We start from the raw sequence: 115,343 nt of genomic DNA on the forward strand, positions 1-115,343 counted from the left end.
TTTTTTGCAACAACCGGGAACAGTCGCTTCGTTCTCTCGGGCAGCGACGCCTTCCGCCTGACTTCTCTGAGCAGCGGCTGGTTTGCGTCGGCCCCTCCCGCGTCGATTGGGCGTCACGTGCCCCAAATGAGCATGGGAGGCGAATAGCGTTTCCCTTGGGTGGCAAAGATCAGCATCCAATACTTTATCGTCTACAAAATTGATAGACATACTGAAGAGCGAAAGTAGAAGCCATTTCCAAAATTGGAGTAAGACGATGTTAGCTGTGGAGAGATTTTCGAGAAGGAGGTTTGGCGCCTTCGTAGCCGCGATCACCTTGGTCGCTTCTTCCGCCCCTTTCGGGGCCCTAGCGGGCAGTCCGGACGCGGGGAAGCTGCCGACCAAAATCCCGGAGGGTACGGTGCTTCGCATCGGCGACCCCGAAACGCAAAGGGCGTTAGAACTCTCGGGCCTGATCGATCGACTGCCCTTCAAGGTCGAATGGGCCAATATCAGCGGTGGTCCACAGACAATCGAAGCTTTTCGCGCCAATGCATTGGACGTCGGATCCGTCGCCGATATTCCGCCCATTCACGCAACCTGGACGGGCCTCAAGGTGAAGATCATTGCCGCGAAGTTCCGCAAGGATCCGGTTGCGCACCCGATTTATCAACTCGGCATTGCGCCGGGCGTCGAGGTAAAGTCGCTCGCGGATTTGCGTGGCAAACGGATTGCGTTCAGCCCCGGTCAGGCACAAGGCGCGCTGGTGCTGAGGGTCGTCCAGGCCGCCGGCCTGAAAAAGGAAGATGTCAATCTCATCGAACTGCCCAGCAAAGGCGACGCCTATCCGGTGGCGCTCGCCAGTAACCAAGTCGACGTCGCGCCGATCTGGGGAGTCCTCGTCAAGCACTATCTGCACCAGTACGGTGCCGACGGGGCTACCACCATCCCGCATGGCTTGCGCGATGATCCAGCCCATCTCTATGCGCCGCAGGCCGTGCTTGACGACCCGGCCAAAGCTGCCGCTCTCGGCGAATATGTGCGCTACTGGGCACTTGCGGCCCGCTGGGTGGAGGAGCATCCGAAAGAGTGGATCGAGGGCTACTACGTCGCCACCCAGGGCCTCAACGCAGAAGATGGCCAGTATCTCGTCGACGCCGACGGCCAGTTCGACATCCCGTCTGACTGGAACGATGTGATCGCGCGCCAGCAGGCGACGATCGATCTCCTGGCCAGGGAACTGAACAAGCCCCCGATCAAGGCAGAGGATCTTTTCGACAGGCGCTTCGAGACGATCGCCGCAAGTGCGCTGAACGCGTCCTGACGCCCGCTTCTCAAGACTGGAGACGACGCAGATGAACGCAATCTCACATACCGCCTCAGTTGCACTCCCTATTCCCTACGCATCGGATGAGAGGGGGTTGCTTCCGCCTGCTGCCAAGCCCCGCAAGACCGGGACGAGGCGTCGCCTGGCGCTTGGGCGAGCGATCCCGTTTGGCGCGCTGATCGGGCCCGGACTTCTTCTCGTGATCTGGTCCCTCGGCAGTGTCGCCGGCCTGATCGATCCAAGAACACTACCGGCGCCTTGGTCGGTTGTAAGCACGGCCATCGATCTCATCGCCGAAGGCAAGCTTCAGGATCATCTGATGACGTCTGCCTGGCGGGCAGCACAGGGTCTGGTGTTCGGCATCGTGATCGGAACCCTGCTTGCTCTCATTTCAGGTTTGTCGCGGCTTGGCGAGGCGATCATCGACGGCCCCGTTCAGATCAAGCGGGCGATACCGACGCTCGCTCTGATCCCGCTGCTGATGCTGTGGTTCGGTATCGGCGAGGGCATGAAGGTGACGGCCATCGCGCTGGCTGTCCTGATCCCGATCTATATCCAGACCCACAGCAGCTTGCGCGGCATCGACAGCCGTTATGTCGAACTGGCCCAGACCTTGCGCATGGGCTACGGCGAATTCATCCGCCAGGTCATCCTGCCGGGCGCCCTTCCCGGCTTCTTCCTTGGCCTGCGTTTGGCGGTGACCTATGCCTGGCTGTCTCTGGTGGTGGTCGAACAGGTCAACGCCACCAGCGGCATCGGCTACATGATCGATCTCGCACGCAACTATGGCCAGACCGACGTCGTCATCGTCGGCCTCGTTGTCTATGCGCTGCTCGGGCTCGGCTGCGACGGCATCGTCCGCTTCTTCCAGGAAAGGTCGCTGTCATGGCGTCGCACCTTGGCGGATTGAGCGGCGCGCCCGTGGTGCGGGTCGAGAACCTGGTGAGGAGTTTCGGGCCGCGAACCATCCTCGACGGCCTCAGTCTCGACATCGAGAAGGGAGAGTTCGTCGCCCTTCTCGGCCGTAGCGGCTCGGGCAAGAGTACTTTGTTGCGCGCGCTCGCCGATCTCGATGATAAAGTCTCCGGCTCCGGCCGCCTCGAAACGCCCGATAAGAAATCGGTGGTGTTCCAGGATGCCCGACTATTGCCATGGAAACGCGTGCTGGAGAATGTGGTTCTTGGTCTCGACCTGCCGGACGCCGCCGAACGCGGACGGGCAGCTCTCGAAGAGGTTGGCTTGAGCGGCCGCGAGACCGCATGGCCGGTCGAACTCTCAGGTGGCGAGCAGCAGCGCGTGGCATTGGCGCGCTCGCTGGTTCGTGATCCTGAGCTGCTGCTGGCGGACGAGCCATTCGGCGCGCTCGACGCGCTGACCCGCCTGCGCATGCACGATCTGTTGCGCCAACTCTGCGCCCGTCACCAGCCGGCCGTGCTGCTGGTCACCCATGATGTCGACGAAGCCGTGACGCTGGCGGACCGGGTTTTGGTGCTCGACAAGGGCGCGATCGCCGCCGACATCGCAATCGATATCCCCAGGCCACGGGATTATGGCGACCGCCGGTTCGGCGAGAGCCGCTCCGAACTTCTGCGTCGTCTCGGCGTGGAGACAAGGCCCGTGCTGCCCGTCTGAGCGACCGAAGACTTGTCGCTCAGCGTTACCCCCAGGAGGCCCCACATATGCCCACCGCATCACGACAGTTGAACCTCAACCTTTTCATCTATCCTGGCGGTCATCATGAAGCCGGCTGGCGCTACAAGGATTCCGCCCCTGAGAGAGCGCTGGATATCGCCTATTATCAGGAACTGGCGAAAAAGGCCGAGGCGAGCAAGTTCGACGCGCTGTTCTTTGCCGATGGACCAGCGCTCGCCGATAACATCCGCTACGCAAGCCGCTTCAGGCTGGAGCCGCTGACATGGATTTCGGCGCTCGCCGCCGTGACGAAAAGCATCGGCTTCATCGCGACCGCCTCAACCACCTACAACGAACCCTACAATCTGGCCCGGCTGTTTGCTTCTGTCGATCATCTGAGCGGCGGGCGCGCCGGTTGGAACATCGTCACCACGGGCGACGCGTCGGCAGCGTTGAATTTCGGCTTTGACCGACACCCAACCCACGCCGACCGTTACGAGCGCGCCGGCGAATTCGTCGATGTGGTGACGAAGCTCTGGGACAGCTGGGAAGACAACGCGCTCGTCGCGGACCGGGAAGTCCCGGAATTTTTGCCGACACCGACAAGATCCACCCAATCAACCACATCGGCAAATATCATCGGGTGAAGGGACCCCTCACGCTTCCGCGCTCGCCGCAGGGGCGTCCGGTCTACGTCCAGGCGGGTTCGTCGGAAGACGGACGGTCGTTCGCAAGCCGCTATGCCGAGGCGATATTCACAGCCCATCAGACGCTCGGCAACGCGCAGGAATTTTATGCTGACATCAAGGCGCGTGTGAAATCGGTTGGCCGCAACCCTGACCACGTCAAGGTGTTGCCCGGCATCAGTCCCTTCATCGGTTCCACCGAGGCGGAAGCCCGCGCGCTGCATGACGAGTTCAATGAGCTGACGCAGCCGGAATATTCTCTCGATCAGCTGCGCCGCATCGTCGACGCCGACCTTTCCAGCTACAATCTGGACGGGCCATTTCCGCGCGAGCTCATCAGCGTCGAGGGCGAGCGCGGTGCGAGCAGCCGCTTCCACGTCGTACTCGACATCATCGAGCGCGAGAATCCTACCATCCGCCAGTTGCTCCACCGCCTCGCCGGGGCACGCGGGCATCGGGTCCAGACCGGGACGCCCGAACAGATCGCCGACAACATCCAGGAATGGTTCGACAACGGTGCCGCGGACGGCTTCAATATCATGCCGCCCTATCTGCAGGGCGGGTTCGACGTATTCGCCGAGGAGGTGGTGCCGATCTTGCGCCGGCGCGGACTTTTCCGGCACGACTATGATGGGGCAACGCTGAGGGACCATTTCGGTCTGCCGCGCCCGGAAAATATATTCAGCCGGCCGCAAAAGGCGACTGCCTGAGCTACTTTCGCAGCGGGCACACGCAAGCTGACGTCCCGCGACCGACAATACAGGGCAGCCAGGGAGGGTCCAAATGCAAGACAGAGAACCTGGCGGGTCGCATGCTTTGCCACTGCGATTCCAACATCCTTTCTAGCCATTCAGCGACCTGCTGCGGCTTGACCTCGACGAGGCGGATATAGTCGCTCCGGACAAGACCGGCGGCAATTTACGGCAAGGAAGTAACGTCCCTAGACAAGAAACGGGGCCGGTCTAACCATAAGCTTGAGTTCGCTTGAAAACGCGCTTTGGTGCGTGATTGTCGGAAGCCGCCCAGCGACGCGAGAAACCCATGAAACGTGTGGAAAAGGCGCGGCCTTTCGTGACTACCGAAATCCTGGCCCCGGTTTTTCAGAGGCGAAAGATAACACTTATAAAGAATTACCTGACACTGTCATCCTGTGCACTGCGCCTTATCAGGGTGATTTCACCAGGAATGCTACAGGGTATTTAGGCACACGTATTGGCGGTTAACGTGCTGCATCTCCAGAACAATATTCTCGAAATGATCGCCAGGGGCGAAACGCTCGAAGCGACGACGGACCGTCTTTGCCACCAGATCGAGAAACTGTTGCCGGACGTCAGATGTTCCGTTCTGCGCGTTGACGGTAACGGCTTGCTGCATCCCCTCCCAGGTTCCAGCTTGCCGAATGAATATATGGCTCTTCTCGAAGGCCTGATGATCGGCCCGCTGGTGGGCTCCTGCGGCAGTGCGGCCTATCTCGGAAAAGCCGTGGCTGCGAAGGACATCGCGACCGACCCGCGTTGGGTCAGCTTCAAGGAGCCAGTCCTGGCGCTGGGCCTGAAGGCCTGCTGGTCGAGCCCGATCTGCGACGTCGCGGGCGCTGTGCTCGGCACCTTTGCCATGTACTTTCCGGAGAAACGCGGCCCCACCCCGCGCGAGGAGAAGGTTGTCGCGTCGTGTACCTCTCTGTGCGCCATCGCGCTTGAGCGTCACCGGCGGGTCGTCGAGCGAGAGCACGGCGCCTATGTCGATGCCCTCACCAATTTGCCGAACCGAGCGAGTTTGGACGTCGCCCTGGAGCGGCTGTCCTTTGGCCAACCGAGCGCCTGGGCGGTCCTGATCATCGACCTCGACAACCTGAAGACCATCAACGACACCTTCGGCCATGCCGCCGGCGACGCTTTGCTACAGGCGGTGGCGTCACGTCTCGCCGAAAGCCTAGCGCCTGACCGTGTGTTCCGAATGGGCGGCGACGAGTTTGTCGTAATCCTTCAGCGAGCCGGAGCGCCCGCTAGCATCGAGAGCACGGCGCGTCATATTCTCGACACTCTGGCTGTGCCCGCCGACTGCGACGGGCATATGATCCTGGCACGGGCTACCATCGGCGGCGCAGTGCTGTCGGCGGAGGACGTTGATGCGAAAAGCGTGCGCCAAAACGCCGATTTCGCGCTCTACCACGCCAAGGAAACTTCGCGAGGCGGCTTCGTGCTGTACTCGCCGGGAATCGGCAGCGCAATCAAGACCCGGATCGAGGTGATCCGCGATGTTGACGTGGCTTTGCGCGAAGGCCGGATCGACGCGTTCTACCAGCCGATCCTGCGGCTCGACACCCGCGCGATCGTCGGCATGGAGGCCCTCTGCCGCCTTCGCAAGCCGGATGGCGAGGTCGTTTCCGCCGCTGCGTTTCACCAGGCGACGTCCGATGTCAGCGTCGCTTCGAATCTGACGGAACGCATGATAGCGATCGTCGCAGCCGACGCGCGCTCGTGGCTGGATCAAGGTATTCCGTTGCAGCATGTCGGCATCAACATTACCTCAGCCGATTTCCATAGCGGCACGCTTTACGCCCGTCTCGAAGCCGCCTTCGGCCGCGAGAACGTTCCGTTGAAGCACATCATTTTGGAGGTTACGGAGTCCGTCTATCTCGGCCAGCGCGATCCGGTCGTCGCTCGGGAGATCAAGGCGTTGCGGGCCCATGGCCTGCGCGTCGCGCTCGATGATTTCGGAACCGGCTTCGCTTCGCTCACGCATCTGCTGACGGTGCCGGTCGATATCGTCAAGATCGACAAATCCTTCATTGATCGCCTTGTCCAGGGAGATCCGAGCCTGGCGATCGTCGAGGGCTTGGTCGGCATCGCTCGCAAGCTCGACATCCAGGTCATCGCCGAAGGCATCGAGAACGAAGCCCAGGCCGTCTTACTTGCGGAGATCGGGTGCCAGTTGGGTCAGGGGTATCTGTTTTCGCAAGCGGTACCACGTCAAATAGCGAGAGGCCTTCTGAAGCGGTTCGGGCGACCACCTGCTGAGGAGACTAGGGTGGCGAGCGGGATAGGGAACCCAATCGATCGGATCGCCTGACACAAATCCCTCCCTGGGGGTGGCTTGAACAACCGATAAAGAATGCTGCGGCGCCGCGCAGAAAAGTGTCCGAAAAGGAGACAAATATGCGCCTGCCATCCGCGTCACAGCTTATTCGCAAGGCTTTTGGTCGCACCGGCTCCGAGCGATCGCCCGCAGGCCTGGCAATCCGTTCGGACATTCTTCCGGAGGAAACGAATTTCCGGATGCTGGCCGAAAACAGCGGTGATGTCATCATGCAACTCGGGCCGGACATGAAGGCGCGCTACGTTTCACCGTCATGCACCCGACTTCTGGGATGGCTGCCGGAGGAAATGGTGGGGCATGGTCCGGAGGTGTTCGTCCCGCCGGAGCATCTTCAAAACATCGCTGCGGCAGCCGCGCTCTTGCTTGCCGGGGCAGATGAAGGCGAGCCGCTTGCGATCGAGATCCGGCGCAAGGATGGGAAAACAGTCTGGGTGGAGACCAAGGCGCGCATCGTCCGTGATCCCCTAACTGGCGTTCCAGGCGACTTCGTCCTGATCAAGAGAGATATAACAGAACGCAAACGCCTCGAAGAACAACTCCGCTCGCTTGCGATGACGGACGGGCTGACCGGCCTGGCCAACCGTCGAGCCTTCGACGAAACCTTGGACAGGGAATGGCGGCGCACCGTTGGCAGCGCTGGACAGATGTCCTTGCTGTTGCTCGATATCGATCGATTCAAAGGCTTTAACGACAAATACGGTCATCAGGTAGGCGATGATTGTCTTCGTGCCGTCGCTGCCGCCATCAGAGACGTGCTTCATCGCCCCGGGGATCTGGCATCCCGATATGGCGGGGAAGAACTCGCCGTCATCTTGCCTGATACCGATGGCGAGGGAGCACTTGAAATAGCGGAACGGCTGAGGCTCGCAATCGAAAACCTCGGCCTGCCTCACAGCGACAATCCGGAAGGCGGCGGACGCGTCACCGTCAGCATTGGTTCAGCGACCGCACTGTCACGATCGGGCGGGACGATCAGGATGCCGGAAGGCCTGCTTCTTGCCGCCGACACCGCCCTTTACAAGGCCAAGCACAAAGGCCGAAACCGCGTCGAAGTTGCCCTGCTGCTCGCATCGGAAGGTCCCGACGCGGCCTGATCAAAAGACGCTACAGCCCCGCGCACCGACTCAGCCAGAAGGTCCCGATTTCGTTGGCCTGGCCAAGCTGAAATGCCCTTCAGGCGCCCTTCCCCGCTGGCCACACCAGGCAGGCGCCGCTGGCGGAGATGTTTTGAGCCGGAGGGGACAAGCCACTGGCAGCAAAGATGCAGAAAGAGCTTTCTCTTCACGTAAAGGGTCCCGGTGCTTCCGCACGATTCCAAAATCTTTTGCTCTTCGCCTGTCCCCTCTCCCGTCTTGACTAGTACCAGCCTACCGCCTATCCCACCGCCACGTTAGCACTCGCCTGTGGCGAGTGCTAACCATATGTCCGGCGCCGCCGGGCTGAGGAACTGTTCTCACCGTTCTCATCGAGGAAGAAAAAATGGCAAAGTCGAAGTTCCGCCCGCTTCATGACCGCGTGGTCGTTCGCCGGGTCGAATCCGAATCCAAGACCGCCGGCGGGATCATCATCCCCGATACGGCAAAGGAAAAGCCGCAGGAAGGCGAGATCATCGCTGTCGGCTCCGGCGCTCGCGACGAAGCCGGCAAGCTCGTCCCGCTGGACGTCAAGGCCGGCGACCGCATCCTGTTCGGCAAGTGGTCGGGCACCGAAGTCAAGCTCAATGGCGAAGACCTTCTGATCATGAAGGAATCCGACATCATGGGCATCATCGGCTGATATCAGGCCTTTCCGTCAACTGAATTCCCGGGCTCAATCCAAGCCCTTGCCAGGAGTTAAAAATGGCTGCCAAAGACGTAAAATTCTCTCGTGATGCCCGTGAGCGCATGCTGCGCGGCGTCAACATCCTCGCCGACGCGGTGAAGGTCACGCTCGGCCCCAAGGGCCGCAACGTCGTCATCGACAAGTCGTTCGGCGCCCCGCGCATCACCAAGGACGGCGTCACCGTCGCCAAGGAAATCGAGCTTGAGGACAAGTTCGAAAACATGGGCGCGCAGATGGTCCGCGAAGTTGCTTCGAAGACCAACGACATCGCCGGCGACGGCACCACGACCGCGACCGTTCTGGCGCAGTCGATCGTCCAGGAAGGCCACAAGGCAGTTGCCGCCGGCATGAACCCGATGGACCTGAAGCGCGGCATCGATCTGGCCGTGACTGAAGTCGTCGCGGCGCTCGGCAAGGCTGCCAAGAAGATCAAGACCTCCGAGGAAGTCGCCCAGGTCGGCACGATCTCGGCCAATGGCGACGAGTCGGTCGGCAAGATGATCGCGGAAGCGATGCAGAAGGTCGGCAACGAAGGCGTCATCACGGTTGAGGAAGCCAAGACCGCCGAGACCGAACTCGAAGTCGTCGAAGGCATGCAGTTCGACCGCGGCTACCTCTCGCCCTACTTCGTCACCAACGCCGACAAGATGGTTGCCGAACTCGAGGACGTCTACATCCTCCTGCACGAGAAGAAGCTCTCCAACCTCCAGGCCATGCTGCCGGTTCTCGAAGCCGTCGTGCAGACCTCGAAGCCGCTGCTGATCATCTCGGAAGACGTCGAAGGCGAGGCCCTGGCCACGCTGGTCGTCAACAAGCTGCGTGGCGGCCTGAAGATCGCCGCCGTCAAGGCGCCGGGCTTCGGTGATCGCCGCAAGGCCATGCTGGAAGACATCGCCATCCTCACCGGTGGCCAGGTCATCTCGGAAGACCTCGGCATCAAGCTCGAGAACGTCGGCCTCAACATGCTCGGCCGCGCCAAGAAGGTGTCGATCTCCAAGGAGAACACCACCATCGTCGACGGCGCCGGCAAGAAGGCCGAGATCCAGGGCCGCGTTGCCCAGATCAAGCAGCAGATCGAGGAGACCACCTCGGACTACGACAAGGAGAAGCTGCAGGAACGTCTGGCCAAGTTGGCCGGCGGCGTTGCCGTCATCCGCGTCGGCGGTGCGACCGAGATCGAAGTCAAGGAAAAGAAGGACCGCGTCGATGACGCCCTCAACGCGACCCGCGCGGCCGTGGAAGAAGGCATCGTTCCCGGCGGCGGCGTCGCCCTGCTGCGCGCTTCGCTGAACATCAAGGCTGTCGGCGCCAACTCCGACCAGACCGCCGGCATCGCCATCGTCCGGCGCGCCCTGCAGGCTCCGGCCCGGCAGATCGCTGCGAATGCAGGCGCCGAAGCATCGATCGTTGCCGGCAAGATCCTCGACAACAAGGACGCAACCTTCGGCTACAACGCCCAGACCGGCGAATATGGCGACATGATCGCCATGGGTATCGTCGATCCGGTCAAGGTCGTTCGTACGGCCCTGCAGGACGCGGCCTCGGTCGCCGGCCTGCTGGTCACCACCGAAGCGATGATCGCCGAAGCTCCGAAGAAGGAAGCGGCTGGCGGCGGCATGCCTGGCGGCATGGGCGGCGGCGGCATGGGCGGCATGGGTGGTATGGGTTTCTAACGTCCACGCATCTCAACAATCTCGGAAGGGCGGCTGCAATGCCGCCCTTTTCTTTGGCGCAAATCGGTCGGAAAAGTTCGGCGCTCGCGAAGTTTGGAACCGACGGCCGCCGCGTTAGCGCGATGTCAAAGGAGTTTCGGAGGAGAAATCCGAAGAGACCGTGTCGGCAATCGACCTCGATCGTAGCTGTCACTTGATCCGGTTCACCGCCAGTATCGGCACAAGAGATTCCCCCAAGGTAGTGTAAATCAAGACAGCGCTTTGGCCGGAACCTGCTCCGCCACACTGACGGGTTAGGTGTCGCGCCGCCAGGCACGTTCTTGGTCGAAACATTCCGAGGTGCTTGCCGCCCTCCCCCGCCAAGGAACCTCTCGCCGGATATCCGGGTCACATACCGATGTCGGATAGACGCCCCCAGAACGCGCTGTCACGCGGATCATGCTTGCGCTGCCCCTATTCGAGCAGCACCGGGCGCAGCCTGCTCGCGCAAATTCATGTCAGCTTCACAAATCCGTTGCGGCGATTTCGTACATGAAGGAGGCGGCTTTGCTTTGCGGCCGCCCCCCGAAAAAGGATGGAAAAATGTCCAAGATCACCGGTAAGTCCGAAACGATCGAGAACGTCGAATTCCCCACCGTCGACCCGTCCAAGGTTGCCGAGCAAGTCCGTGCGGTCACAGATCAGAGCGTTGAGCAGTCGACGGAAATATTTTCCAAATTGAGCTCAGACGCCGAAACGGCTCAAACGGCTTTCGAGTCGACCGTTGAAATGGCCAGGACCACCAGCAACGAGCTCGTCGTGAAGACGATTGCCGCACTGCAAGCCAATGCCGAAGCCGGCTTCACGCACCTCGAAGCGCTGGTTGCCGTGAAGTCGCCGTCCGAGTTCTTCGAACTGCAGGCCGCCTTCCTGCACAAACAGATCGAAAATTCCGCCGAGCAGGCCAAGGCCCTCCAGGCATTGATGTTGAGAGCTAGCAAGGATGTGTCGAAGCCGATCAAGGATGCCTTTGAAAAGGCTTTGAAGGTACGCAAGGCCGCTTGATTTCTTCAAGCAATCCGGGACGGACGGTCAATACCTCGTCGAACGTCTCATTGGGCAAGACCGGCGCCTCGGGCCGGTCTTTTCCCATCTGATCGGATATCTTTTTCCTTTGTCTGCCCGACTGGGTCGGTTTGACACGGTAGCCACTGACCGAGACCCCAGCGTCAATGTTTTGCAAGCGGCGACCGTGTTCTTGCCGCGCGGGTGCGGCGGTCTCGGCATCACAGAGAAGCGCGCCGGCAGCTTCGACCCACAATTTCGGCCGTAGGCTCAGGCCTTACGGAGACGCACCAACGGGAACAAACAGCTTGTCGCCATTGTGGTCGACTTCTACCAGCTCTGACTTTTGGCTCATGCGCTCCGCAATCCCGCGATGAAAGATGATGGCGTTCATATAGGCGAAGGTCATTGCGAGCGCGGCGGTGCGCAACGGATAGTCGACCAGAGAATGCACGAGCAAGAACGCGACAGAAAGAAACGCAGCCTTCTGAAAGGAGTCCCGGCGAATTCTGGCGAACGCAATCAGAAGAAGCAATAGGTACAAAGCCATTAAAATGGCGGCGATCACTCCGCCTTCAAAGAGAATTTCAAGATACTCGTTATGGGCATGGTTTACATACGCCCGGAATATCATGCCTTCTTTTTCATATATCTGGTAGGCTTTCTGAAAATTCCCAAATCCGACTCCGGTAACCCAATTCTCTTTTATACCATCTATGGTCGTGCGGGCAAACTCCGCGCGTCCGAACGCAGGATCAATCGCCTTTGCATCGATCGTCGTCCAAGCTCCGATCGCGTAGACGGAAAGCCCCACGAAAAGGACAAATACGCTAAAGCCACTTATTCTCGAGCGAGCCGAGAGAAATATGATGGACACCACGGTAATGGCCAGTCCGATCAGAACGCCGGCACGGGACCCTGCCGCCAAAAGGAGCAGCAGAAGCGCGATCAGGCCGATCGCCCCGGACAGGAGATGACCGCGGAACAGGCCGTAATAGACAACGAAGGGGATGGAGACGAAGAGCAACGCCGAAAAATGGTTTCCGTTGGCGAAAAGTCCCGCATTGATCGTGAATGGCAACAATCCCTCGATCGCGATGTTATCTGATAGCGAATATTGAATCGCTCCGGCCAATCCGTTGCAGATTACGCCCATGAAAAGAAGGGGAGCAGGCCGTAGACCTGGTCGGAGCGCAAACGCATGACACCCACGAAAAAAGCTGCCGACGCCGCCACATACAGCAGACACTCGATCGTTCGCCCTACCCCGACGCTGATGAACCGAGTTTGATCAACCAGCCAGGGAGCGCCGAGCAGCACTTCAGGCCGCAGACCGGCAAAAAGGCTAGCAGGCAGCGGAACAATTTGAAGCACAACCAGCGCCACCGCCATGAAAAGCAGCCAGAGCACCGATCCGGGGATTGTTTGGGTTGACGTTCGAGACAAGGCAACCGCCGCCGAGACAATTGCTACTATCTCGATCAGCGTATCGGTATACAGGCCGCTCGCCGTACCGCCGCCTATCAGCAGGGCGGTGAACAGGACCGCGCCGAGGAGATATTTGTCCCATTCCGACGGTCGCGCACTCAAGGTGAAATTCTCTCAATGTTCAATTTGTGCATGACCAATGTACCCATATAGCGAAACCGCCAACTCTCAGCTATTGCGGCGGTTTCCAACCGCAACAGCTGCATTGGGCATGCGTCCTGTCCAATGGAAAATTCCTGGCTCAGTCTCTGGCGATTGAAGGTGCCCTCAGGAATGTTAAACCGCGCTATTTCGCTCGCCGGATCCACGCATCTGATGGCCCAGAACAGGTCTTTGGGGAACTTCAGGCTCCGCCCGGATGCGATCAACGAAATCCTGTAGGAACCGGGCGGCAGTTCGATATATTGTTGGACAGCCGTGTTCTTCACCGGCGTGTTCAAAAACCGAACCGTCGCCGCTCCCTCGCCTTCAACAGCATCCTGCGATGTCGCAAACGTAACGTCGAGGCCTGACTGGTCGCGAACCTGCCAATCGAAAGGCTTTCCACCGTATCCGGGTTCAAACGCGCCATTAAAGATATATCCACCCAGCTTTCGTTCGTCATCGGACTGACTGAAGAGAAACAACCGATAGGCCTGTTCGTATTCCTTCTGCCTGATATACCCGGTGATCACGGAGGACAGTTCGCCGGATTTCGGCGGCGCACCGGATCCGGCGAGGTCAAGGAGCAACTGATTTGCGAAATCAAGCCCTTGCGGTGTTTTTCCAAGAGCGGAAAACAAGGTCCCCCGCCACGGCGCTCCCGCCGCCATTGCTGCCAGCACCGCGTGATATCCATCAGGATTCGAAAGGATTGTCGGTATGCCTTCAGCGACGGCCGGAAACTGATCCGGCCAGCGGCGCAGCAGTGTATCGAGCTCGCCGACAGCCTTAGACAGATCACCGGTCTCGACTGAATGGCCGATCGATCTCTGGAGCGCATGAATCTCGGTTTTCGACAGCCTTCGTGCCTGATCGAAGAGCGCATACGCGTCATCTTTCCTACCTTGTCGATATTCTATCTCGCCGATTAAGCTATAGAGGCGTGCATCTCCGACATTGAAGCGAAGGGAGTCTTTTGCCCTAGCAGCCAGCGCGTCAAGATCAGGGAGATTGGCTGTATCATTCAGGTCGCCGGCGACTTCCCCTATCAATGCGTCGACATTGAACGGATCCAGCGCCATCGAAATGTCTGGCATACCTGTCTCAAGGAGTCGACTTAGCCCGTTCAACGAAGCCGCTAACACTAGTGCGGATGCGACGAACCAAATGCCTGAACGTCGAAGATTTTGCGCGAGCGGGCTGGTCTGCGCCGTCATCAACTTTACCTTCAAGTTGCGGGGTACTCGTGCCATAGTTATAATATTGGTAATTCATGTACTTGTAGGCATAATTGTAGTCGAACTTGTTCACCGCAAACTTCGACATTGCGGCTCCTACCACGTTGGCACCGGCAGCACGCAGCCGCTTCAAGGCTGTCTTCGCCGACTTGCGCGTGACCTGCTTCGTCGAAATGACCATCAACGTTCCCTCAGCCAGCCGGCTGAGGATAGGAGCATCGGACAGGCCAACGATCGGTGGGGCGTCGATTATCACCAGGTCGTAGCGTTTGCTGAGATTGGTCACGATCAGCGCCATCTTCGGTGAAGATAGAAGATCCGCAGGATTGGGTGGAATGGTGCCAGACGTCAGAACCGTCACATTGGGATATTTAGTCGACCGGAAGATGCTAACAAGGTCTTCTTTACGGACGGTGTTCGTCAGCAGGTTGCTCAACCCGATCGTATTGTCGAGACCGAACAATCGGTGAAGGTTCGGTTTTCGAAGATCACCGTCGACAAGCAACACTCTTGCCCCAAGCGCTGCGAAATCCTGGCCAAGCTTGAACGCCGTCGTCGACTTGCCCTCCGCCGGCTCTGAACTGGTGACCAGAAGCGAGCGCGGCGCACCTTCCGCCCCGGAGAACTGCAAAGATGTTCGAAGCGACCGATAGGCTTCGGATAGACCTGACTTCTGGTCTGCAATGCTGGCAATGAGTTCGCGATCGTCGACATGGGGCAAGATTCCGAGCATCGCCAGTCCGAGCTCCTTCTCGACCTGCTCGGGATTGGTAAACGTGTTGTTCAGCAGCTCGATAACATAAATAATCGAGCCACTGATGGCCATGAAGAGAGCCAATGCAATTGCGAGATTGATGCTCAGGCGTGGAGAATAAGGCGCCGTCGGCTGCGTCGCGACGTCCACGATCGCGGCACTTTGGGTCTTGAGCTCGGAACTCACGCCAACTTCGTTGAGCTTGGCAATTAGACTGTCATACTGAGACCGGTTTGAGTCGACTTCACGCTTCAGGATCGTATATTTGATATTTTTGTCGTTGAAGGCGACCTGCTGCCTTTCCATATCGGCAAGCTTCTCTTTAAGATCGGCCTCCTTGTCTTGAGCCTGCTGGTACTTGAGCCGCAGTGAATCAGTGATCGCCAGCACACCATTGTTATATACACGCTGCAGTTCCTTGATCTGGGACTGCAGTTGCTGCATTTCCGGAAAACCGGGCTTCAATATGCCGAGCTTCTGCTGATACTGGCTGTTGAGATCAGCCAGCTTATCGCTAAGCAGCTGCAGGCCCTTGCTTTCTAGCACCGGGCCAAGGCTACCACCACGTCCCTTGTCGATCTGATCCACAACCGAGCCGGCATCGGACCGCTCCTGGGTTGCCGCTTGAAGCGCCGTATTGAGGGCCTCAATGTTCGACCCGATGAGCGACTTGTTGTCACCCGTGATCGTAATGCCCGCATCCCTTGCGTAGGCGACGAGCTCTTCCTCGGATTTCTGGAGCTTCTGCTTGACCTGCGAAACCTGCTCCTGGATAAATTGCCGCGCCAGGTCAGACGTTTCGCTGGTCTGATCGACCCGCTGATCGATAAAACTCTGCGCAACCTGGTTGGCCACATCGCTGGCGTATTTCGGCTTCTGGTCAAAAAAGGTGATCGACAGCAGGCTTGTGTTGGTTACGAGATTAACCGTGAGGTTGTCTAAAACGCGCCTGATCGCAATGGCTTCACGTTGTTCCGGGGTCTTCTCTTCGATTGGGGGAGCTTTAGAGATTCTGAACGCACGATAGAAAATGTTGCTGATCGAAAAGTCCGGCGTCGGAAACAGGAAGTCCGGCTTTTCGCTGAGGCCCAGTTGGAAGACAACGCGTTGCGCCAATGCCCGGCTCTTCAACTTTTCACGGGCGGTCTGAAAGGCCCGGATATCGCTGTTTTCGGAAACCACCTCGATGTCCTGGAAGACCTTCGCCGAAGGGACTAAGACTTCTAACTGCGTCGTAGCCTGATATTTGGGCGTCTGCATCATCGTCACGACGACGCCGGCAACAAGCCCGGCCGCCACCATCATGGTGATCAGCCATCGATACTGGACAACGTAGAAGAGCAACTTGAGCGGATTAAAGCCCTGACCCTGTTCGGTAACATCGCGGCCATACGGGCTATGATGTTGGCCACCATCATAGTAAAGATCCGAAGACAAGGCCTGGCCATGTCCGGGAGCTGCTATTTGGTGTTGCCTGCTACGATCGAGCATAGTCCGGGCGATCCTGGTTCATAGGCGTTGACATGCGACGCGCACTACGGCGCGAGAACGCCAATTCTCACTGCGGTTGACGCAACTCCGAGGGCGTCCTTCAGATTGTTCAAAGCGATTTTCGATTTTGAAGGAAACACAACCACTTTGTCGCCACCGTAGATGCGCGGATTGCGGCTTTTGCCAGCGCGAATGTTCTGGACATTATAGTTCGCGACTAGCGTGTTTTGACCTATATTGCGATAAACAAACACTTTTCCCGCATCGCCAATAGTATTGAACCCACCGGCAAGTGCGACCGCGTCGATCAATGAAGCGTTGCTCGATATGGGATAGATGCCGGCCTTATTGACTTCGCCATCAACGGTAATGCGTTGTCCAATGGATTCCTTGACGAAAATTGTCACGTCCGGAGATTGGAGATAGTTCGCGCTGTAAGCGGCTTCAATTTCCTTCTCCAACTGACGGACGGTTTTTCCTGCTGCCGTGAGGGTTCCGATGAGTGGAAGCGAAATTTGCCCGCTAGCGTCGACCTGAACCGTCCTGTTCAGATTGTCGACTTGGTACACATTGACCTCGAGCACGTCATTCGGCGACAACGGCTGCTCACTGCCGTTCTGACTATTTTGAGGAGCAGGAAGATCCTTCACAATCTGCAGAGCGCCACCGCCCGATAAGGGAACCGACGATGATGATGTGAGCTGCAGAGCATCGATCGACGCCGGCCCCGTGGGCGAGGTGCTGGTGCAGGCCGAGATGCCGAGGGAACCGAGCATCACAACCATCGTGATCGCGGCGCATTTCATCAAATCGCGCATCATGAGGACACGGCCTTTAGCAAACGACCGAACCCGCCGAAGCGGCCGACTTTGTCGGGGCTTGGCTTATTTGCAAACGTTTTTCCAACAGGCTCAAGCGGCCGGTTCGCCAATATGTCGGTCGGCCGCCTCACCACCATGTTGTAGGCCTCGTCTTCCCCACACCGCTTCGCAACGGCGTCAACCGCTTGCGAAAGGCCAGGCCGGCGGCGATTAGCACCATGAGTATCGGATGCGATGATATCGACCCGGCCTTCGTCTATCAGCTTTTCCGAGTAGTAGAGCGCGGTACGCCCGAAAGCGCCAATAATCGAGTCTGCAGTAAGCTGTATGAGGCAGCCCAGCCTGTTCAGCCTTTCTACCACGTCATAATTTGCCTTGATCCAGGTTAGACGCTCCGGATGGGTGAGAATCGGGACGAACCCGGCCTCTATGAGGCGCAAGGCAAGTTCTTCCAACCGCGGCGGCAACACATGATGAGGCGGCTCGAACAGAAAATAGCGTGAACGGTTTAAAGTCGGCACCTTGCCGTGCCTCAACTGATCTGGAAGATCGGGGGCTATATGGATGTCGGCACCAACATAGAGGGCAAGCGGGATCTCGGCGCGCCGCAACGCTTGCTCCAACGAACGGACCGCTTCGACGATATTCTCTGTCCCATTTTCATACATCCCCGGCACGACATGGGGCGTGCATGCCATATGGGTCGTCCCGTCGGCTACCGCCAACCTCGCCATTTCCAGCGATTCAGCGATATTAGGCGAGCCGTCGTCGAGACCAGGCAAGATATGAGAATGCAGGTCGATCATAAGCGTTTCTGGCCACGTGAGGGCAAAACAGCGACTTCGCTGCGAAAGAACACAAACGTGTCACCCGCTTTGCGATGACAACCGCAGAGCGCCGACCGCCAGATTTCAGCTACTTGCTGACAGAATTGTCATCTTCGTGAGGGCTGAAGATGAACGCTGCCATCGACGCAAAAGCCGAGACGGTAACAAGCCGACAGCGCACGCTCATCTTAACCCTTCTAATCGCCCCCACATGGGACCCGAACGAACAGGCGCCTAGTGGCTCACGCCGTTATTATCATCCTGGGTCGCCGCTAGAACTCCGGCGGTGAGAAGCGCGCCCGCAAAAAATTGCGCAGGCAAGCCAAAGGCAAACTTGCGCGACGGGTCAATGGCACCCGTGTGCTCGGGACTTACCGCAGCAGCAGTGTGTTCGGGGTTCACGACCTTGAGACAGATATTGTTTTCGACACGTGAAATGTCGAGAGTCGCATTCGCGGGCACGCTTAGCCTGCAATCTCCAACCTGAACGGACGCCGAGCCCTTGGCGCCAACCACCAAGCGACTGCCGAAATCCAATGCGCTTCCCGCTTTGGCAGGCCCATAGCCGGCCGTCTGCGAAATCATCACGTTGCCACTTACACTTCGGATCGATCCGATTGGATTTGCTGGGCCCTGATAAGCCGTCGCACAACTGCACGATGCATCCTGCGCGAAAACTGGGACTGAGCCAAAACCGACCAATGTGGCCAATCCGGCCAACACACTTTTGAAAACAATGTTCATCTGCTTCGATCCTTTGTTTGCGTCGTTCAGACGCGCCCAAGTTAATGCCTGCGATAAGCGCCTAACAGCTTTTAGTACCGATTCCAACCTATTTCGCACGTGCGAGATAAGCTTTCGATTAAAGACGTGCCTGTTTGATCACAGTATATTAGCGAATACGAATTAACTACGATTCGTAATAATGAAGCGTGTCACGCGACAAATTAAACAAATCGTTAGCACGTTGCTTGCTTACATCGCAACTTCAATGTTTATCATATTGGCACGTGGGGCACCGTAGACGGAAACACTATTGGTTCGACAATAGCGCTTTTATCTATCTCGTATACCATTGTAGTCTATACCCATTTGTTGTTCAAAAAAACAGAATTCCGACGATACACTCTTGCAACATTCGACGTTTCGTTAGCCAAGCACAATCACTATTCCGCGTATGGGGCGATTTTGACGGTCGCAAATAGTCTTACTATTATCAGCGCCAAGCAAGGTTTTTTAATGCGTATTTTCGGTAACTCTTGAACTCCTTTCGCGCTACGTCAATCAACTATGGGATGGCGATCACTACTTTGTGTTCATCATTGGGCAATGCCGCCTTGATGTCGTCGACAGCCTATGGACTCTGCCTCGAGCGACCTACGATTAAGCGCTGCGACTAGGGGACGAAACATGGACCGTCGGCAATTTCTAACCGCAACGCCGGTTCTTGGTCTGGCGACGTCGACACCAACCGGCCAGGATGCCTCACCAAGAGATACAAACGCGAAGACAACCCCATCCAGCTTTGCGACTGTCGCAGCGTGTCTGGCTGATACTACGCTTGGCTATTCAGATGGCATTGGCAAGGCGCAGATTCACGGTGGTGAAATCGTTCATGCTCAAGGCTTCCGATACCAAGTAGCAGCATCCACGGCCAGCGACGAGCACATAACAACAACAGGCGGCGTGAAGCTATATGTTCTTCCAGGAGATGGAGGTTTCAACGTCTTAGCGTTCGGGGCAGCGGGCGACTACAACAACCTCACGGGTATCGGCACCGACGATACATCGCCAATACGGACAGCCTTCAAGGCCGCCATGACGCTCGGCCTTCCCGTCCACCTCCCAGGTCGCCAATACCGGATTACCGACACCATCTCCATGCCGGACGCCGATTACAAGCTCGCGTTCAAGGTCATCGGCGAGAGCGGCAACTCAACCCGCATCTGGTTTGACAACTTGATGTCCCAAAAGAACATGTTTTTCTGCGATCTCAGCGCCAACTACGTTCATTTTGAGGACATTGAGATCCTGGACAAGACCCCGGCACATCGAGGGCAATTCAATTCGTTGGCACCACGTCGGGCGGCCCGGCCTGGAAGCACCTCTTCAAGGGCGTTCGCATTGTCGGGTTCTGGGAGGGAGTACGGTTCGACGGGGGGGCCACTATCGTTACAGACGCATATCAGTCAGAGGTGATGTTCCTGCACAGCAAATTCAGGAATTGCAGGAGGAGCCTCATCTACAACAACATCCAGGCCGTGAATCACCAGTTGATTGGCCTCGACATCGAGAACGATGACGCGGCCGACGCGGCCGAAAAATGGCCCATGATCGTTTTCGAGCGCGGTACCTTCATCAACCACGTAGGCGGCTCGGTTATTGGCTATGGTCCCTACGTGTCGTTTACTTACCCTAATGTGGGTGGCGCGTTTCAGGTAACCGGGCAGTTTGCAAGCCGAGGTGTTCGGATGGAGGCCCGTGGCGACGGCCCCTTTATCGACCACAACACGGCAAGTGTGATCGCCGCAAGCAACGCCTTTCGGCTGCATTTCGAAGACATGGGCATCATGGGGAGCCGTTCCAAAGCTCCTGTCCTGGCTAGGTTTGGCGGCCGTGTGTATGCTCGATTTGATAATGTGCATACCAACGTTCCCATGGATGTGCTGGCCTACATGACCGTTACCCTCGGCGCGAACTCCGAGAATGGTAAGATCGAACTCAACCGATGTCGGCTCTTGAACTACAAGCGTGTGGCGAACCAGCCGGCCTATCGAAGTGGCGCTGTCCTCGCCTCCGATCGACGAGCTATTCCGGCAGAGATCAGCATGCAGCAGGAAGGCCTCGCAGGGGCTGTGATCGATGGCTATTACCAGCTCACTGCCGACCGGAAGACGATCTATTCCGGTAACTGGCAGGTCGCCGAGCTCAAGACCTTAACCTGGGCACCGAATGACGACCGCGGCTTTGGTAGTGGAAGCGACCCTGCCACCTTAAAGGTTGTCCTTCCGCAGTACGCAAGGCCCTGTAAGTTCCGGCTTTTGAGTGATGGCGTGGACGCCCCCTCGACCTTCGTATTGAACCTCTATTTCGTGGTAGCCGGGAAAGACATCTTAGTGGCCACCATCGCGTCAACGGAAGGAGGACACTTCGAGGCGAACATCAGAGGCGCCTCTAAGGCGCTGGCTAACTGGATTGTCGACGGCCTCGAATGGGACGGCAAGATGAAGATCGTCAAATCAGGATCGCGCGACGGATTCGTCGGCCTGATCATGATCGACTATATGTAGTTCCTAACCGTGGGGCGCTGGCGGCTGCTTGGCTCCCAAACTTTCCCTAAACATGAGAGCACTAGGATTGGGAAAATTACGAACCACGCGCGGGCTCCAAACGCAGCCATGCCGCCCCAGAAGTAGGTGAGAAGAGTCGCATCAAATGCAATTAGAGCTGCTACGCTGCCATTTCCTGAAAACCAGGCAATTGCTTTCCTTGTAAGTATCATCGCAGCAAGCATAATTATCAGTCCTACGGGGTATGCATCCCCTAAGGTAAACAACTGATCACCTACGAATCCCAATGATACATTGTAGTCCTCTCCTACGCCAATACGTCCCCAGAGGAAATCAACGGAGTAATACCCGGCTCCCACCGGCTTGCCAGCCCATGAGTCCCGCGGAAACCAATTTAAATAAAACAATTCCAGTTGCTTCAGGTATGGCACGATCCCCACATCACCATAACGCAGACCCGATCTAAGGTACTCTGTGAATCTCATATGGTCAGTGACACCGATGGCGGCGGTACTGGTTATGCTGATAGCCTCTTCACCTCTCACTACCATCGCCCACACCAGCAGAGCAGGCATAGCCAACACAAGATAGGAAAACTTGACGCCGATCCGATAGTACGAGCACAGCATCGCAAATGGCATAATGAGATACGCGGCAACGGCAAGCCTGCCATAGCCTCCCCAATACAAATAGAGATTTCCACCTATTGCTAACTCAAAAAGTAGAAATATAACGATGGCTTCTCGTCTTGCTTGACCGGACTTAATCAGCGACTCCTGAAAATATAGCGCAACACCAATAGGTATCATTAGGCTCATTTCAGGCCGAGGCGCTACAACTCCGACCAATACGATTGACAATACGCCAACAGCCAGTCCGCACCACTGAAACCACTCATTTCTTCCATATAGAATCGGAATGAATTCAGGGGTGCTATCGTACTTCCGAAGAGCGTCAGAAAAAATAATGAATATCGAGATAATAACTGATGCATCAACTTCGTCGAAAATAAGAAGATTGGGAGCAAATGGCACATAAAGCAGTAAAAATGTAATACCGATGGACAAGTCTAGCGAAGAGCGGAATTTAATAAGGCACAACCTAGCCGTTTGGAATGCAATCAGGGCAAATAGATATTTACTGGTATATATTTCAGTAATTGATTGCCCTACAAAGCAAAGGATAATGGTGACGTAGGTCAATATAGTGAAGGCAGAACTTAGCGCCGCTCCATCATTGTGGTTGCCAACGCCGGTAAGATTATACGATGCCGATGACACGCCTGTCGTCCCCCAAATCGCTTTTAGCCGTTCGAACAACGGTCGTCTTTGTCTTTCGGCATAGAGCCGCCGCTAGCTGCCAGCGGCGAAACCGTTGTCGCAACGCCGCAGCACCCGTATCAAATGGATATCAACAATCAACAAGCTCGATAAGTCGACCCAATCTGACTAGGCTGGCCGCAGAGTAAGCCCCTTTGGGTGAGAATAGCCGCCAAGTCACCCCCGTCCGGCGTAAGACACTGCACAACCATTGCATCGCCTAACCTGGCTCCGGTCTTCCCATCACAGGGAGTGCCTGAGCCGACCGGTTTGCAGTTCAAAACCATTCCCTGAAAATCACGCCGCGCCGCTTCTGTTACCATGTCACGCAAAGCCGGAGGTTTTGTCGACGCCGCGCCGCATAGGACAATTTTGCGACCCCCCACCCGCAGATCGTCTATCGAGGGTATGTTGAGGTGGCCGGCAAATGGTAAAAGCGTGGCACGTGGTTGTGGACGTGGTTTGTCCCTCTGCGACACGATGACAGCCATGAAGCCCACGGCAAACACCAGGCCGACAACAGGAATTGCGATCCATTTATTCATTGATCGTCGTTGTTTCCTCAATTGCCTCTGACGAGCGGGACTCAAGTCGTAAATTAAGGTGACGTTCGCTGCATTCGGGCGTCTTTAGCAAATAGCCGCCGCATGCCTTTTATGGGCTTAAGGCTTTCGATGTGCGGCGCACAAATTCTGGCAAACAGCACTATCGCAAGGCAGGATAGCATGGCGAATAGTACAGATAGCCCCAGATTGCCGTGAATTTCCCTCTGGCTCACCCCGTATACAAAGAGCAGAATTGGGAAATGAACGATATAGAGCGTGTAGGAAAATTTGGACGCACTTTTGAAAATTGGGAAAAAGGATAATTCTGACAATAGGATCAAATAGAGGGCTAACGACATCGTCAACCCGCAGACAAGATTGAAAACCACAATAACTCTTAAGTTAATCGCACTTGGTGAATTTGCGTATAACGATGAGAGAATGTAATAAACGGCAATTGCGGCAGCAGCAGATGCGAACAACACCAACAATGCCCAGGTTATTCTCGGCAGCTTGACGCCAGCATTGTGCAGAATTGCCACAGCGCCACCAGAGAACCACACGAGGGAATAAACAAGGAAAATCTTGTTCAGGTAGGCAAGGGCAGCCATAGTCAGTAAAGCAATGACCAATCCGCGGATTCCACGAAAGTAAAAAATCAACCCAGCTACAACGTAATACCAAAACTCATAAGGGAGACTCCATAGGGGAGAATTCGCAGATACGCCACCGGATAAAAATCCATTTAGGAAGACGATCGAACCAACAACGTCCGCATTGCTGATTATATAGCCGTCTTTTGCTAGAAACGGAGAGTTAATCATGAAAAAATTTGAAGATGACGGAAACAGCGTGACGGAAAGAGCATAAAAGGCGTATAGAACAACAACACTAAATAGAAGCGTCGGAACAAGCCTATCTAGGCGATTTGACATATATTCAACGTATCCGACGCGTCCAGCACCGCCTGCTTTTGCCATTGACTTAAATATCAGAAACCCGCTCAAAACAAAAAAGGCCATGACTGAGGCTTGGGCAAATATCCCGAAAGTCCCGTACAGAGTGCTGTTGGTGGGCGCCACGAAGATCTGATTGCCATGTGCAAACAGCACCAGCAGCGAGGATACACCCCTAACAGAGTCGAGTTGGTGTGATACCTTGCTCTCGATGGGCGCGTAATCTCCAAACAGACGTGTTTGATTGGTCAGCATATTTAAACATCCATCTGGCGTGGTTTCGGGTTACCGGCGCTGCCGCTTGGGAGGTGCCTAATAGTGCCGGTCAGACCGAATCAGGGCGTCCCGCTGCAGGCCTTAGGCCTTTGGGAGGCACCGCATAGAGTGATCACGGATTTGTCGATCCACGACGGCAGTTAGGCTTGGAGGCCACTATTTGCCGTAGCGGCGCTCCAGCGCTTCGGCAATTCGCTCGCAAAGCAATTCTGAGGTCACGGCGGTGAGGTGGAGACGGAGGCGAAGGCCGTGCGTATCAACTACGGTGGTGACAATACCCCGATCGGAGTACTCGGCGAGTTCGAGAACATCGTCGATGATGAAGTCTGGTATTTCACGAAGCTTTTTCGCGCGCTCATTCACCATGTTGTCCTCACAAATTGGCGGCTTTCCGGGCAGGCCAAGTCTCATTCGCTGGAGTTCGGCGTAGAACTCAGCCAGGTCTTGAGCGTTGAATAAATGCCGAGTGACTTTGCCATTTTCGACGACCTGAACAATCCATTGGCCGTTGACATTCTTCAAACGCACGTCGTCTGGTTCTCCGGCAACCATACCCGCCATCCTAGATTTTCTCACAACATGTCGTCGGCTAGCGCAGGGCTGCTGATCACGCGCCGCCGGAAAACCCACCGCAAAAAACCATCACCCGAAATCATAGTCATCGCGGCCCTGGCCGAATGGTTAGCTTCGCCGTCAGGCATTGCGGGAGACGGGCAGCACTCTGACCACGAGGGGAGGCCAGTGCGTGCCCTCCCCTAGAGAAAAGATCCAGGCGTTACGATTATGGTTTGGAAAGCGCTTCTGCGATTTGGGACACCGCCTGCTTGGCGGAAAACTGGCGATCGAATAATCGCCTGCAACGTCCGGGCAGGTCGGCATCCGTTTCTAGCTGTACCAGCAACCTTTCCGCTTTCGCGACCAGTTCATCCATCTGATCGCTCTGACACTCTTGGCCAACCCGCTCGTTTCGAATCAGCTCGGCCAAGTCGTTGCCTGGGTTCAAGCGCACGAGTGCAGGGAGGCCGCTTTGCATATAAGTCAGGAACTTGCCTGGTATGTTGTGAGACCTATGGCGAAGATCCAACGAGACGATCCCAATCCGGCACTGTGCGTAAAGGTCCGGGATTTCGTCGGGGTGAATCTCGTCGAAAAAGACCACGTTGGTGAGGCCGAGAGCCTGCGCTTTTTCCCTAAGTCTTCGGACCTCACTGCCGCGACCGACGAATAGGAAACCCACATCGACCCGGGAGGCCATTCTCTGCGCCAAGTCCAATACAATGCCGACGCTTTGAGCCACACCCATATTGCCTGCGTAGACGAACAGCTTGCGCCCGGCCAACGGCGTGTCACTGACACGGATCGAACAACGCACGTTTGAAGGCTTGTCCAGCCAGTTCTGCAACACCTCAAGCACGCGCCCGGACTTCCGCCGCCACCGATCGAAGTAAACCAGGTTGCCCGGGGTCTGTACGCCGATCACATCAGCAATCGAGTATTGGTAGCGCGCGATGGAATCGAAGAAACGGTAGGGCAGACCGCGGCCATCAGGCCCATATCGACCGCCCATTCGGGAAAGATATCGCGAATGATGAGATACCCTTTGCAGCCGCTTTCGCGCTTTAGCGCGCTCGCCATAGGCCCGTGGAAGATCGAGGGAGCATACCAAACAATCCCGTCCCACCGCTGCCCTGCCAGCGGGCTTTCGCGCAGGTTGCGCAACATGGCAAAAGGCATGACGAACTCATTCCAGGTACGCCTCACATAGCCAATTTCCTTGGTAGGCGGCGCTCGCAGGCGCAGCACCGTTACACCGTCAAGCTCTAACATTGCCCAGGGGCGGTCCAGATCGGCCGCCGGGAGCATGACAGTCACCCGATGCCCTTGTCGCGCAAATTCCCGGGAAAGATCCTCAGTTGCACGGCGCCCGACGTGCGCAGCGGTGGAAAAGTATCCGCAATCAAAGCGATCCGCATCTGGAGTCGCTCAGTACTTCTTCCACACAACACGGTTCACATAGTCAGTATAGCTGTGGATTATGCGAACCACCTTTTCGCTGACATTGGGTATGTCATAATCGGCAACCAGGCGGAGCCCGCGCTCCGCCCCACGCGACTGGCTTTCCAAGATCGCAAGGCCCTGACATACCCGGTCGAGGTCCAAGCCCACCATCATTACCGCACCTTCCTCCATGCCCTCTGGACGCTCATGGGCCTCGCGCAAGTTGAGCGCAGGAAAATTCAAGATGGAGGACTCTTCCGTGATCGTGCCGCTGTCCGACAGAACTGCTTTTGCATTCATCTGCAGATGCACATAGTCCAAGAAGCCGAAGGGCTTCATAAAATGGATTCTCGAGTTCATTTCGAGGTTCAACGAGCCCAGCCGCGAACGTGTGCGCGGGTGCGTCGACACAATTACCGGAATGCCGTGTTCCTGCGCTATGTGATTGGCGATCTCAGCAATCCGGGTCATTTTGTCCGGTGGGTCGACGTTTTCTTCGCGATGAGCACTCATCACGAAGTATTTTCCTCGTTCAAGAGAGAGCTGGCTCAAGACGTCCGACTTATTGATCTCATCCTTATAGTAAGTCAGGACTTCAAGCATCGGGCTGCCCGTCTTGATAATTTGATCGGGCGCAATCCCCTCTCGCAGCAGATAGCTTCGCGCGATGTCACTGTAAGTCAGATGAATGTCGGCAACATGATCGACTATTCGGCGGTTTATCTCTTCTGGAACCCGTGAATCGAAACAACGATTGCCGGCCTCCATGTGAAAAACAGGAATCCTCAATCGCTTGGCGGCAATTGCCGCGAGACAGCTGTTTGTGTCCCCAAGCAGCAAAACCGCTTCTGGCCGACGCTCGCGAAGCACTTGATCGGTCGTCGCGATCACACGACCAATCGTTTTGGCAGCTGTGTCTCCTGATGCCTCAAGAAACACATCGGGGCGGCGAATCTTAAGCTGCTCAAAAAAGATCTCATTCAACTCATAGTCATGGTTTTGGCCCGTATGCACGAGGCATTGGTCACACGATTGATCCAACCTATCGATAACACGCGACAATCGGATGATTTCGGGGCGCGTCCCGACGATCGTCATGACCTTCAGCCTGTTCACCAATCCACTCCCACACTTGAACTCTCAGGGCTGAGCGATACTTTCGATCAACAACCGAGGATGCGTTAAGCTAGTTGCCTAGTAAATTCCAACAAAGCACGATTAACAGCGGCTCACGAGCAATCCTGATCTGTCGACGCGCTCAGACCCTTACTTCGAGCGACCTCTTGGTTGTACTTGAGATAGCTCTTGTGCATTGTTGCCACGAGTTCCGGCCAGGGCTCAGGTGTAAATCCCGTCGTTCTCCTAAATAGGTCGGAATTCAGGGAGCGATCGACAGTGACGGACGTATCGACAACAATATCTATTTCCTTGCCGTAGACCTTGGATACCAGTGAAAGAAGATCAAATTTGTTGATCGGAGCAGCCGACACGTGAAAAAGGCCCCTTAGTTCGTTGTTAGGGATCACAAATTCCTTGATCACCCGCGTAAGTTCGACCGCTGGCAAGCCCGAGAAGACGGCGTTCTTGTAGCCCCTGACTTCGCCTTTCTGGCTCAAAAACCAGTCAACCAAACTTTTTGAGCTCTCTAGCTCGTGACCGATGATTGAGGTGCGAAGCGTAACTGCATTCGGGTAATCGACCTCACCGAGAAATTTAGTTCTCCCGTACAGATCGTTCGCGTCGGCAAAATCGGATTCTTGGTAATTTCCCTTGCTGCCTGAGAAAACACAATCTGTGCTCACATGTATCAAACGAGCCCCAGCTACGCGCGAAAGTTGCGCCAAGCGATGAGGCAGAGACGCGTTGATTGTCAGCGACGTGAGATGGTTTCGCGAGGCGTCAAGCTGCTTGATGACGCCCACACAGTTTACGACGACATCCGGCCGGGTCTCGGCGAACACGGCCGTCAAATCCCCATCGTTTCGAACATCGAGGTTGGATATGAGGCTACCATGATCGCGAGGCAGAAAATGGCGTTTTTTGGCCGATGATCGAAGGGTTCCAACGGTTTCATATAGATGATCGGCGGAGAAGATTCGGAAGACCGCGTTTCCGAGCATCCCACCAGCCCCCAGGACAAGGATTCTGTTCGTCTTCACGTTACGCAGCGCCTTTCTGGTGGGAATCTAAAACCATACCGCCAAGAAATCTGTGTATTGGACCAGGGGCTGAGCCCGCGAGCAAACAGCCAACCTTCAGAGGCCATTGCAAACGGGACCAAGGTCATTCCATCTGGCTCACTCTTCGGGCTCGACATTCTCGCCACGGACAATAGCTTGCACAAACCGAAGCTTCATCAATAGTGCCTGCATCTCCTTGACATCCAATCTTGTGGTGTTGTGTGAATTGTAGTCTGTCGCTTGCGATATCTCGATCTCGCCCTGTTCGAAGAATTTTCCATAATTCAGATCACGCAAATCTGGCGGAACTCGATAGTAGTTCCCCAGGTCCTGCGCAGCCACTCTTTCCTCTCGGCTGAGCAAGGCCTCAAATAGTTTCTCACCGTGTCGCGTACCGATTATTCTGATCGGATGATCAGGGGCTCCCAGCAGGCCGGTCAGGGCCCTGGCCAAAGTCTCAATCGTTGCGGCCGGGGCCTTCTGCACGAAGATCTCACCCGGATTGCCATGCTCGAAGGCGTAGAGCACCAGGTCGACGGCGTCGTCCAATGTCATCATGAAACGGGTCATTGCCGCGTCGGTGATTGTTATGGGTTGGCCGGCGCGAATTTGGTTGGTGAACAACGGAATTACCGAGCCCCGCGAAGCCATCACATTGCCGTAGCGAGTAGCGCATATGGCGGTGCTGTTGCTCGACCGCGACTTTGCGACGATAACCTTCTCCATCATCGCCTTGCTGATGCCCATGGCGTTGATCGGGTACACCGCCTTATCCGTGCTCAGGCAGATCACACGCTCTACACCGCAGTTTATCGCGGCTTCCAACGTGTTCTCCGTACCCAGCACGTTGGTCTTGACGGCCTCAAGCGGGTAGAATTCGCAGGACGGCACCTGCTTGAGTGCCGCGGCGTGATAAATAAAATTTACCCCTCGTACGGCGTTGAGGACGGACTGGTAGTCGCGCACGTCTCCAATATAGAACTTGACCTTGGAGTTGTTGTATTTCTTGCGCATGTCGTCCTGCTTCTTCTCATCCCGGCTGAAAATGCGGATTTCAGCTAAATCGGAATCGAGAAACCGCCGCAAAACGGCATTTCCGAATGAACCAGTGCCGCCGGTTATGAGGAGAGTCTTGCCGGTAAACATTGAGGATCCTTTTTAACTTCAACTGGCTGCAACACAACGGAACATTTCCAGAGTGTCCGCTCGCGCCCGGTCGGATGCGGCGTAGCGTTTGGCGAATTCAATCGCGGCCATTCGCAGCGATCGTTGTTCTTGGGAATCTCTGTCCGCCGCGACCGCTATTTGCTGTCGCCATATCTCGATAGAACCGAGGGGGACTACTGTGATTGCGCCGGATGGGACGGCCCGCCAAGGTGTCCGATCACTGACCAGGACGGGGGTACCGGCGCGCAGAGCCTCAAAGACAACATGCCCGAAATTTCCCCCAAGGTGGGAAACGCGAACAGGTCATATACGGCGAACGTTGGGGAGACTTCATGGGGCTCCAGCATTCCTCGATATTCGACGGTGATATGGGAAGGCAGCCGTTTGCTAATGGCCTGGCAGTTCTGCCAGTAGGCAGCGTCCTCCATAGGGCCAAAAACGCTGAGTTTGATCTTGCGGTCCACTCGGGAAAGAATTTCGAGGAGGCCAGCCAGATTCTTCATTGGTGAGATTCGCGATATGAAGGCGATGGCTAGTTGGCCCGCCGTTTTTCGCGGATGTTCCCAAACCCTGGAATATTTGCTTGCCGCGGACACCGGGTCGGCGGCGAGATGGATTTTCCCTGTTGAACACGGAAACTGACGCTGAATATCCTCAGCTTCCAATGGGGTGGAGGCGTGCCAATGCACACCACGATACAGTCCCACCAGCCTGGCGCAGCTCAGATAGATCCCCTTTTTAAGACGCTTGATCGAGAGCGCACCGGCAGAAAATTCGCCCCGTGGCGCAATGCAGACGTTCGCGCCCTTTCTCCGGACCAAGCGTTGGCTGAGATATATCGAAATGGATGATCTGTACCCAAAGAAGCTGTTCAGATACAGCACATCGAAGTCATGCAACTCCGCTGCCTTGGCCATATACCTGGCATTAAATTTGCTAGGGTCGGCATAATATATCAAACCACTTGCCGAGCGCTGCCACTTATTGACACGGACTCCCGGATACGGCTCATCCGAGCCCAGATCACGATCCCTGGTGAAAATCAAAAACTCAACGCTGCTGCCCAGAGCTTCGCACATATTGGCAAGCGTACGAATTGGTCCGCCACCCTTGAAACCTGGCAAATAAAAATCGACAACACAAAAAACTTTGATCTTGTTCATGTCCACACAAGCAACAATACGCCTGCCAGCCCTCGCACTTTGAGGCGAGAGTTGTATCTAGGCGTGCCTTCTAAGCTTTAAGCTGCGCTCTTTATCGGCGGGAACCCGTGCAATTGCCCCGACCTTCTTAATTCGCCGTAGATATGCTCGGCAGCTTGAGCGGCTGGCTCACGATCGAGCATAAGATTAAGTGTTCCCGGCAAGGTCGATAGCCAATAGGCGCAGACAAAATCATGATTGTACTGGTCGTCCCAGCTTGTCGCAGAGGTCAGGCCATCTGAGATGATGCGGCGTAGATTGGCGGGATTTTCTACCTCGATGACGCCCTTGTGAAATCCATAAAATACACGGCCATACAGAAACACCCGCCTTTTAAGCAGAAGCGCCTCGTAACCGACCGTGCTTGTGAGAGTGATGACTCCGACAGACGATTTGATGAGCTGCTTTGTCGGTTCGTCCCGCCCCCAGCAACCTTACATTGGGCAGAGACCGTATACGTTGGTAAAATTCGAGCGAGGGGTATGCCCAGGCGCTCATATGATCCTTGACATATAGGCGGACGCCCTCGGGCAGGCTGAAGGCAATGTTGCGAATGACTTCATATTCGTCGAGGTAGGCCCCAGCCAGGATCGACGTCGAAGCTTCGGGGTGGAAGTGCATCGGATATAGAAGAAATAGCTCACCAGCCACGGCTTGCTGATACATGCCGCGAACCCTGCCGGCTTTAAGACGGCGACGCACATTGCGCAGAAAGAGGCTTACATGTGTGCGCAGGGGATTGCCGATCTGGAACGAATTCGTGCGGCTATCAGACGCGTGGCGTATCAGCGACCTGATCTTACTGATGCGGTCTCGTCTAAAGTACCGCTTAAACAAGGCGATACGTTCCAACCCATTGATTTTCATATAGTCGGGAACGATCGTTTCGATGTTGGCGATGTAGCTCGCTACCCACCGGTGAACATCCGGCGCCACGGTCGTTTGGCCATTTCGAATTTCTGCAAAAGCCGTCTCGACAGAGTTGTCCGCCAGCGGATCTGCCGTAACCGAAAACCGACCGGGTAGGCGCGAGGCGCCTAGACCAAAATAAACGGCTTGCCGTTCCTGGGCTACGAAGAGTGCGAAATGCGAAAATGTGTTCGAGACATTTTCATACAAGACCAGATCCGTGCCATGCTTATTGAATATCTCCTCGAAAAACGTTAGCAGCGCGCTTTTCAGTCGATCGAAATACTCAAGGTCGGCATCATCTCCCCAAATCCCATAGACCTGCGCACGCTCGAAGTCAGATAGCAGGGCGGAGTTCAAATCATATTCGGCATAGCGGGCTAGAATACCGAAATCGACATGATGGCTGGCGAAGAAGGTCGAGAAATCATAGATCGCGGCAAAGCCGGCGGTATCCAAGCCGTTCTCCTCGCGAGAAAACGCGCTGTCTACCGCGACGGCGACTGTGGCGCCGTCGTTGCGGAAACGCGCCGCCAGCGCGTTGAAAAAATGAAAATAGTTCGGCGCACTATTGGACAGGAGCAGAATGTTCATCTTGGCGGCCAGCTATCGATCAGTTCCGGGAGTACGGCCGTGGACGACCGAACGTCGCGGGTCACTTTACGGCCCAACACTGCTTCGAGATTTTTAGGCGCTAGCCCAAACCCTGGTCGTACACTGCGTATGCAGTCTCGAGTGATGACATCACCTGCCTTCAGGTCCCGTACAAAATACAGCGACCGGCGGAACTTGACGTTCCCCTGCTCACTCGATTTGCGCCCATAGTCTACCTTGCCGAGCGCCTGCCAGGCCGTTTTCGCTCCGGCGCACAATGCCGCCATTTCGGCAGGCTCCAGGGAGAAGCTATCGTCTGGGCCGCCGCCGCCGCGGTCGAGGGTGAAGTGCTTTTCGATAATCGAGGCACCCAAGGCCACACTGGTAATGGCGGTGGTATTGTCCAGCGTATGATCAGAAAGGCCCGTCACCAGCCCGAACCGGTCAATCATGTCGCCTATGGTGTGCAGATTGTAGTCATCGGCTGGAGCCGGATAGCCGCTGACGCAGTGCAGGATGGCCAATTCCTTGCAGCCGCCCTCACGTGCAGCGTCGATGGCTTCCTGGATTTCCCCCGCATCCGCCATGCCAGTCGAGATGATCATCGGTTTGCCGGTGCTGGCGGCGTATTTGATCAGCGGCAGATCGACAGCTTCGAACGAAGCGATCTTGTAAGCTGGCGCATTCAGGTCTTCCAGGAGATCAATCGCCGTACTGTCGAAAGGCGAGCTGAAAATGGTAATTCCAACCTTGCGAGCATGATCGAACAGGAGCTTGTGCCAATCCCACGGCATATGCGCTTCTTTATAGAGATCGTAGAGTCTCCGCCCATCCCACAAACCGCCCTTGATCCGGAATTCCTCGCCATCGCTATCGAGCGTGATCGTATCCGGTTTGTAGGTCTGCAGCTTGACGGCATCTGCTCCGGCCTTCTTGGCCTCCTCGACAATCTGTAGCGCCGTTTCGATTCTGCCGTTGTGGTTGGCGGACAGTTCGGCAATGACATAGGGGGGCTGACCCGGGCCGATCAAGCGCCCGGCGATCTGGATACAGTTCAATTGGGTTCTCCAAGAGGTATCATTCGAATAATCCAGTCGCTTTTCAGCAACCCAAAGCAAACGATGGAACGATACAACCCTTGGATCCGTTGTTGCTCCCGCAATACGCCCTCCTGAGCAAAACCCAAACGTTCGTGCAGCGCTATGGAGGCCGTGTTGAAATCAACCGCTTGGCCGCAGACCTTATGCAGGTTCAATTCGCCGAAGGCATAAGCCAGCGCCGCGAAACCGAGCTTCTTCCCGGTTCCTTTTGTTGCCATGGGATCGGCATAGAATCCCCAGTTCGACACCCCGCCGTCAGTGACATTGTCGAACTGGACGCAGCCGATAGGGACATCGCCAACCGCAGCTATCAGCAACCGGCGAGTTTCCTCATTGCACAGCCGGGAGAACCAATTGCGGTGCTCGTCCAGGCCAATTTCGTGCTGAGTAAACATGAAACGCCGCACGTCCCAATGATTTCGCCATGCCAAAACCATAGGCAGATCGTCAACAGTCATCGCCCGAACGCGGTACAGCTCAGACATATTCACAGACCATCCGGTCGGCGATCCGGGAAACGCCTTCTCCGTCAGTGACCCTCGCGGCTGCGTTGCTAAGGTCAAGGAGAAACTGACCAACCGTCCCTGACACCAGGCGCTCCTCCAAGTGCGTTACAACTTGCGAAGGTTTCTGCAGGGCGACGACGGCCCCTGAAACTTGTAGCGCCTCGGCCACGGCATGTTGGTTGTCCGCCAGCACCAACACAAAGCTGGGCAGGCCCATGCAGCAGCGCTCCCAGGAAGTGCTTCCGGCCGCGCCGATAGCAAGGTCGCTTTCGGCCATTAAGCGGGCCATGTTGCTCACACCGACCAGAACCCGGGTCGGGTAGCGCATTGCGGCCGCACGGATACGCACCTGATCTATCCAGGGCGCATGCGGCCCCATGACAACCGTGATCCGCAAATTTGGGGGCAAGTTCCCCTCATCGAGCGCGTCCAACACAGAGCCTGTGACGTTCTCCTTGTCCACACCGCCCATGGTTACGAGCAGGTGCTCGAGTTTCGGTTGAACCCGGCGAGCAAGGCTCTCGGCGCGCAGCTCCGCGAACTCGGGCCGAAGAAGCGCATAGTCGGGCCCCAACAACCTGATGGCTTGGTCACCCAGGAGGCCATCATAGTCCCCCTCCGTGCGACCGAGGCTCTGGTCGAGCAACAGATCGCAATCGTGCCGGCGGTCAGCCAAGTCGTCGATGACCATCAGGTACCGACAGGCAGAATGAAGCTCTTCCTCCCAGCGGCGATCTAGGCCGTAATGATCGACGACCAGACAGTCGACAGCCCCGACAGCCTGGCGCGTTTGCTGGGCATCTCGAGCCCAGTCCGTCCCCAGCCAGTAGGCATGGGGTGGAACCGCACACGCCTTTATGCCCTCTGTAGGCGGCTTGGGCAGCGCCACGGCCGCATGGCCGCGCTCTGCTATGAGGTTCATAAGGTGGCCATTGTGCAGGCGGCTAATGAACAGGCTTTCCGCCCCGCGCTCGCGAAGCGCGTCAGCCAGCGTGAGACAGCGCATGACATGACCGGTGCCAATCTCGATCGAGGCATCAGTTCGAAAGGCGATCTGCATGTTTTTCATTCACCGCCGAGACATTTTTGGATCATTCCGATCCTGTGTCCGCGTTCAAGACCCGGAACATACACTCCGCCCGCTCCCAATCCTCGGGTGTGTCGATGTCTTGCACACGATGACGCGGCAAGAACACCGGGACGCTGCCTTGCCCGAACACAGGCTTGTTCTCGAGCCATGCCTCAGAGCGACCCCAGTAGAATTGACCTGCGTCGTGCCAGGCCTCCTCAAGGTCTTGAGAGCGGCTCCCAAGATGCTCCGGCTGGAACATCGCCACGCGTTGGCCTGCCGTGATCCGCAACGCCCGGTGGATGGGAAAGGCATAACTCGTCACCGAGAAGGCGAAGTCGGCCTCGGCCGCCCGAAGGATCTCCAGGCCCTGTCGCACGTCGCTCGCCCGCACAAATGGCGCAGTGGCGTAAATACAGCAGACCTCACGGGCAGGAGCACCCTCCCCCACATGCCATCGGATGGCATGTGCCACAACCGGAACGGTTCCAGTGTGGTCGTCAGACAATTCGGTCGGGCGCAAGAAAGGTACTTCTGCACCGTATTGTTTTGCCACCTCGGCGATCTCAGCATCATCCGTGCTGACGATGATGCGGTCGAAACAGGCGCTCCGCATGGCTGCGCGGATCGACCACGCAATTATCGGCAGCCCGCCAAAGGTGCGGATGTTCTTGCGGGGGATGCGCTTCGAACCGCCCCGCGCCGGTATCACTGCCAGTCTCATAGCCCCATGGCCTCGCGCAGCACCTTAACCACGAACTCCTGGTCCGCGTCGGTCAACGTCGGGTGCATCGGGATACTGATGGCCTCCCGGTAATAACGCTCAGCCTCCGGGTAGTCGCCGTTCCGGAAGCCCATCTTCTGGTAGTACGGTTGGGTATGCACCGGGATGTAATGCAGGTTGACCATGATGTCCCTGGCACGCAGCGCCTCGAAGACCTCCAGATGCGTCACCCCTATGTTCTCCAGCTGCAGCCGGATCACATACAAATGATAGGCGGAGTAGCTGTCTGGATGTTGCCACGGCAGCGTAACCGGCAGGTTGGCCAGGAGCGTGCTGTAACGATCGGCGATCTCATGTCGCCGCTTCACGTAATGGGCCAGGCGAGCAACTTGGCTGACGCCTAGCGCAGCCTGCATGTCCGTCATCCGGTAGTTGTAGCCGAGGGCCACCTGTTGATAGTACCAAGGGCCATCCATGAACTGCGTCATGAGTTCTGGCTCTCGCGTGATGCCGTGGCTTCGCAGCAGGCCCAAGCGCGTTGCCAGCTCCTCATTGTTCGTTAAGGCCATCCCACCTTCAGCGGTTGTGATGATCTTTACTGGATGAAAACTAAACACAGTGATGTCGCTGTATCGACCGTTTCCGACGGGCTCACCCTTGTAGCGAGCGCCGATAGCGTGCGAGGCATCCTCGATGATCTTGAAGCCGTACTTTTCACCAAGGGCGTGAATGGCCTCCATATCGCACGGCTGGCCGGTGTGGTGGACAGGGGCCACAATTTTCGGGAGTCGGCCGACCTTTTCAGCTTCGTTGAGCTTTTCCTCCAGAGCCCTCGGACAGAGGTTATAAGTCCGCGGGTCGATATCCACGAAGCTCACTTGAGCGCCGCAATAGAGCGCGCAATTCGCCGTGGCCACAAACGTGTTCGGGGAGGTCCAGAGAACGTCGCCGGGCCCGAGGTCCAACGCCAGACAGGCGATGTGAAGTGCCGAGGTGGCACTGTTGACGGCCACCGCATGCCTGGCGCCGGTGCGCGCCAATACACTCCGCTCAAATTTCGGGATGTTAGGGCCTTGAGTAAGGTTGGCGGACTTCAGAACGTCCACAACCGCCTCGATGTCAGCCTGAGTAATATCTTGTTGTCCGTAGCGGATCATAGGTTCGGCCCGTATTTCAGCAAAAAGTTCGAATTAGGCGGTCGACTTTGGCGTTAAGTGACTTCTGTCGAGCCAACAGTAGGCGACCGCTTTCCAGACCATGATCAGAGTGAACGAGACCGTCATGCCAATGGGAACCGCCAGTTCGGCGTGGCTTTTGCTGAAGCACCAGGTAGATATCAGAAATACCGGCAATGCAGCGATGTGACTGTAGATGATGGGCTTGTCGAACCCACGGGCATAGAGAGCATAGTGAGGAACCATACCGACGGCATTGGCGATCGATGCAACAAGAACCCACGGGTATAGACCAAAGGCATCTTGATAGACCGCCTTGCCTACCCAATTCAGCAAGTATGGCAGCAACGTCCAGCTTACGAACCCAAAAGCGATCGAAATCGACACGGTCTGAAAAAACATCTGCCTAACCGTCTTGCGGGCAAGATCATATTCCCGCTTGTGGCTATGACTGATCAGAGCCGGGTAACTGAAGGAGAACACCCCCGCATCCAAGAAGACCATGAGCGTTCCTGCAACTCCCAGGAACAACACATAGGCGCCGACCGTTTCAATGCCGCCCAGGCCTTCCATCCAATATCGATCGGCTGTCTGGATACCACGCAAGGCAAGAGTCGAAACGAGGAACGCCGCGCTAACCGAGATCCCTTTTCGGACCCAACGCCAATCGACCGGCCTTGACCAACCACCAATCGGAAGTTGCTTTACCCTCCAAATACCCAGTGCTCCCGCAGCGAGGCCGGCACATGCCCAGAGCGCCATAATGACGTTGAGATTTCGACCTTCTGGATATCCGATCATCAGGGCTACAGCCGCGATCGCCCAACTGCCCTGCCGGACGAACAACGTTATGCTCGCGGTGACCTGGTCCGATAGCACGATGAGCAGCCGGGACACTTCCTGGTTGAAATGTTCCAGCACCAGAATTGGAACGAACCAGGACAGCAAGGACACTGACCAGCCCGCGCGCATTAGAACCAGGACCAGAGCTGGCAGCACAATCACGTATAGAAGACCACATAAAGCCAGCTGACCCTTTAACATGGCCCCTCGCTGGTCCTCTGATACCGTCAGTATCTCCCGGGAAACGAAGACATAAAAGTCCAAGCCGACCAAATATAGACCGTAAATGAGCGTTGCTGTGAAAAGCCCGTAGTAACCCACCGATGTCGGATCGACGTATCTCGCTAGGAAGAATACAAACAGAAACCGGGTCAAAAGAGTGCCGAAACGCAAAACAATGTTCAGCAGACGGGCCGCCCCGGCGACCAAACGCTCATTTCCCAGCAACAGGGGCGCGGATCCGACTTTCAACGCACCGCCTCGGCTTGAACTCGCACTCTCGGTCATTCAACGCGCGCCAAAGCCGGTGAGGACAGTTCTAATCGTTCGAAAAACGATCAGCAGATCCAGCCACGGGGAGAAGTTCTTGATGTAGTAGAAATCATAGTGAAGTTTCTCCAACACCTCTCCTACTGCCGCTACATGACCCTGATTGACTTGCGCCCACCCAGTAATGCCCGGGCGAACGATATGCCGATACCTATAAAAAGGCAGCTCGGCCTCATACCATCTGGAAAGAACAAGCGCCTCGGGTCGAGGCCCTATCCAGCTCATTTCTCCGCGCAGGATGTTGATAACTTGCGGCAGTTCGTCGATCCTCGATTTTCTCAAGAATCGCCCAAATCGAGTGATGCGCGCGTCACCGTCTTTCGTAATTGCCTGTTCCTTATCGTCTGCAACACGGGCACCTGCCCTCATGGTCCTAAATTTGTAGACCTTGTAAATGTTGCCTCTGTAACCCATCCGCTCCTGTTTGAATAACGCGGCTCCGCTTGAATCAAATCTGATCAACGCGGCGACCAGCAAAAGAGCAGGCGAAAGAAGCACCAGAATTGCCAACGCCGCAATCCAGTCGATCACCTGCTTTATCTTCAGATAGGCTTGGTTCGGATTTAGAGAGCCGAGAGTGTTTTCTGAAAGGTGTTCGATCTCGACACGCCCTGTCAGCGACTCGCTGACCTGCTTGATATGATAGACCGGCGTGCCAGAAAGCGCGCGATCGGCAATATATCGCTCCCACTCGTCTGAAAGGTCGGCCCGAAGGTCGGCGACCACCCCGCTCGCTTGTTTTACAACTTCGTCAGACGAATGAATCCAATGCCACGCCACGCCGGGTATGTTCCCGAGCCGATGGACGTTCCCCCCAGGAATTACAGCCAGACGGTATGGTTCGAGCCGTCGCGTCGCGACGCTTAGCGCGAAGTACCAAAATGTCGACTGTAAGAAGCTGGCGGCCGCCTGAAACCGGCTGTAGTCGATCCGAAAAAAGAAAATGGTCAAAAACACGAGGCCGTAGGCTAAAGCAAAGGTGGGTAGAATGTATCCAGCTGCCGCTACCCCAGGAAAATTCGCGATCCTGCGGTATAACATGTAGCCTGTGATATGCGCGATGATCGCGGCGACAATCGTGATCTGCATGTTAGAAGAGTAGATCACACCGAAGCCAACTGATGTGCGGATAAGAGCGGGAATCAGCACTGCAAACATCAAGCCGCCCGCCAACTGAAAGCGCATTCGCAACAGCAGATGTCTTTGATTTGGTAGATTGATGGCGCGTACGTTCATATTCATGTGCTGGCACCCGGCGAATTGCTCTTCACCAACTGGCTATCGTTATGACTGGCATGATCAAACGCGTCCCCGGGGTCGCCGGTGGCCTCCCCGATACTGCGGCATTCTTTGGTCGCCACTATCGCGCTGAGAGCAACATAGATGTTTTGTGCAGGCAGTTAGTGGCCCTCACGGTCTTTCCTGATCGTCGCCAGGATGTGACCGCTATTGACGTCGCAAGACCACGGCTACCGCACTTCCGGGTGAAGCCGGAAGTTTGCATATGCAACAAAGGGGATCGAGCAACCGAGCAATAACGCGCTTAGATCACGCAATTGCGACAAGACCACTTGATTCCAGATCAATAGGAATTTCGCCATTCATGATGGCGACCAAAACCCGGGCCCGCCCCGTAGAATCTAGTCGATCAAGACGACCGATCAACTCGGCGAAAGGCCCCGATAGAATTCGAACCGAAGATCCCGGCTTGAGTCCGCTACTGAAATCAAGCAGGCCATCTTTGCCAGTCAATGCAATGAACCGATCGACCAAACCAAAAGGGACCGGTGAGGGCCTATCCCCTTGCATGATCAAAGAGCGAACGCCGATAGTTCCGTTAACTGAGCGCCAGCGTTGCTGCGTAACGTCCAGGGCAACAAACATATACCCAGGGAAATATGCTGCTGACCGCGTGGTGAGCTGCCTGGCGTGACGAACAGTTCTCTCTGCACGCGGAACGAATGAAACAAATCCCTGCCTATGAAGATGTAGCTCAGCTATGGTCTCCTTGCCGGGAACTACACCGGCCACATACCAGCGGACACCAAGGTCTTCTACCGGGAGTTGTCGCGATGCATTCCGCTCGATGCCAGCCTGTCCGGAGCGAGTCAACATACTACTTCCATCTTTCTTCAACGCGACGGGCAGAGGCTTTACGCCACGCCAGACAGACTGACAAGGAACTATTTTCTTAGATCAGACGGATACGTAGAAAAGTACGCAATACTCCACTTGGCAACGGTGCATAATCAGTTCTTTCTAATATGGCGTTTAGCTAAATTTGTGGATTGCTTAGCTGCGGGAGGCATACTCATCTGAAATCTAATTTTGTCATGTTTTGTTTTCTAGTTGCAGAAGCCCATAAGATATGCCAACGAAAAGGCTCGTTGCGTCTGGATTGCGGAGCGATATGATGCTTGTGCGCTAAAAGCAAGGGTCGGTAGTCCCGTCTCGGCGGTACAATCGATTAAATAATATGGACGTGATCGATAGATATGTGGCGAAACGATCAAACGGCGGCCTCTGAATTACCCACTCTATAAATGTTGCTCTCTCGCTTTTCACACGATTCCCTGTCACCGGTGTCAACATTATGCTCGCCATCCTACGAATGTTGGTGGCGCGGTGTAATTACCTGAGTCATTTGTCGAGCGAGACGGCATCGGCCTCGCCACTCGCGGACGGCCAGCGAGATTTTTATTTCGCTTTTTAGATCGTTTGCGATGTTGTCATGTATTCTTCAAGGTTGTGTACTACGACGACTTTAATCGCGACTCACATTCGTACAGTCCGCGTGGTTTAATGGATTAGTCAATTCTGTTGGTGTTACTATTGCTATTTGACCTTGCGGAACAGTTGTGCGCCATCTTAAAGTATGGATCTGGTGATGGCTGCCGACAAACCGACAACGTGCTTTCGAATGCACAGTGAAATAGTTCAACTTTTTGTAAGGAATCGGGGGAACTGTCTGCATGTGCGGTATCATTGGAATTGTCGGCCAACTGCAGGTCGCGCCGCTCATCGTCGATGCGCTGAAGCGGCTCGAATATCGTGGCTATGACTCCGCCGGTGTCGCCACCATCGAAAACGGAGAGTTCGGCCGCCGTCGCGCCGAAGGCAAGCTGATCAACCTCGAGCGCAGGCTGAAGGACGAGCCGCTCGACGGCACGATCGGCATTGGCCACACACGCTGGGCGACGCATGGCGTGCCCAACGAGACCAATGCGCATCCGCATTTTTCCGACGGTGTCGCCATCGTCCACAACGGCATCATCGAGAATTTCGCCGAACTGCGCGACGAGCTGATCCGCGACGGCTACTCCTTCTCGTCGCAGACCGACACCGAGGTCGTTGCCCATCTGGTGGCGCGCGAACTGGCCAAGGGGCTGAAGCCGGTCGAGGCCGCGCACCAGGCGCTGAAGCGGCTGGAAGGCGCCTTTGCGCTGGCCATCATGTTCAAGGGTGACGAGGATCTGATCGTCGGCGCCCGCAATGGCCCGCCGCTCGCCGTCGGCCATGGCGATGGCGAGATGTTTCTGGGCTCCGATGCCATCGCGCTCGCTCCATTCACCAATTCGATCACCTATCTCGAGGATGGCGACTGGGCGGTGGTGCGCCGCGACAGCGTCGCCATCTTCGACATCGACGGCAACAAGGTCGACCGCAAGCGCCAGCTGTCGCTCTCGACCAGCTTCATGGTCGACAAGGGCAACCGGCGCCATTTCATGGAGAAGGAAATCCATGAACAGCCCGAGGTGATCTCGCACACGCTGGCGCACTATGTCGATTTCGTCTCCGGTGTCTCCAAGCCGCTCGACCTGCCGTTCGATTTTGCCAAGATCGACCGGCTGGCGATTTCGGCCTGCGGCACCGCCTATCTCGCCGGCCTGATCGGCAAATACTGGTTCGAGCGCTATGCGCGGCTGCCGGTCGACATTGATGTCGCCTCGGAATTCCGCTACCGCGAAATGCCGCTGTCGGCGAATGACGCCGCCTTCTTCATCTCGCAATCGGGCGAGACCGCCGACACGCTGGCCTCGCTGCGCTACTGCCGCAAGGCTGGAATGAAGATCGGCGCCGTCGTCAATGTCCGTGAATCGACCATGGCGCGTGAATCCGACGTGGTGCTGCCGACGCTCGCCGGCCCCGAGATCGGCGTCGCCTCGACCAAGGCCTTCACCTGCCAGCTTTCGGTGCTGGCATCGCTTGCCGTGCGTGCCGGCGTAGCGCGCGGAACGATATTGCGCGAGCAGGAAAAGCAGCTGGTGCGCGAGCTTTCCGAGGCGCCGCGCTTCGCCAGCCAGGTGCTGAAGCTCGATGAGCAGATCGAGCGCATCGCGCGCGAGCTTTCCCGTTGCAAGGACGTGCTCTATCTCGGCCGCGACACCAACTTCCCGCTCGCCTTGGAAGGCGCGCTGAAGCTCAAGGAGCTCTCCTACATCCACGCGGAAGGCTATGCCAGCGGTGAGCTGAAGCATGGGCCGATCGCGCTGATCGACGAGAACATGCCGGTTATCGTCATCGCGCCCTATGACCGGATATTCGAAAAAACCGTGTCGAACATGCAGGAGGTGGCGGCGCGCGGCGGCAAGATCATCCTGATCACCGACGCCAAGGGTGCGGCACACTCAAGCGTGAAGACGATGGAGACGATCATCCTGCCCGAGGTGCCGGAGATCATTGCGCCGATCATCTACGCGCTGCCGATCCAGATGCTGGCCTATTTCACCGCGGACTTCATGGGCCTGGACGTCGATCAGCCGCGTAACCTGGCGAAATCAGTGACAGTCGAATAGGACCTTTCAACCAGCGTTCGGTGCAGTCGTCGTTCTAGCTGATGCAATCGTGCGCCATCAATGTGGCCCCTGCCCCACACCGGGTCCGGCCCAAATTTGGAACGGTCGGGCGGTCAGGTGAAGACCTTTGCAGGATCAGAATGAAATCTCATAGAGTCGCCGAACAGGTTGCTTTTGTGGTCGCGCTGGTTGTCGTCCTCGTGCTCGCGCTGTTGCCGCTGCCTCGTCTAAAGGATTTTGGGATGGACATCGGCTTTCACTACGACAAGTTAAACCACGTCACGGCATTCGCCGTCCTGATGTTCCTTGGAAGCCTGGGCTGGCCCGAGCGAAAGATAGGGCTGATCATCTTCCTCACGTTGGTTGGTGCCGGCATCGAGGTTCTCCAAGGGCTGGCCTGGATAGCGCGTGATGTTGATGCGCTCGACTGGGTTGCTGATTGCGTCGGCGTCGCATGCGGCCTCGCCGCCGCGACGACGGTTTCGAAGGTCATACGCCTTCATAGATATCAGAGAGATATGCCGTCCCGCCTGATCGGAAGCGAACCACTCTCGTCGCCAGTGCTCGATTCAAATGTCTCCACGCGCTTGGACACGCCGAGATAGATCATCAACCCTACCGCGGCGAAATACCCTACCTGAAGAATGGTTGCGACGAACACCGCCCAACCTATCGCACGCCAGATCGAATCTGTTGCATAATAAACCCAGCCCACGACCACCAGCAGGGTGAACGTTGCCCCGACAAGAAACCTTGGAAAATACATATCGACACCCCCAATGCCGCGATCTAGAGAGGCTTGCCTCTAAAGGAGTACACCCGCTCTCAGATACCCATGTTTCGCGTGAACATGCAAGCAAACCGTCTAGAGTTTAGTTGCTTTTTCCCAAGCATTGACCACGCTCTCTGACCTTGGCTTGCACCTCTTTTGCTCATGTTCAGAGAACATGCAGTTTGTATGAATTGAACGTCAAATCGATACACAGTTAAACGTGACCGCTGGAGACAGTAAACAGCTACCGTATCCTTCGCAGTCTTGCCTAAGGATGTGCTGTGGTCCGTAATTTTTCAAACAAGGGATATCGCGGTAGGTATTGATTGGCGCCTATAGCACCTCAAGTCCAGCCGTTATGCGATAACGCAAAACTCGCCGGTAGGATTCTTCGCTTGAATATACTGCTACGTTTACGAGCTTTTAAGAACGTGCGTGCGAAATGATTTACATTGGATACCAGTCCAGCCTGCACATCTTAAGCTAGGCGGGATTGTACTCAGCCGAGCTTCTTTTTAAGCAATCGCAGTATAACATTACTGCGACCATGTACCAAAGGGACGTTATGTGTGCGGTGCCGGTAAAGATGGCGGCGTTCACCGATCACGACGCGGGGCTTAGCTTCTTGGAAGCGCAGATGCTCCCGCCAGCCAAGCGGTCAATCGTCGTTCGCCTTTTGTCTATTGGGCCACCAAATAATGTAGATTGGACCGAGCTTGACTACGGGCATCCGCCTCTGGCGTTCGCGAGCGCGCAGTTCACGATAATTCTTGACCTTCAAGGTGCCACCGGGAAACCCTATTCGAACAGCCACCGCAGAACTCCTAGTGGGAGCAAGCGAAGGCTAAACAGCGTGTCCCATTGTTAAAGTCAAGGCGCAATTTCCAACGCAAGTTATACATCCGAACAAGATTTTGTGAACTGACACGAACTGCGAGTCTGTACGTTCGGAATGCATAGCAGGCCTTTAGCCGACGACTTTGTTGTGTAAGCTTGTTTTTTTGTTTGAGCGCCTGGGGCTAGGCATAGATTTCTAGATTTCGTAAGCGTTGCGCAAAGCATAAAGCGATGCGGGCATCACACGCTACCGTATGCAGCAGTAGGCATCCGCAAGCCAGTCTACTGTCGCCAACATTCCCTTCGTCGCCCGTAGACGGCACCCTGGCAGGTAATCAGCCGGCCTCTCACTGGAATTTCATAACCCACGCCACGCCGTGGATTTTGGCTTGCCGCGTGCCGTTGTCTGAAACCGGTACATGGGCTCGTTATGACCCAGTTCTCATTCGAATTGGAAAGGGAAGCGGGATTAGCCCTAGGAAATGGGCACGGTGAATGAACGAGAAGAGAGTGAAACCGAGCTTCTCGGACCCACGAGGGTCGGAAATTAGAACTCATGGTGGAAGCGAAAAAGCTGCCGTGCGACGCCTGTCCGACATGGACAGCATCCATCAGCCGGCTCGGAGAATGAAGGGCGGGACAGCGGGGCTCCTCAGGCAGGCAGTGGTGCCGTAACCTCGTGGGCGAGCTCGCATTTCGGTGCTGTCCCTTCTGCTTCGGATTGCATCTGCGAAATTCCCGCGTATCCTGTTTGAGCGCATGTGAGCATAAGGTGGCGCCTGGCGCCTTGAATGGCCACCAAACTAAGAACCACCGTCGGGACGGCGACCGACAGGCTGATGTCACAGACCGCCATTCCAAGAAGGATGATCCTTTCATGGATTCCAATGCCATTATCGCGTCCCTGCCGATCGCCGGGGCTGATCGTTCCGAGCTGATTGAAGTCGCTAACGCCGCGTTCGAGACCGTCATCGAGCGGATTGAACCGACCCATGAGGAGCTGACCCGGGGCCTTTGGGACGCCGGCGACTACATCGACAATTGCCTGTTCCCGGACCTGATCACCCCTGAAAAGCTCCCGATGCCACGCGATGAGGTTGCGTACCTCATCGATGTATTCCTGGTGCATCACGTCATTGGTCTGGCGGATGAGGCAGACAGAGAGGCCGCCCAACCTCAGCCTTGAACCGCGAGGCGGCAATCGGCTCAGGCCTTGCCAGTTGCGGCGGCGTCTGGCTGTTGCCGCGTTTTAGAGGACGGCGCGATCAAAAGGGTAACCTTTGCCGCCACCTCTTCGAGGGTGGCGGTAAGCCTGTTTATCTGCGAGGCGGTTGCCGCCAGTTCCGGGCCGTAGCGGGTGACGAGATATTCCCGGTTCTGGCTGAGGGACCGGAGATGATTGGCGGTTTTCGCGCGAAGGCGCAGCCCCGCTTGCAGGGCATGCTCAGTCCGGGCCGCCAAGTCGTGCTGCATTTTGCGGATTTGATTGGGGTTGTGCCCGCGGTGGAGCAAAAGCGCGGTCAGATAGAGCTCGATCGCATGGATGGCGGACAGTCTGAACGGCGCCCGAGTGAGCGGCTTGCCGGATCGGCCGAGCTGCAGCAGCAAGGTTGCGGCCTTTCGGTACTCTTCCGCCAGGTCATGAATCTGCTCCGGGGAGGCGAGCTCTCCCGGATACTTGCCCTCTATCATCGCCGTTACGCTAAGCCCATCCGATATGATCCTCTTTGGAAAGTCTCAGAAATAGATCGAACCAGAACCGATATCTGGATCATCGCCATTGCCAGACACTTCTAGGGCGCAATAGGCGACCGACGTGGTAGGGTCCTTGCTGTGCTTTTCGATCGCTGCTTCTATCGCCTCGTCGTCAGTCAGAATTCCCAATGTTCAGTAGCGTCGTATTGATTTCGCATATCGATACCCTCCGCCTGGCTGAGAAGCACATACCGATCTGGATACATTTTTCAGGTTTCGCCGAGCATTGCGACACAGTTTTGAATTTTAACCCCGACGAGAGAACATTCCGCCAATCGATGGTTTCCCATGGAGCGGCACAAAATTCTGGTCGAGAAGCAGTTTCAAGCCTTCCTCGTTTGCGGCTCTCGCAAAAACCATTGACGGTCTCCTTAGCTTGATAAATTCGTCGACCGAACCGCGGATTAGCCCTTAAGTGTGGCTCTTTTGACCGTACACCGCGCCGACATACAAATATTTGAAGGACTTGCGGCTTCCTGTCGAGAGGAGTGGAGCAGTTACCGTTTTGACAGAGAACTCGTTGGTTTTTACAGCTAGAACGCCTTTCGCCGAAAGACATAAGATGCACCGATAACCGACGATGTTACCTTTCCCGTTCTTCAGAGCTAGGAATGCGGTGGAATCGAGGGTGTGAATTTTCTTCGCCTCTTCGAAGGTCGTCGCTTGATCGCCGAACCTTTCCCTAGCGATATCAACAATGGCCTTGAGGTCTTCCAAAGAGCACGGTGTCGAGTGGTGGTTACCTGTTTTGGCTAGTCGCCTAGAAATTTTGTCCGTCGAAAATAACCAACCGCCGAGAAAAACTAGTAACACCAATACAGCCAGCAGTAACAACGCTACTACTTGGAAAAGCCATCGCACGTATAGCGGGATATTGAAGTCTACGAAAAGATCCTTACCCGCGCCAAGGACCGCTGCCACAACGGCAAAGATCCCCGCGACAACAATAAGACCTCTCGTTATCTGCGAAGTGCGCAATCAAGCCGCTCAAACAGAAAACACCGGCTATTTGAGCCGGTGTTTCCCCTTAATGTGTTTCAGTAGCAGTACTATCTCGGCTTCGTATCTTAGAGAGAAAGACTGCAACAAAAAGTGCGGCGCTGAGCGCAAGAAGCGGAAGGTCCAAAGGTGTCTCCGACGTAGTAGGAATAATATCCTATGCTGACGAAACTACGACCTGCTGTCAAACATATTCAGCCTCTGCAGAGCTAGTACCCCTGATGGCTTAGATAGTGTCGAATACGCTCAATCCACGACGCTCGCAACCTGCAAGCTTGGCATCTAGCACGACATAACTTGCTCGAAGCATGCCAAGGGTTTGCGTTTGTTGGCGATTTCGAACCACAAGCGCCTACGGTGATGAGATCGAATTCTTGGCGTACTCTGAGGCGGCCCGTCATCGGCGGAAGCGCGCCTCGGCCTGCTGGCCGGAGCCATGCATGAAGCTATGAGGCATTGGCTGCTACCGTTTGCGGTAATAGGCTTCCCATGCCAATCCGATGTCGGTGAATGTCCATTCCCGTCGCCGGCCGTAGGCAGAGCTTGAGCGGGTAAAGCACTCGTTCAGGCCGGTTTCCCTCTGGAATTTCATGAACCACGCCGTGGATTTGGGCTTGCCGGATGCCGTCGGCTGAATCCGCCGGATGAGCTCGCTATGCGCCCAATGGTTATTCGGGTTGGACAGGGAAGCAGGATCCGACAGATAGCCGCGGAGCTTTTGTAAAGTCACATCTTCGGGCGCCTGGTGGAGGTCTGCGCGGAGCTCTGCAACGGCAAGTGCGGCTCCCTGCCTCGCTGCTTCCGTCAGCATGTCGCGCAATTGGGTGCTCGTCAGCACTAACGCTTGCAAGGCATCCATGAACCATACTTTCCTTGATGGGATTTTGCGACGGAGATTGCCCCCGATCATTGCCTCACAGGCCGAAAATGACGTCAAGCACTATACGCCGAGAAGGTCGCCAAGCTTTTGGGTGACAGGACGCATCGGATCAACAAAGCCAAGATCATAGATCATGGTTGTTTCGAGATTCCCCTTGTGGTCGACGTAATGCGATATGGCCTCATGCGAGACCCCTTGGCCCGCCAACATCAGCGAGATCGCAATCCGCTTGAGATCGTAGAGTTGGAAATAATCCGGCACGCCGGGCAGGGCCTTGAACCTGTCCAGCCCTTTGCGAAAGTTATCGCGAGGCTGGGTCATGTCCGCATGTGACGGGAACAGCAACTTGCTCTCGGGCCAGCGGTCACGTTGGGCCTGCACCATTCCGGCAACCCTGGCGTGGATCGGCACCGATCGGTAGGCGTACTCGTAGAGCGAACGCGACAGCTTGATTCCCTTGGTGTTGTGCTTGTGCCAGACCAGCTTCTCCAGGTCGAAGTGGTCGAACTCCGCATGCGCCAAGTCGCTGGGGCGGGCCATGGTCAGAAACAGGATGCCCATGAAGTTGCAGAGTTCCTGCATCTGGTCGTTGGCTGTTGCGACCTGGCCCTTGATCAGAGCCATGTTCCGCTTGGCAGGGCCTTCGAGGTGATTGATTTCGGGCACTGCCTGGAAAACCGGATAGAAGATGTGGGCGGCGATCTGGCGGATCTGTTCAGTGGAATAATCCCGGCGGCGGCGGATCTGTTTACGCGCGCGGATGGGGGTGCACGGATTGCGCATGTCCACCAGCTGCATGCGGATAGCCCAGTTGTAGAGCGCCAGGACGTGGCGCAATGCGCTGTTGAACACGTAGGGCGACGAGAACTGCTTCTGGAATTCCTCGATGTGCAGCGGCTTAATCGAGGCGAGCGGCCGATCGGCAAACATCGCCCCGAAATCCTTATACCGCCGCCGGCTGTTGTGGCCCCGCTTGGTCTCGACTTTCGGCTGAGGCCGGTGCCAATGCGCCACGAAGATCGCGAAATTGTAGCGGTAGCCGGGGGAAAGGGTACTCACGTGGGTTTCCCAGTACCGGTCGATTGCCTCGCGGACCGTCAGAAGATGGGCGCGGCGGGGGTCGGTCCGGTCGAAATCCGGGTTTTCCCCGACTTCGAGCCGGCGTTGCCGTTGGCCGACCGCCAGCCTGGCGGAGGTCACGTTCAGAACGACGGTCGTGCCGAGGACTTTCCGATAGCGCCTGCCGTTGAACTGGTAGGCATGAACGAAAGCTTTGTTCCCGAGCGCTGTAACTCGGAGCCCCAGTCCCGAAACGGAGTCATTGCGAATGCGACCGTCCAGTCCGACCGGGTAATCCCAGTAAATTTCCTGGCCTTTTCCAGGAGGGCAATCTGCGCTAAAAACAAGGTCGTCAGTTAAGAACAATTGAGGCATTTCATGTAACTTCCATGTAACCGATTTATAGCAAATGTTACATGGAAAGTGAAGTAATGATGATCAACCGGTCATCAAAAATGATGGGAAAACAAATGATTACAAATTACGATAATCTCGGATTATCGTACTTGGGGCGCTCCGAAGGAAGTGGTCGGACGTTCGAATCGTCTCGGGTGCGCCAAAGTTTTCAAATGGTTACATGAAAACCGATCCAGTCGATTCTTCCCATGTATCTTTCATGTAACCGATCTTTGGATCGGGACGATCATCCGGCATTAATAGTCACTGGAATGGGCGGAGGGGCGAATTGGGTTCTCCGTCCGCGATCGTGCCACCAACTGCCCCTCGCCCGATCTGTTTTGCGCGGCGCTTCCTCTCGACCAAGCATCGCCCTTTGGAGGAGAAGTGAAAAAAGAAGGAGGCACACCCTTGAGCTCCGCCTCCCTCGTTTTCCTACCTGACACTGTAACCCACTGGGCCAGTGCACAAATCACACACCGGCCTGTCAGAAATTTCCCTATCGCCTGTCAGAACATCTGGAGCGAGGTAGCATAGGTTTCAAGAACCCAACAATCAGCAAAGGAACCTTCTGACAATGCAACTCACCTTCAACCGCCTGCTCAGCCGCATGTCCTCCAACAAGGGCTATACGATTGACCAGACCATTCTGATCGTCGCCATCATCGCCATTCTTATTACCCTCGTGATCATCACCGTGGGCTGGCAGCTCATCAACCGCTCCAGCGGTACTAAGGCCGGTGCCCAGCTCAAGCAGGTCGAAGACGCCAACGGCCAGTTCTATTCCGGCCAGCACGTGTGGCCGCAAAACGCCCTCAGCAGCGCCGGCACCCCCGCCAGCAACATGGCTGTGCTGGTCAACAACACCATCCCCGCAGCGAGCTGGGCTAGCAACATCGACCAAACCAACCTGCGCAACATCCTGCCCGGCTTCCGTGTGACCGGCACCGGTACTTCTGCCGTGGTTTACCATGGTTTCGGCGGTGGCAGCTCCACGACCGGCATCATCACCGAACAGGCCAACACCATGGCGACCGTCGGCAGCGACCAGCGCATGGTTGTCCAGTTTGCCAGCATGCCCCTGGCCGACGCCCAGGAAGCCGACAAGGCCATCGATGGCGCGATCGACGCCACCAAGGGGCGCGTGGTTTACGGCACCGCTGCCTGTCTAAACGGCACGCTCGGCGGCGCGACCACCATCCCGACCGCCCAACCAACCGCCAGCCTCGTAACCCTCTGCTACGGCGCCAACACCGTCAACTAAGCCTGACGCAACTGAAAGCCGCCCCACCGGGCGGCTTGCTGCACTCTTACCCCCGCTTCACCGTTCTATTTCGGCCCGTTCCATCATCAATCGCCGGCGCCTGACCCCAGGCGGCGAAGTCAGCCGAGCTGCTAATGGAACAAGCGATCGTCACCCGCTGCTCCGGCAAATTCTCGATCGACCGCGGGCTAGCGTCCAATCTCGCCAAGCCTGGAACCGCCGCCATTGGAGCGGAAGGCTGTCACCGCAGTGGCGAAGCCGCAACGGCGGTTGCCCCATTTGACGTCACTGGCGACGCCAAGCGGTTCAGGTTGCGGTAGATTGGCGGCATGAAACGCCTTTCCTGCTTCCTGATGTTAGCCGCTATGGTCGTGGCCGCGCCGACGTGGGCGCAGGATTGGGGGCGTTGTCGCCAATATCTCTGCCACCATGGGCGTTGCAGGCAACCGACTTTGCTATGGCGAGGCGAGTCGGGGCGACATCGGGTGCCCGGCCGATGCGCCGGTTATTAGCGGCTCGACGATTTCTGGCACGTTTGTGGGGGACGGATCCGGCCTCACCGGCGTCACGGTTGCAACCGATCGCATCGTGAGTGGCACCAGCGCCGCGATTATCGGCGCCGACGGAACCGTGACCATGCTCGGGAGGCTGGAGATCGTGACCGGCACCAATGTGGTCGCCCTCGGCAAGAGCGCCGGATATAGCAATACTGGGAGTAATGTCACGGTTGTCGGCAAGTCGGCCGGAAATCTCAACTCTGCCAGCAATGTCGCAGCGCTGGGCGACTTTGCCGGCCAGACCAATACCGGCAGTGCTCTCACAGCAGTCGGCCATGCCGCCGCGCAGAACAACACCGGAAACAACGTCACCGCCCTGGGTGCCTGGGCCGGTACCTCCAACACCTTCAGCAACGTTACCCTGCTGGGCTACAGCGTCTATACTGCCGACAAATCCAACCAGGTGGTGCTGGGCAACGGCAACGTGGTGGAAGTGAGCACCAGCGGCGTTTATGTCGGCAAGGGCGTCAGCATCACGGGCACCATCTCCGCCACCAATTTCGTCGGTAACGGCTCCGGCCTCACCGGCATCAGCACCGTTACCGACCGCCTCACCTCCGGCACCTCCGTCGCCACCCTCGGCTCCAACGGCACCCTCACCGTCCGCGGCCTGCTCGACATCGTCACCGGCACCGGCGTGGTCGCAGTGGGACAATCTGCCGGAACGAATAATTCCGGCCTCAACCTCACGGCGCTGGGATACTTGGCAGGCCAGATCAATTCCGGCACCAACGTCACCGCCTTGGGTTACCAAGCAGGGCGCTACAACACCGGGGATTATACCACCTTGGTGGGTGGCCTTGCCGGGCAGAACAACACCCAGACCCACCTTACGGGAATCGGCTATTTCGCTGCAAAGGACAACACCGGCGCCTTCGTAACAAGCGCGGGTGAAGAAGCCGGGCAGTACAACTCCGGCTACGCCCTTGCCGCGGTGGGCATTACAGCCGGTAAATATAATTCTGGCGCCAACGTCACCGCCATGGGGTCCTATTCGGGCCAAAACAATACCGGCGTTAATGCCACCATGTTGGGTTACCTTGCCGGGCGGAACAACATCGGCAGCAACGTCACCGCCCTTGGTTTCGGAGCCGTCTATAGCAGCGGCGTGTCCAATACGTTCAGCAACGTCACCGGCGTCGGCTACAACGCCCAGCCAAACAAGTCCAATCAGGTGGTCCTGGGCGATGGAAACGTCGTCGAAGTCTCCACCACCGGCATTTATGTCGGCGCAGGCGTCAGCACCACCGGTGCCATCTCCGCCACCAACGGTTACATCAGCAACAGCCTCGGTATCGGCACGACAACCCCCAGCACGTCGCTTAACATTATGAGCGCATCGCCCATAATTCGGCTCAGCGACATAACCGGCCTCTATTCAAGCATCAACGGCTCTAGCGGGAACCTCTACTTCACTAGCTACAACAGCACTCGCAACCATTATTTCATGGCAGGCGGTACCGAACTGATGCGTATCCTCGGCACCGGCCAGGTTGGTATCGGCACCCAAAGCCCCAGCGCCACCCTTCACGTCTACGGCGGCGTTTCCAGCAGCAGTATTTATCTCGGCCGTGCAGGCTTCCCCAATTTATTGGGGATGATCGACTACACGGGCTCAGCCATGGTCGTGGGCACCAACGGCGCCGATGGCTTGGTCTTGCGCACGAACGGCACCACGCGGCTAAGCGTCGATGCGACCGGCTACGTTAGCACGGGCGGCAACATGGGTATCGGCGGCATGATCGGCTATATTCCCTCAACAACTCTCCACGTCTCCGGTACCCTCCGCATCGCCAATGGCGGGGAAACCTGCGACACCAACCGCTCCGGCGCCATCCGCTACAACGGCTCTGCTTTCCAGGTCTGCTACGGCACCGGCGGCTGGGCTAACCTCGCCGATGCTTCTTCCACGGTCGCCACAACCGACCGCATCACCTCCGGCACCGCCCAGGTCATCGCCAATGGCGCTAGTGGCTATGTCTCTCTCACCAACGGCGCTTCCACGTGGGGCTATCTCGGCGTCAGCCAGACCTATTTGGGCGCCACCAATTTCGGCGGCAAGGTGGGCATAGGGACCGTCACTCCCGCAGCCGCACTGGAAGTCTCCGGCACCGTCTCCGCCACCGTCCTGCAGCTGGCGGATGGCCCTGCCATCACCTGCGGCCCATCCACCTACGGCACCATGAAAATGGTCAACGGCCGTCCCTATTACTGCCGTCAGTAGAAAAGTTGGAAGGAGGCTTGCTGCTTATTCTGTGAACAAGCGGCTTCTGGCTTGCCGACCACGTCGCGGAAAAGTAAAGAAGCGCCAGAGGCAATCCAACGTTACTCGTTCATGGGTGTTTTATGCACAGCGGTGAAGAATTAAGAAAACAGCGGCGGCGGCGCGTTCTCAAAGGAGCGACGATTCTGACCGGTATCTCAAATTCAGAAGTCAAGTGCACTGTCAGAAACATGCATTCCGAAGGAGCGGAGCTGCAGGTGTCAATGGAAGCGCGCGTTCCGGATGAATTCCTTCTCTACATCCCGATTGACGGCATAGGCTATAGGACAGTTGTTCGGTGGCGACGAGCAGACAAGCTCGGAGTAATGTTCTTAGGCACGGAACCAAAGCCACACTGGCACTACGGTTGAGTCTAATTTCTTGAATCTGCCTTATCTCCATTTCCGATCCAACAGTACAGCAGGATTCTTGTTGATCTCGTAACCTTCCGGCCGTTCACGAAGACGCGGCCCGTGGGAGTTCCAGTTGTTTCGGATTTTGGTAATGGTCGGCGCGAGGAAGCTGGTCGATGGAACGTTTCAAAGTCGAAGAGATGGACGGCTCAGAGATCGTCCGCAGCGTGTCAGTCGCGGCACAAAGCCATGTTCACGCCGTGGTGAAAGCGATTCCGCGACCGCTCAAGCCTGGTCGCGTACCCGACAGGCCTTGGATACGGGTTACCGACCCCAATGGTACGTCCCGAGACTTTTCTAGCGGAGACTGAACCGACTTATGTCACTCCCCTCGCTCGCGGGCAGCTTGATAGTATTCCTGTTGTGGTATGGAATGCTTATACTTGGAGAAATGGGAGGTGCCGACTTGTTCGAAGATGGGGAATCTGGCCGAAACAGAGATCAGACGTGTATCTTCTGGATCGTGGTAACCGTCTTCGCGATAGCATTCGCCACTTGTTGGACGGTGTAGGCAGCCCGAAAGCCACGTAGATGGCCTCTGAGCGCACCTTGCGCGCTAATACAAAGGGGGAACCCACGTCAAAAATATTCCGAGCCTGCGCCACGCAATTCCGAGATCACGCGCTTCCGTCCGTTTCACTGTCCTCATCGACCATGCGCACCGGCAAATAGGCATTCGTCTCCAGCCACTCCCGTAAGACGATCTGGATGAGATCCGATCTACCGATTTTCATTTCAGCGGCGATGGAGCTTAGGGCATCCTCGGTCGCCGGTTCCAATGGCACGCCGGCGACGTTTCTGAGCATGAGGGCAGCGCGGCGCAGGATAATCTGCAAGTCCGCGCGCGGGATATCCGTTATGCGATCGGCTGCTCTCTCAAGCTCTTCTGCAACAGATTGGCGTGTCATCGGGCTCCAGTCGTCCATCCCTGGAGGCGAACCTTCGCGACGCGGAGGGATGGAATAGCAATGATTGGTCGGTCGCGGCCCGCCAGTCAATCCGGGGGATGCGTCGCCGACGCGGCACCCCCTTCTCCGGGGCAGGCTTGGGAGACAACAGCTATTCTCCGGGCCGCGCATATCTTGACCAATGGCGCTTTCTGGGCGGGCGGGGAGCGCGAGCGGCGGGCCTGGGGCGCCCTCGCCTGGCCTCAACCGGTTCGATACCGGCTTGAGGGCATTCGCGGACGCAAAAAACCCGGGGCATTGCTGCCCCGGGCTAAGTTTCCTGGCCTTTATTCGGCGGCGATCGCCATCTCATCAGGACTTTCGCCCTCGGGCCTGACCGGCTTCCGCAGCGCAGCGGGAAGCCAGCCCTTGCCGTCCATTTCCTTCTCGGCCTGCAAGACGCCTTCGGGTTTGGGGCCGCGTTCGACCGCTTTCGCGGCATCTTCCGCGCACCCGGCCTCGCGCATCACGCCAGCGATGTCGGCTTTCGACAGCCGCGACAGGAACGCCGCTTCCGGTGTCCACCACAGGCCCATGTCAAGCCCAACCGCTTCTGCCATCAGGTCGGCTTGGGCTATGCGCTCCTTGCCGGTTTCGTGGCGGGCCACCACGGCGTTGAGGTTGGCGGCAGTCACCACCGCCAACAGCTCAAGGAGCACATATTGTGGCTGCGCCACCAGCCACGGCCACAGGTCGGCAGGGTTTCCGGGCACGCGGTCCGCCCAGCCTTCCACAACCTCGTTCCACCCCGTCAACGCACGGCAGGCGTCCGGCACCTTGATGGAGGGAGCAAGGTTCCGGCGCTGGCCGGTGACCTCCACGGCTGGCTCGATACGGCCATAGTAGTCGTAGAACACTCGGCTCACCAGCGCATGCACGATGCCAACCAGCGCCACGTCGGGACGGTTTGAGAGCTCGACGCGCAACGCCGCCGTGCGGATGGCCGTCAACTCCTCGGTCAGGGCCGCCGATATGCCGACGGCTTCCTCTTCGGGGCTTTCCTTCTCTCCGGCTTCGCTAGCCTCGTCGCCTTCGTTCTGGCCCTCATCTTCGCCGCCGTTCTGCAAGGCAGCGAGCGCCTTGCGGTCTTCGGCCTTCACCAGTCCCGGTGTGACCTGCAAACTGCTACCGTGAGAGATACCCACGACACAGCCCGCCAGCGCCATCTCACCCGTTTCAAAGGCTTCCGCCGCGTTCTGGATGGCCTCGATGCGGCTTTCCAATGCCTGCAATTTGGCCTCGTCGGCCTCGATTTGCGGGTCGCCTTCGGCGTACGCGTCAACAGCCTCGGCCAGTTTGTCGTACTCCAAGCCCAGCGCCGCCAGTTCGGCTTGTTCGGCCTCAGTTGGGTCGCGCCGCACCGCATGGATGCGCCCAAACCCGCCGCTGTGGATGAACGTATTGTCGAGGCTGATTTCCACCCATTTCCAACCCTGCATCCGCAACTCGTCGGCTACCGTGTCAAGCCGCTCACTGGCAAGCTTCACCAGCAAGGGACGGTCGGTCAGGAAGGTCTGCCCATCCTCGGCGAACAGGTCGCGCAGCACCCCGCCCCCTGCCCCCTCATAAGCTTCGATACCGACAAAGCGTGCCAGCCGGTCGGTGCCGCGTACATGGGCACTGGTCAGGAAGGAACGGATATTGGCCGGGTTCCTGCTCCAGCCATCTTGCTCGAACCAAGCCGCCTCCTGAGCGGTGTAGTCATCGCTGACGGCAAGGGCCTTGGCCTGCTCCAGCGTCAGTTCACCGGCGCGCATGACGTCAAGGATGCGTGGCGACAGATTGGCCAGTTTCAGCCGCTGGCGAATGGTAACAATGGACTTACCGAAGCGCGCCGCAATGTCTTCGGCCGCCATGCCCTGTTCGACAAGGTCTCGGTAGGCAATGACCTCGTCCACGGGGTGCATCGGCTCCCGCTGGTCATTCTCGGCCAGAGAAATCTCGGTGTCGCTGCCGTCCTCGCGCAGGATGGCCCTGACCGGAAAATCCGTGGTCACGGCCACACCCTGCACGGTGCGGCCTTCCTCCAGCAGCAAACGCAAAGCCCCGAGACGCCGCCCTCCGGCGACGACCTCAAACTTGGCTCCCTTCGGGGCCTTACGGGTCACAAGGTTATGGATGAGGCCGTGGGCCTCGATGCTGGCGGCCAGTTCGGCCCTGCCCGCCTCGGAATTGACGCGGCGTACGTTGGCCTTGCTCGGCACCAGCTTGCCGAGCGGGATGGTGATTTCAGCGGTATTCATGGTCTTGCTCCTTTGATTGTCGTTTCAGGACAACCCTTTCCCCAGCGGGTTCAGGCCATCCTGAACCCCTGCCTCGCGGCGAGCAGCGGGGAGAGGGGGCAAGCCCGGGGGCGGAGGGGTGTCCCCGGTCTGCACGGAGCGTAGCGCAGGAAGATGGGGGAACCGCCCGCGGCGGCTTGCTGGGAGAGAGGGCCGCGCGCCTCTTTCCCCAGAAGAGAGGAAACGTGCCGGTAGGCACATCCATATCGGCGTAGCCGTGCCGCTAAGGCGGCCCCAACATAGAAGGGCGTACAAGGCGGAAGCACCGAAATGTCCGCCAGCAGGACCAAGTCAGTTCGGTGCTGGAGAAAGTTCGTGGCCCTGAGACCGGTTCAACAGGGCGGCCGTAGGAGCATCAGCATAGCGCCGCCGCCAGGCCGGATGCGGGACCGACAGCCCCCGGCGAAGGGCGCTTTCTGTATCGAGCAAATCAAATACGAAAGATGCAATCTATAAATAGAATGTGGCTGCGCTAGCTTGTCGCCAACGGGTTGGCTCCGTAGCTTACCAGCAGATGGAAGCGCCCGCTTTGAAGGGTCTCGCTGAGTTTCTGGGCACAGTCCCGCAACGTTGCACCGTCTTCGTCAACACCGATGCATCCGTGCGTCCCAGGAGGCGCACCGTCCGGATGAATCCGAAATGCGCTTCGATATGCGCCGGGCCTATATGACGTGGGCACCACTTCAGTCAAATCAAATGAGTAGCTAATCCCGCCACGGCTCATTCCTGGAGCGCCGGTTCTATCTGGACGATAGTTGCTTACAATATAAAGGCCCGGAGGAGTCGGTCCGTTTTGATGCTTATAGTCGGCCACGAACCCACCCGTTGAGGCGTTGTATGTTCCAACGACGTTTTTATGCGGGTCGTAGACCGTCAATCTGCCCGTATACCTAGCCACCCGTGAGGTGTTCATCGTCACTGTGGCGACGAACGTGGCAAGCACGGGAAGACCACCGCCCAGCGCGGAACCGACAGTTTTCGACGCGAAAACCTCCGACGTAGCCGCCTCCAGATCCTCAAAGGTGAATTCCGGTCCATGCGTCCCGAGCGTGACCGCATTGGCGTCCGCCTGGACTTCAGCTGGCGCGGACTTCAGTGCTAAATCATACTCTGCCTTGTGGGATGATGCCAAACTCTCGGTAATTTCAGGGGCACCTTCAACGGCTAACCCTGAGATGATCGAATAGATGCGCAGCCACTGCGCTATATCTCGGGCGTTGGATTGCTTTCCACATCCGCGCCGAACGCGAGCACGTCTGGTTGCAAACTGTTTTCGTAGGTTTCTGCAAGCGAACCGGCAGCTGCGGCTGAATTAAGGCCCTTCAATAACCCGTCGAAAGCTCGTGACATTGACTATAATCCCTAGTTAAACCTATGCCATACCATCAGACGTGGCTCTGACGGTCGCCGGGAACTTGGCGAGAGCCCAGTTATCCCGCTGCAGCGTCGGTTTTCCGTTTACGCGGCTTAGCATCCGGTACCGCCCGAACCTCTGTAGACACTGCGGAGGGCATGAGCAGATCCAACGGGACTGCTGCTGAAAGCTGGCTCATCCCGAGAGCGGCGGCGAATTTTTGCGCTATCAATCTGAATCCCATTGGGTCGGGGTGCAGTTCGTTAGCCCAGTGCGCATCATTCAGTGTGCCCTGCGTCTGTACGACGTGGAATTTGTTCTTGGGATCAGCAGCCAACGCATCAAGCATAGCTTTGAATTTCTCGAGAGCTTCATGCACGATCGCCTTGCCCTGGTTCGCGGGCCAGTTGCAGAAATCCAAGGACGGCTTTAGCCAAGGACCATATCCACATGGGGCCCCAACCCCGTTGGGTGTGGGAAAATCGTAGCAATGGGCATAGATTGGCACGCCGGGCGCGTGCCTGTCGCGCAACGCGAACAAGGCGAGATAGCTCGAACGGACAATTGCTAAAACCCCGCCGTAACGGTCAGGATTTAAACCGGCTGCTTTCCCGTCGTTGTAGTCGAGGAAAATGCAGAAGTTGTTGCCCGCAACATCGTTGCCACCGGCAGACACGATGATTGCGTCCGGTTTTCCATTAGGCCAATTCGACTTGTCCGCCAGCAGCTGCAGTATCCTCTCTTGCTTCGGCAAGCTCATCTCGTCGGTGGAGGCGTCGCCCCGGTGTGCCGTGGAATAAATGATGGGCGAAGGGCTGCAGATCGACTGCAACTGGACCTTTATATCGGAAGGACCCGAGAGCGGATTGTTGCCCTGGATGGGGTAATCGAACCACGAGTCGCCAACGGCCAGCAGATGCTTCTGTTCGAGATGGAAGTCTGCCTGCAGCGTCGTCGCGACCTCCTTGGCAGCCCTATATCGCATCGACTGTTTTTGCTGCGATGCGTTCCAGGCGGCCAGATCGCGATCGATCTGCGTCTGGAGCTGAACCTGGAAATCCTGATCGATCGCGGTCACCTGCACAGGTTGCGAGAGTGCAGTAAATCTCTGGGCGGTGCTGGCGCCTATAATTTGGCTGGCGGTTAACGAGGCGGTGCCGGTTTGCACGCCGACAGTCCAGCCCTCGTGCACTTTGATTGCCCCCGCTAGTTTGGCCAACTCAGAGGCTGAGAGCGTGCTTACGATTGTGCTTGCCGGCACCCCCACCGCAGCGGTTACCGCGGCGATGTAAGCTTCCGTGTCATTGTTATCGCCTGGAGGCGCATAACGGTAAAATGCATCGCGAATTGAAAGGCTCTTGTAAGAGCTGCCGGTGAATAAGGCCACGATCGCCGCAAGACCGGTTTCCTCATCCGGAAAGATGCCAAACCTGCCGTCATCGCCGATGGCTCCGTGAGCGTCGGAAAACGACCCGCGGGCTATATTTCCGGGGTTGTTGTTTCGCCACGAGCGGCTGCCATCTTTTTTGGTGACCTCCGAGCCCGACTGATCACGATAGGTAACTTGTCGCTTTCCAGATACCCACGCAACTACAAATGTCACAGCAGCCCCCCTCTGTACTTCAGTGTGTCGCTAGACAGCCATCAAATTGACTGACTAGCAAATAGAAGCTCTGGTGCGAGCAATCACTTCTCCGTGAACTAGATTATGGATTTCTAACTCGGGCCCTGTCGTGGGATCTGCCCCTGTATTGTCATCGAGGGGCTTAAGGCAATTGAGGCAAGCGTGTAGGTTGTGCCCCTGACTTACCAGATCAACAGCCCCGGCGAACGGCACCATATCAGCTGTCCGGACACCGCCGATCAGATCCCGCAGATGTCCTCCGTTGGGCCAAGCTCCGCGGCCGCGCCCGAACCTGCACCGGGAAGCAAAAAGCAGCACGATTGCAATAGTAAAGAAGCCCAATTCTATAGGGGCATCAAAACAACGCGGTTTGTCGTGCATCTGTCACAAACCACCCCTACACGCAAACTGAGGCGTCCTGCGACTGACATTTCGGGGCAGCCAGTTGGGGTGTAAAAAATGCAAGACAGCTGCCTGCTTGGTCGCTGCACCTTTTGTCGTTGCGCGTTCCACTTCCCGCCGTACGACCGGCCGCGGCGAGGGACGAGCCCGCGTGGCCCGCAGACAGATACATGACCAGATTTCAGAACGCGCCTGACGGGATTTCACAAGAGGCCCTTGCAAGCCTGGTGTCCGAGGCGGTGCAACAGGCATTGTCGCAGCATGGTGTCCTGCTGGACGCCGAGGCGCTCATTTCCGCCAGCGCGATTGCCGGGAGTCTGGTCGCCGCCCTGCCCTTCCTGCCGCAGGCACAGCGGCTCGCGATCGGCTCTTTCAAGGGCGACTTCACGGCGCTCGCCACCGAATTCTTCCGCACGATGGCGGACAAGATCGCGCGCGGCGGCTCGACCGGGACGGGCCGCACCTCCGAGAGCCCAGCGCCGCCAGCCGGTCTCCGCCAGCCTGCGTTTGTCGGGGGAGCCCCAGAGCTCCAATCGATGGTGATCGAGGACTGGGCGGGCGAAGTTGCCGGATCGACCTATCTGGAAGAGAAGCTCCGCATACCGCGCTCGACGCTTCATCGCTGGCAAAGGCGCAACGAAGTCATTGCCTTGCGCAAGGGCGGCCGCAAGCATGTCTTTCCGCTGGCCCAGTTCGTCGACGGAAGGCCGGCACTAGGGATCAGTGAGGTGTTGTCGCTGATTCCGAATCCAAGGCTGGCCTGGTTCTGGTTGGCCCGCCCTTCACAAGATCTCGATGGTCGTTCTCCCATTGAAATGCTCAAGCACGACATGGTGCGCGAAGTCGTGATGGCCGCACGCGACTTTTTGTCGACCTGCAGTATCAACTCTTCAGTTTGACTTTCTAGTTTTCAAATCGATTAGTTTGCAACAGTAATAACTCGCACTGTTCGAGCACTGCGCATTGAGTATCCAGTCATAATTAGAATCAATCTGGATATGCACACGTTTAGTTTGTACCTCTTGTGCAATATGTGCCGAGTTTGAGCGCATATTCGTGATATTTCTGCAACAATACTTCTCCAACAGTCAAATGGCCGCTTTCCGGTCTCAATCTCCGTTTGTGCACCGCAGCGAATTCGGCCATGTCGAGCGCGAAGAAGCGGCGCCGGTGCGCATCTTTTTCGATCGTGGGGACCAGGGAGGGATCCTGTCTTTAGAAAAGACACCCCAGCCCTTTTTTAACCTTTGAGTGGAGATCAAAAATGAACATCAAGAGCCTTCTTCTCGGCTCCGCTGCGGCCCTGATCGCAGTTTCCGGTGCTCGCGCCGCCGACGCCGTCGTCGTTGCCGAGCCGGAACCGGCTGAATACGTCAAGATCTGCGACGTCTACGGCGCTGGCTACTTCTACATCCCCGGCACCGAAACCTGCCTGCGCATCGGTGGCTATGTCCGCTACGATATCGCCGGTGGCGACGTCGGCTCGTTCGATGGTGCGCGCACCCATGACGTGCAGGACGGGAGCGACCAGGGCACCTGGAAGAAGAATGCACGCTTCGACCTGAGGACCTGGACCGGCCAGGAAACCGAGCTCGGACCTTGAAGACCTACACTGAGACCCGCTTCAACTTCGGCAACCGCAACGCCTATGCGGGTCCGGACAGCCCTCAGAACTATGCCTTCAACAAGGGCGTTACGCTGAACTTCGCCTGGATCCAGCTCGGCGGTCTGCGCGTCGGTAAGGACGAATCGGCCTTCGATACGTTCATCGGCTATGCCGGCAATGTCATCAACGACACGCTGGTTCCTTACGGCGATTTCGACACCAACGTCGTCCAGTATTACTTCGACGCAGGTAATGGTTTTTCGGCCGTGGTCTCTCTCGAAGAAGGTTCCGGCACAGTCGGCACCATCGACAGCTATGTTCCGCATGTCGTCGGCGGCGTGAAGTACACGCAGGGCTGGGTGCGATCAGCGGCGTCGTCGCCTACGACAGCAACTACGAGGAAGTGGCCGGCAAGGTTCGCCTGGACGTGAAGCCGATGGACAACCTGTCACTGTTCATCATGGGCGGCTACGGCACCGACGACAACCTCTTGGACGACGCGGGCAACGCTATCGATGCCCACGGCCGCGGCTTCTACAAGCAGTGGAGCGGCAACTGGGCAGTCTGGGGTGGTGGCACCTACACCATCAACGAGAAGACCTCGTTCAACACCCAGATCTCGTATGACGAAGGCAAGAACCTCGGCGTCGCAGCCAACATTGCCTACGAAATCGTCAAGGGCTTCAAGGTCACGGCCGAAGTCGACTACCTGCACCTTGGCGACGACACCGTCACCAACTGGACCAAAGCCGACAAGAAAAACAGCGTCGGGGGCATCCTCCGCTTCCAGCGCTCGTTCTGATCGAATCCCTGCCGATCAGAACGGAAGGCCCGCGACGACGTCGCGGGCCTTTTTTCTTGCCTAGGGCTGCCGTGCCGCCGGTGAATATGCCTCCCTGCGTAAAAGGCAGCGCTCAGCCGCCTGGGGACGGTACAAAGTGACCCGAGCTACGAAGCTCTGCTAGCAGCATCATGGCCGTCCCGTGGTGGTCACCCTTTGCTTGCTCACTCAGCGGAGACGCATACCAAGCAGCCAATTCTGCCACCAAGATGGCTGTGTCCCCGTTGATCGAGGCGCATCTAAGCTGTCCGCTCTTCTCCAGCACGATTATCGCGGTGCCAGTTTCGCCATATCCGATCGCAGCCATCCGCTGAACGCAGATATCGCCGTCGACACGTACGTCGAACAGAACCGATCCTGCGGTTTTCTCCGCGGCGTCAGCCACGCGATCACCGAACGGTTGATGTATGCCCTCGCGATCGCCGAGTGACTGCTCAAACAACGCCAATTCAACATGAGCCGCCACCATAGCTGCGAAGGTGCGCGCCGGCTGGCGGAATCGGCAATAGGCCAGGGCTCATTATCCACACCCCAGCCGCCGTCCCGCAGCCCCATGCACCATCGCAGTTGCGCTCTTGGCCGGCGCTACCTTTGCTGGTCCACTTCATACCCAAGCCCTTTGCTGCCCTCCTCGCCGGAGGTTTTTCCCAAGAGCAACCTTGTCTTCGCTAAAGTAGCTGAAGTTAAATTTCGAACGTTTCGGCTTGCCGGAAATTAGGGTCTCCGTGGGTAAACCCGCATGGCTTTTTCGGGTGCAGCAAGGAAGACTAATGCGAGGACGTGGATTGATTAGAGCGTTGCGCCAGGACGACGCTCGACAGGTGCGCGCGCGCATTGCCGAACTGGAGCGCGACCTCACGACGACCGCACCTTTGGGACGCCATCGACGTTTCGAAGCCGGCCATGAACTTCGCGTAGCGAAGTTCCGCCTGGAGAAGCTCGAGGAATGCATCGGCGAAATACCGGAGAGCGATGGGCGCTAGCGGAAGCTTCACCGCTTTCCATCCGAGCGCGCCGGCTACGCTGGCTTCCTCGAACCACGCTTGCAGGAGCATCAAATAGATGGGCTGATGCTCTCTATCATAAGCCATTAGGTGGTCCGACCAAGGAACATGGGTAGAAACAGCAGGAGCTTTATTAGGAACTTGCGCAACACTCCATGATATCTCGCATTGCATAATCCAGACCCCGCCTTTGACGCCCATAGCCTACCGTCAATTGAGGCAATTTCAACATCGTTTGGCGGCACAATCGGAGACGCGGCAGTGAAGGCCACGCCCTCGCCTTACGGAATCGGGAATTATGTCCTATCGTTGGTATGAGCAAACTACGGCAAGGCGCCGACACCCAATGGTGCTAGGGATGCGCTGATTTCGCAACCTGTCCACTTGCACAGGTTGCAGGGTCTCTGGCCTAGCGAAAGCACCGGAACGCTCCCATTGCGCGCATCGAAAGACGAGGCCGGTGCCAACGCAGCTCAGACAGCCGGAGTCAGCCATGCCGAGCTCCATCGACGATTGCCACTGCTATTCACCCCAACGCTGCGCTCTGTTTGAACCGCCTACGCCTGCACAACGGGGCTTGCCCACGGGCGCGTATGACTCGGCAGCATGCTGAAATGATCTTTGAAGGCTTTCGAAAAATGTGAAGAAGAAACATATCCGCAGGCTATGGCCACCTCGATCACCGGCATGTCTGTCGTCTCGAGAAGTTGCCGCGCCTTTTCGAGCCTAACCTGAGAGTAATAATTCATCGGCGTAGTCTTCAGGTGCTTTGAGAAGAGCCGCTCGATTTGGCGGCGCGATAGACTGACTGAGAGGGCGATTTTCTTGAGTGGCAACGGTTCCTCTACGTGCCTCTCCATCAGCCTGATCACGCGAATGAGCTTTTCGACAGCACCGGTGTAGCGCACTCCAAGTGGGATCGATTGGCTATGGTTACCTGTCCTAAATCTGTCCGCACTCAACTGACCACAAACCCGGCGGGCCAGGTCCTCTCCATGCCTAAGGCGGATCATTTCAGCTGCGAGATCGAGGGCTGCGAGCTCACCGGCGCAAGTTGTAACGGAGCCATGCTGGACAAAGAGGCAATCTTCGGTGACCAAGTCCGAGAACTTTTCGGCCAAAGCTGCAAGTTTCGACCAATGAATCGTACATCGCATGCCGCCACGTAAGATCCCTGCGTCAGCCAGCAACCAAGCAGCGGTTCCAATCGCACAGATTGGCAATTTGCGATGACTTTTGACGCGTAGGAGAGCGGAGAGCACACGCGACTTTTGCTCTTCGATGCGCTCCCCACCGATTATTACAATGGGTGAATCGTCATTGTTGTTTCTGTAGGAACTGATGTCGATGTCGGGCGAGATTGCGATGCCGCTCGAACTCAGCACGGGCGACATGTCTGTGCCGACGATCCGCCAGCCAAATAACTTCTCGCCGGCGCTGCAATTGGCTTGATAAAATGGCTCTACGAACGAAGAAAGGCTAAGATGCGAGAACCCTGGCAGAACAAGGATGTTGAGCCTGAGCGCGCTCTCAAATGAGGCCTTTCCTTCCGATGAGACTGCGTTGAAATCGAGGTCCGATGCGGGCAAGCCTGCATTGGCGGTTTCAACCATGGTTAGGCTCCTTCGTTTCCGCCTCGCTGCAGTCAGGTCGCTCAGGGTGCAAGCTCAAACCCCGCTTGGCTGCCGGGTGGCGGTCAGCGACCTTGACCTTCCAGCCGCACGTTGCCTGCACGGCATTCCGCGCGCCAGAGGCCGAGTTACAAATGAGGCTTCATCTTGCGCAGAGCGACCAGAACCACAGCCGCCATGTCATCAATATCCTGCTCAGACATGGCCGTTGACAGGAAACCAGTACTCGTTTCGACCATGAGCAGGCCGCCGTCGAAAAGATGCCCGACGAACGCCGAAAGGAGAGAAGCTTTCTCTGGCGACAAGTAGGCCTGCCGGTAGTTGGCAGGCGCATCCGCGGATAGATGGATTCGAAACATCGATCCCTGGCCTGTAACACATGCAGGCACGCCGGCAGTCTTGATAGCGTCGCCGATCGAGTGGCGCGCGCGGTCGCCCAGTGCATTGAGCCTGGCAACGGCTTGTGGATCGTATAACTTCATTGCCGTAAAGCCGGCGACCATCGTGATTGGGTTTGCAGAGAAAGTGCCTGAAAGCGGAAAAGGCGCCGGCCCTTTGAGGGGGTTCAGGACTTCCATCACCTCAGCGCGTCCGGCTATCGCCCCGACGGGAAAGCCACCTCCGATCATCTTGCCTAAGGCTGTGATATCCGGCTGTGCATCATACCATTGCTGTGCCCCTCCGAAGTTGGACCGAAACGTGATCACTTCGTCGAAGATGAGAAGCGCCCCGTTTTGTTCGGTCCAGCGTCTCAGCGCTTGAACGAAATCTTCCGCCGCAGGAATGACGCCAATACGATGGGGAAGCACATCGACGAGCACGCACGCCAATTGGTCGCGATGTTCGTCGAGTATCTCGAGTGCCCGTTGCACGTCGTTGAACGGGATCACAACGACATCGTCGAGTAAGCGCTGGGGCGTTCCGCGCGACACCGCAACGCTCGACGGGCGCTCGGGCTGTCCCCAGTTGTCCGGCCTGGCCATCTGGCTTGCCTCGGCGTAGTCGTAGAGACCGTGATAGGCTCCTTCGACCTTGGCGATCTTCGGTCGCCTGGTGAATGCCCGAGCAGCTTTGAGGCTCGCCATGACAGCCTCCGTTCCTGAATTGACGAAGCGGATTCTCTCAAAGGCAGGATTTCGGCTGCAAATATGTTCGGCATAGTCGATCTCGACTTCGGTGCCGAGGGCAAAAGCGGTTCCTTTCTGCAGCTGCTCGCTGACAGCAGCAACGACCGCCGGATGTGCATGCCCATGGATGAGCGAGGCAATATTGTTCGCAAAGTCCGTGCGCCGGACGCCTTCCACGTCATAGACATAGCACCCTTGCCCTCGCTCGACGTAGATCGGATGCGGCTTGCGCAGGATCGTATTTCGGCTGCATCCACCCGGCAAAACAGACTTGGCGCGCTCAACAGGGCTGCGCTTTTCGATATTTCGGTATGCAATTTCGCGTCCACGCGCATCTCCCGATAGCAGCTAGCGCTCCAGATGGCTTAGCTTGCCCTTTATTCCATCCCACGCCGCTGCGTCGGGAAGTGGTTGCTTGGAATCAGTCACATTGGGCCAAAGTCGAGAGAGCTCCTCGTTGAGCTCCAGAAAGTGCTTCATATCCGCCGGCAGGTCCGTATCCCGGTGGATCGCCTTTGCCGGACACGCCGGTTTACAGGCATCGCAGTCAATGCATTCATCCGGGTGAATAACCAGAAAGTTCGGCCCCTCATAAAAGCAATCGACTGGGCACACATCGACGCAGTCGGTAAATTTGCACTTGATGCAGTTCTCGGTGACGACATAGGTCAAGTCCGGCTCCCATACCGTTGGAAATGGCGGCTATCCTGGTCTCCGCCCCTACTCAGCGGCCTGCAGGAATGCGGGATTGATCCCATACATGGAATAGAGGCCAGCCTCGTCGAAGATGACGCGATCATCGTAACCGTTGAACCAGATTGCATCCGGATTGCGCCCGACGATGGTCACCTTGCACCGGTCTCGTGCATCCGCGGCCGAACGCAACAACTTGAAGATCACAACGCCTTTTTCACCACCAGGGACGCCAGGTACAGGCTCGTTGGTGACGGCCGCCACTTCGGTCTTGCCCTTGTAGTGAGTGATCGAAAGCCGCGCATGGGCCTCGACCCCGGAAAGGCCCTTTTGTGACTCGTTCAGAATTTGCCAGGCCCGCTCGATCGGCACATTGAATGCCTTGTGCCCGACGATGTCGCGACCGCAGAAGAAGTAGTGGTTGTTGATGCCGTTTCGGAGCATCTCGCGTTGCATGATCCGCAGCGCTTCGGCATCGTCGTTGATATCGCGAATTATCGGTGACTGGTTATGGATGGTGATCCAGGCGCGCCGGGCCAGTTCCTTAACCGCCACCCGCGTTTCGGGGATCCAATGCAGCCCACCGCCAGGATTATCGACATAACCGCCATCCGGTGTCTTGCGGAGAAACTCGTCAGGATGGTTGAAGTGCACCATCATCCGCAGGCTGACTTCCGGGTAGACCTCGTGGAAAGCGTCGAGCATCGCAAAGAAAGTTTGGTCGAACCGCTGCGGATGAAAAGCGAGCTCCTTGGTCCCGATGCGGATGTTCTCGACGCCGGCTTCCGCGAGCCCGGCCAGCCAGGCAGCAATGTTCTTGTTCCCCAGAACCATGGGATCGCCGCCCGACATCAGGATCTCGCGAAGCTTCTCACGCCCGGTTTCTGGATGGCGACCGCCATTTACCGCCACGGCCCTGTTGTGCTCGCCAATGTATTCGACAATCTCGCCGAGCTGCGCCAAGCCCTTAGGAGCAACCGTCCCATCCTCACGGGTGATCTCTTTGCGGCCGATCAGCTCCTCGCGATAGCAGAAGCGACAGTGGGCGGAGCAGGTCGCAGCCACATACAGCAGACCAAGCTCATACTTATGGATCAGCCCTTCGCGCGGGCTGTAGGTCATTTGCTTGCCCGGATCCTCGGCACCGTCGAGATCGTAGGTTTCTTTCGGGCTGGCTTTCACCAGCGTCTGCATGGGTTTGCTGTATTGCGCCTGCTCATAATAGTGCCGCGTGATCTTGATCGGCATACGCGCCTCCAGATCTCTCGCCGTGCCTTTCAGCTCGAGGATCCGGTCGAGCTCTTCTTGTGAATAGAACCCCCGCATGTCCTGGGACACGTCACCGGTGGCGAACTTGGCTATGCCGGTGATGATCTGCCGGTCGTATTTGCCGTTGACCACTCTCTCCAGAAACGCCTGTTCACGCTGCGTGGGCATGTATTTTTCGATGGTACTCACGGCGCATACCTCCAAGGCTACAAGTTCAGACCGGTACAGACATCGGCGGAGCCAGTCCGAGTCAAAGGATTGATTTCTTGGACTAATTCTCGGCTCCCTCACTCCGGCTTACAACCGCAAATATGTCACCATTCAGTGACTGGCACTCATGAGAGACCGCTGGCAGGATCGCGATAGTGCAGTCAGTATTCTTCCAACGGAGCGTTCGGAATTTTGTACAGATTGTCGCCGCACTCACCGCGGAGCTAGGCTCGCGGCGAGAAGCCCGGCCTATCCGCTAGCGGTTGGCTGTCACACTCATCCCTCATCGGCACACCGCTCTGTCCAGCGGCGGCGGAACTGGATACGAGAGAAGTTCAAACGGTCCAAGTGACCGCTCGGCCGGCCACCGGAGAATGGACGCCCTTTTGCGACAGCCGGAGCGGCGAAACTGGGGAATGTTACTTCGGCACTTTTGGAGACAGTTCGAGCGGCATTGACAAAATTTCTGTCGTCGAGATCGCCCAACGTCGGGGAGCTGCTGCGCCGCTTTAGTTTAACACGATGCAGTTTTGCGCATCCCAGGAAACGGTGACCGGCGTTCCGCCGGCGAGTTGGGTTTGCCCTCGATTCTGCTGCTTAACCGTGATGGTTTCATTGTCACACCGAACCGCATAGCGCGTCATTTCACCCAGAAACAGTGCATGCTCGACGACTCCAGCGAGGACATTCTGAGCGTTGGAGTTCGCGCCGCGTGGGCTGATATCAACATGCTCAGGCCGTACAAACAGCCATCCCGCGTCGCCTCGCAATTGCCCAGATAGGCGAGCGACGCCCGAGGCCTTGCCAATGGTCACCATGCCCGCGCCATTTTCGATACGGTCGACACGGCAGGGAAGAAGGTTGGACTCACCGACGAAGGACGCGACGAATCGGTCTTGCGGACTGTAGTAAAGGCTCCTGCTGTCGGCGACCTGGACAAGCCTGCCTTCATTGATGACTGCAACCCGGTCTGACATCGTAAGCGCTTCGTCCTGATCGTGGGTAACGAAGACGACCGTCATATTCAGTTCGTCCTGGATGCGCATGATCTCGATTTTCATATGTTCGCGAAGATTGCGGTCGAGAGCACCCAAGGGTTCGTCCATCAGCAGGATGCTCGGGTTGAAGACGACCGCACGTGCAAGGGCAATGCGCTGCTGCTGTCCGCCAGAAAGCTGATTGGGAAAGCGATCCCGGTACTCGACCATCTTGACCAGTTGCAAAGCGCGCAAGACTTTTTCTTCCGTTTCGGCGCGCCCAACCTTGCGGACCGTTAGGGGAAAGGCGACGTTGTCAGCCACTGTCATGTGAGGAAAGAGCGCATAGTTCTGGAACACCATCCCGATGCCACGTTCGTAAGGGGGCACGTCCACGATGGAGCGCGGACCGAGCAACATGTCGCCGCCACTCGGCGATTCGAAGCCGGCGATCATTTTGAGCGCGGTGGTCTTGCCGGAACCGGATGGACCAAGAAAGGTCAGGAATTCACCCGGTTCAACATAGAGGTCGAAGTCGCGCACGACGTGGAGCGCGCCATACCATTTCTGGATTTTCTTCATCTCAAGGCTGGTGGACATCATTGCTTCCTATCGTTCATTTGCTGGCACTGGTTGAGGTACGGTTTTCATGCCGTACCCTGATCCACTGAACGGTCAGGATCGATACAATTACGAGCGCGACGATGAAGGTCGAGGCCGTGCTGAGGAGCGGGTTAACCTGGAACTTGATATCACCCCAGAACTTCATCGGCAGCGTTGGCGTCTGTCGACCAAGCAGAAAGATGCTGACGAGCAGTTCATCGAATGAGGTCAGGAAAGCGAGGAGACCCGCTGTAATCAGCGCGGGCTTGAGGATCGGCAACGTTATCAGGCGGAGCACCTGCGCGGGACGCGCGCCGTGGACCGCTGCGGCCCTTTCAAGCGACTCGTCGAAACCGCGCAACGCGGCTGCCATGATCACGATGACATAGGGCACAGACAGAAGAACATGTCCAAGCACTAACCCAATGAAGCTGCCGAGCACGTGAATGCGAGCTTCGAAAACGTAGAGCGACGTCGCGACGATGACCACGGGTACCATGAGAGGAGACAGAGAGAACAGGAAAAGCGATCTCTTGAAGGGCAGCGTGGTGCGAACCAGCCAGAAAGCCCCCATGGTGCCGACGATCGTCGCGAGCAGCGCAGAGGTGAGCCCAAGCTTGGTGGAGAAGAGGAAGGATGCCTGCCAGTCCGTAGCGTTCGCCAACTTCTCCCACCACTGCAGCGAAAAGCCTGGAGGAGGAAAGACGACGAACGAGGACGAACTGAACGAAAGCACGACAATGACGATCAGGGGCGCCGTAAGAAACACTAGGACGACGATCGTATAGATCCAAAGCCACCGGGATTTGCGGGTGAGCAGTGGCTTTGTCATCACATGAATCAGAGTTTCGATAGCGACCAGGAGCGGGTTGGCAATCCTTCCCGCGCTTTTCAAGGCGCGGGACCTCGCGCCAGGTGGCCGGATCGACAGGGCGGCGATCGACGGAGACCAGATCATTTCAAGGGGAATGAAGAGGCTTGCGAGAAAAAGCGTGGCAATTGTCACTAGCAGGAGCAAGATCGACGACGCATAGCTGAGTTCGAAATTCAAGAGCGTCGTCATCTGCGTGACTATCAACTGTGATATCATCGTGTCGCTCGGCCCGCCAAGAAGCGCCGGCGTGATGTAGAAACCGATCGCCACGATGAAGATCAGGACTCCGGCGGAGAAGACGCCCGGAAGCGACATCGGGAAATACACTCGCAGGAACGCCTGGATCGGTTTCGCGCCAAGAATTTGCGCTGCACGGGCGAAATCGTGATCGATCCGCACCATCGATGAAAACATCGTGAAGATCGCCATCGGGATAAACACATGTGTCATGCCGATGACCACGGCAAATGTGGTATTGAGGAGCGGTAGCGGCTCGCTGACAATGCCAAGCCGGACCAGAGTGTTGTTGATAATCCCCTCGCGGCCGAGGATTATGATCCAAGCGTAGGTCCTGATAAGAAAGGCGGTGAACAGCGGGACGAGAATGAATACGGTCACAATCGATAATGTGCGCGGCCTGATCTTCGTCAAAAGATACGCAACCGGATAACCAGCAGCCAGTGACACGATTGTTACGATCAGCCCTATCTTCAAAGTATACAGCAGGATCCTTAGATTTGTCTCGTTGGAGATTATTCGCGCATAGTGCGCAAAGTTCAGCTTGGTACCTTCGACGCTACCCCATAGGATAAACGACAGCGGAATGACAAGGAAACCGATCAAAAGCACGGCAAGGGGAGCAGCAACGATGCTGCTCCGAACCCAGCGCTTTGCCAGGAAGATGTTCATGTGGCTTCGCCTCTTGTCCGCTGGTGATGCGGCCGAACCAGCGGTCATTCCTGTTGTCAACATCACACTCATACAAATGTCGCTCCGGGTTTTCATCCCATACAGCCAATAATTTTCCGGGATGGGCGGCCGGTAGAGAACTTTCTCTCGGAAAGCCTCAATGCGTCTTGCGTGTAGGATCGCCTCCTGTCGCACCAGGATTCCACCAGCGCCTCATCAAACCGATTGCATCTCGTCCCATCGTCGATTCACCCAGCCCCGGGCGCTCCTGGTACGGGCTTAACGACGGTCTTGAAGACACGCGCGATGTTGGACATCTCTTCGACAGTGAAGAGATGTCCCTCACTAGCGTGCCTGTTTCGCCTCGCCATCCGACAACGGCGCAAGGCCACCAGCCATGTGGACTGCCGCTGCTTGAAGTCCATGAACCGCAGCAGCACCCCGCTTACTACGACAGGGGCGCTACGCATTGTTGCAGTGCAACGTCATAGTTGGCACGACTATCGGCACCTTAGTCGGCGGTGGACGAAGTCCTGTTCTAAGTTACGATGATCGATTTTCCTCGATGCCTATCGCCCCAATAAACGAACCCTCTTTGATTGAGGGGTGCGTTACACGCCAGAGAACGAAGCCAGAACTCCGGCGCGCTAAGTTCGGCTAACTGCTCTCCAAACATATTGGTGATCGTGCCGAGACGCTGGCCCTTAGTCACCCGGTCACCGGGTTCCACCTCGGAGTGGAAGTCTCCCCCCGCTGGGCTATAGATCCACAGATAATCATCACAATGAACCCGAGCGTTTCGGGCTTCTGAAAGGGGTGTGCTGACGATGCCGAGAGTGCGTGCGACGTTCAGAACGCCCTCAACAAAGAAGGAAACCGTACCTTCGGTCGCCAGACCGTTTGCTCCAGCTTCCGGGAGCACGGAGAGTCGACCTTGGCGAGCGAAAGCCGAGGGAGAATATGTCCCTGGCTTGTCGATAAAGCGCGTCGGCAGAGCAAGAACAAACTCGGCGTCGAAGCACATCGCCATCTGCCGAGCCCGGACATTGAGCTGAGGGTCAGGCGCATGCTGAATGATCACGAACTTCGAGACGTTCTCTCGCAAGTTGCCCCCATGCATGTCTATGAGGCAATCTGCGCCGTCGCACCATTCGTTCATGATCGCATCGCAAAGGGCTTCGGAAAATGTTCCGTCCTTCCTGCCGGGAAAGGTGTGTTCGATATTTTTGCCGTCAAGCGGACAAACATAATCAGGGTACTCAAAGAGCCCCGGCTGGTTGATGAATGGAATAATGGAAACGCTGCCTGCCATAATCTCCGGGTCGAACGCTCTTTGAAGTCGTACGGCGGCTTCTATCGCTGACACCTCATTTGGGTGAATACCGGCGCATATGCAAAGGCGCGGACCGGGCCTTTTCCCACGGATTTCGCAAATCTCCCATTTGTAGCCTGCGAGGCGCGGACTTTCGAACCGTGCATAGCCGCGAAAAATCCCGGGCTCGCCGAATTCGCAGCTGTTGCTTAGCGCGGTGACTTCCATACTCTTTTCCTCTTATTTGCGAAGCGCGTCGCCGACCGACCTGAATTATGCCGTGGGCATAATCGCCGCTGCAGGCGTTTCCGATGCCTGCAGCGGCGAACCTATCACTGCGACAGCAGTGCAACGCAGCGTTCCATCGCAACTTCGTAGTTGGTGCGACCATCGGAGCCGGTTTTACCCCACCATGGATAGTTTTGGAAAACCTGCTGCTTAACAAGATCCGGCGCACCGGGCAGATTTTCGGCCAGCTGCTTGGGAAGGAGCTTGAACGCTTCTTGGTTGACCGGGCCGTATTGGATCGCCTCGGCAAAGACCGCCTGCGGTCCTGGGCGGGAGATATAGGCTAGGAACTTGAATGCGTTTTCCTTGTTGGGCGAGCCTTTCATGACCACCCAATAGTCATATTGAAGCAACGACTGTTCCCATGAAAACGCAACGGGCGCGCCTTGTTCCTTAGCGGCCGCCATTCGGCCGTTGTAACTGGAGGCCATGTCGGCCTCGCCGTCGATAAGGCTCTGGGGGCCATCGGCGCCAGCGACCAGCCAGCGACCCACATCTGGCATAAGCGCCTTGATCTTGCCAAAGGCCCGATCCATGTCGATCGGATAAACCTTGTCAACCGGTACGCCGTCGCCCATCAGCGCCCCTTCGAGTAGGCCTCCCTCAACCATCTTTTCGCATTTCGACAGTGCGCGCTTTCCCGGAAACTCCTTGACGTTATAGAAGTCGAGCCAGTTCTTTGGGTGCTTCCCATCCTCCGGAAACTTCTTGGTGTTGTAGCCGATAACGGCCGAATACGTAAAATTGCCGATGCCGAATTCGGTTCTCAGCGGCTCCGGTATGCTGGCCAGGGTCTCCTTGGCGAAGTAGCTGTAGTCTATCTTCTCAGCGCCGTTTTTGGCGATCCAACTCGCAAGCTGACCGCCAGCAAGATCGGCGATGTCGTTCGCGGGCTGGCCGAGTTGCACCGAGGCCAACAGCTTTGCGTGATCTTCCGCAACCAGCACAACTTTAATCCCGGTATCGCGTGTGAAGGGATCGAAAAATGCCTTCTTCTCGGCCGCTTCCAAGGTGCCCCCGCTCGATTCTATAACGACTTCCCCGGTACCTTTGAGGTTATCCGGGATGTCCTGCGACTGCGCTGCAAAGGGTAAGGCGGCCAATAGCAGCGCCGCATTGAATGCAAAATATCTGGTCGTTGCGCTCATAATCTCATTCCCCTGTTTTTGTGATATGGCTCCCATCGACTGTTATCAGTTCGCAGGTCTGAGCCATGACCCGCGGCGCATCCTGGATGTCGTTACTTGCCTCCTCTTATGAAACCGTGACAGCAAAACGCCACTGGTCCGGTCATGCGGACTTTGTCGCCGTCCAGCAGCTCGATGTCGAGCTTCCCGGCCGGAAGATGAACGGCGATTTTCCTGGAAGTGACGAGGCCTCGTCTAAGCGCCGCATAGGCGGCAACGCAGGCTCCGGTTCCGCATGCCTTGGTGAGCACGCCTGGTCGCTCCCAGACGACAAGTCGTAGGGTCTGTCCGTCGAGGACCTGGGCTGCGCCCACATTGGCACCTTCTGGAAAGAGAGGGGCGTTCTGCACCGCAGGCGCATAGCGGCCCATGTCGACGCTATCGAGTTGATCGACAAAGAAGACCGCATGCGGGTTGCCGATGAAGAGCGCGGCTCCATCAGCGAGCGGACCGCTTTCGATGGGCAGGTGGAGCGTATCAACCTCTCGCGACAATGGGATCTTGCGCCAATCCATGCTGATTGGTCCAAGCGTAACGCTGATCTCCATCGGCCCTGCCCGGCGGCAGAGGACAATGTCTCCCGCCAACTCCATCGCGAGCTCATCCTTGCCGGATTCTTCAAGCAGCAGATACGCCATGCAGCGAGTGGCGTTGCCGCATGCGCCAACTTCCCTGCCGTCGATGTTGAAAATCCTCATTGCCGCGTAGGCGCCAGCGCGCAGCCCCTCATCCGAGGCCGGTTCAATTGTCAGCAACTGCTCACCCCCAACGCCGATGTTCGTGCTGCAGATGCGCACTATGTCGTCGGTATCCAGGGCTTTGGTGCCGTCGCGCCGGTCGAGAATAACAAAGTAGTTCTCCAGACCGTGCATCTTGATGAATGGCCACTGCAGAGGCGATCCGATCGGGGAAGGGAGCGAGAGAAATTCGTGTGTATCATCGGTCAATCAGCCAACCTTCATGGCTAGCGCCCGCCGAAAGGGGAGCGCGAGGCAGTTGACACTGCGGTTCTTCCTTGAACGCAAGCTAGGAATTCCTGTTGCATCGCGGCTTGGGCCTCCCGTTTTCCAAGCAGAGAGTTCCATGGATCACTTAGTTTGGAAAATATAATTTCGCTGCCCTTTAATCCAATCTGGATATATGGAGACGCGCCTGTGCGAACCGGAGATGGTGTGCGATCTGCAAGGCCCGGTCAGTGGTTCGGGGACTGGTCGCGAGGTCGCCTGGTTGGTTCCTTAGACTTCAATTTAGAAGTCGTCTGCCCCGCGGCAGGGCGTTTCAGTGCGCGCTACCCGGCTGAATTGGCCGCAAGGATAACGCACTGGCCGCCTGCTGCAGCGGCCACATTCCACCGACCGCACCTTTCGATCGCTGCGCGTCTGCTGCTTGAGTGTCGGATGCTGTTGAGCGCATTGTTGGGCCAAGGCGGGAATGGCCGTGTGCTTCTTCGGGGAAGGAAGCTCATTCGCAAAAATTGCCGGCTGCCCATCGTCGAATGCTGGACCTTCTGGAGCCGGCCGTCAGAAGGATTTGTTCATCTCGATCTTTCATGTGCAGGGCCAGCCGGCACGGCCGAAAGCCACGGCCGGCCCTCTTGTTATCCTTAGGGCGTCTACAAGACCTGTGCACGTACAGGGCGATGACCCTGTTGGTGGGGCAAACAGACTCCGTGTGGTTGCAATAGCTATTCCTTCAGCCGCCTCGCCGCCGTTTCCAACGCATGCCAGAGCGATCCGGCGAACGACCGCGCGCCCAGCACAGCGACATGGTATTCGCTCCGGCGGATCACGTAACAGCTCATATGCTCAAGGCCGGTACGGGTCGCATGGCCCGAACCAAAGTCCGCGAGATTGATGTTGACGAGTTTCGACAACAATGCTTCGAGAGGCGCCTTCCCCGACCGCGAGACAATCTCGAACACGATCCAGCCATCGGTTTGCTCGGTTACTGTACAATCGGGCGAGGCCTCTTTCAGATCGGCAGCGAAATTCTCCTCGGCATGGCCCTCGGATTCGACCATCCATTGATCGGGGCCGACCCAGAAGGCCGCCACCCCCTGCCCTGCCACCCAGCGGCCTGGTTCTGGAAGATGAAGGCCGAAGGGCGCTGGTTCCGTGGCACCGTGGCGCAGCGCCAGAGAGGCAAGCGCCAGATCCGGATTCTCCCGGATGTCGAGTGCCGCAAAGGATACCAGACGGGGCTGTGCGGCGCCGAGCGCCGTTAAGGCGTTAAGGTCAGTCACGCAGACGTGCTCCTTCTGGATCGACGAAATGTGCCGGCACGATACGCAGCCGTTCGCTTTCGCCCTCGACCGGGTTCGCGGCGACGATTACCTCGCCAATGCGTTGGTCGCCGTTTTCCAGAAAGCCGAGCCCGATCATCGATCCGACATGCGGGCTGTAGCAGGCCGACGTGATCCAGCCCTGGTCGGTGTCGAGATTTTGCGCTGCGCCCTCGGTAAACAAATGTGACCCGGCAACAACCTTGCCTGCGCGCTCGACGGGCTGCAGACCCACAATTCGGCGGATATCACCCGCCAGCCCCTCACGTCGCGACATGACCGCGCCGATGGCATCCTTCTTCTGCGACACCATCTTGCCCAACCCAAGCATGGCGGCCGTGCTCTGGCCATTCAGTTCGGAACCACCGACGTGGCCCTTTTCGACCCGCAGCACGGATAGCGCTTCAACTCCGTAGGGCGTCACTCCTAGATCGGCTCCCATTTCCATCAGCCGCTCCATCAGCGCATGGCCGTAGCGGGCCGGCACCGCGATTTCGTAGGCGAGTTCGCCCGAGAAGGAGATCCGGAAGAGCCGTGCGCGCAACCCCCCGCAAACGGTCAGTTCCGCGCAGGCCATAAAGGGGAAGGCGTCGTTCGACAGGTCGAACCCATCCACGATACGGGCAAGCAGGGCGCGCGATTTTGGTCCGGCGACGGCGATCTGCGCCCAGGCGTCCGTCGTGGAGATGATCTGCACGTCGAGTTCTGGCCAGAGGCATTGCCGCGCAAACTCCATGTTGCGGTAGACCAGCCCGGCGTTGGCGGTTGTCGTGGTGACCACATAGTGATCCTCGGCCAGCCGGGCGCACGTGCCGTCGTCAAAGGCAAAGCCATCTTCGCGCAGCATCAGCCCGTAGCGAACCCGACCGACCTTTAGCGTGTCCATCACATTGCTGTAGAGCCGGTTGAGAAATTCGCCTGCGTCTGCGCCTTGCACGTCGACCTTGCCGAGTGTCGAGACGTCGCACAAGCCCACCGCGCTGCGCACGGCCTCGGTCTCACGATCCACGCATTGGCGCCAATGCGTTTCGCCGCGGCGGGGGAATATTCGGCCCGCATCCACAGACCGGACTCAACAAATACTGCACCTTGCGCTTCAGCCCAACCGTGTGTTGGCGGCAGGCGGCGCGGCTGGAAATGCGGGCCTATATCGCCGCCGCCCAGGACCGAGATTGTCACTGGAGTGTAGGGCGGGCGGAAAATCGTTGTTCCGTTTCCGGGATTGTTCTCCCGGCGAGCTCCGCCATCACGGCAAGCCCGGTCACGTTTGAGGTTTTGCCCTGGTCCGTCGCCATGCCCAGGGTCGTGTAACGTTTCAAATGCTCTACCGGCCGCATGTTCTCGGCATGGGCGATCTTGATGTCTTTCACCGTCACGTCGTTCTGGAAATCGACCCAGGCGCGCTTTTTGCCCGGTACGTGGAAAATGGGCGCGACCCCGTAGCCGGACTCCTCCGACTGCGGCAGAACCGGCGGCGCTGCCGCAATTGCGAGTTCGTTCAACGCGCGCAGAGCCGCGTCGGCGCCGGAACGGAGTGTCTGGGCAGTCGAAAAATGTCCGGCCACCGCACCCGCCGTAAGCGATCCCGCCGGACCATCAGCGCCCGGCAGGAACGCCTGCAGCGCTTCATTCCAAACGGGCCGACCGCGATGATGGGAGGTCAGATGCACATTCGGGTTCCAGCCGCCCGAAACACCCCAGCGAACCGCACTCGATCCATTCGCGGCTGCCGCCCGTGGAAACCTCGATTGCTGTGAGGCCCAGTCGCCCGCGCGAACCGGTCACCATGCCACCGGCGATCACGCGATAATCGCCCCCGGCTCTGGCCTCGCGACGCGCGTCGATAACGGCCGCAACATGGACGCCCTTGCCGGCGAGGTCGCGGGCAGTGCGATGACCGTCATCGTTGTTGGTGAAGACCGCGATCGTCTTGGACGGGCACGCCGCCCAGCGATTAGCATAAGCCCGCAACGCGCCCGCCAACATGATCCCCGGTCGGTCATTATCGGCAAAGGCGATGGGTCGTTCGGTGGCACCCACCGCCAATATCGCGCGTCTGGCAGTGATGCGCCACAGCGTTTGACGGACCCTGTCCCCCGGCTCCGGAAGGTGATCGGAAACCCGTTCCACGGCACCGTAGATCCCGTGATCATAGACTCCGAACACTGTGGTGCGGCGCATCACACGAATGTTCGGCAGCCTCTCAAATTTAGCCTCCAACGCGGAGATCCATTCGGTAGCCGGCGCCCCGTCCAGCGCTTCCGTCTCGGCCAGGAGTCTGCCGCCCAAACGGAAATCCTCATCTGCCAGGATCACGCGTGCACCGGAGCGCGCCGCTGTGAGTGCCGCCGCAAGTCCGGCCGGGCCCCCGCCGATGACCAAGAGGTCGCAATGTAAGAACCCCTTGTCATAAGCATCGGGATCGGCCTGCATTGACAAGCTTCCGAGGCCTGCCGCCTTGCGGATCGCAGGCTCGTAAAGCTTCTCCCAGAAGGCTTTCGGCCACATAAAGGTCTTGTAATAGAATCCGGCGGTCAAGAACGGCGACAGCAAATCATTGACCGCCAAGGCATCGAAGCCGAGCGAGGGCCAACGATTTTGGCTTCGCGCCACAAGCCCTTCGAACAACTCCGCGACGGTGGCGCGCGTATTCGGCTCCTGACGAGCGCCCGAGCGCAGCTCAACCAAGGCGTTCGGCTCCTCGGAACCGGCCGATAGTAAACCGCGCGGACGATGATATTTGAAGCTACGGCCCATCAGGCGCACGCCATTTGCCAGAAGCGCCGAGGCAAGCGTGTCACCCGGATGGCCCTGGTATCGCTTGCCGTCGAAGGTAAAGTTCAGGGTTTGCGAGCGGTTGACCAGCCCGCCGGACAACCGGGTCATTGACCGCTCCTTTTGCGCGCCAGCGCGACATCGCGTGCCAATTCGGCGCCGAGGATTTCGTGCGTTACTGTGTTGCGCGTAACCAACAGCCATGACCGATCGCCCTGCTCATGGAACCACAGCTCACGGTGCACGCCCGCCGGGTTGTCGCGCAGGAAGACATATTCACAGAAGGCTGCCTCGGCATTGGGGCTGGTTGGGTCGGGACGGTCCAGAAGCCGTACATCACCGAGATAAGTGAATTCTCGCGCATCGCGCGAGCCCAGAATGGGATGGGGAATTAGCATTCGGTTGACCTCAATGCAGGTTGGGCTGGGCCCCGGTGCCGGTTTCGTCAATTACATACCCGCGGGAGAACCGATCGAGCCGGTAAGCGCGCGCAGTCTCGTGGGGAGATCCGGTGGCAAGCAGATGGGCAAAGGCAAAGCCGCTCGCAGGCGTCGCCTTGAAGCCACCAATGCACCAGCCGCCGTTGAAAAAGAGGCCTTCGACGTTCGTGCGGTCGATGATCGGTGAGCCGTCCATCGACATATCCATCAGACCGCCCCACATGCGCAGGAGGCGGGCACGCCCGATCATTGGCATCAGCGCCAGGCCGCATTCGGCAGCATGCTCAACCACAGGCAGGTTGCCCCGCTGCGCATAAGAATTGTAGCCGTCGATGTCACCGCCGAAGACAAGGCCGCCCTTGTCTGACTGGCTGATGTAGAAATGTCCCGCCCCGAAGGTGATGACGCCTGGAAGTATGGGCTTTAAGCCTTCCGAGACGTAGGCCTGCAAAACATGGCTCTCCATTGGAAGCCGCATCCCCGCCATCGCCATGACGCGGCCCGAAGAGCCCGCAACTGCAACGCCGACCTTGCCAGCACCGATATAGCCGCGCGAGGTCTCGACACCGCGGATTTTGCCATCAACAATCCGGAAACCTGTCACCTCGCAGTTCTGAATCAGGTCCACGCCATGGCTATCTGCGCCACGAGCGTATCCCCACGCGACACCATCATGACGCGCCGTGCCCCCCCGCGGCTGCAGCAAACCGCCGCGGATCGGAAAGCGCGCATTGTCGAAATTCAGAAAAGGAACCATCACGCGCAAATCTTCACGGCTCAATAGACGCGCGTCAGCTCCGGCGAGTATCACTGCGTTTGCACGGCGTCGAAATGAATCGCGCTGCGAATCCGAGTGGAGAAGGTTGATGACTCCGCGTTGAGAAACCATCGCGTTGAAGTTGAGTTCCTGCTCCAGTCCTTCCCATAGCTTCATCGAAAATTCGTAGAATGGCTGGTTGCCCGCAAGGAGGTAGTTTGAACGGATAATGGTTGTGTTGCGGCCAATATTCCCCGATCCCAACCAGCCCTTCTCCAGCACAGCGACACGGGACTGCCGGAACGTCTTGGCCAGATAGTAAGCGGTCGCCAAACCGTGGCCGCCTCCGCCGACGACGACATAGTCATAGTCTGATTCGGGCTCCGGATTGCGCCAAAGCGGGCGCCATCCGGTGTTCCCTTTGAGCGCTTCGGCAAATACGCGGAAGCCTGAGAATTTCATTTCCTAAAGTCCTTTTTCGAAAGCGCTTCGAATTGGTCACAGTCAAGCGAACGAGGGGCCTAATCAGCGTTAGAGGCAGGCCGACCGCTCATTCCTGGCTTCTCGTCGGCCTTACGTTCTTCTCAAGCCGATTGAGTTGCGTGCTGGCTATGCCGGGCGTGCCGAATGAGCCGCCGTTCTGTCGCCGGGCACCCAGATATCCGCCAACAAAGGTGCCGAGTTCCAGCGAGCAACTGAAAGCAATCCTGAAGTGTTCATGATACTGGTGAAACCGATGTTTCCTCGACTGCGACCGCTCCTATGGGCGATCCTTTTGGAATCGTCGGATGCGTCATGCGCCACAGGAGAAAACCTGTCTCCGGTGCGGCGACTTCTGCCAGCGTCTCGCCGAAGAGATTGCTGATCGTACCGAGGCGTTGGCCCTTGGTAACCCGATCACCCGGCTCGGCCTCGGCGTGGAACTCGCCATCCACGGGGCAGTCAAGCCAGAGGTACTCATCACATGGAACTCGTGCGTTCAGGAATGGTGCGAGGGGCGCATCGATGATTCCGAGAGTGCGGGCTATGTTGAGCACTCCTTCGAGGTGGAAGGAGATCGAACCCTCATCCAGAAGCCCATTCGCTCCTGCTTCCGACATCAAGGCCAGCCGGTTGTGACGAGCAAAACCCGTCGGAGCGCGACCCGACTTTTCCATATGTGCAGGAGGTAGACCTATGACTATCTCGGCGTCGAAGCACATCGCCATACGCCTTCCGGCAGCGTCGAGTTCGACATTGCGAGTGCGCTGGAAGATCGAAAACTTTGAGACGTTCTCTCGCAGGTCGCCCCCGTGCATATCGACGTAGCAATCAGCGTCTACGCACCATTCATTCATGATTGAAATCGCATAGCGCTTCCGAAAAAGTTCCATCCCTGTTTCCGGGGAAAGTGAAATTGATATTTCGGCCATCAATCGGACAGACTAGTTCAGTATATTTGTAGAACGCCGGCTGGTTGATCAAAGGAATAATGGAGACGGAGCCCTGGATCGTCTCCGGATCGATCATCCGCTGCAAGCGAACAGCAGCTTCGATGCTGGATACCTCGTTGACGTGAACTCCGGCGGATACACATAGCCGCCGGACCAGGCTTCCTGCCGCGGATCTCACAAAGTGGCCAGCTGTAGTCCGCCAGATGAGGATTGTCGAAACGCAAATGCCCTCGGAAAATGCCAGGTTGCCCATAGGCGCAGCTATCGTTTGAAGGGTTAATTTCCATTGTCTTATCTTCCAGTGCTCGCGCTTTTCTGGCCGGGTCCTTCTGCACATACGACGCTGGCCTATGAGATCTTGGCTACGGCTTTCTTGCCCGCCTCGAGAAAACCATGACAGCAGAACGCAACTGGTCCGGTCATACGGACCCTGTCGCCATCCAGAAGTTCGATATCGAGCTTCCCGGCCGGAAGATGGACGGCGATTTTCTTCGATGTGACAAGGCCTCGTTTAAGCGCCGCATAAGCGGCAACGCAGGCGCCGGTGCCACATGCCCTGGTTATTATGCCTTGCCGCTCCCAGACCTCGAGCCGAAGGGTCTGTCCGTCGAGAACCTGAGCAGCGCCCACGTTGGCTCCCTCTGGGAAGAGAGGATCATTATGCACCGCGGGCGCATAGCGGCCCATGTCGACGCTATCGAGCTGATCGACAAAGAAGACTGCATGCGGGTTGCCGATATAGAGACCGACCCCATCTGCGAGCGGACCGCTTTCGGTAGGCAGGTGGAGCGTATCAACCTCCCGCGATAAAGGAATCTTGCGCCAATCCATACTGATCGGTCCGAGCGTGACGCTGACCTCCATCGGCCCTGCCCTGCGGCAGTGGACGACGCCCCCTGCCAACTCCATCACCACCTCATCCTTGCCGGATTCCTCGAGCAGCAAATATGCCATGCAGCGCGTGGCGTTGCCGCATGCCCCAACTTCCTTGCCGTCGATGTTGAATATCCGCATTGCCGCATAGGCGCCGGCGCGCAGACCCTGGTCCGACGCCCGTTCAATTGTCAGCAGCTGCTCGCCGCCAACGCCGACGTTGGTGCTGCATATACGCACAATGTCATCATCATCTAGAGGCTTGCTGCCGTCTCGACGGTCGAGAATAACAAAGTAGTTTCCAGACCGTGCATCTTGATGAATGGCCACTGGAGCGGCAACTCAACCGGAGAAGGTAGTGAGAGAAGATCCGTATGCTTCATATCTCTTTCCATTCGTGTCGGAGATCTGTCGCCGATCGGACGCAAGATCCTTGCCACTCTGTCTCTTTCTCGAGCGTCAGCAAGGCTTCGGTGGTCTGCCTACGCCGGATCACGCGGAACCGATCCCCGTCGACAAGGACTTCAGCTGCTAGGTCGCGCGCATTGTAGGTCGATGCCATCGAGGCGCCGTACGCGCCGGCGCACCCAAAGGCGAGACGGTCCCCGGATCGCAACAGAGGCAGATCTTCATAGGTGCCGAAGATATCCGAACTCTCGCAAACGGGACCGGCAATCTGATAGCTGTGCGAGCCTTGCCGAACCTCGTTCAGAGGAAAAACTGGATGAACGGCCCCATACATCGCAGGTCGCATAAGATCGTTCATGCCCGCGTCGACAATGGCGGTAAGCCGGTCAGCGGTCTTTTTTATGTAAAGCACTTCGGCCACCAGAATCCCGGCCGGCCCCACCAACCAACGTCCCGGTTCGACAGTCAACTCGCAATCGAGACCGCTAACCGTTTCGCGCACGATCGTGGCGTACTCGCCCAAGTCCGGACTGCGGCCTTGATCGTACGGGATGCCTATGCCGCCACCCAGATCAAGGCGGCGAACGGGCATGCCTTGCGAACGCAGCAATCTTGCAAGGTTAGCAATGCGAGAATAGGCCGCGCGATACGGCGAAAGATCAAGAATCTGCGATCCGATATGCACGGCAAGGCCTACCGGATCGAGCTCTGGCGCAGCTAAGGCTTTGGCATAAAGAGCCGGTATGTCTTCGAAAGGGATTCCGAACTTGTCATGCTTCTTGCCTGTGCTGATTTTGGCATGCGTCCCGGCGTCCACATCAGGATTCACCCGCAGTGCAACCGGCGCCCGCACGTCCAGCGCCCCCGCCACGTCAATGACAGCGTCGAGTTCGGCTTCAGATTCGACGTTGATCTGGTGGATACCAACCTCCAGTGCACTGGCGATCTCGGAGCGCTTCTTGCCGACGCCAGAGAAGATAATCTTCGATCCGGGGACACCCGCCGATACCGCGCGCTCCAGTTCGCCGCCCGACACGATGTCCATGCCGCTTCCTAAAGCAGCCAACAGTCCGAGAACGGACAGGTTTCCATTTGCCTTCACCGCGAAACAGACTGAGGCGCCAACAGGCTTAAGCGCGGCGCTCAGGGTAAGGTATGCCGTTCTTATCGCGTCGGAAGAGTAGCAATAGAACGGTGTGGGAACTGCCGTAGCGATTGTGTCAATGCAAACGCGCTCCATGTGAAGGGCTCTATTGCGATAGGCCAGCTGTTCCGAGCCGGTCCCCGCTCCTGCTGCTCCAACCATTGCCATGGCATGTTCAGCCATCCGGGATCCTGTCAATTTGCGCTTGATGCTTTGCATTCTCGGCAAGATGATTGCAGAAAACCCTTGGCCAGAAAAATAGATTGTCATAGGGGTCTAATTTAGTTTTGATATATGGGGGAGCGGCAGCGTGCGTCTCAATCAGCGCCAGATAGAAATCTTCAACGCCATCATGGTGCATAAGAGCGTGACGGCCGCGGCGGCCGTTTTGAGAACGTCCCAGCCAACCGTTAGTCGCGAGTTGCGCGAACTTGAGAAGCAAATAGGTTTCGATCTGTTCAACCGGTTCGGCAAGCGCCTAACGCCGACAAACCAGGCGCAACTGCTGCATTCGGCTGTCGCACGATCATTTGTTGGGATGGAAGAAATCAGCCGGGTGGCCACAGCGATCAAAGGACGCAACGCTGCGCACCTCAGAATCGCCTGCCTCCCCGCTTACGCGGAGGCGCTTTTGCCCGATGTGGCACACCGCTTTTTGAAGACCCGTCCCCACGTACATCTTTTGGTGCATTCCCTGGGCGAAGTAGCGCTCCGGCATGACATGACGACGCAATTGTTCGACATCGGTCTGACTGAAGGGAATTACGACTACGACGAGGCAACAACAGAAAACATTGATGTCGGTGAACTCCTCTGCGTTCTTCCCGCGGGACATCGTTTGGCGGCAAAGGCAGTTATTGATCCCCAGGATTTCGAGGGAGTCGACTTCGTCTATTACTCCGACGATGATCCTTACAGGCACCAACTAGACGATGTCTTTGATGCTGCAGGCGTCGCGCGCCACTACACTGTTGAAACGACCACTGCCACCGGGCTTTGCTCAATGGTGGCCGCTGGAGTGGGCGTTTCGATTGTGAATCCGTTTACTGCCGCGCACTACGCTAAGAGAGGCATCGTCCTGCGCAAGCTGAGCGTTCGTGTGCCCTACCATGTGTACCTGTGGAGACCCGCAAAGGGACTTCGCTCTGCGCAAGCGGATCAGTTTGTTCGAGTGTTGCGCCAGGTTACGGAAGAGATGAAGCAGGGATTCAAGGTTCTATTGGCAGATTGAGCGAGACACCTCACAGGACACCCCTCCCGCCCGATAGCTCGGACGGGAGCCTGTGCAAAATTCGGGCGAGATCCCCGAGAAGGTTCCACGGGACCGGCACCGTGACCGGCCACGGCTGCCGCAGACCCTACGCCGCTCAGATCGCCAACTTTCGGCGCCCTGCCACTCGAGGCGGCAACAAGGCCGTCTAACTCGCAACTTCGGCCAGACGACCCCGTAATCCCGTATTAGTTGACATAGTATAAGTATGTAGAACCGGTATGAAAGCGTTCCGACGGGACTCGGCTCGCCGAGATGACAGCATACTCTACGGTGGGGATATACGGCAGATCCTTTTCGAACAGGGCGTTTACCTTATCGGCCGCCTGGTGCCGCGAGGTCCCTGTTGCAACGCCCAACTGGCGAATGAGTTGCTTCATCTCGGGACTTGAATATCCCGTGTGGCCGGGCCCAAGCACCCAGTCGCTGCTGGTGTACAAGTCCGGACTATCACTGAATTCGTAAGAACCTGTCACATAGATGTCGAAATTTCCGTCCTCACTCCACTGCAGCGTCGTGGCTGAATCGGCCATCACGATGTCGGCCTGGATGCCGATCGCCTTCAGGTTTTGTTGCACCACAATCGCGGTGGCACCATCTTCCTCGCTATCGCTACCGACAATGAGCCGCAGTTGGCATCCATTCGCGCACTGGGTGCCGGCCAGCAGCTCCCTTGCTCGCTGGATATTGGCATCCGCCGACAGGAATGGGACGTAGTACTTCGAGGCGCTTGCAAATAGGCCGAGCGCGGGCTGATTCCGACCTGCATTTGCGACCTGGTTGATCTGATTGCGATCGATCGCCACCGCGATCGCCTGCCGGATGCGCGTATCGCTGAGCATGCTATTGTCGCGGTTGTTCAGGTGCAAGAAGTGTGTCCCAATGACGTTGCGAGCCGTGCGGACCTCGACTGGAGGGGAAAGCCTGCCGACCTGTTTGGCCGAGATTACATCGGCGAAGTCGATCTCACCGGCTTGCACCTGCGCGATGCGCGCCGCGGTGTCGACGATCTTCTTGAAGACAAGAAGTCTTGGTCGACGGCTGCGATCCTGCAAAGTTCGGGTTCGCCTGCAAGGTAATCTGATCCTGGGCGAAGGACTGAACTTGGAACTGTCCCGCGGCCGGCAGTGGGTCGCCCTTATAAAGGTCTTTACCCTTCGCCTCGATGGCTTTCGAGGGTAGGATTGCCGACGTCGAGTAGGCAAGGATGAATGGCAGAGAAGCATAGGGCTGTTTGAGGTAGAAGATGACAGTGAGGTTGTCGGTGGCAGTGACCTTGCTGATCGGCGCGAATGCATAGGTCGCCCAGGTCGTCTGGTCATTGATGTAGTGCTCGAACGATGCCTCAACGTCGGCTGCGGTGAGTGCGCTGCCATCGGAGAACTTCAGGCCCGGCTTGAGTTTGACAATATACCGATCATCACCTTCCGGCGTCACCGACTCTGCGAGTCCCATACGAACGTTATTGCCGTCTTGGTCTAGAACGGTGAGCGTCCCTGAGATGAGCTGCATGATGCCAATCTGAGTCCCGGAGCTGTTCTGGCCCGGGTCGAGCGTCGTCGGAATGAGTGGTACGCCAATCCTTAGCGTGTCAGTGCCACTTTCTGTGGCCCCGGACGAACCGCTGTAGGCGGTCACAGCTAGGGCAATCCCGAGCACTACGAGCCATCCGGTCCCCTTATGTATCATCCACATGTTTCCTTACCTCCTATTCTAGACTTGACGTGTTTCGGTCGTTCCCGGACCGCAGTGAGGTGTGTCATTTGTTTCATCTGGTGAGCATGTTCGACTCCTTTTCACAGGGTTCCACCTGCAGTGCCGTCGCAACAATATGCGGTGAGGCACTCGGACGGCGTAGGCTGGGCAGTCGCACATGGCCCTGCCCCCGAGGCTTTAGAGGATTGAGGCGATCAAGCTTCGGGTATACGGGTGGGTCGGCGACTGGAGGAGGTCGACAGTGGGGCCTTCTTCGACGATGACCCCCTTCTCCATCACAATCGCCCTGTCGGTCAGGTAGCTGACGACGTTGAGATCGTGGGAGATCAGCACCAGGGCAACACCTTGTTCGTGGCGGAGGTCTTGCAGTAGGTTGAGGATCTGGGCCTGCACGGAGACGTCCAGAGCAGAAGTTGGTTCGTCGGCGACGATCACCGTCGGGTTCGCTGCGAGTGCCCGTGCGATCCCGATCCGCTGGCATTGTCCTCCACTCAGGTCACCGGGGCGTTTATCGAGAGCGGCACCTCTGATCCCCACACGCTCAAGCAGATTCCGGGCATGTCCGGCCGCATCTGCTTTGGTGGCGCCGCCACAGCACTGGTAGACCTCGGCAACCGTGCTCAGGGCCGAAAGCCGCGGGTTGAGCGCGCTATATGGATTCTGAAACACCATCTGCACGGCGCGCCGCAACGGATCGCGGCGGCGAACCGTACTCCACGGGCGTCCACGAACCGTCACAGTCCCGGAAGTGGCAAGCAGCGTGCCGACGAGCAGGCTGGCCAAGGTGGTTTTGCCGGAACCGCTCTCACCAACGATGCCTATCGCTGCCCCTTCAGGGATAGTCAGGGTGACATTCTTGACGACAGCCGGACCCATACCGTAGGCGAACGTGACATCGGAAGCCACCAGAGCTGCCTGTGGCGATGGCTCGCTGATATGACCACCTTCCTGTTTCGTCGCGACCTCTCCAATCAGGCTCTTCGTAGTCGACGCCATAACGGAACTCTCAGAACTCAGCGGGTGATTTTGGTGGGAGGGGTCTCATACGCTTGCGCCTACTCGATCGCCCTTCGTGAGTTCGTGAACGCGGCTGCAGGCCACGACATGATGGGCTCCGATGGTTTCCAGTGCCGGGACTGCGGTATCGCACTGACGCAGCGCGTGTGGACAACGAGGTGCGAAGCGGCAACCACTCGGCCACGCATCTGGGGTGGCTGGGATGCCTGGGATTCCGATCAGGCGTTCCGCGCGCCCAATCACTGGGCGGGCTCGGAGCAACGCCTGGGTGTAAGGGTGCCTTGGATGCCGCAGTACAGTGTCAGTGGTTCCGTGCTCGACGACCATCCCGCCGTACATCACGGCGACGGATTGCGTCGCCGCTTTGACGACACCCAGATCGTGGCTGACCAAGATGAGGGCCATGTTCTCCTCGTGGTTTAGCCGGCGCAGGAGCTCGAGGATTTCCTTCTGGACGGACACATCCAGCGCGGTTGTCGGTTCGTCGGCGATCAACAGTTGGGGACGGCCGGCTATCGCCAAAGCAATCATGACTCGTTGCCGCATGCCGCCCGACAACTGGTGCGGATACTGGTGAAGGACCCATTCGGGGTCGCGCAGCCCGACCCGACCGAGAAGCTCTGTCGCACGTACCTTGGGTGTACTGCCGCCGTCGGCATCGAGTGCCTTGATGGTTTCCGTCAGGTGGGTGCCGATGCGCATTAGCGGGTTCAGCGCCGACAGTGAGTTTTGCGGCATCAGTGTAACGACCCGGCCGTACAGCCCCGCCTCGGCGTGCGCCCTCGGCGATGTAACGTTCCTGCCGGCGAGAGACACGGTGCCGCGGCTGATGCGTCCACCGAGCACGCCCAGCGATCCCGCGAACGCGCGGCAGGTAAGGCTCTTGCCCGAACCCGTCTCGCCGACGATCCCTACTGAGTCTCCCTTGCCGATCTTGAGATCAACATGAGAGACCAGCTCACGGCCGTCGATCTCGATTGCGAGGTTCGAAGCATCCAGCAGCGTCTCGGTCATAGCAACCTAGCCCTTCGTACGTTGGAGGCGAGGGCGTCGACCACCAGCATTACCCCGAAGCCGAGAATCATCACCACGCCTACGGTGGTCAGCGAAATCCACCAGGCATCTCCCAGGTAGCCGCGACCCTCGTACATGATGCTGCCCCATTCCGGGGTCGGTGGCTGGATACCGGCGCCCAGAAACGGCAAGGCGGCAATGAGGGACACCATGGAAAGCGCATCGGCAACCGCGTAAGTTACCGTGGTGGGCCACACCGATGGCAGCAGGTGATGTGCCACGATCCGAGCATGGGAGAAGCCGAGTAGTCGGGCGGCCGCAACGTAATCTTCCTCTCTGAGGACGTGTGTCCGGGTGCGGGCGAGGCGCGCGTAGATCGTCCAATTCACGGTCCACACGGCCGCCAGGATCGAGGCGCCGCCCGCCGGCAGCGGCCAGACCCGCGTGCTCGGGCCGGTAATGAGTACGATGACGAGGACCAGGATAACGAAGGGAAACGCGATCACACCGTCGGTGAGCCGCATGACAACCGCATCTACTGCTCGGCGGCGGGACGCGCCAACCAACGTGCCAATCACGGTCCCGAACACCAGCGGGACTATTACACCGAGCCCCGCGAGCGCGATGTCGATGCGACCGGCGGTGAACACGCGGATGTAAACATCGCGGCCCACCGAGTCGGTACCGAACGGATGTTCAAACGATGGCGCCTGCAGCGGAGCGGCGACCAGGGCGTTCGGATCCGTGCTATCCACCATTGGGATCACCAAACACGCGAGCACCACAGCAAAGATCAGGCCCACTCCAATGAGCAACTCGACTCGGCGTGGCCGTGATGGCCGGCGAGCGGAGACCCGAGCGGCACCTATGACTTCAGCACTTTCTGTAGTCATCTGCGGTTCCTCCGCAGGCGAGGGTCGACAGCGATATTGAGCAGGTCGGCTAGGAGATTGAAAACGACCACCGCGAGAGCCGTGAGCAGCGCGATGCCCTGCACGACTGGAAGATCCCGCGTGCCCATGGCCTGAAGCAGTTGGGCTCCAAGTCCGGGCAGGGCAAAGACCGTCTCGACGGTCACCGCACCACTCACCAGAATCCCAGTATTGAACCCGACCAGCGTGATTACCGGCAACAATGCGTTAGGAAGCACGTGACAAAACACCACGCGGTACCGAGGAACACCACGTGTGCGGGCCGCTTCGACGAATGGCTGCCCCAGTGCATCCAGCGCAGCCAGACGCACGGTGCGCGCGATCAGCGGTCCCAAATACAGCGAGAGGGCGACGGCAGGAAGCCACAGATACTTGAGGTTCGCAGGCCACCACCCAGCCCAACCACCAGCCGGGGCAAGCCCGAACCGCAGCGCGACGACGTACAAGACGATAAGACCGGCCATAAAACTAGGCAATGCCAGCAGGACGGTCGTGCCCAGCCGTCCCAGCAGGTCTGGCCCCGAGCGGCGCACCATCGCAAGCCACAACCCAAGAGGGACCCCCCCCGAGCAGCGAGAAGACAATCGCCATGGCCGCGAGGCTCCCCGTCACCACCAACGACGGACCAATCAGCGACGAAACCTCCTGCCCTCGATATGCGAATGATGTGCCAAGATCGCCCCGCAGCAATCTGCCCAACGCTCCTGCAACCTGTTGCAACACCGGCCGATCAATGCCGAGTTCGTGGCGCAGCGCGCTCAACGACTCGGTTGATGCCCTGTTACCAAGCATCGTTTGCGCCGGATCACCCGGCACCACCCGCACAAGCAGATTTGTACCGAGGGTTACGAACAACGCCACGATCCCGATCTGCAAAGCTCGCACCGCAAAGGCACGAAACATCATCATTTTCTTACTCCTTTATGGAAGTCTTGCTTCTCGGAATGTCGTAATCCGCCTCGTGCCGATTCGGCGGCTGGAGAGCGCGTCCCATCGTTCTGCTAGACCAGACTGCGTGCCCGCCCCTCCCTTAGCAGTCACGGCGTTCGTGGATGCAAAGTCACGCCACTGTTACGTCGGAGTATCCCCGACAGGGACAACTGGCAGAACGATTCGGGAGGGATTTCCCGTCTCATGGAATACCATCTGCTCAGCGACAACGTAGCTGGTGTCCCCGCCCTTCTGCAGACCGGTGTTAGGATTCGGGTCAAACCACGGGAAACTGCTGCTCGTGATTTCCAGTCGGATGCGGTGCCCCCTCTTGAAAAGGTGGCCCATCGACCAAAGATCGATCTTGTACTCGTACACTTCGCCAGGGACGATGAGTTCCTGCCTTGCAGAAGAGTTTCGATATCTGGCCCTAATATTTCCTGTTGCAAGAAGCGTCGCGTAACCGCTTGGTTCAACGTCAACTAGGTGTGCAACAAAGTCCGTATCCGGCGCGCTCGAAGCTGCGTAGATGTGGGCAAATATCTGCCCGACCACGTGTAGGTCGCGCTCAAGCGGCGCGCCAGTGTACACAAGCACGTCGTCGCGCCGCTCGACTGGCCGACGATCGAGCGGCCCCGAGACATTCGGCTTCAAACCAGTCCAATTCCCACCCCCTATCGTGGGGACTGGATCGGCCGGGTCATAGACGAACCGGTCGTATGGCTCCGCTGCTGGCTTCACCTCGCTGAGCTGGCCGTTTCCGAAGAGGCTGTTGGCCTGGCCTCCACTGTGGAGATAGAAGTTGGCACTGACCGCGTCCCGTACTGGCCACGAGGTATCCGCACGCCAGCGGTTCATACCGGAAATGAAGACGTGCACAGGCGGCTCCTCGAGCACACCATTATCGATGCCTTTGAGCCAGTAGTCGAACCACCGGAGCTCGACTGCGTGGAGATCCAACTCAGCGTCTACCCCGTAGTCCAGGTCACCAACTCGGGAATGTGTCCAATTATGGGTCCACGGGCCCACTATGAGATGGTGGGTGCTTCGCAGTTCTTCAGGACCGTAGGCCACCATACCGAGATAGTTATTGATCGTACCCTGCAGGTCGCAGTCGTACCAACCTGTGATGTTCAGGGTCGGGACATGAACTTTCGGATAATTCCCGGCGGTGATCTCCCCAGCGTGGTATCGAGCGCCGGGGCTCCCGAGACGCCAATAGTCATCATTGTCGGGATGAGCAAAGAAGTCGCTCCAGAGCTGTGACTTCTTCCCGAGCAAGGCCTCATCTATCGTCCGAAGCGGTAGATGCCGATAAATCCGGTCCCAGTCGATGAACTTGTTCCAAAGGTCGTCTTCGTTCGTCCGCCGTTCGCCAATGACCATCAGCATGATCGCTTGGCTCAACAAGAGGCAACCAGCCCTGTTTATGTTATGGAAATGGTCATCGGCGCTGCCCATCGGGACGATCGTTTTCAGGTACCGACTGCCGAGCATCGCACCCATCCATTGCACCGTGGCGAGATACGACACTCCGGTCATTGCAACCGCGCCCGACGACCATGATTGCGTCCCCAGCCACTCGATGCAGTCGTGAACGTCGTGGCCGTCGTGGCCGCCCTTGTGCCAGTCTTTAGAAAAGAAGAGATACGGCTCTCCCTCTGAACCGTATCGTCCTCTGGCACTTACGGCAACGAAGACATAGCCTCGCGGAACGAAGTAATTCGCACGACCTATACTATCTGACATTGGTGTGTCCGGCAGGGACGTACTGTGGCCGTACGGAGTAAATACCAGGATGACAGGGAACTGCCCTTCCGCTTTGGGCCGCCAGATATTCCCTCGGAGATGAATGCCATCGCGCATGGGGATGTCTACCTGATAGTGGAAATGCACATCGTATTCCGGCTGGGAAAGAGCGTGGGTCCATGTGCCGCTGCTATCGATGAACCACGCGCGGGAAGCTTCGCAGCGGCGAAGTTTGACCCGGTCGATCTGCGACATCGTTGCCTCCCCGTTCAAATTTCCAGCCGAATCCAGAGGCGGGGCCGGCGTGAACCTGCCCAACGACCAACGCTTCGTCCTTTTTGTCTGGGAAGTGTGCGAACGACGTCGCTCACCACCTTCGGCTACTTCCACTCCCGCCCGCTAACGATTTCACAAAACCTTTGTCTGGCGAAATATCTTTTCGCAGCGTCTTAATTTATTCTTGATATATTGCATGATCGAGAACATGTGACCCGACTAGCGCCGCGGGTGGATGCATTGGTGGCTTCAAGGCGACGCCTGCGAGCGGCTTTGCCTTTGCCCATCTTCTTTCCGCAAGCCCCCCTCCAAGGAGACCGCGCGGCTCCCCGGCTCGATCGATTTTCCCGCGGGTCTGTAGTTGAAAAAACCGGCACCAGGGCCAGCCCTACACGCCAGTGATGATCCTCCTAGGCCAATCATAGTGGTCACAGCCTGACCAGCAGTTCGCCAATGGTCCTGTCTAGTTCAGCCTTTGCAACAAAATGTAAAAGAGACTTTACAGAAGATTCACACCGCAAACGACCGTCAGTGGTAGTCTTACTAAAGTCTAACGACTGCTGCGGTTAGAAGCGGGTAAGGCCGACTCACCTCATGACGGCACACGACGCAACGGAGAGTTTATACCCATGCCAACACGAGCGCTCATCCTGATTGAAGGCCATTCAAGGGGTAACGGTCTGCGATACGTTCAAGCAGCCCGAGGTCTTGGTCTTCATCCAATCACTCTGTCGACTGATCCAACTAGGTACGACTACCTTGCAACAGAAAGGAGTGAGGCAATCCAAGTCCATACAGACGATCTCGATATGCTGATCGGCGAATGTTCCCGGCTGCGTTCCTCGTATGACATTGCTGGCATTACCGGCTTTTCGGGCGACGACGAGTCGGTGTATGGGACGGTCGCCAAGCTCTGCCGGCATTTTGATCTGCCGGGGCCAAACCCGGCATCTGTTGAACGATGCTACGACAAATGCGTCCAACGTCAGCTGCTGGCGGAGGCCGGAGTTCCAGTTCCTGCTTTCCGCGTCGCAACGAATGCAACGGACGTAGAAAGCGCTGCCGCGGCGGTTGGCCTGCCTGTAGTCCTTAAGCCTGCCTTCGGCATCGGCAGCATTGGTGTTCGACTTTGCAGCAACATAGACGAGTTAGCTGACCATAAGACCTATCTATTTGGCGGCAGACACATAGGGCGGTCCCCGACGAGGATACTGGTCGAAGAATTCGCACAAGGCCCGTATTATTGCGCCAATATGATGGGAGATCAGGTCATCGGGATTGCCGCAGCCGATTTTGGCCCTCCGCCACATTTCGTTTACCGCGAGACGACCTTTCCGGCTGTGCTGACCGACGACGAGCATAAGCGTATCACCGATGTTTCGCGGAGCTGTCTGCGAGCTCTCGACCTAGGTTGGGGGCCAACAAACATTGAACTCCGGTGGACGAAGCGCGGGCCAGTCGTCATTGAAGTCAATCCCCGTCTTGCTGGCGCCCCGGATCCTCAGCTGGTCCAACTGGCTTACGGTGTCGATCTCATCACCGAACACATCAAGCTTACCATCGGCGAGGAGTGGAATTTGCATAGAAGGCATTCCCACACTGCGGCATCTCGAAACTTGGTGCCCGATCGTGACGGCACCCTCGATTGGACCGGTGGGGAAACTGAGGCGGCTGCTGTGCCAGGTGTAGCCGAAGTAAAACTGTACGTTAGATCCAGGACGCCGATCGTGCGGAAAGGCGATTTCCGAGACCTTATCGGGCGGGTTGTCGTGACCTCGCCCAGTCATGCTCGGACCGAGGCGATACTTCAGCGCGCCGTTGACTTGATCGACTGGTCGATCACACCATTTCCAGTCCTCAACGAATGAGAAATGGTATAGGTTTCGGCGAGTCCGGGCATGGGGTGTGACCATTCGGCCGCGGGCCTTGCCGCCGTCATTGTCCCATGCATTCTTCCTGTTAGCGGCAACGAGATTTTCTAGTCGACGCGGTGGTCCGGGCTAGGTACAGGCATTCTATTTGCGGTGCGCTTTGGTGACACCTGCCCGCCTTCAAGAGCAAGTCGGTCTGCCCCCCTCACGCCCCTGCCTTCACCGACCAAGGACGCGCCGCATCGTTTCGCTGTTTTCCGTTGGCGTAGTCAAATCTCCGCACAGCGTCCCACGATCGCCCCCCCGATTCAACTACGCGATGCCGGATACAGATACTGCGGGACTACACATTCACCCTTCCCCGCAACAATTCATAACAAATGTAACACACGCTGCTCAAATATACACAATCCTTTAACTTGACACTAACGCGCATTCACTTAAAACTCAACTTCATGCACGCACTAGAGCAAGCTACGATGAACAGATTGGCTCCTTGATACCGCAGCCCCACAGAACGATCATTAACCGGTCGCGGTGTTCATTGTGCCTTCTAGAAAGAGCCGGAGTATGACGGAACTTAACCAGATAAGAGCGAGGCTCAAAGTCAGCCAAGAGCAAAGTTTTCCGCTGTACATCAAGGAATTTGGTCTGGATTTGGTCGTAAATGAGGGAGTCTTTTCCCCTCAAGAATTCCAAAATTGGCGTTGGCTTGCTGAGAATTTTCCTCCTGTAGATGGCAAGAGCGTCCTGGAAATCGGTTGCGGCTTCGGCCTCCCAGGACTGCACCTCGCGAAACTCGGCGCGATGTCACTTCTCTCGTGCGACATCGATCCCAAGGCCGTGGCGAACACGCTAGAAAATGTCGCAAGGAATGGAATCCAGAATGCAGAAGTAATACAAAGCGATATATTTACAAATATCCCCAGACACCGAATGTTTGACTTCATCTTTTGGAACTATCCATCGATTTATGCACCGGACACTTACGTGTATAGAGACGATCTCGAACGAGGAGCTGTCGATCCCGGTTATAAATTGCTCAACCGCTTTCTATCGGAAGGTCCAGAATTCCTCACAGAGTCAGGTAGCATCCTTCTAGGCTTCGCCAGCAGCGGGCGCGACGATCTTCTCTCGGAAGCTGTGGCCGCAAACGATCTCTCCTGCGTGCTTCTTGGGTCCGGTACCTACCCCAATGCGAAGCAGGTCTACAGAATGTTCGCAATCCGCAAAAGAGTGTGAGCGAATGACGTCACAACCGCCCTGTCGCGCCGGAAGAACCACGAGTGCGCTCCTACCACGCTCAGTATTCACATACCTCGTGGATGGTAGGCAGAGAGTTTCGGCAAGATCGCCCACGCGTTAATAATTCGACAAAGCTCTATCAGCAGGTAAGGGAAACGAACATGACTCTTGAAGTTTCATTCCTTTTCGGTGGGATTTCGACGGAGTACGATGGGTCCGTCTCATCGTTAGAAAATATCGTCTCCTCATACCTGGACCTCAACGATACTGCACGGCCATTTTCTATAAGGAATTTGTACCATGTCAGTCGAGACGATGGCCTCGTTCGTGCAATTCCATTTGATGGCACCTTTACCGTCGCAGATTTCCAAGCCTATATGTCAGATATTAGCAGCCTTTCTGGAGGTACACAGCTCTCGAGTTTTAATACCGTTTTCTCCCGCGATGAATACGTTGTGAATTTGTTACACGGACAGTTTGGCGAAGACGGAGGAGCTCAAACGCTTGCGGCGCTGTTAGGTCTAAGGGGCACGTTCGGTGACCCACACGTTGCATCGTTGACTATGAATAAGTACGCGATGTCATCGTTCGTGTCTTCGTTATTTCCGGATGAAAGCGTGAGAATACCGAAGACGGTTTTGCTAACATCCAGAAACGAATGCAATTGGCAGAAGCTAGTAAGGTCGATTCAAGGTCCGATTGTGGTAAAACCGAATTCACTTGGTTCGTCGTTATTTGCTGAACTTTTCTTGAGCCCGCACGATCTGAGGGCGAAATCACCGCTCTTTTGCGGACTATTTTTACCTACGATAACGCTGTCTTGGTCCAGGAATTCGTTCCTGGTGACGAGTACACGTGCGGATGCTTGGTTAGCTCGTCCGATGTGATAACGCTGCCAATTGTCAAAATTGACGCTGAGAAGCAATTTTGCGGACGAGATCAGAAGTATTTTGGGAACATAGCAAAAAAAACTATGGTCGGCACAGACGACGAAATTTCGGTGAGACTCAAATCTGCGGCGGGAATTATTACTTCTTCGATGCCATTCTACAACATGGTGCGGTTCGATTTCCGAGTGACCGATGAGTCGGAGGTTTGGTTTTTAGAATGTAATTATATACCGGGATTGGGAAAAGATGGCTCATTTGAATTGATGCTTCGCGACTATGGCATGACTGTAATCGATTTGATTCCTTGGATCGTCGGCAACTCATCTCCCTTTGTGAAGTCAAACCATTTCATAAACTACGAGTGTCTCTGATCAGAGAGGAGGTGGAGAATGAATGACAGCTTCAGCTATGGAGAAAATTGGGCCCCAATATATGGCAAGTTCACTACAATTCGGGGAAAGGCTGCCGAAGCAGACGAGACAGTTGCCTTTCTAGAGAGATACTCCAGCGGAGGGTCTGCTCTTGAGCTTGGTATTGGCGACGGGCGCGTGGCGGTGCCGTTGAGCGAGCGCGGCGTCAGGGTCGAAGGGATCGACAATTCGGACAGGATGTTGAAACTTCTCGCCAAACGCGCCAGTCAGATCAGGGCTTGGAAGGGCGACATCGCCAATTTCAGATCAGGCAAACGTTACGATCTGGTCTTTTGTGTTTTTAACACGCTCACGCTGCTTTTTACGCGCGAAGAGCAAATAGCTTGCCTCCGATCTGCCGCGGAGGCCCTGAATGCCGAAGGGGTTCTGGTGGTGGAATTGGGCGTGCCGGCCTTCGATGGTTTCACCGACGGCGAAAAAACTACCACAGTGTTCGTGGATCATGAGAATACCATTCTTAATGCACACGTGCATGAATCGGTGAATCAGAACTTGGTTTCAACCCTTCTCTGGTTTTCTGGCACGTCGGTCAGACGTTTGCCCTATCGCGTTCGCTACGTTTATCATCAGGAACTCGATACCATGGCCTAAAGCGTAGGGCTCCAGCTGGCGGAGCGTTGGGGAGACTGGACGAATGGTCCGTTCACCGAAGCGTCCAAACGCCATGTCTCAGTTTACCGCCGAGCCCGCCCGTAGGTCGGTGCTTCCAGTCCGTGCTCGATATATTTGCGCACTCCTTCTGCGCTCTGGTGCCCACCCATTGACCTGTCATTAGACCGAGCGGCAGATCGTGCCTAGACGCTGGCCCTTCGTCACTGCGCAGGCGGAGGCCGGCGCGGCTGCGTTGCGGACGTCGCCGGCTGCAACACGTCTTCAATTCCGGATTGACGTCGGTTCTACCGTCTCAGAATGGATATCGCCCTGCCGGTGGGGAGGGAGGACACCGGCAGGGCGCGCCGCCATACGTCGCGACCGTCTGGCGGCATGACATCGGCGCCAAGATATGGCTTAATATGGCAACCCTCTTTGCTGCAATTCCCTCCCTACCCGACTTCGAACGTCACGCCCTGGGCGAGCGGCAGGCTGCGGCCGTAGTTGATGGTATTGGTGGCCCGGCGCATATACGCTTTCCAAGCGTCGGAGCCGGATTCGCGGCCCCCGCCAGTTTCCTTTTCGCCGCCGAACGCGCCACCGATTTCAGCGCCGGAGGGGCCGATGTTCACATTGGCGATGCCGCAGTCGGAACCTCGCGCAGAAGAAAAGTCTCCGCCTCGCGCAGATCATTGGTGAAGATCGACGACGACAGGCCTTGCGGGACGCCGTTGTGCAACCGCAGTGCCTCATCGAAATCGCTGTAACGGATTACATAGAGGATCGGGGCAAAGGTCTCTTTTTCAACCGACCCGGTCTGCTCGGCGATCTCGACAAGCGCAGGGCGGACATAATAAGCGTCCTCGCCGAAGCCGGAATCGACCCGCCCGCCGCCGAAGACCTTGCCATCAGCGGCCTTCGCCTCGGAAAGCGCCGCCTGCTGCGCGTCGTAGGCTGCCTTGTCAATCAAGGGGCCGATGAGGTTTCCCGATTCGAGGGGGTTACCGACGGATACGGAGCCGTAAGCCTTCTTCAGCCGAGGGATGAAGCTGTCATAGATGCTGTCATGCACGAACAAGCGCCGCAGCGAAGTGCAGCGTTGCCCGGCCGTACCCATCGCTGCGAAGGCGACGCCGCGCAGGGTTAGGTCCAGATCCGCGGTGGCGGTGACGATTGCAGCATTATTTCCACCCAGCTCCAGGATTGAGCGGCCGAAGCGGGAGGCGACACGGGGGCCGACGGCGCGGCCCATCGCCGTCGAGCCGGTGGCGGAGATCAGTGGCACCTTCGGGTGGTCGACCAGCACCTCGCCGATATCGCGGGCGCCGATCAGGACGCTCGACAGACCCTGCGGGACGCTCCCTCCTTCCTCCTGGAAGCGTTTGACCGCACGGTTGAGCAGCGCCTGAGCCGCCAGCGCACTCAGCGGCGTCTTCTCCGACGGCTTCCAGACGATGGAGTTTCCGCAGACCAGCGCAAGCGCCGCGTTCCACGACCAGACGGCGACTGGGAAGTTGAATGCCGAGATGATGCCGGTGACACCGAGCGGATGCCAGGTTTCCATCATCCGGTGCTCGGCACGCTCGGTAGCGATCGTCAGGCCGTATAGTTGGCGCGACAACCCGACGGCGAAGTCGCAGATGTCGATCATCTCCTGGACCTCGCCCAAGCCTTCCGAAGGAATCTTGCCAACTTCGATCGACACGAGGCGTCCGAGGTCGTGCTTGGCCAGCCGCAGCTCCTCGCCAAGCAGGCGGATCAGTTCACCGCGCTTTGGCGCAGGTATCGATCGCCATTCGAGAAATGCCAAATGGGCTTTTTCAATGGCTTCCTCGGCGGCTGCCGTATCGACTGTCTTCACTCGCGCTAGCGTCTCACCCGAGATGGGTGATCTCACGGCGAGCTCGCCATCGCTCAGGGCGGCGACCTCGACCCCACAACGGGCGAGGATCGCGGCCACCTCGCCGGCGAGGGAGGGATCGATAATCTGGGTGGCGTGGGAAGTCATGGTGTTTCCTTCAGGTGTCAGGGATGCAGTGTCGCCAACCATCGCGACGACAGGTGGTCGGCCTTCCATTGGGCGACGGATCGTGGATTGGCTGTCTTTTTGCCTCCAAGAATCCCAGAGGCGCCCTGCCCGATCCGCCGCGCTTTCATCATGGCGCTTTGCGTGCTGCTTTGCTCAGTTGCGCCAATGCCTCGTCGATCGAGTCCTGTTGCGCCTTGGCGTAGAGGTCGAGCTCATTGACGATCTTCGCTCCCAAGCCTTGTTCGAAGGCGTCCCGATTGGAGCATTCCAAAGAGTTCTGCTGCTCGTCGGTACCGAGATTCGACTGGAAGATTCCCGCGGCGCTGACCGGCAGAAAATCCTCATAGACGATCGGATCGAAATGCAAATGGCCGCTCGCGACGAGTTCATCGACTGATGGCAGGATCTCCTTCCGTGCAGCGGCTGCAAGGCCTTTCCGAGTCGGTGCGTAGCGAAAATAGGCGAGCCCCTGCTCGCGCAGTGCGCCCCAACTGTCGGGAAACTCCTTGAACCGCTCTGTCAGGCGGCTCTCGTAGGTACCGGCATGAGAGCCTGCCACGCCAACCTGCACCTCGCGGCGAACCAAGGCCAGTAGCCTGTCATAGAGCTTGCGCCCCTTCGGAGTGAGCGCCACGCCGCGCTGCTCGATTTCGCCGAACCGGGCCGTGTGCCTGCCCTCAACCGGGGCCCCGTCTGCGGCTTTGAATTCGATCCGCTCCTCAAGCGCCTTGAAGCTGGTCTGGCGAAGCAGGATCGGACACTCGCGACGTGGCGGGCCCTCGATGACCGCCTTGGGGGTGATGCCGCGTTTGGGCATACCTAGCTGCACCGCGTCGATGTCGAGCGTGCGCGGCGTCAGATGATTGATATGCGGTCCGCGGAAACTCACCACGTCGGCAATCAGCCGGTGAGCGCCGTGCAGCTTGTTGTAGGTGGCAAGCGTCACGGTGGCGTCGCTATGCCAGCGGAAGGTCTCCAGAACCTCGCGCACGAACTCCTCGGCCTCAGCCTGTTCAAGGCCGCCCTCGGCTTCGAAGACCTCTACGAGTTCAAGTGCGCGCGGGGTGAAGATCTGTCGCTGCGCCAGTATGCGCGCCGCCAGTTTGCGCAGCGCTTCGTCCTCGATCAGCTCGAGGCGAAGAAGCGAGGTGAAAACGCGGAACGGATTGTTTCGCAACGCATCGTCGTCGACGGGGCGGAAGGCCGTGGAATGCACCGGCACGCCAGCGACCGATAGATCGTAGTAGCCGACCGGATGCATGCCGAGCACCGCGAAGATGCGGCGGATGTTGAAGAGTTCTTCCGGCGTGCCGAGGCGAATGGCGCCGTGACGCTCGACACTCAGCCGATCCAGCTCATCGTTCCGGCGCAACGCCTGTTCCAGCTCTGGGTCACTCGCCAACGTTGCAGTGTTGACGTCGGTCACCAGCCCAATGAGGGTGCCATACTGCGGCACCTCAGTGCGGTACATCTCCGACATGGCATTCGAAAACAGCGCTCGGATATCGTCGGCATGGACCGTCATTGAAGACATCCTGAGCGACTTTATCTGAGCATGCATGGTCATCCGGACCTCCTGAATGCCAACGGGGACGAGGAAGCAGCTGCCGCTTGCACAGCTTGTGTCATCTGCATGCGATCAAACCATTCTTCTGCCGGCTTCGATATCGACATCTATTCAGAAGTTCATTCCGATTTGGAATGAATACGAATTGAAACGGCTTGATTTAGGCCATGCAATTTCAGATTGACCCTGGGTGCACGGCATTTCGCGCCGCGAACTCCCATGGCCTTGCATGGCCGCTGGCGCGGGGAAACACCCAGCGCTTGTCGTTTTCCGAACTTCGCCGGTCGCGGAAACTGCCGCCGATCGCCACGGGAACCGCCTGCTCATGCGGCAACCGTGCCGCTGTGGCCCTTCACCGCCTCGCCCTGTCGATAGTAAACGCCGAAGCGGTTTCCTAGAAACGCGTCGAGTTCAATGTCTTCCTGGCGGATGAAGCCTTGGACCGGGATCTCACCGTCGGCAAGCAGATCCAGAACTGCGCAGATGCTGGACGCGGTCGTAATCTGGATCGCACTCGTAACGCGCCCGCCGATCTCCGCGCTGTAAATCTTGTTCGCGTATGTTTCCTGGATCAAGCGACCGCTTCTGCGCCCGGAAACGGTCACGAAAACAATCACGACGTCCTGTAGCGTCGTAGGCAGGCTATGTTCGAGTATGTCCTTGAGCACATCGCGCCGGTGCCGTAGCCCCAAGTCGTGCAAAAGCGCCTTCATGATAGCGGCATGGCCGGGATAGCGTATGGTTCGATAGTTGAGCGTGTTGACCTTGCCCTTCAGGGTTTCGCATAGCGTTCCGAGGCCCCCGGAGGTGTTGAAGGCCTCATAGGTCACGCCGTCGAGCGAGAATTCTTCGCGTTCTTCCAGCGCTGGCACTTCGACGAGTTCGCCGTTGACGACGGCCTCGCAGGGTTGGATGTACTCGTTGATGACCCCGTCAGTGCTCCAAGTGAGGTTGTAGTTCAGGGCGTTGCTCGGGAACTGCGGGAGTGCGCCGACGCGCAGCCGTACGCTATCGAGGCTGTCAAACTTGCGCGCAAGGTCGCTCGCCACGATCGAAATGAAACCTGGCGCTAGACCGCATTGCGGAATGAATGCGCCCTTGGCTGTCTTGGCGATCTGTTTTACCTGCCGGGTGGACTCTACGTCCTCGGTGAGGTCGAGATAATGCACCCCAGCTTTGGCAGCGGCAGTGGCGATTGCCACGGTGAGCTGGAAAGGCGCCGCGCTTAGAACCGCAAATTTGCCGGACAGTTGCGCATACAAGGCCTCTTCATCGCTAATATCGAGGTACGCCGTCGAAAGCGCGGGACCACCTTCAATCTCCGCCAATTGTTCGACACTGCGGTCAACCACCGTCACATGATAGTCCCCCGTATCGGCGAGCAGCCGAGCGATCGTGGAGCCGATCTTTCCTGATCCGATGACGACAACGTCTTTCATTGTTTTCTCCTGCAACGCACCCATGTCCGACGGTCATGCTCTCAGATCGTGCGGTTGATTTGCAGCGTTAAATTTTATAAAATTCCTATTTGTATTGGGCACATCGCAGGAGGCAATCTAGCAACATGCAGGTTTCGGCAAAAGATCGCCAACTTCTGATGCTGCTTGCGGAAGACGCGCGTACGCCCATCTCCGGACTCGCGCGAAGGTTGGGCTTGTCGCGTACGACTGTTCAGGCGCGGCTCGACCGTCTTGAACAGGAAGGGGTCATCGCCGGATATGGCGTGCGCCTTTCAGATGCTTATGAGCACGGCCTAGTTCGGGCTTATGTCATGATCGTCCTTAGGTCTAAGGCGCTCGGCCCGGTCGTTCGAGCGCTTCGTGCCCTTCCGGAAGTAATGTCCGTCCATTCGGTCAGTGGGGCCTTTGACCTAATTGCAGACGTAGCTGCGTCGTCGATCAGCGAACTTGATAGAACTATCGACGTGATCGGCGAGGTCGATGGGGTCGAGAAAACGCAGTCGTCGATCGTGCTGTCGACGCGTTTCCAACGATAGGCGTGCACGAGTTGGATGGATGCAGTGTCGCGGCCGTTCGGACCGGCCAGCTTATGGTTGAGGCAAAGCCCAGTCACCACGAGTGCCCTGATCGCTGCCCGTTGAAATGAACCGGGCGAACGTAATAGATACGCCCTACGAGTTCCTCCTCATAGAAGGTGTAAGCCTGTGCACTCGGTGGGTCACCACAATCTGCCCTCTTATGCCCTGTTGCGTAGCTTTGAATGCGCTGCACGGCACGAAAGCTTTACCCAGGCGGCGGAAGAGCTTCATCTCACGCAAAGCGCAGTTAGTCGACAAGTCAAAGAACTTGAAGACATGATCGGCGCGACATTGTTCAGACGGGTTGGACGACGCGTTGTACTAACCGAGGCCGGCAGGCGTTTTGCGGTGGATCTGGCAATCGATCTCGAGAACCTCAGGCAATCGGTCGTACGAGCGATTGCCGTCGGAGAGCGAATTTCGACCTTGCGTATCGGCATCCTCCCAACATTCGCCAGTCGTTGGCTGATCCCGAGGTTGGCGACCTTTCTCAACGATCATCCCAACATCGAGATCCGGCTGGAGACCCGCACCCTGCCGTTCGATCTCACGCGAGAGCGCTTCGATGTCGCGATCCATTTCGGAAAGGCCGACTGGCCGGACGCACGTATGACCAAGTTGTTCGATGAGGAAATGGTGCCGGTTGCATCCCCCAAATTTCGCGATACGCACATGGTAACGGAACCTGCTCGCCTGCTGGAGTCTCCGCTTCTGCATCTCATCACCCGCGAAAGCGCCTGGGTTGACTGGTTTGCAATGAACGGAACCAGCGACAAGCGGCTGCTGAGCGGCCGACATTTCGATCAGTTTTCCATGATCATCTCGGCAGCGGTGGCCTCTCTCGGCGCCGCCCTTCTACCGAAATATCTAATAGAAACAGAGCTTGAGGATGGAATTCTGATCCCGCTAAGCGACATGCCTTTGAAGACGCAAAACAGCTATTTTGTGGTCAGCGCGGCAGGTGACGTAAACCCGCAGGTAAACGCATTTACGCGCTGGCTAATGTCGGCCGCACGGCGCCCCCGGATGACAATCACACACCAATAGGGGCGCCTATCGCAGGCCAAGTGGAGAACACTGAAATGAGACGTGACGTGCTTCGGTGCAAAGCTGGTTCTGAAATTTTGAAGAATTTGGAACGAGGCGCCGACGGCGATGTAGAGGTCGGTCAGCCCCCGGTCAGACGAGGACGTCTGTAGCTGCAGCAATGGCTTTATTAGGCTTTAGCGATCTATATTCCATGATATCCCGGTTCGCATAATCCAGACCCCGCGTTTGGCGCCCTAGACTGTCGTCAATCGAGGCGATTTCAACATTCTCTGGCCTTATACCAACCGGGAGGCCGGTTTGCCGTCCATACGCTTTGCCGTCAAACGAAAGTTCGTTTTTTGCCGCTACGTCATACTGAAATGCCAAATATCCGGCTTGATCAGGGAAATCCCAAATGGCATAGGTTGGGCGCATATCGTCTCTTTGACGGATATGAGAATGTGGTGATTGAAGGAGCACGTTGATGCCCGGGGAACCAAACAATAATATGATTGAACTTACTGCCGATATCGTTGCCGCCTATGTCCAAAAGAACGCGGTTCCAGTGTCCGGATTGCCGGATTTGATCGCGAGCGTGAATTCGGCATTGTCGAATATTAGCCCGCCATCTCCAATAGCAGAACCCCCGCCGAAGCCAGCAGTTAACCCCAAAAGGTCGGTGTTTCCGGACTACATCGTCAGCCTCGAGGACGGTAAGAAATACAAGTCACTTAAGCGCCATCTTGCGACCAGTCATGGGCTGACGCCTGATGAATACCGGGGAAGATGGGGTTTGCCGAAAGACTATCCCATGGTTGCGCCAAGTTATTCGGCGACCCGTTCGGCTTTGGCCAAGTCGCTAGGCTTGGGACGGAAGCCAGCTCTGGCCAAGAAACCTGCGACCAAACGCAAGGCCAGGGCCTGAGGTCTGGTCGCTATCGCCCTCGACACTCAACGCCATCCCGAAGGATGGCGTTGAGCACTGACGGGTGTTACGCCCGGATGCGGCCGAGGCGGTGAGCCTCGCTGGCATAGGCCGACAGCGGCTTGTCCGGCTTGAAATACAGGTCACGCTCGACCGGCAAGCCCAGGCGGCCACGAACGGCAGTGAGCTCCGAGAGGCTCAGGCTACCTATCTCCGGGCAGCCAAGCCCAAGGTCACAAAGACCAAATGCGAGGTCCGGGTCCTCCGGGTCGATTTCTGTCAGGAGCCAGGTCGCGCCGGCATCCGGCGTAAACAGCTTAACGACCGGGACGAAGTCAATTTCCTGCCCTGCGCCTCGGAGAAGTTGCTGCTGGCGACCATTCGCCAGCAGCTTCTCCCGCAGCTCTTGTGTCAAGATCTGCATGGCGGCCTCCTACTCGTCAGCCTTGGGCGTGCGGAGGACGACCCGCCCATCGATGGGCAGAGCGTCGAGGAGGAGCGTACCGCCCTCGCCGTCGTCGTGGGCGAAGAAGGAGCCGATGCGTATCCAGAAGCCCTTCTGGCCTTCCTTGCCGTCACGCACGGTGTAGGCTTGGTAGAGCGGCGATTTCGCCTCGGGCTTGGTGTTGCGGTTGTTGGTCATGGTCTTTTCCTTTGGTTGATGGTTTCTGTCCCGGAGGACGGTTCCAAAGGAGACGGCGCTCAAAGCGGGCTTGTCCCCAACCCGGGAGCGCAGCGAATGGAGCGGGCAGGAACGGGACAAGACGGCTGCGCCGGCTAGAAGGGAACGTCATCGGCTCCGGGCAGACCAGCAACGGAAAAGGCGACTGCCAACAGCATGGCACCGAGTGTGATGGCCGGGGTCGTCCTCACGATCATTCCCGTGGTGACGGCGATGGTCCGGTTGTTGGACCCTCATTCGTTCGACTCGCGAAATGCGCGGTAAGGCGTATGATCCCCAGATCGCCCGTACCAAAAAAAGGGCATTGCGGAGGCTTGGGCGTTGGAGCATCCGCCTATGTCCAGGAGCCTGACAATGTCACGCGCCAAGGTGTCTGCATTCGATTGCGAAATCCTGCGTAACGCCCTCCGCCGTGCGATCACCGAAGGGGAAATCCCAGAAAGCCAGTCGCGGGAATACGCCGCCCAAATGATCCGAGATTTCACCGGCGACGATGAGGTTGACCCGGACCTGCTGGAGTGGATCGTGCGGGAGCAGCCAGGCGCGTCCTAAAAGACGGCACTGCAAGCCGCGATGTCACGGCTGTCACCGTCGAGAAGCCCTTGGCTCTGACGCGAGAATGACCACACGTCCGCGCCGTCGCTCTGGAGCACCGTGCAAAGTGACCCGAGCTACGAAGCTTTGCGAGCAGGATGATGGCCGTTCCGCGGTGGTCAACCCTCGCTTGCTCTCTTAGTCTAAGCGCCATCCAGTACATCGCGATACAGCCGGGCTGCTTATTGGTAGCCGCTGTCGGCGGGGTCGATGCTGCGACTGCCGGCGTAACCGATGATCAACCGTGCCCGAGGCATTGAGGACGACCGCGACGTAGATCCAAAGGGTTGGCAGTGCGACGTTACGCTTGAGGAGAGGGGTCGCAAGCAATCTGGTCTTCGAACAGAAATGTCGTGGGATCCAGACATAGCGATTTAGCGATGCCAGCAATTGTATCGACACTGATATTTCCAGCGCCGCGTTCCAACTTCGCGAACGTCATCTCCGAGACGCCAATCAACTCTGCCATCTGATAGCACAGAAGGTCTCGGCGCTCGCGCTCACCATTGATAATGGCGCCAAGACGCCTCCGGATTGCTTGGTCTCCAAGCTCATGAACCCAGGGCTCGATATCGGTTTTGGCTGTCAACAACGTCGCAATGGAGATCCGAAGAGAACGGGCCATCATGTCAAGGGTACGCAAGGTGATATTGTTTTTACGCCGAGCAGTTTTGATATAGGTCCGGTAGGCGAGACCCTTACCAGGCGAAGTATGAAACAACTGCGCCATGTCTTGGTGACGAAGCCGCCTTTGTCGGCGTTCGGCCTTGAGAACCTTCGCAATGTTGGCGCGAAGCGGGTTGTCCACTTCGCCCTTTCCATTTCGCCTCATAAATCGATGCGTGCGCACAATTTGCCTGTCGCTCGGCCCTTTTGCCCTGACGTTATAGCCCATAGTAAAATGACAGCCAACATAGCCAGAACCCCTGTCATTTCCGACCGCGGCGTGCATACGGCAGCCTTGGCGCGGCGCCCCTGCTCCGCTAGCACACCATGCTTGCCAGTGTGTGAGCGCGGTCACCCATCACCGTCGAGAAGCCCTTGGCTCTGACGCGAGAATGACCAGACATCTGCGCCATCGTTCTGCAACACCCAGATGCTGTCGAAATCCTCGTCCGGCCAAGATTCTGGGGCGATACCCGCGCCACCGACGAGCGCAGCCGCCAGGCTCGGAATCGATTCGTGCTGCCAGCTTACCAACACAGGTGTTGGGGCTGTGCGGATGGCTTCTGCAGCCAGCGCCTCTTGGCCCTTCGAATACGTGACATCAGGTTGAAGACCGAGGCGTCTCGCCAGTGGCGTGATTGTTTGACTGGGCCGTTTGCTCCGGGTTCCGGAGCCATCTTTTTTGATCATGCCCGACGCAACAATCGTTGCCGGTTTTTCCATAGGCGCAGGCGGCTTAGAAAAGAGTGAGCAAAGCCCACCCGCGCGTTGCCAGCCACGCACTGTCAACGATGCGGGATCACTTGCGCCCTGTTCCGTAACTCCAAGATCGGCGCCATCGAGAATCGGCTTCTCGGCATGCCTAATGATCATGACAAGCCTACTTGGCATCGTCCGCCCCCATATTTCCGTACCACCCTCTGGCGCTACTCGGCGCCCATATTACGGCCGCAAGCGTCCGCACGGCAAGGTCGCGCGCTTGATCCCTAACAATATCAGTCTAAAATAATTCTCGCAGCTAGACTTTACTTTGGCAGTTTATTCTGAAGAATAACACTCTTGGTGCGCTGACGGCCGGAACTTTAAAGGTTTTCGGCCTTCTTTATACATTAGCCGTCTCATAAAATCGAGCCGGCTGGGTGGCAGTACGATTGGCGGTAGGTCAGATCGCTGGATCAGGTCGTTGTTCTTTTTGGGGGATGAGATGGTGCAGATCGTCAAGGCAACTGCAATCGTCAACAATGAAGTTGCGTTTCTTGCGTGGCAGACCAACCCCGACCCGATTCCTGATTGCCTGGGCTTCCACATTGTTCGGGAATATCTCGATGCCACTGGTCTGGTAACCGCCGAGCGCCCGCTTGCCGCCTATGTCGCCTTTGAAGGGCAGTCGAACCCGGACTGGCAGGCGCAGAACACAACCGTATGGCCGGTTCAGAAGTTTAACTGGCGTGATCTCACGCTGCGGCGACACCGTGACAAGTTGGGTCTCCGGCCCGAAAATGAGCGGCTACGATACCGTATCCGCCCGGTAGGTAGCTTGCGCGATGGCCTCGAGGAAGTGGTGCCCGTCCCCGAAAGCCATTGGGACGCAAAAACCAAACAGCGCGTCGAGCATCATTATCAGGGCGCACCTGTCCGGCTCGGCTATCTGGCTCCTGCGGCATTCACCAACATTGTTGAGGCTAGCCGCCGCTTAGGACCGTTCGTCTCCACCTTTACCAACGGTATTCTGTCGAGCCAGTTCCTGATCCGCATGCTCGAAGAGAATGATGGCAAAGTTGGGCGCAACGAACTTGAAGTTCGTCTGCGCGATCCAAATGACGCCCTGCGACGCTACCTGGCCGGCGACGTCCCGACGACGATAACCGAGTTCCTGAGCCGAGCAGGCGGGCAATTTCATGCCGCCCTCTACGAGCTGGAGGACCGGCAGTTGCTCGACCTCCTTGTCGCGGCGGCACCCCGGATGCAGCTGATCCTGTCCGATGCCGGGTCCAGCGACACCAAGGACAAGGTTACCAAGAAGGTCATCCATACCGACTACGATACGAGAAACAAAGCAGCTCGCGCGGCGTTGCGCGCGATAGCGGATGCGCCTGGAGCGACCTTCCGTATGCAGGACCGGCTGTTTAACGGCAGCGGCCACATCGGCCACAACAAATTCGTCGTCTGGTCGGATGACCAGGGAACACCCCAAGCCGTGCTCACCGGCTCGACCAACTGGACGTGGAGTGGCATCTCCGGCCAGAGCAACAATTGCATCGTCATCGAAGACACGAACGTGGCGCGCGCATACCTCGACTACTGGCAACGCCTGTTCGATCATCCCTTGCCGCAGCCCGCGCAAACGGGGGATGCCAACACCGCCGCCGACCAGGGCGATATCGTGAAGGACGCCGACCGTACTCCGGTGACCGGCAATCTCGCTAACGGTGCTGCTTTCGAATGTTGGTTCTCGCCGAACGTTCCGGGTGCCGAACAGCCGCCTTCGGCGCGCGCCAAGCGTCAACTGCCACCTCCACCGGACATGGACCGTCTCTTCTCGCTGATGCGCCGTGCGCACCGTATGATTTTGTTCGCTGTGTTTTTGCCGTCCAAAGGCGGGGTGCACTCGATCATCTCGCAAGCGATCGACCTCGGTTTGGCGGATACCAGCCTGGAGGTGGTCGGTGCGGTCTCCGATCCATTGGCTTGGGGCTACCAGCCTTCAGGCACCGGCCCAGATGGAAAGCCTTTGGTGCCGAGTTCGCCCTTCATCATCCAGCAGGGCGGCGTCAATGTCGTGCGCGCAACCGCGCTCACCGACAAGGATATCGGCCGCGAACTCGGCAATTTCGTCAACAAGGAAATTTTGAGCGCGGGCAAGGCGATTATCCACGACAAGATCCTGGTGATTGACCCGCTTGACCCGGTGAATTGCGTGGTCGCGTTTGGCAGCCACAACCTCGGTTATAAGGCCTCCTACTCCAACGACGAAAACCTGGTAATCGTGCAGCGCGATCCCGCGCTTGCCCAAGCGTATGCGACGCATGTCCTCGACGTATTCGATCATTACCGCTTCCGTGCAGCTGAGGCAGAGAAGTCGGCCGAACTGCAGCGGGCGGGCGTCGCCGCATCGTCAAGCCCGACCGATGGCTTCCTGAGCATTGACGACAATTGGCAGACCAAGGCGGATCGGCGGATTTCGGCCTATTTTGCGAAATAAGTGCGCGGCATGGTGCAGGGCCGACAGAAACTCTGCTTGGGGGCAGCATCATGTTTCGGATCGTGGCCGCCTTGCTGATCGCCGGCGTTCTGATGCCGGCGCAACTCGGGTCGATCATCAACCGACCGGATGCGCCGATATGTCGCCGAGCGACAGGAAAATGCCCCTCCCCCAACCACCACGTCGACCTTGTAGTCGAGCCGGTCCAGACAGCGAACCAGCCTGTCTATTGGCCGATCTGGCAAGCCGCTTACTCGAGCGCCGTTCAGACTGTCTGCCATCCACGCGATCGAACTCTACCTGACCGCGCTTTTGCTCCACCGCGGGCACAATCCCAATCAGATCCGCAAAATGCACCACGGCGCTAGTCGGCGCCCATATTACGGCCGCAAGCATCCGCACGGCAAGGTCGCGCGCTTGATCCGTAACAATATCGGCGTAAAATAATTGTCGCAGCTAGACTTTACTTTGGCATTTTCTTCTGAAGAATGGCAGTCTTGGTGCGCTGAGGGCCGGAACTGAAAGGTTTTCGGCCTTCTTTATAGATTAGCCGTCTCATAAAATCGAGCGCGCTCGGACTGGCTGGATCTAAGAACAAGAAGCAGACCCAAGCCCTAGCCTCTTGGAGTGTGGCAATGACCCGGGATGAAGCCAGAGCCGCGATACTCCGGCAGGTAAAAAGCCTGCCGGCACCGCCGTCTGCCACGACGTTGGATGTCGTGATGACGGCACTCGATGAGGTGAAAAGCGACGAGGAATACGTGCGGAGCGCCAAGACCTTTCTGGCGGCGCTCCAATTCGTCGAATATGTGCAGACCGGGATTAGGCCGAATACTGACACCGTGCATTAGCTGAAAGCCTTCCGAAGCTCATCTGGCCGGGCGGGGAGCGCGAGGGGCGGGCCAGGGGCGCCCTCGCCTGGCCTCGGCCGGTTCGATACCGGGACGGTAGGCAATGACCTCGTCCACCGGATGCATCGGCTCGCGCTGGTCGTTCTCGGCCAGCGAAATCTCGGTGTCGCTGCCTTCCTCGCGCTAGCGCTCTAGCCGCCGAGATGCCGTTTCGGCATGGCGGGCATCCAACTCGATGCCCAGCCAGTTGCGGCCGCAGTCCTGCGCAGCAACAAGCGTGGAACCCGACACGCAAAACGGGTCGAGTACCAAGCCACCCTCAGGGCAGAACGCCTTGCCGACGCAGCGGCTCAACGGGCTTTTCCGTAGGATGGAGGCGATTGCCGGTGTATTGCCACGGCAACCCGATGGAAACGATCGGGGTGCATTCAAAATCTCCATTGTGACCTTGATAGAAATCTCTATGCTGAACCGAATGCACACTTAATCTGTCAATCATTTCTGACTCGGGGGTGGCAATGGCTGAAACGGACATCCAAAATCCGGCCTCTCCAAAGATTCAGGATCCTGGCGAGGGGAGTTCGACAGCAGACGCTACGGAAAATATTGATACTGTACAGGCCGATCTTCGCAGGACCGGCGCTGGTGACAATTCTGGCGTCGACGGTATCGGCGCGACATCAGCAACCACATCTATAGGCACGGGAGTCCCGGTACAAAGCCAAGCAATTTTGGCATTGCGAACAAGAGAAGACTTCCGGTTTAAGGTCAACACCGTCAAATGGTTCGGTGGCCTTTGCGCCATAGCTCTAATCGGAATGATCGGACTTGGCTTCTGGTACCTCGACAGAATGGTCGAAGCGTCGCAAGCCTATAAATCAGAGATGGATTTCAGTAAGATTTTGTCGACGTCACCCGTTAACAATGACACAGTGTTGCTTGGGCTTGAACATGACGGACTAGGTATGCGCAACAAGCGCGCGATTTCTGCCCTCTACATGAGGGCCTACACTCAATTCCTCGCTCTTATCGCCGGTACAGTTTTATCTCTTTTGGGAGCGGTCTTCGTCCTTGCTCGTGTTGACAGCGTAGCAACGACAAGTGACGCAACGATTGGCGGCATGAAGTGGGCGCTGTCGTCCAGTTCACCGGGAATTATCGTCGCGATCGTGGGTGCGGTACTTATCGGTGGCGTCGTTTACCTCGCGAGCGACGCCATCCAAGTTTTCGATGCTCCAGTCTTTCTCGGCCGCGGCGCTCAAGCCGCATCTCTTCCAGATGGCACATTCGAGTCACCTGATTTCCAGGAGTCCATGAAACAGAGTTTAAAGAGACTTCACGAAGGGGATCAACACCATGATTAGGAACGTCATATCAGTAGCGGTCTTCCTTTCGATCAGCAGCTCTTGCCAGACCATGGCAGACCCGCTCGAAGACGCATACAAACTTGGCTACAAAAAGGGATATGCTGACGCAGCATCTATATTTATTGGCGGCCCGTCTGGCAATACTATCATGAAAACATTGCCCGGACCTGAATTTAAGACCATCATTGTACCTCCAAGCGGAACGAAATTCGACATTGGCAGCGACAGCGCAGTCGCTATCGTTCCTCACAATTCCTTAAATGCGTTTAAACAGAAACTTGGAAATGACTTCATTATAGACAATAAGATACTACTAAATAATTGATGGCGCCGGGTTCTGATTCCGGCGCAACTCGGGTCGATCATCAAACGACTGGCGGCGCCGATACCGTGGCGGCGATTCCTCCCCAACAGGAAAAACCACCGGCATACCCGGTCGACCGTGATCACCAGACGACGCCCTGGATAAGGAACGCCGGGATCGATACCCAACATGTGCTGCACCATCTCTTCTTCGCTGGCACTATCGGCGCATGCGTCGATGACCTCCAAATAGATCGTGAGATCCCTAGCGTCATAGGCGGTAAGATGATCCGCCCAAGGGACTTCAGTTGCAAATGGTTGGATCAGGCGATTGGCGCGATGTCTTGTTCATCCATGTGCGCTTTCAATCACGAGCTTAGCTCGGCCCTCGCGTCAGAGTAACGTTAAACGGCGCACGTTCAATACCGCCTGTCTGTAGGCTAAACAATCTTGCGACGGCATTTTTGCACTGCCAATAACACTGTGGCGTTCA

At 57.4% G+C, this 115,343-nt stretch carries 101 protein-coding genes and 4 pseudogenes; 35 read left to right on the top strand and 70 right to left on the bottom strand.

Annotated elements, in window-relative coordinates:
* Positions 1-256: 256 nt before the first annotated feature.
* The 9 genes and pseudogenes from AC0V8S_RS24100 (at position 257) to AC0V8S_RS24140 (ending at position 11,261) form a co-directional block, all read left to right on the top strand.
* Entirely contained in the window at positions 257-1,303 is a 1,047-nt protein-coding gene (locus tag AC0V8S_RS24100) for an ABC transporter substrate-binding protein (RefSeq protein WP_475433802.1), read from the top strand.
* A 31-nt stretch (positions 1,304-1,334) separates the two neighbouring features.
* Positions 1,335-2,216 (top strand): ABC transporter permease, encoded by an 882-nt coding sequence (locus AC0V8S_RS24105; protein WP_475433803.1) that lies wholly within the window; start codon positions 1,335-1,337, stop codon positions 2,214-2,216.
* Positions 2,192-2,938: an ABC transporter ATP-binding protein gene (locus AC0V8S_RS24110; RefSeq protein WP_475433805.1), complete on the top strand. Its 747-nt coding sequence runs from the start codon at positions 2,192-2,194 to the stop codon at positions 2,936-2,938. The genes AC0V8S_RS24105 and AC0V8S_RS24110 overlap by 25 nt, the downstream gene beginning before the upstream one ends.
* Before the next feature lie 47 nt (positions 2,939-2,985).
* Positions 2,986-4,334 (top strand): annotated as a pseudogene (locus AC0V8S_RS24115) (LLM class flavin-dependent oxidoreductase).
* A gap of 544 nt (positions 4,335-4,878) precedes the next feature.
* On the top strand, positions 4,879-6,696 hold the full coding sequence (locus tag AC0V8S_RS24120) for a sensor domain-containing phosphodiesterase (RefSeq protein ID WP_475433807.1): 1,818 nt from the start codon (positions 4,879-4,881) through the stop codon (positions 6,694-6,696).
* An 86-nt stretch (positions 6,697-6,782) separates the two neighbouring features.
* Positions 6,783-7,817 (top strand): sensor domain-containing diguanylate cyclase, encoded by a 1,035-nt coding sequence (locus tag AC0V8S_RS24125; protein ID WP_475433809.1) that lies wholly within the window; start codon positions 6,783-6,785, stop codon positions 7,815-7,817.
* Positions 7,818-8,202: 385 nt separating this feature from the next.
* Positions 8,203-8,499, top strand: coding sequence for a co-chaperone GroES (groES, locus tag AC0V8S_RS24130; RefSeq protein ID WP_006203049.1), 297 nt, complete (start codon positions 8,203-8,205; stop codon positions 8,497-8,499).
* A gap of 62 nt (positions 8,500-8,561) precedes the next feature.
* Positions 8,562-10,217: a chaperonin GroEL gene (gene groL / locus AC0V8S_RS24135; RefSeq protein WP_475433818.1), complete on the top strand. Its 1,656-nt coding sequence runs from the start codon at positions 8,562-8,564 to the stop codon at positions 10,215-10,217.
* Between the two features lie 582 nt (positions 10,218-10,799).
* Positions 10,800-11,261, top strand: a complete 462-nt coding sequence (locus AC0V8S_RS24140) for a phasin (protein ID WP_475433820.1) — start codon at positions 10,800-10,802, stop codon at positions 11,259-11,261.
* A gap of 277 nt (positions 11,262-11,538) precedes the next feature.
* Here AC0V8S_RS24140 and AC0V8S_RS24145 read toward each other — a convergent pair whose 3' ends face one another.
* From AC0V8S_RS24145 to AC0V8S_RS24175, 7 genes are all read right to left on the bottom strand, one after another.
* Positions 11,539-12,342 (bottom strand): O-antigen ligase family protein, encoded by an 804-nt coding sequence (locus tag AC0V8S_RS24145; protein ID WP_475433821.1) that lies wholly within the window; start codon positions 12,340-12,342, stop codon positions 11,539-11,541.
* A 65-nt stretch (positions 12,343-12,407) separates the two neighbouring features.
* Positions 12,408-12,851, bottom strand: a complete 444-nt coding sequence (locus AC0V8S_RS24150; protein WP_475433822.1) for a hypothetical protein — start codon at positions 12,849-12,851, stop codon at positions 12,408-12,410.
* Positions 12,848-13,987, bottom strand: a complete 1,140-nt coding sequence (locus AC0V8S_RS24155; RefSeq protein WP_475433823.1) for a tetratricopeptide repeat protein — start codon at positions 13,985-13,987, stop codon at positions 12,848-12,850. Before AC0V8S_RS24155 ends, AC0V8S_RS24150 begins: the two co-directional genes overlap by 4 nt.
* Before the next feature lie 7 nt (positions 13,988-13,994).
* Entirely contained in the window at positions 13,995-16,373 is a 2,379-nt protein-coding gene (locus AC0V8S_RS24160; RefSeq protein ID WP_475433824.1) for a GumC family protein, read from the bottom strand.
* 44 nt (positions 16,374-16,417) lie between these two features.
* Positions 16,418-17,194 carry a polysaccharide biosynthesis/export family protein gene (locus tag AC0V8S_RS24165; protein ID WP_475433825.1) on the bottom strand — a complete coding sequence of 259 codons (777 nt, stop codon included), beginning with the start codon at positions 17,192-17,194 and terminating at the stop codon, positions 16,418-16,420.
* Positions 17,191-18,000 carry a tyrosine-protein phosphatase gene (locus tag AC0V8S_RS24170; RefSeq protein WP_475433827.1) on the bottom strand — a complete coding sequence of 270 codons (810 nt, stop codon included), beginning with the start codon at positions 17,998-18,000 and terminating at the stop codon, positions 17,191-17,193. The genes AC0V8S_RS24165 and AC0V8S_RS24170 overlap by 4 nt, the downstream gene beginning before the upstream one ends.
* A 255-nt stretch (positions 18,001-18,255) precedes the next feature.
* A complete protein-coding gene (locus AC0V8S_RS24175; RefSeq protein WP_475433829.1) occupies positions 18,256-18,765 on the bottom strand; it encodes a hypothetical protein in 510 nt (169 codons plus the stop codon).
* Positions 18,766-19,431: 666 nt separating this feature from the next.
* Here AC0V8S_RS24175 and AC0V8S_RS24180 point away from each other — a divergent pair.
* On the top strand, positions 19,432-20,220 hold the full coding sequence (locus AC0V8S_RS24180) for a hypothetical protein (protein WP_475433830.1): 789 nt from the start codon (positions 19,432-19,434) through the stop codon (positions 20,218-20,220).
* On the top strand, positions 20,220-21,311 hold the full coding sequence (locus AC0V8S_RS24185) for a hypothetical protein (RefSeq protein WP_475433832.1): 1,092 nt from the start codon (positions 20,220-20,222) through the stop codon (positions 21,309-21,311). Before AC0V8S_RS24180 ends, AC0V8S_RS24185 begins: the two co-directional genes overlap by 1 nt.
* Here the strand turns inward: AC0V8S_RS24185 and AC0V8S_RS24190 are convergent.
* The 19 genes from AC0V8S_RS24190 to nusG all read right to left on the bottom strand — a co-directional run bounded on the left by AC0V8S_RS24190 (position 21,302) and on the right by nusG (position 40,538).
* Positions 21,302-22,591, bottom strand: a complete 1,290-nt coding sequence (locus AC0V8S_RS24190; RefSeq protein WP_475433833.1) for a hypothetical protein — start codon at positions 22,589-22,591, stop codon at positions 21,302-21,304. The genes AC0V8S_RS24185 and AC0V8S_RS24190 overlap by 10 nt on opposite strands.
* A gap of 637 nt (positions 22,592-23,228) precedes the next feature.
* On the bottom strand, positions 23,229-24,386 hold the full coding sequence (locus AC0V8S_RS24195; RefSeq protein ID WP_475433835.1) for an acyltransferase family protein: 1,158 nt from the start codon (positions 24,384-24,386) through the stop codon (positions 23,229-23,231).
* 177 nt (positions 24,387-24,563) lie between these two features.
* On the bottom strand, positions 24,564-24,968 hold the full coding sequence (locus AC0V8S_RS24200) for a hypothetical protein (protein ID WP_475433836.1): 405 nt from the start codon (positions 24,966-24,968) through the stop codon (positions 24,564-24,566).
* Positions 24,969-25,188: 220 nt separating this feature from the next.
* The gene (locus AC0V8S_RS24205) at positions 25,189-25,887 is read right to left on the bottom strand and encodes a glycosyltransferase family 4 protein (protein WP_475433837.1); all 699 of its coding nucleotides are present in this window, start codon (positions 25,885-25,887) and stop codon (positions 25,189-25,191) included.
* Positions 25,884-26,270, bottom strand: a complete 387-nt coding sequence (locus tag AC0V8S_RS24210) for a hypothetical protein (protein ID WP_475433838.1) — start codon at positions 26,268-26,270, stop codon at positions 25,884-25,886. Before AC0V8S_RS24210 ends, AC0V8S_RS24205 begins: the two co-directional genes overlap by 4 nt.
* Positions 26,271-26,390: 120 nt before the next feature.
* Positions 26,391-27,521: a non-hydrolyzing UDP-N-acetylglucosamine 2-epimerase gene (gene wecB / locus AC0V8S_RS24215; protein WP_475433840.1), complete on the bottom strand. Its 1,131-nt coding sequence runs from the start codon at positions 27,519-27,521 to the stop codon at positions 26,391-26,393.
* 113 nt (positions 27,522-27,634) lie between these two features.
* Positions 27,635-28,564, bottom strand: coding sequence for a dTDP-4-dehydrorhamnose reductase family protein (locus AC0V8S_RS24220; protein ID WP_475433841.1), 930 nt, complete (start codon positions 28,562-28,564; stop codon positions 27,635-27,637).
* 138 nt (positions 28,565-28,702) lie between these two features.
* The gene (locus tag AC0V8S_RS24225; protein ID WP_475433842.1) at positions 28,703-29,731 is read right to left on the bottom strand and encodes a polysaccharide biosynthesis protein; all 1,029 of its coding nucleotides are present in this window, start codon (positions 29,729-29,731) and stop codon (positions 28,703-28,705) included.
* A 194-nt stretch (positions 29,732-29,925) separates the two neighbouring features.
* Positions 29,926-30,915 carry a glycosyltransferase family protein gene (locus tag AC0V8S_RS24230; protein ID WP_475433844.1) on the bottom strand — a complete coding sequence of 330 codons (990 nt, stop codon included), beginning with the start codon at positions 30,913-30,915 and terminating at the stop codon, positions 29,926-29,928.
* A 77-nt stretch (positions 30,916-30,992) separates the two neighbouring features.
* Complete coding sequence (locus AC0V8S_RS24235) at positions 30,993-31,352, bottom strand: capsular polysaccharide export protein, LipB/KpsS family (RefSeq protein ID WP_475438689.1); 360 nt, start codon at positions 31,350-31,352, stop codon at positions 30,993-30,995.
* A complete protein-coding gene (locus AC0V8S_RS24240) occupies positions 31,288-32,457 on the bottom strand; it encodes a hypothetical protein (RefSeq protein WP_475433845.1) in 1,170 nt (389 codons plus the stop codon). The genes AC0V8S_RS24235 and AC0V8S_RS24240 overlap by 65 nt, the downstream gene beginning before the upstream one ends.
* Positions 32,454-33,515, bottom strand: a complete 1,062-nt coding sequence (gene pseI, locus AC0V8S_RS24245; protein WP_475433847.1) for a pseudaminic acid synthase — start codon at positions 33,513-33,515, stop codon at positions 32,454-32,456. Before pseI ends, AC0V8S_RS24240 begins: the two co-directional genes overlap by 4 nt.
* Positions 33,512-34,042, bottom strand: a complete 531-nt coding sequence (gene pseH, locus AC0V8S_RS24250; RefSeq protein WP_475433849.1) for a UDP-4-amino-4,6-dideoxy-N-acetyl-beta-L-altrosamine N-acetyltransferase — start codon at positions 34,040-34,042, stop codon at positions 33,512-33,514. The genes pseI and pseH overlap by 4 nt, the downstream gene beginning before the upstream one ends.
* Positions 34,035-35,132 carry a UDP-2,4-diacetamido-2,4,6-trideoxy-beta-L-altropyranose hydrolase gene (gene pseG, locus AC0V8S_RS24255; protein ID WP_475433850.1) on the bottom strand — a complete coding sequence of 366 codons (1,098 nt, stop codon included), beginning with the start codon at positions 35,130-35,132 and terminating at the stop codon, positions 34,035-34,037. The genes pseH and pseG overlap by 8 nt, the downstream gene beginning before the upstream one ends.
* 22 nt (positions 35,133-35,154) lie before the next feature.
* Positions 35,155-35,856 carry a pseudaminic acid cytidylyltransferase gene (pseF, locus tag AC0V8S_RS24260; protein WP_475433852.1) on the bottom strand — a complete coding sequence of 234 codons (702 nt, stop codon included), beginning with the start codon at positions 35,854-35,856 and terminating at the stop codon, positions 35,155-35,157.
* Positions 35,853-37,013, bottom strand: coding sequence for a UDP-4-amino-4,6-dideoxy-N-acetyl-beta-L-altrosamine transaminase (pseC, locus tag AC0V8S_RS24265; protein ID WP_475433854.1), 1,161 nt, complete (start codon positions 37,011-37,013; stop codon positions 35,853-35,855). Before pseC ends, pseF begins: the two co-directional genes overlap by 4 nt.
* Before the next feature lie 33 nt (positions 37,014-37,046).
* Positions 37,047-38,381 carry a lipopolysaccharide biosynthesis protein gene (locus AC0V8S_RS24270; protein ID WP_475433855.1) on the bottom strand — a complete coding sequence of 445 codons (1,335 nt, stop codon included), beginning with the start codon at positions 38,379-38,381 and terminating at the stop codon, positions 37,047-37,049.
* Positions 38,382-39,665 (bottom strand): sugar transferase, encoded by a 1,284-nt coding sequence (locus AC0V8S_RS24275; protein ID WP_475433857.1) that lies wholly within the window; start codon positions 39,663-39,665, stop codon positions 38,382-38,384. It abuts the gene before it with no gap.
* A 306-nt stretch (positions 39,666-39,971) separates the two neighbouring features.
* Positions 39,972-40,538, bottom strand: coding sequence for a transcription termination/antitermination protein NusG (nusG, locus tag AC0V8S_RS24280; protein WP_475433859.1), 567 nt, complete (start codon positions 40,536-40,538; stop codon positions 39,972-39,974).
* A gap of 857 nt (positions 40,539-41,395) precedes the next feature.
* Between nusG and glmS the strand changes: the two genes are divergently transcribed.
* From glmS to AC0V8S_RS24295, 3 genes are all read left to right on the top strand, one after another.
* Entirely contained in the window at positions 41,396-43,219 is a 1,824-nt protein-coding gene (glmS, locus tag AC0V8S_RS24285; RefSeq protein WP_475433860.1) for a glutamine--fructose-6-phosphate transaminase (isomerizing), read from the top strand.
* 140 nt (positions 43,220-43,359) lie between these two features.
* Positions 43,360-43,824, top strand: a complete 465-nt coding sequence (locus AC0V8S_RS24290) for a VanZ family protein (protein ID WP_475433861.1) — start codon at positions 43,360-43,362, stop codon at positions 43,822-43,824.
* Positions 43,825-45,705: 1,881 nt separating this feature from the next.
* On the top strand, positions 45,706-46,014 hold the full coding sequence (locus AC0V8S_RS24295; protein ID WP_475433863.1) for a hypothetical protein: 309 nt from the start codon (positions 45,706-45,708) through the stop codon (positions 46,012-46,014).
* Between the two features lie 20 nt (positions 46,015-46,034).
* Here AC0V8S_RS24295 and AC0V8S_RS24300 read toward each other — a convergent pair whose 3' ends face one another.
* The 4 genes from AC0V8S_RS24300 to AC0V8S_RS24315 all read right to left on the bottom strand — a co-directional run bounded on the left by AC0V8S_RS24300 (position 46,035) and on the right by AC0V8S_RS24315 (position 49,896).
* On the bottom strand, positions 46,035-46,520 hold the full coding sequence (locus AC0V8S_RS24300) for a hypothetical protein (protein ID WP_475433865.1): 486 nt from the start codon (positions 46,518-46,520) through the stop codon (positions 46,035-46,037).
* Positions 46,521-46,994: 474 nt separating this feature from the next.
* Positions 46,995-47,561: a hypothetical protein gene (locus AC0V8S_RS24305; RefSeq protein ID WP_475433866.1), complete on the bottom strand. Its 567-nt coding sequence runs from the start codon at positions 47,559-47,561 to the stop codon at positions 46,995-46,997.
* Between the two features lie 484 nt (positions 47,562-48,045).
* Complete coding sequence (locus AC0V8S_RS24310; RefSeq protein WP_475433868.1) at positions 48,046-48,441, bottom strand: hypothetical protein; 396 nt, start codon at positions 48,439-48,441, stop codon at positions 48,046-48,048.
* Positions 48,442-48,522: 81 nt separating this feature from the next.
* Positions 48,523-49,896 (bottom strand): tyrosine-type recombinase/integrase, encoded by a 1,374-nt coding sequence (locus AC0V8S_RS24315; protein WP_475433870.1) that lies wholly within the window; start codon positions 49,894-49,896, stop codon positions 48,523-48,525.
* A gap of 598 nt (positions 49,897-50,494) precedes the next feature.
* Between AC0V8S_RS24315 and AC0V8S_RS24320 the strand changes: the two genes are divergently transcribed.
* The 3 genes from AC0V8S_RS24320 (at position 50,495) to AC0V8S_RS24330 (ending at position 54,372) form a co-directional block, all read left to right on the top strand.
* A complete protein-coding gene (locus AC0V8S_RS24320) occupies positions 50,495-51,181 on the top strand; it encodes a hypothetical protein (RefSeq protein WP_475433871.1) in 687 nt (228 codons plus the stop codon).
* A 429-nt stretch (positions 51,182-51,610) separates the two neighbouring features.
* Positions 51,611-53,962, top strand: coding sequence for a beta strand repeat-containing protein (locus tag AC0V8S_RS24325; RefSeq protein WP_475433873.1), 2,352 nt, complete (start codon positions 51,611-51,613; stop codon positions 53,960-53,962).
* A gap of 122 nt (positions 53,963-54,084) precedes the next feature.
* Positions 54,085-54,372 carry a PilZ domain-containing protein gene (locus AC0V8S_RS24330; RefSeq protein ID WP_475433875.1) on the top strand — a complete coding sequence of 96 codons (288 nt, stop codon included), beginning with the start codon at positions 54,085-54,087 and terminating at the stop codon, positions 54,370-54,372.
* Positions 54,373-55,031: 659 nt separating this feature from the next.
* Here AC0V8S_RS24330 and AC0V8S_RS24335 read toward each other — a convergent pair.
* From AC0V8S_RS24335 to AC0V8S_RS24350, 4 genes are all read right to left on the bottom strand, one after another.
* Positions 55,032-55,322 carry a hypothetical protein gene (locus AC0V8S_RS24335; protein ID WP_475438690.1) on the bottom strand — a complete coding sequence of 97 codons (291 nt, stop codon included), beginning with the start codon at positions 55,320-55,322 and terminating at the stop codon, positions 55,032-55,034.
* Between the two features lie 326 nt (positions 55,323-55,648).
* Positions 55,649-57,604, bottom strand: a complete 1,956-nt coding sequence (locus AC0V8S_RS24340) for a ParB/RepB/Spo0J family partition protein (protein ID WP_475433876.1) — start codon at positions 57,602-57,604, stop codon at positions 55,649-55,651.
* Between the two features lie 511 nt (positions 57,605-58,115).
* Positions 58,116-58,556, bottom strand: a complete 441-nt coding sequence (locus AC0V8S_RS24345) for a L,D-transpeptidase (protein WP_475438691.1) — start codon at positions 58,554-58,556, stop codon at positions 58,116-58,118.
* A gap of 517 nt (positions 58,557-59,073) precedes the next feature.
* Complete coding sequence (locus AC0V8S_RS24350; protein ID WP_475433878.1) at positions 59,074-60,600, bottom strand: hypothetical protein; 1,527 nt, start codon at positions 60,598-60,600, stop codon at positions 59,074-59,076.
* A gap of 593 nt (positions 60,601-61,193) precedes the next feature.
* On the opposite strand from AC0V8S_RS24350, the gene AC0V8S_RS24355 reads away from it, so the two are divergent.
* Both AC0V8S_RS24355 and AC0V8S_RS24360 read left to right on the top strand, forming a co-directional pair.
* On the top strand, positions 61,194-61,922 hold the full coding sequence (locus AC0V8S_RS24355) for an antitoxin Xre/MbcA/ParS-like domain-containing protein (protein ID WP_475433880.1): 729 nt from the start codon (positions 61,194-61,196) through the stop codon (positions 61,920-61,922).
* Positions 61,923-62,287: 365 nt separating this feature from the next.
* Positions 62,288-62,626: a porin gene (locus tag AC0V8S_RS24360; RefSeq protein WP_475438764.1), complete on the top strand. Its 339-nt coding sequence runs from the start codon at positions 62,288-62,290 to the stop codon at positions 62,624-62,626.
* Between the two features lie 56 nt (positions 62,627-62,682).
* Here the strand turns inward: AC0V8S_RS24360 and AC0V8S_RS24365 are convergent.
* A pseudogene (locus AC0V8S_RS24365) lies at positions 62,683-62,955 on the bottom strand (hypothetical protein); the annotation flags it as partial.
* 77 nt (positions 62,956-63,032) lie between these two features.
* On the opposite strand from AC0V8S_RS24365, the gene AC0V8S_RS24370 reads away from it, so the two are divergent.
* Positions 63,033-63,431: a porin gene (locus AC0V8S_RS24370; protein ID WP_475433882.1), complete on the top strand. Its 399-nt coding sequence runs from the start codon at positions 63,033-63,035 to the stop codon at positions 63,429-63,431.
* Positions 63,432-63,543: 112 nt separating this feature from the next.
* Here the strand turns inward: AC0V8S_RS24370 and AC0V8S_RS24375 are convergent, their stop codons facing one another.
* A complete protein-coding gene (locus tag AC0V8S_RS24375; protein ID WP_475433883.1) occupies positions 63,544-63,939 on the bottom strand; it encodes a hypothetical protein in 396 nt (131 codons plus the stop codon).
* Between the two features lie 328 nt (positions 63,940-64,267).
* Here AC0V8S_RS24375 and AC0V8S_RS24380 point away from each other — a divergent pair, with 328 nt between their 5' ends.
* Positions 64,268-64,453, top strand: coding sequence for a hypothetical protein (locus tag AC0V8S_RS24380; RefSeq protein WP_475433885.1), 186 nt, complete (start codon positions 64,268-64,270; stop codon positions 64,451-64,453).
* Positions 64,454-65,031: 578 nt separating this feature from the next.
* On the opposite strand, the gene AC0V8S_RS24385 is transcribed toward AC0V8S_RS24380, so the two are convergent.
* The 17 genes and pseudogenes from AC0V8S_RS24385 to lysA all read right to left on the bottom strand — a co-directional run bounded on the left by AC0V8S_RS24385 (position 65,032) and on the right by lysA (position 85,848).
* Positions 65,032-66,087, bottom strand: a complete 1,056-nt coding sequence (locus AC0V8S_RS24385) for a GlxA family transcriptional regulator (RefSeq protein ID WP_475433887.1) — start codon at positions 66,085-66,087, stop codon at positions 65,032-65,034.
* Between the two features lie 146 nt (positions 66,088-66,233).
* On the bottom strand, positions 66,234-67,409 hold the full coding sequence (locus tag AC0V8S_RS24390) for an aspartate aminotransferase family protein (protein ID WP_475433889.1): 1,176 nt from the start codon (positions 67,407-67,409) through the stop codon (positions 66,234-66,236).
* Positions 67,410-67,580: 171 nt separating this feature from the next.
* Positions 67,581-67,904, bottom strand: a complete 324-nt coding sequence (gene fdxA / locus AC0V8S_RS24395) for a ferredoxin FdxA (protein ID WP_475433890.1) — start codon at positions 67,902-67,904, stop codon at positions 67,581-67,583.
* 48 nt (positions 67,905-67,952) lie between these two features.
* Positions 67,953-69,383: a KamA family radical SAM protein gene (locus tag AC0V8S_RS24400; RefSeq protein WP_475433891.1), complete on the bottom strand. Its 1,431-nt coding sequence runs from the start codon at positions 69,381-69,383 to the stop codon at positions 67,953-67,955.
* Positions 69,384-69,913: 530 nt separating this feature from the next.
* A complete protein-coding gene (locus tag AC0V8S_RS24405; protein WP_475433893.1) occupies positions 69,914-70,981 on the bottom strand; it encodes an ABC transporter ATP-binding protein in 1,068 nt (355 codons plus the stop codon).
* Positions 70,982-70,997: 16 nt separating this feature from the next.
* Positions 70,998-72,767, bottom strand: a complete 1,770-nt coding sequence (locus AC0V8S_RS24410) for an ABC transporter permease subunit (protein WP_475433894.1) — start codon at positions 72,765-72,767, stop codon at positions 70,998-71,000.
* Between the two features lie 538 nt (positions 72,768-73,305).
* Entirely contained in the window at positions 73,306-74,307 is a 1,002-nt protein-coding gene (locus AC0V8S_RS24415; RefSeq protein WP_475433896.1) for a succinylglutamate desuccinylase/aspartoacylase family protein, read from the bottom strand.
* 104 nt (positions 74,308-74,411) lie between these two features.
* A complete protein-coding gene (locus tag AC0V8S_RS24420) occupies positions 74,412-75,515 on the bottom strand; it encodes an ABC transporter substrate-binding protein (protein ID WP_475433897.1) in 1,104 nt (367 codons plus the stop codon).
* A 92-nt stretch (positions 75,516-75,607) separates the two neighbouring features.
* Positions 75,608-76,501, bottom strand: a complete 894-nt coding sequence (gene dapF, locus AC0V8S_RS24425) for a diaminopimelate epimerase (protein ID WP_475433899.1) — start codon at positions 76,499-76,501, stop codon at positions 75,608-75,610.
* 737 nt (positions 76,502-77,238) lie between these two features.
* Entirely contained in the window at positions 77,239-77,796 is a 558-nt protein-coding gene (locus AC0V8S_RS24430; protein WP_475433901.1) for a sarcosine oxidase subunit gamma, read from the bottom strand.
* Positions 77,789-80,721: pseudogene (locus AC0V8S_RS24435) on the bottom strand (sarcosine oxidase subunit alpha family protein). Before AC0V8S_RS24435 ends, AC0V8S_RS24430 begins: the two are co-directional and overlap by 8 nt.
* Positions 80,718-81,008 carry a sarcosine oxidase subunit delta gene (locus AC0V8S_RS24440; protein ID WP_475433902.1) on the bottom strand — a complete coding sequence of 97 codons (291 nt, stop codon included), beginning with the start codon at positions 81,006-81,008 and terminating at the stop codon, positions 80,718-80,720. Before AC0V8S_RS24440 ends, AC0V8S_RS24435 begins: the two are co-directional and overlap by 4 nt.
* A 10-nt stretch (positions 81,009-81,018) precedes the next feature.
* Complete coding sequence (locus AC0V8S_RS24445; RefSeq protein ID WP_475433904.1) at positions 81,019-82,269, bottom strand: sarcosine oxidase subunit beta family protein; 1,251 nt, start codon at positions 82,267-82,269, stop codon at positions 81,019-81,021.
* 254 nt (positions 82,270-82,523) lie between these two features.
* Positions 82,524-83,180 carry a M14 family metallopeptidase gene (locus AC0V8S_RS24450; protein WP_475433905.1) on the bottom strand — a complete coding sequence of 219 codons (657 nt, stop codon included), beginning with the start codon at positions 83,178-83,180 and terminating at the stop codon, positions 82,524-82,526.
* Positions 83,137-83,493, bottom strand: coding sequence for a M14 family metallopeptidase (locus AC0V8S_RS24455; RefSeq protein ID WP_475433907.1), 357 nt, complete (start codon positions 83,491-83,493; stop codon positions 83,137-83,139). Before AC0V8S_RS24455 ends, AC0V8S_RS24450 begins: the two co-directional genes overlap by 44 nt.
* A 95-nt stretch (positions 83,494-83,588) precedes the next feature.
* Complete coding sequence (gene dapF / locus AC0V8S_RS24460; RefSeq protein ID WP_475433909.1) at positions 83,589-84,443, bottom strand: diaminopimelate epimerase; 855 nt, start codon at positions 84,441-84,443, stop codon at positions 83,589-83,591.
* A gap of 49 nt (positions 84,444-84,492) precedes the next feature.
* Positions 84,493-85,848: a diaminopimelate decarboxylase gene (gene lysA / locus AC0V8S_RS24465; protein ID WP_475433911.1), complete on the bottom strand. Its 1,356-nt coding sequence runs from the start codon at positions 85,846-85,848 to the stop codon at positions 84,493-84,495.
* 127 nt (positions 85,849-85,975) lie between these two features.
* On the opposite strand from lysA, the gene AC0V8S_RS24470 reads away from it, so the two are divergent.
* Positions 85,976-86,896, top strand: coding sequence for a LysR family transcriptional regulator (locus AC0V8S_RS24470; protein ID WP_475433912.1), 921 nt, complete (start codon positions 85,976-85,978; stop codon positions 86,894-86,896).
* Between the two features lie 227 nt (positions 86,897-87,123).
* On the opposite strand, the gene AC0V8S_RS24475 is transcribed toward AC0V8S_RS24470, so the two are convergent.
* The 8 genes from AC0V8S_RS24475 to AC0V8S_RS24510 form a co-directional block, all read right to left on the bottom strand.
* Positions 87,124-87,990 (bottom strand): ABC transporter substrate-binding protein, encoded by an 867-nt coding sequence (locus AC0V8S_RS24475; RefSeq protein ID WP_475433914.1) that lies wholly within the window; start codon positions 87,988-87,990, stop codon positions 87,124-87,126.
* Positions 87,902-88,573, bottom strand: a complete 672-nt coding sequence (locus tag AC0V8S_RS24480) for an ABC transporter substrate-binding protein (RefSeq protein ID WP_475433916.1) — start codon at positions 88,571-88,573, stop codon at positions 87,902-87,904. Before AC0V8S_RS24480 ends, AC0V8S_RS24475 begins: the two co-directional genes overlap by 89 nt.
* Before the next feature lie 255 nt (positions 88,574-88,828).
* Positions 88,829-89,647, bottom strand: coding sequence for an ABC transporter ATP-binding protein (locus AC0V8S_RS24485; RefSeq protein ID WP_475433917.1), 819 nt, complete (start codon positions 89,645-89,647; stop codon positions 88,829-88,831).
* 45 nt (positions 89,648-89,692) lie between these two features.
* Complete coding sequence (locus AC0V8S_RS24490; protein ID WP_475433919.1) at positions 89,693-90,682, bottom strand: ABC transporter ATP-binding protein; 990 nt, start codon at positions 90,680-90,682, stop codon at positions 89,693-89,695.
* Complete coding sequence (locus tag AC0V8S_RS24495) at positions 90,679-91,485, bottom strand: ABC transporter permease (RefSeq protein ID WP_475433920.1); 807 nt, start codon at positions 91,483-91,485, stop codon at positions 90,679-90,681. Before AC0V8S_RS24495 ends, AC0V8S_RS24490 begins: the two co-directional genes overlap by 4 nt.
* A gap of 86 nt (positions 91,486-91,571) precedes the next feature.
* Complete coding sequence (locus AC0V8S_RS24500; protein ID WP_475433922.1) at positions 91,572-92,150, bottom strand: ABC transporter permease; 579 nt, start codon at positions 92,148-92,150, stop codon at positions 91,572-91,574.
* On the bottom strand, positions 92,083-92,523 hold the full coding sequence (locus AC0V8S_RS24505) for an ABC transporter permease family protein (RefSeq protein ID WP_475433923.1): 441 nt from the start codon (positions 92,521-92,523) through the stop codon (positions 92,083-92,085). Before AC0V8S_RS24505 ends, AC0V8S_RS24500 begins: the two co-directional genes overlap by 68 nt.
* A gap of 162 nt (positions 92,524-92,685) precedes the next feature.
* On the bottom strand, positions 92,686-94,548 hold the full coding sequence (locus AC0V8S_RS24510; RefSeq protein ID WP_475433925.1) for a CocE/NonD family hydrolase: 1,863 nt from the start codon (positions 94,546-94,548) through the stop codon (positions 92,686-92,688).
* Between the two features lie 650 nt (positions 94,549-95,198).
* On the opposite strand from AC0V8S_RS24510, the gene AC0V8S_RS24515 reads away from it, so the two are divergent.
* The 5 genes from AC0V8S_RS24515 (at position 95,199) to AC0V8S_RS24535 (ending at position 99,597) form a co-directional block, all read left to right on the top strand.
* Entirely contained in the window at positions 95,199-96,437 is a 1,239-nt protein-coding gene (locus tag AC0V8S_RS24515; RefSeq protein WP_475433926.1) for an ATP-grasp domain-containing protein, read from the top strand.
* A 573-nt stretch (positions 96,438-97,010) separates the two neighbouring features.
* On the top strand, positions 97,011-97,682 hold the full coding sequence (locus tag AC0V8S_RS24520) for a methyltransferase (RefSeq protein ID WP_475433928.1): 672 nt from the start codon (positions 97,011-97,013) through the stop codon (positions 97,680-97,682).
* 164 nt (positions 97,683-97,846) lie between these two features.
* Complete coding sequence (locus AC0V8S_RS24525; RefSeq protein ID WP_475438765.1) at positions 97,847-98,572, top strand: D-alanine--D-alanine ligase family protein; 726 nt, start codon at positions 97,847-97,849, stop codon at positions 98,570-98,572.
* The gene (locus tag AC0V8S_RS24530) at positions 98,473-98,946 is read left to right on the top strand and encodes a D-alanine--D-alanine ligase family protein (protein ID WP_475433930.1); all 474 of its coding nucleotides are present in this window, start codon (positions 98,473-98,475) and stop codon (positions 98,944-98,946) included. Before AC0V8S_RS24525 ends, AC0V8S_RS24530 begins: the two co-directional genes overlap by 100 nt.
* Before the next feature lie 18 nt (positions 98,947-98,964).
* On the top strand, positions 98,965-99,597 hold the full coding sequence (locus tag AC0V8S_RS24535) for a class I SAM-dependent methyltransferase (protein ID WP_475433931.1): 633 nt from the start codon (positions 98,965-98,967) through the stop codon (positions 99,595-99,597).
* Between the two features lie 452 nt (positions 99,598-100,049).
* On the opposite strand, the pseudogene amaB reads toward AC0V8S_RS24535, so the two are convergent.
* From amaB to AC0V8S_RS24550, 3 genes and pseudogenes are all read right to left on the bottom strand, one after another.
* Positions 100,050-101,605: pseudogene (amaB, locus tag AC0V8S_RS24540) on the bottom strand (L-piperidine-6-carboxylate dehydrogenase).
* 148 nt (positions 101,606-101,753) lie between these two features.
* Positions 101,754-103,160 carry a 2-oxoadipate dioxygenase/decarboxylase HglS gene (gene hglS, locus AC0V8S_RS24545; protein WP_475438692.1) on the bottom strand — a complete coding sequence of 469 codons (1,407 nt, stop codon included), beginning with the start codon at positions 103,158-103,160 and terminating at the stop codon, positions 101,754-101,756.
* 356 nt (positions 103,161-103,516) lie between these two features.
* The gene (locus tag AC0V8S_RS24550) at positions 103,517-104,632 is read right to left on the bottom strand and encodes a saccharopine dehydrogenase family protein (protein WP_475433932.1); all 1,116 of its coding nucleotides are present in this window, start codon (positions 104,630-104,632) and stop codon (positions 103,517-103,519) included.
* 125 nt (positions 104,633-104,757) lie between these two features.
* Between AC0V8S_RS24550 and AC0V8S_RS24555 the strand changes: the two genes are divergently transcribed.
* Together AC0V8S_RS24555 and AC0V8S_RS24560 are read left to right on the top strand one after the other, a co-directional pair.
* Positions 104,758-105,189, top strand: a complete 432-nt coding sequence (locus AC0V8S_RS24555) for an Lrp/AsnC family transcriptional regulator (RefSeq protein WP_475433934.1) — start codon at positions 104,758-104,760, stop codon at positions 105,187-105,189.
* A 177-nt stretch (positions 105,190-105,366) separates the two neighbouring features.
* A complete protein-coding gene (locus AC0V8S_RS24560; RefSeq protein ID WP_475433935.1) occupies positions 105,367-106,278 on the top strand; it encodes a LysR substrate-binding domain-containing protein in 912 nt (303 codons plus the stop codon).
* 132 nt (positions 106,279-106,410) lie between these two features.
* Here the strand turns inward: AC0V8S_RS24560 and AC0V8S_RS24565 are convergent, their stop codons facing one another.
* The gene (locus AC0V8S_RS24565; RefSeq protein WP_475433936.1) at positions 106,411-106,695 is read right to left on the bottom strand and encodes a hypothetical protein; all 285 of its coding nucleotides are present in this window, start codon (positions 106,693-106,695) and stop codon (positions 106,411-106,413) included.
* A gap of 49 nt (positions 106,696-106,744) precedes the next feature.
* Here AC0V8S_RS24565 and AC0V8S_RS24570 point away from each other — a divergent pair, with 49 nt between their 5' ends.
* Entirely contained in the window at positions 106,745-107,185 is a 441-nt protein-coding gene (locus AC0V8S_RS24570) for a Ros/MucR family transcriptional regulator (protein ID WP_475433937.1), read from the top strand.
* Between the two features lie 67 nt (positions 107,186-107,252).
* Here the strand turns inward: AC0V8S_RS24570 and AC0V8S_RS24575 are convergent, their stop codons facing one another.
* Positions 107,253-107,609, bottom strand: coding sequence for a DUF2958 domain-containing protein (locus AC0V8S_RS24575; RefSeq protein ID WP_475433939.1), 357 nt, complete (start codon positions 107,607-107,609; stop codon positions 107,253-107,255).
* Positions 107,610-107,618: 9 nt separating this feature from the next.
* Positions 107,619-107,828, bottom strand: a complete 210-nt coding sequence (locus AC0V8S_RS24580) for a hypothetical protein (RefSeq protein ID WP_475433940.1) — start codon at positions 107,826-107,828, stop codon at positions 107,619-107,621.
* Between the two features lie 393 nt (positions 107,829-108,221).
* On the opposite strand from AC0V8S_RS24580, the gene AC0V8S_RS24585 reads away from it, so the two are divergent.
* Positions 108,222-108,419, top strand: coding sequence for a hypothetical protein (locus AC0V8S_RS24585; protein WP_475433942.1), 198 nt, complete (start codon positions 108,222-108,224; stop codon positions 108,417-108,419).
* 343 nt (positions 108,420-108,762) lie between these two features.
* On the opposite strand, the gene AC0V8S_RS24590 is transcribed toward AC0V8S_RS24585, so the two are convergent.
* Together AC0V8S_RS24590 and AC0V8S_RS24595 are read right to left on the bottom strand one after the other, a co-directional pair.
* Complete coding sequence (locus AC0V8S_RS24590) at positions 108,763-109,269, bottom strand: helix-turn-helix domain-containing protein (RefSeq protein ID WP_475433944.1); 507 nt, start codon at positions 109,267-109,269, stop codon at positions 108,763-108,765.
* A gap of 209 nt (positions 109,270-109,478) precedes the next feature.
* Positions 109,479-110,000: a hypothetical protein gene (locus tag AC0V8S_RS24595; protein ID WP_475433946.1), complete on the bottom strand. Its 522-nt coding sequence runs from the start codon at positions 109,998-110,000 to the stop codon at positions 109,479-109,481.
* A 331-nt stretch (positions 110,001-110,331) separates the two neighbouring features.
* Between AC0V8S_RS24595 and AC0V8S_RS24600 the strand changes: the two genes are divergently transcribed.
* The gene (locus AC0V8S_RS24600; RefSeq protein WP_475433948.1) at positions 110,332-112,329 is read left to right on the top strand and encodes a phospholipase D-like domain-containing protein; all 1,998 of its coding nucleotides are present in this window, start codon (positions 110,332-110,334) and stop codon (positions 112,327-112,329) included.
* A 635-nt stretch (positions 112,330-112,964) separates the two neighbouring features.
* Positions 112,965-113,180, top strand: a complete 216-nt coding sequence (locus AC0V8S_RS24605) for a hypothetical protein (protein ID WP_475433949.1) — start codon at positions 112,965-112,967, stop codon at positions 113,178-113,180.
* 183 nt (positions 113,181-113,363) lie between these two features.
* Here the strand turns inward: AC0V8S_RS24605 and AC0V8S_RS24610 are convergent, their stop codons facing one another.
* Complete coding sequence (locus AC0V8S_RS24610) at positions 113,364-113,621, bottom strand: DNA methyltransferase (RefSeq protein WP_475433951.1); 258 nt, start codon at positions 113,619-113,621, stop codon at positions 113,364-113,366.
* Between the two features lie 77 nt (positions 113,622-113,698).
* On the opposite strand from AC0V8S_RS24610, the gene AC0V8S_RS24615 reads away from it, so the two are divergent.
* Entirely contained in the window at positions 113,699-114,544 is an 846-nt protein-coding gene (locus AC0V8S_RS24615; protein ID WP_475433953.1) for a hypothetical protein, read from the top strand.
* Entirely contained in the window at positions 114,537-114,872 is a 336-nt protein-coding gene (locus tag AC0V8S_RS24620; RefSeq protein ID WP_475433955.1) for a hypothetical protein, read from the top strand. The genes AC0V8S_RS24615 and AC0V8S_RS24620 overlap by 8 nt, the downstream gene beginning before the upstream one ends.
* The last annotated feature ends 471 nt before the right edge of the window (positions 114,873-115,343 follow it).

The organism is Mesorhizobium oxytropidicola (genome assembly GCF_056174625.1).

Bases quoted from the DNA above. Each gene is read 5' to 3' on its own strand.
- AC0V8S_RS24100 (WP_475433802.1), top strand. From the start codon at position 257: ATGTTAGCTGTGGAGAGATTTTCGAGAAGGAGGTTTGGCGCCTTCGTA.
- AC0V8S_RS24105 (WP_475433803.1), top strand. From the start codon at position 1,335: ATGAACGCAATCTCACATACCGCCTCAGTTGCACTCCCTATTCCCTAC.
- AC0V8S_RS24110 (WP_475433805.1), top strand. From the start codon at position 2,192: ATGGCGTCGCACCTTGGCGGATTGAGCGGCGCGCCCGTGGTGCGGGTC.
- AC0V8S_RS24120 (WP_475433807.1), top strand. From the start codon at position 4,879: ATGATCGCCAGGGGCGAAACGCTCGAAGCGACGACGGACCGTCTTTGC.
- AC0V8S_RS24125 (WP_475433809.1), top strand. From the start codon at position 6,783: ATGCGCCTGCCATCCGCGTCACAGCTTATTCGCAAGGCTTTTGGTCGC.
- groES (WP_006203049.1), top strand. From the start codon at position 8,203: ATGGCAAAGTCGAAGTTCCGCCCGCTTCATGACCGCGTGGTCGTTCGC.
- groL (WP_475433818.1), top strand. From the start codon at position 8,562: ATGGCTGCCAAAGACGTAAAATTCTCTCGTGATGCCCGTGAGCGCATG.
- AC0V8S_RS24140 (WP_475433820.1), top strand. From the start codon at position 10,800: ATGTCCAAGATCACCGGTAAGTCCGAAACGATCGAGAACGTCGAATTC.
- AC0V8S_RS24155 (WP_475433823.1), bottom strand. From the start codon at position 13,987: ATGCCAGACATTTCGATGGCGCTGGATCCGTTCAATGTCGACGCATTG.
- AC0V8S_RS24160 (WP_475433824.1), bottom strand. From the start codon at position 16,373: ATGCTCGATCGTAGCAGGCAACACCAAATAGCAGCTCCCGGACATGGC.
- AC0V8S_RS24165 (WP_475433825.1), bottom strand. From the start codon at position 17,194: ATGATGCGCGATTTGATGAAATGCGCCGCGATCACGATGGTTGTGATG.
- AC0V8S_RS24170 (WP_475433827.1), bottom strand. From the start codon at position 18,000: ATGATCGACCTGCATTCTCATATCTTGCCTGGTCTCGACGACGGCTCG.
- AC0V8S_RS24175 (WP_475433829.1), bottom strand. From the start codon at position 18,765: ATGAACATTGTTTTCAAAAGTGTGTTGGCCGGATTGGCCACATTGGTC.
- AC0V8S_RS24180 (WP_475433830.1), top strand. From the start codon at position 19,432: ATGGACCGTCGGCAATTTCTAACCGCAACGCCGGTTCTTGGTCTGGCG.
- AC0V8S_RS24185 (WP_475433832.1), top strand. From the start codon at position 20,220: ATGTTCCTGCACAGCAAATTCAGGAATTGCAGGAGGAGCCTCATCTAC.
- AC0V8S_RS24195 (WP_475433835.1), bottom strand. From the start codon at position 24,386: ATGCTGACCAATCAAACACGTCTGTTTGGAGATTACGCGCCCATCGAG.
- AC0V8S_RS24200 (WP_475433836.1), bottom strand. From the start codon at position 24,968: ATGGCGGGTATGGTTGCCGGAGAACCAGACGACGTGCGTTTGAAGAAT.
- AC0V8S_RS24210 (WP_475433838.1), bottom strand. From the start codon at position 26,270: ATGCTCCCGGCGGCCGATCTGGACCGCCCCTGGGCAATGTTAGAGCTT.
- AC0V8S_RS24225 (WP_475433842.1), bottom strand. From the start codon at position 29,731: ATGTTTACCGGCAAGACTCTCCTCATAACCGGCGGCACTGGTTCATTC.
- AC0V8S_RS24230 (WP_475433844.1), bottom strand. From the start codon at position 30,915: ATGAACAAGATCAAAGTTTTTTGTGTTGTCGATTTTTATTTGCCAGGT.
- AC0V8S_RS24240 (WP_475433845.1), bottom strand. From the start codon at position 32,457: ATGAACATTCTGCTCCTGTCCAATAGTGCGCCGAACTATTTTCATTTT.
- pseH (WP_475433849.1), bottom strand. From the start codon at position 34,042: ATGTCTGAGCTGTACCGCGTTCGGGCGATGACTGTTGACGATCTGCCT.
- pseG (WP_475433850.1), bottom strand. From the start codon at position 35,132: ATGAAAAACATGCAGATCGCCTTTCGAACTGATGCCTCGATCGAGATT.
- pseF (WP_475433852.1), bottom strand. From the start codon at position 35,856: ATGAGACTGGCAGTGATACCGGCGCGGGGCGGTTCGAAGCGCATCCCC.
- pseC (WP_475433854.1), bottom strand. From the start codon at position 37,013: ATGATCCGCTACGGACAACAAGATATTACTCAGGCTGACATCGAGGCG.
- AC0V8S_RS24270 (WP_475433855.1), bottom strand. From the start codon at position 38,381: ATGACCGAGAGTGCGAGTTCAAGCCGAGGCGGTGCGTTGAAAGTCGGA.
- AC0V8S_RS24275 (WP_475433857.1), bottom strand. From the start codon at position 39,665: ATGAATATGAACGTACGCGCCATCAATCTACCAAATCAAAGACATCTG.
- nusG (WP_475433859.1), bottom strand. From the start codon at position 40,538: ATGTTGACTCGCTCCGGACAGGCTGGCATCGAGCGGAATGCATCGCGA.
- glmS (WP_475433860.1), top strand. From the start codon at position 41,396: ATGTGCGGTATCATTGGAATTGTCGGCCAACTGCAGGTCGCGCCGCTC.
- AC0V8S_RS24290 (WP_475433861.1), top strand. From the start codon at position 43,360: ATGAAATCTCATAGAGTCGCCGAACAGGTTGCTTTTGTGGTCGCGCTG.
- AC0V8S_RS24295 (WP_475433863.1), top strand. From the start codon at position 45,706: ATGGATTCCAATGCCATTATCGCGTCCCTGCCGATCGCCGGGGCTGAT.
- AC0V8S_RS24300 (WP_475433865.1), bottom strand. From the start codon at position 46,520: ATGATAGAGGGCAAGTATCCGGGAGAGCTCGCCTCCCCGGAGCAGATT.
- AC0V8S_RS24310 (WP_475433868.1), bottom strand. From the start codon at position 48,441: ATGGATGCCTTGCAAGCGTTAGTGCTGACGAGCACCCAATTGCGCGAC.
- AC0V8S_RS24315 (WP_475433870.1), bottom strand. From the start codon at position 49,896: ATGCCTCAATTGTTCTTAACTGACGACCTTGTTTTTAGCGCAGATTGC.
- AC0V8S_RS24320 (WP_475433871.1), top strand. From the start codon at position 50,495: ATGCAACTCACCTTCAACCGCCTGCTCAGCCGCATGTCCTCCAACAAG.
- AC0V8S_RS24325 (WP_475433873.1), top strand. From the start codon at position 51,611: ATGGGCGTTGCAGGCAACCGACTTTGCTATGGCGAGGCGAGTCGGGGC.
- AC0V8S_RS24330 (WP_475433875.1), top strand. From the start codon at position 54,085: ATGCACAGCGGTGAAGAATTAAGAAAACAGCGGCGGCGGCGCGTTCTC.
- AC0V8S_RS24335 (WP_475438690.1), bottom strand. From the start codon at position 55,322: ATGACACGCCAATCTGTTGCAGAAGAGCTTGAGAGAGCAGCCGATCGC.
- AC0V8S_RS24340 (WP_475433876.1), bottom strand. From the start codon at position 57,604: ATGAATACCGCTGAAATCACCATCCCGCTCGGCAAGCTGGTGCCGAGC.
- AC0V8S_RS24345 (WP_475438691.1), bottom strand. From the start codon at position 58,556: ATGAACACCTCACGGGTGGCTAGGTATACGGGCAGATTGACGGTCTAC.
- AC0V8S_RS24355 (WP_475433880.1), top strand. From the start codon at position 61,194: ATGACCAGATTTCAGAACGCGCCTGACGGGATTTCACAAGAGGCCCTT.
- AC0V8S_RS24360 (WP_475438764.1), top strand. From the start codon at position 62,288: ATGAACATCAAGAGCCTTCTTCTCGGCTCCGCTGCGGCCCTGATCGCA.
- AC0V8S_RS24375 (WP_475433883.1), bottom strand. From the start codon at position 63,939: ATGGTGGCGGCTCATGTTGAATTGGCGTTGTTTGAGCAGTCACTCGGC.
- AC0V8S_RS24385 (WP_475433887.1), bottom strand. From the start codon at position 66,087: ATGGTTGAAACCGCCAATGCAGGCTTGCCCGCATCGGACCTCGATTTC.
- AC0V8S_RS24405 (WP_475433893.1), bottom strand. From the start codon at position 70,981: ATGTCCACCAGCCTTGAGATGAAGAAAATCCAGAAATGGTATGGCGCG.
- AC0V8S_RS24410 (WP_475433894.1), bottom strand. From the start codon at position 72,767: ATGAACATCTTCCTGGCAAAGCGCTGGGTTCGGAGCAGCATCGTTGCT.
- AC0V8S_RS24415 (WP_475433896.1), bottom strand. From the start codon at position 74,307: ATGGAAGTCACCGCGCTAAGCAACAGCTGCGAATTCGGCGAGCCCGGG.
- AC0V8S_RS24420 (WP_475433897.1), bottom strand. From the start codon at position 75,515: ATGAGCGCAACGACCAGATATTTTGCATTCAATGCGGCGCTGCTATTG.
- AC0V8S_RS24440 (WP_475433902.1), bottom strand. From the start codon at position 81,008: ATGCTAATTCCCCATCCCATTCTGGGCTCGCGCGATGCGCGAGAATTC.
- AC0V8S_RS24445 (WP_475433904.1), bottom strand. From the start codon at position 82,269: ATGAAATTCTCAGGCTTCCGCGTATTTGCCGAAGCGCTCAAAGGGAAC.
- AC0V8S_RS24450 (WP_475433905.1), bottom strand. From the start codon at position 83,180: ATGGAACTTTTTCGGAAGCGCTATGCGATTTCAATCATGAATGAATGG.
- AC0V8S_RS24455 (WP_475433907.1), bottom strand. From the start codon at position 83,493: ATGGGCAACCTGGCATTTTCCGAGGGCATTTGCGTTTCGACAATCCTC.
- lysA (WP_475433911.1), bottom strand. From the start codon at position 85,848: ATGGCTGAACATGCCATGGCAATGGTTGGAGCAGCAGGAGCGGGGACC.
- AC0V8S_RS24485 (WP_475433917.1), bottom strand. From the start codon at position 89,647: ATGGCGTCGACTACGAAGAGCCTGATTGGAGAGGTCGCGACGAAACAG.
- AC0V8S_RS24490 (WP_475433919.1), bottom strand. From the start codon at position 90,682: ATGACCGAGACGCTGCTGGATGCTTCGAACCTCGCAATCGAGATCGAC.
- AC0V8S_RS24500 (WP_475433922.1), bottom strand. From the start codon at position 92,150: ATGGTGCGCCGCTCGGGGCCAGACCTGCTGGGACGGCTGGGCACGACC.
- AC0V8S_RS24505 (WP_475433923.1), bottom strand. From the start codon at position 92,523: ATGATGATGTTTCGTGCCTTTGCGGTGCGAGCTTTGCAGATCGGGATC.
- AC0V8S_RS24510 (WP_475433925.1), bottom strand. From the start codon at position 94,548: ATGTCGCAGATCGACCGGGTCAAACTTCGCCGCTGCGAAGCTTCCCGC.
- AC0V8S_RS24515 (WP_475433926.1), top strand. From the start codon at position 95,199: ATGCCAACACGAGCGCTCATCCTGATTGAAGGCCATTCAAGGGGTAAC.
- AC0V8S_RS24520 (WP_475433928.1), top strand. From the start codon at position 97,011: ATGACGGAACTTAACCAGATAAGAGCGAGGCTCAAAGTCAGCCAAGAG.
- AC0V8S_RS24525 (WP_475438765.1), top strand. From the start codon at position 97,847: ATGACTCTTGAAGTTTCATTCCTTTTCGGTGGGATTTCGACGGAGTAC.
- AC0V8S_RS24535 (WP_475433931.1), top strand. From the start codon at position 98,965: ATGAATGACAGCTTCAGCTATGGAGAAAATTGGGCCCCAATATATGGC.
- hglS (WP_475438692.1), bottom strand. From the start codon at position 103,160: ATGTCTTCAATGACGGTCCATGCCGACGATATCCGAGCGCTGTTTTCG.
- AC0V8S_RS24550 (WP_475433932.1), bottom strand. From the start codon at position 104,632: ATGAAAGACGTTGTCGTCATCGGATCAGGAAAGATCGGCTCCACGATC.
- AC0V8S_RS24555 (WP_475433934.1), top strand. From the start codon at position 104,758: ATGCAGGTTTCGGCAAAAGATCGCCAACTTCTGATGCTGCTTGCGGAA.
- AC0V8S_RS24565 (WP_475433936.1), bottom strand. From the start codon at position 106,695: ATGCGCCCAACCTATGCCATTTGGGATTTCCCTGATCAAGCCGGATAT.
- AC0V8S_RS24570 (WP_475433937.1), top strand. From the start codon at position 106,745: ATGCCCGGGGAACCAAACAATAATATGATTGAACTTACTGCCGATATC.
- AC0V8S_RS24575 (WP_475433939.1), bottom strand. From the start codon at position 107,609: ATGCAGATCTTGACACAAGAGCTGCGGGAGAAGCTGCTGGCGAATGGT.
- AC0V8S_RS24580 (WP_475433940.1), bottom strand. From the start codon at position 107,828: ATGACCAACAACCGCAACACCAAGCCCGAGGCGAAATCGCCGCTCTAC.
- AC0V8S_RS24585 (WP_475433942.1), top strand. From the start codon at position 108,222: ATGTCACGCGCCAAGGTGTCTGCATTCGATTGCGAAATCCTGCGTAAC.
- AC0V8S_RS24595 (WP_475433946.1), bottom strand. From the start codon at position 110,000: ATGATCATTAGGCATGCCGAGAAGCCGATTCTCGATGGCGCCGATCTT.
- AC0V8S_RS24600 (WP_475433948.1), top strand. From the start codon at position 110,332: ATGGTGCAGATCGTCAAGGCAACTGCAATCGTCAACAATGAAGTTGCG.
- AC0V8S_RS24605 (WP_475433949.1), top strand. From the start codon at position 112,965: ATGACCCGGGATGAAGCCAGAGCCGCGATACTCCGGCAGGTAAAAAGC.
- AC0V8S_RS24610 (WP_475433951.1), bottom strand. From the start codon at position 113,621: ATGGAGATTTTGAATGCACCCCGATCGTTTCCATCGGGTTGCCGTGGC.
- AC0V8S_RS24615 (WP_475433953.1), top strand. From the start codon at position 113,699: ATGGCTGAAACGGACATCCAAAATCCGGCCTCTCCAAAGATTCAGGAT.
- AC0V8S_RS24620 (WP_475433955.1), top strand. From the start codon at position 114,537: ATGATTAGGAACGTCATATCAGTAGCGGTCTTCCTTTCGATCAGCAGC.